At 37.3% G+C, this 115,343-nt stretch carries 108 protein-coding genes, 1 tRNA gene and 1 other annotated feature (1 of these 110 running past the window's edge); of the genes, 59 read left to right on the top strand and 50 right to left on the bottom strand.

Annotation, left to right across the window (positions count from 1 at the left end; genetic code table 11):
• The first annotated feature begins 133 nt into the window (after positions 1 to 133).
• Positions 134 to 1,300, top strand: coding sequence for a thiolase family protein (locus tag O0236_RS00005; RefSeq protein WP_268912132.1), 1,167 nt, complete (start codon positions 134 to 136; stop codon positions 1,298 to 1,300).
• A gap of 44 nt (positions 1,301 to 1,344) precedes the next feature.
• Here O0236_RS00005 and O0236_RS00010 read toward each other — a convergent pair whose 3' ends face one another.
• On the bottom strand, positions 1,345 to 2,832 hold the full coding sequence (locus tag O0236_RS00010; RefSeq protein ID WP_268912133.1) for a hypothetical protein: 1,488 nt from the start codon (positions 2,830 to 2,832) through the stop codon (positions 1,345 to 1,347).
• A gap of 141 nt (positions 2,833 to 2,973) precedes the next feature.
• On the opposite strand from O0236_RS00010, the gene O0236_RS00015 reads away from it, so the two are divergent.
• On the top strand, positions 2,974 to 3,171 hold the full coding sequence (locus tag O0236_RS00015) for a CsbD family protein (RefSeq protein WP_268912134.1): 198 nt from the start codon (positions 2,974 to 2,976) through the stop codon (positions 3,169 to 3,171).
• A 169-nt stretch (positions 3,172 to 3,340) separates the two neighbouring features.
• A complete protein-coding gene (locus O0236_RS00020; RefSeq protein WP_268912135.1) occupies positions 3,341 to 3,874 on the top strand; it encodes a GNAT family N-acetyltransferase in 534 nt (177 codons plus the stop codon).
• A gap of 356 nt (positions 3,875 to 4,230) precedes the next feature.
• Here O0236_RS00020 and O0236_RS00025 read toward each other — a convergent pair whose 3' ends face one another.
• The 6 genes from O0236_RS00025 to O0236_RS00050 form a co-directional block, all read right to left on the bottom strand.
• Complete coding sequence (locus O0236_RS00025) at positions 4,231 to 5,373, bottom strand: trans-sulfuration enzyme family protein (protein WP_268912136.1); 1,143 nt, start codon at positions 5,371 to 5,373, stop codon at positions 4,231 to 4,233.
• Positions 5,374 to 5,386: 13 nt separating this feature from the next.
• On the bottom strand, positions 5,387 to 5,962 hold the full coding sequence (locus O0236_RS00030; RefSeq protein WP_268912137.1) for a L,D-transpeptidase: 576 nt from the start codon (positions 5,960 to 5,962) through the stop codon (positions 5,387 to 5,389).
• An 84-nt stretch (positions 5,963 to 6,046) separates the two neighbouring features.
• Positions 6,047 to 9,784 (bottom strand): helicase-exonuclease AddAB subunit AddA, encoded by a 3,738-nt coding sequence (gene addA / locus O0236_RS00035; RefSeq protein ID WP_268912138.1) that lies wholly within the window; start codon positions 9,782 to 9,784, stop codon positions 6,047 to 6,049.
• Entirely contained in the window at positions 9,784 to 13,338 is a 3,555-nt protein-coding gene (locus O0236_RS00040; protein ID WP_268912139.1) for a PD-(D/E)XK nuclease family protein, read from the bottom strand. Before O0236_RS00040 ends, addA begins: the two co-directional genes overlap by 1 nt.
• A 500-nt stretch (positions 13,339 to 13,838) precedes the next feature.
• Positions 13,839 to 14,189 (bottom strand): hypothetical protein, encoded by a 351-nt coding sequence (locus O0236_RS00045; RefSeq protein WP_268912140.1) that lies wholly within the window; start codon positions 14,187 to 14,189, stop codon positions 13,839 to 13,841.
• The gene (locus tag O0236_RS00050; RefSeq protein ID WP_268912141.1) at positions 14,189 to 14,758 is read right to left on the bottom strand and encodes an NAD(P)-binding oxidoreductase; all 570 of its coding nucleotides are present in this window, start codon (positions 14,756 to 14,758) and stop codon (positions 14,189 to 14,191) included. Before O0236_RS00050 ends, O0236_RS00045 begins: the two co-directional genes overlap by 1 nt.
• Positions 14,759 to 14,845: 87 nt before the next feature.
• On the opposite strand from O0236_RS00050, the gene O0236_RS00055 reads away from it, so the two are divergent.
• The 3 genes from O0236_RS00055 (at position 14,846) to O0236_RS00065 (ending at position 17,901) form a co-directional block, all read left to right on the top strand.
• Entirely contained in the window at positions 14,846 to 15,799 is a 954-nt protein-coding gene (locus O0236_RS00055; RefSeq protein ID WP_268912142.1) for an aldo/keto reductase, read from the top strand.
• A gap of 183 nt (positions 15,800 to 15,982) precedes the next feature.
• Positions 15,983 to 17,287, top strand: coding sequence for an NCS2 family permease (locus O0236_RS00060; protein ID WP_329608893.1), 1,305 nt, complete (start codon positions 15,983 to 15,985; stop codon positions 17,285 to 17,287).
• Positions 17,288 to 17,379: 92 nt separating this feature from the next.
• Complete coding sequence (locus O0236_RS00065) at positions 17,380 to 17,901, top strand: QueT transporter family protein (protein ID WP_268912143.1); 522 nt, start codon at positions 17,380 to 17,382, stop codon at positions 17,899 to 17,901.
• A gap of 34 nt (positions 17,902 to 17,935) precedes the next feature.
• On the opposite strand, the gene O0236_RS00070 is transcribed toward O0236_RS00065, so the two are convergent.
• Positions 17,936 to 18,496: a hypothetical protein gene (locus tag O0236_RS00070; RefSeq protein ID WP_268912144.1), complete on the bottom strand. Its 561-nt coding sequence runs from the start codon at positions 18,494 to 18,496 to the stop codon at positions 17,936 to 17,938.
• Positions 18,497 to 18,927: 431 nt separating this feature from the next.
• A complete protein-coding gene (cls, locus tag O0236_RS00075) occupies positions 18,928 to 20,388 on the bottom strand; it encodes a cardiolipin synthase (RefSeq protein WP_268912145.1) in 1,461 nt (486 codons plus the stop codon).
• 68 nt (positions 20,389 to 20,456) lie between these two features.
• On the opposite strand from cls, the gene O0236_RS00080 reads away from it, so the two are divergent.
• Positions 20,457 to 20,609, top strand: a complete 153-nt coding sequence (locus tag O0236_RS00080) for a hypothetical protein (protein WP_268912146.1) — start codon at positions 20,457 to 20,459, stop codon at positions 20,607 to 20,609.
• 100 nt (positions 20,610 to 20,709) lie between these two features.
• Here the strand turns inward: O0236_RS00080 and O0236_RS00085 are convergent, their stop codons facing one another.
• Positions 20,710 to 21,084, bottom strand: coding sequence for a winged helix-turn-helix transcriptional regulator (locus tag O0236_RS00085; RefSeq protein WP_268912147.1), 375 nt, complete (start codon positions 21,082 to 21,084; stop codon positions 20,710 to 20,712).
• A 166-nt stretch (positions 21,085 to 21,250) separates the two neighbouring features.
• Between O0236_RS00085 and O0236_RS00090 the strand changes: the two genes are divergently transcribed.
• Positions 21,251 to 22,147, top strand: a complete 897-nt coding sequence (locus tag O0236_RS00090; protein WP_268912148.1) for a DMT family transporter — start codon at positions 21,251 to 21,253, stop codon at positions 22,145 to 22,147.
• 46 nt (positions 22,148 to 22,193) lie between these two features.
• Here the strand turns inward: O0236_RS00090 and O0236_RS00095 are convergent, their stop codons facing one another.
• On the bottom strand, positions 22,194 to 22,550 hold the full coding sequence (locus tag O0236_RS00095) for a winged helix-turn-helix transcriptional regulator (RefSeq protein WP_268912149.1): 357 nt from the start codon (positions 22,548 to 22,550) through the stop codon (positions 22,194 to 22,196).
• A gap of 128 nt (positions 22,551 to 22,678) precedes the next feature.
• On the opposite strand from O0236_RS00095, the gene O0236_RS00100 reads away from it, so the two are divergent.
• Positions 22,679 to 23,179, top strand: coding sequence for a lactoylglutathione lyase family protein (locus O0236_RS00100; RefSeq protein ID WP_268912150.1), 501 nt, complete (start codon positions 22,679 to 22,681; stop codon positions 23,177 to 23,179).
• Between the two features lie 73 nt (positions 23,180 to 23,252).
• Here O0236_RS00100 and O0236_RS00105 read toward each other — a convergent pair whose 3' ends face one another.
• Positions 23,253 to 23,909, bottom strand: a complete 657-nt coding sequence (locus tag O0236_RS00105) for a MarR family winged helix-turn-helix transcriptional regulator (RefSeq protein WP_268912151.1) — start codon at positions 23,907 to 23,909, stop codon at positions 23,253 to 23,255.
• Positions 23,910 to 24,533: 624 nt separating this feature from the next.
• On the opposite strand from O0236_RS00105, the gene trpD reads away from it, so the two are divergent.
• The 5 genes from trpD to trpA are packed head-to-tail and all read left to right on the top strand — an operon-like array spanning position 24,534 to position 28,874.
• Positions 24,534 to 25,553, top strand: a complete 1,020-nt coding sequence (trpD, locus tag O0236_RS00110) for an anthranilate phosphoribosyltransferase (protein ID WP_268912724.1) — start codon at positions 24,534 to 24,536, stop codon at positions 25,551 to 25,553.
• Positions 25,550 to 26,323, top strand: a complete 774-nt coding sequence (gene trpC, locus O0236_RS00115; protein WP_268912152.1) for an indole-3-glycerol phosphate synthase TrpC — start codon at positions 25,550 to 25,552, stop codon at positions 26,321 to 26,323. Before trpD ends, trpC begins: the two co-directional genes overlap by 4 nt.
• Positions 26,324 to 26,326: 3 nt before the next feature.
• Positions 26,327 to 26,905 (top strand): phosphoribosylanthranilate isomerase, encoded by a 579-nt coding sequence (locus O0236_RS00120; RefSeq protein ID WP_268912153.1) that lies wholly within the window; start codon positions 26,327 to 26,329, stop codon positions 26,903 to 26,905.
• On the top strand, positions 26,906 to 28,111 hold the full coding sequence (trpB, locus tag O0236_RS00125; protein ID WP_268912154.1) for a tryptophan synthase subunit beta: 1,206 nt from the start codon (positions 26,906 to 26,908) through the stop codon (positions 28,109 to 28,111). It abuts the gene before it with no gap.
• On the top strand, positions 28,104 to 28,874 hold the full coding sequence (trpA, locus tag O0236_RS00130; protein WP_268912155.1) for a tryptophan synthase subunit alpha: 771 nt from the start codon (positions 28,104 to 28,106) through the stop codon (positions 28,872 to 28,874). Before trpB ends, trpA begins: the two co-directional genes overlap by 8 nt.
• Positions 28,875 to 28,954: 80 nt before the next feature.
• Here the strand turns inward: trpA and O0236_RS00135 are convergent, their stop codons facing one another.
• Positions 28,955 to 29,608 carry an NAD(P)-dependent oxidoreductase gene (locus tag O0236_RS00135; protein WP_268912156.1) on the bottom strand — a complete coding sequence of 218 codons (654 nt, stop codon included), beginning with the start codon at positions 29,606 to 29,608 and terminating at the stop codon, positions 28,955 to 28,957.
• Positions 29,609 to 29,907: 299 nt separating this feature from the next.
• On the opposite strand from O0236_RS00135, the gene O0236_RS00140 reads away from it, so the two are divergent.
• Together O0236_RS00140 and O0236_RS00145 are read left to right on the top strand one after the other, a co-directional pair.
• Positions 29,908 to 31,311, top strand: a complete 1,404-nt coding sequence (locus tag O0236_RS00140) for a sugar porter family MFS transporter (protein WP_268912157.1) — start codon at positions 29,908 to 29,910, stop codon at positions 31,309 to 31,311.
• Between the two features lie 134 nt (positions 31,312 to 31,445).
• Entirely contained in the window at positions 31,446 to 32,048 is a 603-nt protein-coding gene (locus O0236_RS00145; RefSeq protein ID WP_268912158.1) for a nitroreductase family protein, read from the top strand.
• Between the two features lie 304 nt (positions 32,049 to 32,352).
• Here O0236_RS00145 and O0236_RS00150 read toward each other — a convergent pair whose 3' ends face one another.
• The 3 genes from O0236_RS00150 to O0236_RS00160 form a co-directional block, all read right to left on the bottom strand.
• Positions 32,353 to 34,617, bottom strand: coding sequence for a glycoside hydrolase family 65 protein (locus O0236_RS00150; RefSeq protein WP_268912159.1), 2,265 nt, complete (start codon positions 34,615 to 34,617; stop codon positions 32,353 to 32,355).
• Positions 34,618 to 34,631: 14 nt separating this feature from the next.
• Positions 34,632 to 35,990 (bottom strand): SLC45 family MFS transporter, encoded by a 1,359-nt coding sequence (locus O0236_RS00155; protein ID WP_268912160.1) that lies wholly within the window; start codon positions 35,988 to 35,990, stop codon positions 34,632 to 34,634.
• A gap of 186 nt (positions 35,991 to 36,176) precedes the next feature.
• Positions 36,177 to 37,148 carry a LacI family DNA-binding transcriptional regulator gene (locus O0236_RS00160; protein WP_268912161.1) on the bottom strand — a complete coding sequence of 324 codons (972 nt, stop codon included), beginning with the start codon at positions 37,146 to 37,148 and terminating at the stop codon, positions 36,177 to 36,179.
• Between the two features lie 128 nt (positions 37,149 to 37,276).
• On the opposite strand from O0236_RS00160, the gene O0236_RS00165 reads away from it, so the two are divergent.
• A complete protein-coding gene (locus O0236_RS00165; RefSeq protein ID WP_268912162.1) occupies positions 37,277 to 37,828 on the top strand; it encodes a hypothetical protein in 552 nt (183 codons plus the stop codon).
• A gap of 61 nt (positions 37,829 to 37,889) precedes the next feature.
• Here O0236_RS00165 and O0236_RS00170 read toward each other — a convergent pair whose 3' ends face one another.
• From O0236_RS00170 to O0236_RS00185, 4 genes are read right to left on the bottom strand one after another with little or no spacing between them, the layout of a single operon-like run.
• Positions 37,890 to 39,215 (bottom strand): C1 family peptidase, encoded by a 1,326-nt coding sequence (locus tag O0236_RS00170; protein ID WP_268912163.1) that lies wholly within the window; start codon positions 39,213 to 39,215, stop codon positions 37,890 to 37,892.
• 21 nt (positions 39,216 to 39,236) lie between these two features.
• Positions 39,237 to 39,746 (bottom strand): ECF transporter S component, encoded by a 510-nt coding sequence (locus O0236_RS00175; RefSeq protein WP_268912164.1) that lies wholly within the window; start codon positions 39,744 to 39,746, stop codon positions 39,237 to 39,239.
• A gap of 9 nt (positions 39,747 to 39,755) precedes the next feature.
• Positions 39,756 to 40,322, bottom strand: a complete 567-nt coding sequence (locus O0236_RS00180; RefSeq protein ID WP_268912165.1) for a TIGR01440 family protein — start codon at positions 40,320 to 40,322, stop codon at positions 39,756 to 39,758.
• Between the two features lies 1 nt (position 40,323).
• On the bottom strand, positions 40,324 to 41,160 hold the full coding sequence (locus O0236_RS00185) for a PfkB family carbohydrate kinase (RefSeq protein ID WP_268912166.1): 837 nt from the start codon (positions 41,158 to 41,160) through the stop codon (positions 40,324 to 40,326).
• 289 nt (positions 41,161 to 41,449) lie between these two features.
• Here O0236_RS00185 and O0236_RS00190 point away from each other — a divergent pair, with 289 nt between their 5' ends.
• Both O0236_RS00190 and O0236_RS00195 read left to right on the top strand, forming a co-directional pair.
• Complete coding sequence (locus O0236_RS00190; protein WP_268912167.1) at positions 41,450 to 41,752, top strand: hypothetical protein; 303 nt, start codon at positions 41,450 to 41,452, stop codon at positions 41,750 to 41,752.
• Between the two features lie 379 nt (positions 41,753 to 42,131).
• Entirely contained in the window at positions 42,132 to 43,310 is a 1,179-nt protein-coding gene (locus O0236_RS00195) for a vitamin B12 independent methionine synthase (protein WP_268912168.1), read from the top strand.
• Positions 43,311 to 43,376: 66 nt separating this feature from the next.
• Here the strand turns inward: O0236_RS00195 and O0236_RS00200 are convergent, their stop codons facing one another.
• A complete protein-coding gene (locus tag O0236_RS00200; RefSeq protein WP_268912169.1) occupies positions 43,377 to 44,588 on the bottom strand; it encodes a PLP-dependent aminotransferase family protein in 1,212 nt (403 codons plus the stop codon).
• Positions 44,589 to 44,699: 111 nt separating this feature from the next.
• Between O0236_RS00200 and O0236_RS00205 the strand changes: the two genes are divergently transcribed.
• The gene (locus O0236_RS00205) at positions 44,700 to 45,605 is read left to right on the top strand and encodes a LysR family transcriptional regulator (RefSeq protein ID WP_268912170.1); all 906 of its coding nucleotides are present in this window, start codon (positions 44,700 to 44,702) and stop codon (positions 45,603 to 45,605) included.
• An 82-nt stretch (positions 45,606 to 45,687) separates the two neighbouring features.
• Positions 45,688 to 46,113 (top strand): MerR family transcriptional regulator, encoded by a 426-nt coding sequence (locus O0236_RS00210; protein WP_268912171.1) that lies wholly within the window; start codon positions 45,688 to 45,690, stop codon positions 46,111 to 46,113.
• A 39-nt stretch (positions 46,114 to 46,152) separates the two neighbouring features.
• Here O0236_RS00210 and O0236_RS00215 read toward each other — a convergent pair whose 3' ends face one another.
• From O0236_RS00215 to O0236_RS00235, 5 genes are all read right to left on the bottom strand, one after another.
• The gene (locus O0236_RS00215) at positions 46,153 to 46,977 is read right to left on the bottom strand and encodes a transporter substrate-binding domain-containing protein (protein ID WP_268912172.1); all 825 of its coding nucleotides are present in this window, start codon (positions 46,975 to 46,977) and stop codon (positions 46,153 to 46,155) included.
• A gap of 20 nt (positions 46,978 to 46,997) precedes the next feature.
• Positions 46,998 to 47,741, bottom strand: coding sequence for an amino acid ABC transporter ATP-binding protein (locus tag O0236_RS00220; RefSeq protein WP_268912173.1), 744 nt, complete (start codon positions 47,739 to 47,741; stop codon positions 46,998 to 47,000).
• 9 nt (positions 47,742 to 47,750) lie between these two features.
• Positions 47,751 to 48,449: an amino acid ABC transporter permease gene (locus O0236_RS00225; RefSeq protein WP_268912174.1), complete on the bottom strand. Its 699-nt coding sequence runs from the start codon at positions 48,447 to 48,449 to the stop codon at positions 47,751 to 47,753.
• A gap of 279 nt (positions 48,450 to 48,728) precedes the next feature.
• Positions 48,729 to 49,736 carry a ketopantoate reductase family protein gene (locus O0236_RS00230; protein WP_268912175.1) on the bottom strand — a complete coding sequence of 336 codons (1,008 nt, stop codon included), beginning with the start codon at positions 49,734 to 49,736 and terminating at the stop codon, positions 48,729 to 48,731.
• A 623-nt stretch (positions 49,737 to 50,359) separates the two neighbouring features.
• Positions 50,360 to 50,932: an HTH domain-containing protein gene (locus tag O0236_RS00235; RefSeq protein ID WP_268912176.1), complete on the bottom strand. Its 573-nt coding sequence runs from the start codon at positions 50,930 to 50,932 to the stop codon at positions 50,360 to 50,362.
• Between the two features lie 262 nt (positions 50,933 to 51,194).
• Here O0236_RS00235 and O0236_RS00240 point away from each other — a divergent pair, with 262 nt between their 5' ends.
• The 3 genes from O0236_RS00240 (at position 51,195) to O0236_RS00250 (ending at position 54,325) form a co-directional block, all read left to right on the top strand.
• Complete coding sequence (locus O0236_RS00240; protein ID WP_268912177.1) at positions 51,195 to 52,625, top strand: APC family permease; 1,431 nt, start codon at positions 51,195 to 51,197, stop codon at positions 52,623 to 52,625.
• A 131-nt stretch (positions 52,626 to 52,756) separates the two neighbouring features.
• Positions 52,757 to 53,773: a zinc-binding alcohol dehydrogenase family protein gene (locus O0236_RS00245; RefSeq protein ID WP_268912178.1), complete on the top strand. Its 1,017-nt coding sequence runs from the start codon at positions 52,757 to 52,759 to the stop codon at positions 53,771 to 53,773.
• A 69-nt stretch (positions 53,774 to 53,842) separates the two neighbouring features.
• Positions 53,843 to 54,325 carry a nucleoside 2-deoxyribosyltransferase gene (locus O0236_RS00250; RefSeq protein WP_268912179.1) on the top strand — a complete coding sequence of 161 codons (483 nt, stop codon included), beginning with the start codon at positions 53,843 to 53,845 and terminating at the stop codon, positions 54,323 to 54,325.
• 210 nt (positions 54,326 to 54,535) lie between these two features.
• Here O0236_RS00250 and brnQ read toward each other — a convergent pair whose 3' ends face one another.
• The 3 genes from brnQ to aroF all read right to left on the bottom strand — a co-directional run bounded on the left by brnQ (position 54,536) and on the right by aroF (position 58,453).
• Positions 54,536 to 55,927: a branched-chain amino acid transport system II carrier protein gene (gene brnQ / locus O0236_RS00255; RefSeq protein WP_268912180.1), complete on the bottom strand. Its 1,392-nt coding sequence runs from the start codon at positions 55,925 to 55,927 to the stop codon at positions 54,536 to 54,538.
• A gap of 139 nt (positions 55,928 to 56,066) precedes the next feature.
• Positions 56,067 to 56,318 (bottom strand) — a binding site (T-box leader).
• Positions 56,319 to 56,381: 63 nt separating this feature from the next.
• Positions 56,382 to 57,446: a 3-dehydroquinate synthase gene (gene aroB / locus O0236_RS00260; protein ID WP_268912181.1), complete on the bottom strand. Its 1,065-nt coding sequence runs from the start codon at positions 57,444 to 57,446 to the stop codon at positions 56,382 to 56,384.
• On the bottom strand, positions 57,446 to 58,453 hold the full coding sequence (gene aroF / locus O0236_RS00265; RefSeq protein WP_268912182.1) for a 3-deoxy-7-phosphoheptulonate synthase: 1,008 nt from the start codon (positions 58,451 to 58,453) through the stop codon (positions 57,446 to 57,448). Before aroF ends, aroB begins: the two co-directional genes overlap by 1 nt.
• 755 nt (positions 58,454 to 59,208) lie before the next feature.
• Between aroF and O0236_RS00270 the strand changes: the two genes are divergently transcribed.
• The 3 genes from O0236_RS00270 to O0236_RS00280 are packed head-to-tail and all read left to right on the top strand — an operon-like array spanning position 59,209 to position 61,968.
• Positions 59,209 to 60,684, top strand: a complete 1,476-nt coding sequence (locus tag O0236_RS00270; protein WP_268912183.1) for an anthranilate synthase component I family protein — start codon at positions 59,209 to 59,211, stop codon at positions 60,682 to 60,684.
• A complete protein-coding gene (locus O0236_RS00275) occupies positions 60,668 to 61,264 on the top strand; it encodes an anthranilate synthase component II (RefSeq protein ID WP_268912184.1) in 597 nt (198 codons plus the stop codon). The genes O0236_RS00270 and O0236_RS00275 overlap by 17 nt, the downstream gene beginning before the upstream one ends.
• A gap of 59 nt (positions 61,265 to 61,323) precedes the next feature.
• Complete coding sequence (locus tag O0236_RS00280; protein WP_268912185.1) at positions 61,324 to 61,968, top strand: histidine phosphatase family protein; 645 nt, start codon at positions 61,324 to 61,326, stop codon at positions 61,966 to 61,968.
• Positions 61,969 to 62,006: 38 nt separating this feature from the next.
• On the opposite strand, the gene O0236_RS00285 is transcribed toward O0236_RS00280, so the two are convergent.
• Together O0236_RS00285 and lepB are read right to left on the bottom strand one after the other, a co-directional pair.
• Complete coding sequence (locus O0236_RS00285; protein ID WP_268912186.1) at positions 62,007 to 62,636, bottom strand: endonuclease III domain-containing protein; 630 nt, start codon at positions 62,634 to 62,636, stop codon at positions 62,007 to 62,009.
• Positions 62,637 to 62,715: 79 nt separating this feature from the next.
• Positions 62,716 to 63,333: a signal peptidase I gene (lepB, locus tag O0236_RS00290; RefSeq protein WP_268912187.1), complete on the bottom strand. Its 618-nt coding sequence runs from the start codon at positions 63,331 to 63,333 to the stop codon at positions 62,716 to 62,718.
• Positions 63,334 to 63,492: 159 nt separating this feature from the next.
• Between lepB and O0236_RS00295 the strand changes: the two genes are divergently transcribed.
• Positions 63,493 to 64,692, top strand: coding sequence for a multidrug effflux MFS transporter (locus tag O0236_RS00295; protein WP_268912188.1), 1,200 nt, complete (start codon positions 63,493 to 63,495; stop codon positions 64,690 to 64,692).
• A 64-nt stretch (positions 64,693 to 64,756) separates the two neighbouring features.
• On the opposite strand, the gene mnmG is transcribed toward O0236_RS00295, so the two are convergent.
• From mnmG to rpmH, 6 genes are all read right to left on the bottom strand, one after another.
• Positions 64,757 to 66,697: a tRNA uridine-5-carboxymethylaminomethyl(34) synthesis enzyme MnmG gene (gene mnmG, locus O0236_RS00300; RefSeq protein ID WP_268912189.1), complete on the bottom strand. Its 1,941-nt coding sequence runs from the start codon at positions 66,695 to 66,697 to the stop codon at positions 64,757 to 64,759.
• Positions 66,698 to 66,729: 32 nt separating this feature from the next.
• Complete coding sequence (gene mnmE, locus O0236_RS00305) at positions 66,730 to 68,124, bottom strand: tRNA uridine-5-carboxymethylaminomethyl(34) synthesis GTPase MnmE (protein WP_268912190.1); 1,395 nt, start codon at positions 68,122 to 68,124, stop codon at positions 66,730 to 66,732.
• 168 nt (positions 68,125 to 68,292) lie between these two features.
• A complete protein-coding gene (jag, locus tag O0236_RS00310; protein ID WP_268912191.1) occupies positions 68,293 to 69,039 on the bottom strand; it encodes an RNA-binding cell elongation regulator Jag/EloR in 747 nt (248 codons plus the stop codon).
• Positions 69,040 to 69,238: 199 nt separating this feature from the next.
• Positions 69,239 to 70,075, bottom strand: a complete 837-nt coding sequence (gene yidC / locus O0236_RS00315; protein WP_268912192.1) for a membrane protein insertase YidC — start codon at positions 70,073 to 70,075, stop codon at positions 69,239 to 69,241.
• Between the two features lie 2 nt (positions 70,076 to 70,077).
• Positions 70,078 to 70,437 (bottom strand): ribonuclease P protein component, encoded by a 360-nt coding sequence (gene rnpA / locus O0236_RS00320; protein ID WP_268912193.1) that lies wholly within the window; start codon positions 70,435 to 70,437, stop codon positions 70,078 to 70,080.
• A gap of 52 nt (positions 70,438 to 70,489) precedes the next feature.
• On the bottom strand, positions 70,490 to 70,624 hold the full coding sequence (gene rpmH / locus O0236_RS00325; protein WP_035166548.1) for a 50S ribosomal protein L34: 135 nt from the start codon (positions 70,622 to 70,624) through the stop codon (positions 70,490 to 70,492).
• 500 nt (positions 70,625 to 71,124) lie between these two features.
• Here rpmH and dnaA point away from each other — a divergent pair, with 500 nt between their 5' ends.
• The 12 genes from dnaA to dnaB all read left to right on the top strand — a co-directional run bounded on the left by dnaA (position 71,125) and on the right by dnaB (position 85,379).
• Positions 71,125 to 72,465, top strand: a complete 1,341-nt coding sequence (gene dnaA, locus O0236_RS00330) for a chromosomal replication initiator protein DnaA (RefSeq protein ID WP_268912194.1) — start codon at positions 71,125 to 71,127, stop codon at positions 72,463 to 72,465.
• 192 nt (positions 72,466 to 72,657) lie between these two features.
• Positions 72,658 to 73,797, top strand: a complete 1,140-nt coding sequence (gene dnaN, locus O0236_RS00335; RefSeq protein ID WP_268912195.1) for a DNA polymerase III subunit beta — start codon at positions 72,658 to 72,660, stop codon at positions 73,795 to 73,797.
• 241 nt (positions 73,798 to 74,038) lie between these two features.
• Positions 74,039 to 74,269: a S4 domain-containing protein YaaA gene (gene yaaA, locus O0236_RS00340; RefSeq protein ID WP_268912196.1), complete on the top strand. Its 231-nt coding sequence runs from the start codon at positions 74,039 to 74,041 to the stop codon at positions 74,267 to 74,269.
• The gene (recF, locus tag O0236_RS00345; protein WP_268912197.1) at positions 74,266 to 75,381 is read left to right on the top strand and encodes a DNA replication/repair protein RecF; all 1,116 of its coding nucleotides are present in this window, start codon (positions 74,266 to 74,268) and stop codon (positions 75,379 to 75,381) included. Before yaaA ends, recF begins: the two co-directional genes overlap by 4 nt.
• A gap of 16 nt (positions 75,382 to 75,397) precedes the next feature.
• Positions 75,398 to 77,341 carry a DNA topoisomerase (ATP-hydrolyzing) subunit B gene (gene gyrB, locus O0236_RS00350; protein WP_268912198.1) on the top strand — a complete coding sequence of 648 codons (1,944 nt, stop codon included), beginning with the start codon at positions 75,398 to 75,400 and terminating at the stop codon, positions 77,339 to 77,341.
• 112 nt (positions 77,342 to 77,453) lie between these two features.
• A complete protein-coding gene (gyrA, locus tag O0236_RS00355) occupies positions 77,454 to 79,928 on the top strand; it encodes a DNA gyrase subunit A (protein WP_372791769.1) in 2,475 nt (824 codons plus the stop codon).
• Positions 79,929 to 80,116: 188 nt separating this feature from the next.
• On the top strand, positions 80,117 to 80,413 hold the full coding sequence (rpsF, locus tag O0236_RS00360) for a 30S ribosomal protein S6 (RefSeq protein WP_268912200.1): 297 nt from the start codon (positions 80,117 to 80,119) through the stop codon (positions 80,411 to 80,413).
• A 35-nt stretch (positions 80,414 to 80,448) separates the two neighbouring features.
• The gene (gene ssb / locus O0236_RS00365) at positions 80,449 to 80,940 is read left to right on the top strand and encodes a single-stranded DNA-binding protein (protein WP_268912201.1); all 492 of its coding nucleotides are present in this window, start codon (positions 80,449 to 80,451) and stop codon (positions 80,938 to 80,940) included.
• A 35-nt stretch (positions 80,941 to 80,975) separates the two neighbouring features.
• Positions 80,976 to 81,212: a 30S ribosomal protein S18 gene (gene rpsR / locus O0236_RS00370; RefSeq protein WP_268912202.1), complete on the top strand. Its 237-nt coding sequence runs from the start codon at positions 80,976 to 80,978 to the stop codon at positions 81,210 to 81,212.
• 136 nt (positions 81,213 to 81,348) lie between these two features.
• A complete protein-coding gene (locus O0236_RS00375) occupies positions 81,349 to 83,361 on the top strand; it encodes a DHH family phosphoesterase (protein ID WP_268912203.1) in 2,013 nt (670 codons plus the stop codon).
• A 31-nt stretch (positions 83,362 to 83,392) separates the two neighbouring features.
• Positions 83,393 to 83,845 (top strand): 50S ribosomal protein L9, encoded by a 453-nt coding sequence (gene rplI / locus O0236_RS00380; RefSeq protein ID WP_268912204.1) that lies wholly within the window; start codon positions 83,393 to 83,395, stop codon positions 83,843 to 83,845.
• A 148-nt stretch (positions 83,846 to 83,993) separates the two neighbouring features.
• Positions 83,994 to 85,379, top strand: coding sequence for a replicative DNA helicase (gene dnaB, locus O0236_RS00385; RefSeq protein WP_268912205.1), 1,386 nt, complete (start codon positions 83,994 to 83,996; stop codon positions 85,377 to 85,379).
• Positions 85,380 to 85,425: 46 nt separating this feature from the next.
• Here dnaB and O0236_RS00390 read toward each other — a convergent pair whose 3' ends face one another.
• Together O0236_RS00390 and O0236_RS00395 are read right to left on the bottom strand one after the other, a co-directional pair.
• On the bottom strand, positions 85,426 to 86,520 hold the full coding sequence (locus O0236_RS00390) for a DNA alkylation repair protein (RefSeq protein ID WP_268912206.1): 1,095 nt from the start codon (positions 86,518 to 86,520) through the stop codon (positions 85,426 to 85,428).
• Between the two features lie 205 nt (positions 86,521 to 86,725).
• Positions 86,726 to 86,798: transfer RNA gene (locus O0236_RS00395), tRNA-Lys, on the bottom strand.
• A gap of 201 nt (positions 86,799 to 86,999) precedes the next feature.
• Here O0236_RS00395 and yycF point away from each other — a divergent pair.
• From yycF to O0236_RS00435, 8 genes are all read left to right on the top strand, one after another.
• On the top strand, positions 87,000 to 87,710 hold the full coding sequence (gene yycF, locus O0236_RS00400) for a response regulator YycF (RefSeq protein WP_268912207.1): 711 nt from the start codon (positions 87,000 to 87,002) through the stop codon (positions 87,708 to 87,710).
• 32 nt (positions 87,711 to 87,742) lie between these two features.
• Positions 87,743 to 89,596: a cell wall metabolism sensor histidine kinase WalK gene (walK, locus tag O0236_RS00405; RefSeq protein ID WP_268912208.1), complete on the top strand. Its 1,854-nt coding sequence runs from the start codon at positions 87,743 to 87,745 to the stop codon at positions 89,594 to 89,596.
• Positions 89,586 to 90,881: a YycH family regulatory protein gene (locus O0236_RS00410; RefSeq protein ID WP_268912209.1), complete on the top strand. Its 1,296-nt coding sequence runs from the start codon at positions 89,586 to 89,588 to the stop codon at positions 90,879 to 90,881. The genes walK and O0236_RS00410 overlap by 11 nt, the downstream gene beginning before the upstream one ends.
• A gap of 18 nt (positions 90,882 to 90,899) precedes the next feature.
• Complete coding sequence (locus O0236_RS00415; protein WP_268912210.1) at positions 90,900 to 91,736, top strand: two-component system regulatory protein YycI; 837 nt, start codon at positions 90,900 to 90,902, stop codon at positions 91,734 to 91,736.
• Between the two features lie 32 nt (positions 91,737 to 91,768).
• Complete coding sequence (locus O0236_RS00420; protein ID WP_372791771.1) at positions 91,769 to 92,557, top strand: MBL fold metallo-hydrolase; 789 nt, start codon at positions 91,769 to 91,771, stop codon at positions 92,555 to 92,557.
• Positions 92,558 to 92,626: 69 nt separating this feature from the next.
• A complete protein-coding gene (locus tag O0236_RS00425; protein ID WP_268912212.1) occupies positions 92,627 to 93,865 on the top strand; it encodes a S1C family serine protease in 1,239 nt (412 codons plus the stop codon).
• Between the two features lie 524 nt (positions 93,866 to 94,389).
• Complete coding sequence (rlmH, locus tag O0236_RS00430) at positions 94,390 to 94,869, top strand: 23S rRNA (pseudouridine(1915)-N(3))-methyltransferase RlmH (protein ID WP_268912213.1); 480 nt, start codon at positions 94,390 to 94,392, stop codon at positions 94,867 to 94,869.
• Between the two features lie 489 nt (positions 94,870 to 95,358).
• Positions 95,359 to 96,867, top strand: a complete 1,509-nt coding sequence (locus O0236_RS00435; RefSeq protein WP_372791425.1) for a reverse transcriptase/maturase family protein — start codon at positions 95,359 to 95,361, stop codon at positions 96,865 to 96,867.
• Between the two features lie 209 nt (positions 96,868 to 97,076).
• Here O0236_RS00435 and O0236_RS00440 read toward each other — a convergent pair whose 3' ends face one another.
• Positions 97,077 to 97,430 (bottom strand): hypothetical protein, encoded by a 354-nt coding sequence (locus O0236_RS00440; protein ID WP_268912215.1) that lies wholly within the window; start codon positions 97,428 to 97,430, stop codon positions 97,077 to 97,079.
• A gap of 152 nt (positions 97,431 to 97,582) precedes the next feature.
• Here O0236_RS00440 and O0236_RS00445 point away from each other — a divergent pair, with 152 nt between their 5' ends.
• The 5 genes from O0236_RS00445 to O0236_RS00465 all read left to right on the top strand — a co-directional run bounded on the left by O0236_RS00445 (position 97,583) and on the right by O0236_RS00465 (position 101,411).
• Complete coding sequence (locus tag O0236_RS00445; protein WP_268912216.1) at positions 97,583 to 99,385, top strand: glycerophosphodiester phosphodiesterase; 1,803 nt, start codon at positions 97,583 to 97,585, stop codon at positions 99,383 to 99,385.
• Between the two features lie 90 nt (positions 99,386 to 99,475).
• Complete coding sequence (gene arsC, locus O0236_RS00450; protein WP_268912217.1) at positions 99,476 to 99,889, top strand: arsenate reductase (thioredoxin); 414 nt, start codon at positions 99,476 to 99,478, stop codon at positions 99,887 to 99,889.
• Between the two features lie 125 nt (positions 99,890 to 100,014).
• Positions 100,015 to 100,623, top strand: coding sequence for a cadmium resistance transporter (locus O0236_RS00455; RefSeq protein WP_268912218.1), 609 nt, complete (start codon positions 100,015 to 100,017; stop codon positions 100,621 to 100,623).
• 12 nt (positions 100,624 to 100,635) lie between these two features.
• Positions 100,636 to 101,013 (top strand): ArsR/SmtB family transcription factor, encoded by a 378-nt coding sequence (locus O0236_RS00460; RefSeq protein WP_372791428.1) that lies wholly within the window; start codon positions 100,636 to 100,638, stop codon positions 101,011 to 101,013.
• A 68-nt stretch (positions 101,014 to 101,081) separates the two neighbouring features.
• Positions 101,082 to 101,411: a nuclear transport factor 2 family protein gene (locus tag O0236_RS00465; protein WP_268912220.1), complete on the top strand. Its 330-nt coding sequence runs from the start codon at positions 101,082 to 101,084 to the stop codon at positions 101,409 to 101,411.
• A 50-nt stretch (positions 101,412 to 101,461) separates the two neighbouring features.
• Here the strand turns inward: O0236_RS00465 and O0236_RS00470 are convergent, their stop codons facing one another.
• Positions 101,462 to 102,631, bottom strand: a complete 1,170-nt coding sequence (locus O0236_RS00470; protein WP_268912221.1) for a DUF2075 domain-containing protein — start codon at positions 102,629 to 102,631, stop codon at positions 101,462 to 101,464.
• A gap of 94 nt (positions 102,632 to 102,725) precedes the next feature.
• Entirely contained in the window at positions 102,726 to 103,160 is a 435-nt protein-coding gene (locus O0236_RS00475; protein ID WP_268912222.1) for a MarR family winged helix-turn-helix transcriptional regulator, read from the bottom strand.
• A 169-nt stretch (positions 103,161 to 103,329) separates the two neighbouring features.
• On the opposite strand from O0236_RS00475, the gene O0236_RS00480 reads away from it, so the two are divergent.
• Entirely contained in the window at positions 103,330 to 104,763 is a 1,434-nt protein-coding gene (locus O0236_RS00480) for an MDR family MFS transporter (protein ID WP_268912223.1), read from the top strand.
• A gap of 66 nt (positions 104,764 to 104,829) precedes the next feature.
• The gene (locus tag O0236_RS00485) at positions 104,830 to 105,375 is read left to right on the top strand and encodes a hypothetical protein (protein WP_268912224.1); all 546 of its coding nucleotides are present in this window, start codon (positions 104,830 to 104,832) and stop codon (positions 105,373 to 105,375) included.
• Between the two features lie 47 nt (positions 105,376 to 105,422).
• Here the strand turns inward: O0236_RS00485 and O0236_RS00490 are convergent, their stop codons facing one another.
• Together O0236_RS00490 and O0236_RS00495 are read right to left on the bottom strand one after the other, a co-directional pair.
• Positions 105,423 to 105,953: a serine acetyltransferase gene (locus O0236_RS00490; RefSeq protein ID WP_268912225.1), complete on the bottom strand. Its 531-nt coding sequence runs from the start codon at positions 105,951 to 105,953 to the stop codon at positions 105,423 to 105,425.
• 13 nt (positions 105,954 to 105,966) lie between these two features.
• Positions 105,967 to 106,869, bottom strand: coding sequence for an alcohol dehydrogenase catalytic domain-containing protein (locus O0236_RS00495; RefSeq protein WP_268912226.1), 903 nt, complete (start codon positions 106,867 to 106,869; stop codon positions 105,967 to 105,969).
• A 189-nt stretch (positions 106,870 to 107,058) separates the two neighbouring features.
• Here O0236_RS00495 and O0236_RS00500 point away from each other — a divergent pair, with 189 nt between their 5' ends.
• The gene (locus O0236_RS00500) at positions 107,059 to 107,652 is read left to right on the top strand and encodes a TetR/AcrR family transcriptional regulator (protein WP_268912227.1); all 594 of its coding nucleotides are present in this window, start codon (positions 107,059 to 107,061) and stop codon (positions 107,650 to 107,652) included.
• Between the two features lie 117 nt (positions 107,653 to 107,769).
• Here the strand turns inward: O0236_RS00500 and O0236_RS00505 are convergent, their stop codons facing one another.
• Positions 107,770 to 107,931 (bottom strand): hypothetical protein, encoded by a 162-nt coding sequence (locus O0236_RS00505; protein ID WP_268912741.1) that lies wholly within the window; start codon positions 107,929 to 107,931, stop codon positions 107,770 to 107,772.
• 66 nt (positions 107,932 to 107,997) lie between these two features.
• Positions 107,998 to 108,213 (bottom strand): PLDc N-terminal domain-containing protein, encoded by a 216-nt coding sequence (locus O0236_RS00510; RefSeq protein ID WP_268912228.1) that lies wholly within the window; start codon positions 108,211 to 108,213, stop codon positions 107,998 to 108,000.
• A 168-nt stretch (positions 108,214 to 108,381) separates the two neighbouring features.
• Here O0236_RS00510 and O0236_RS00515 point away from each other — a divergent pair, with 168 nt between their 5' ends.
• The gene (locus O0236_RS00515) at positions 108,382 to 110,226 is read left to right on the top strand and encodes a bifunctional metallophosphatase/5'-nucleotidase (RefSeq protein WP_268912229.1); all 1,845 of its coding nucleotides are present in this window, start codon (positions 108,382 to 108,384) and stop codon (positions 110,224 to 110,226) included.
• A 42-nt stretch (positions 110,227 to 110,268) separates the two neighbouring features.
• Here O0236_RS00515 and O0236_RS00520 read toward each other — a convergent pair whose 3' ends face one another.
• From O0236_RS00520 to O0236_RS00530, 3 genes are all read right to left on the bottom strand, one after another.
• Positions 110,269 to 111,384: an aminotransferase gene (locus O0236_RS00520; protein WP_268912230.1), complete on the bottom strand. Its 1,116-nt coding sequence runs from the start codon at positions 111,382 to 111,384 to the stop codon at positions 110,269 to 110,271.
• 81 nt (positions 111,385 to 111,465) lie between these two features.
• Positions 111,466 to 112,185 carry a B3/4 domain-containing protein gene (locus O0236_RS00525; protein WP_268912231.1) on the bottom strand — a complete coding sequence of 240 codons (720 nt, stop codon included), beginning with the start codon at positions 112,183 to 112,185 and terminating at the stop codon, positions 111,466 to 111,468.
• A gap of 18 nt (positions 112,186 to 112,203) precedes the next feature.
• On the bottom strand, positions 112,204 to 112,629 hold the full coding sequence (locus O0236_RS00530) for a MarR family winged helix-turn-helix transcriptional regulator (protein ID WP_268912232.1): 426 nt from the start codon (positions 112,627 to 112,629) through the stop codon (positions 112,204 to 112,206).
• Between the two features lie 155 nt (positions 112,630 to 112,784).
• Here O0236_RS00530 and O0236_RS00535 point away from each other — a divergent pair, with 155 nt between their 5' ends.
• Positions 112,785 to 114,359 (top strand): metallophosphoesterase family protein, encoded by a 1,575-nt coding sequence (locus tag O0236_RS00535; protein WP_268912233.1) that lies wholly within the window; start codon positions 112,785 to 112,787, stop codon positions 114,357 to 114,359.
• Between the two features lie 241 nt (positions 114,360 to 114,600).
• Here the strand turns inward: O0236_RS00535 and O0236_RS00540 are convergent, their stop codons facing one another.
• A complete protein-coding gene (locus O0236_RS00540; protein ID WP_268912234.1) occupies positions 114,601 to 115,080 on the bottom strand; it encodes a Dps family protein in 480 nt (159 codons plus the stop codon).
• A 179-nt stretch (positions 115,081 to 115,259) separates the two neighbouring features.
• Here O0236_RS00540 and O0236_RS00545 point away from each other — a divergent pair, with 179 nt between their 5' ends.
• Positions 115,260 to 115,343, top strand: partial view of an Rrf2 family transcriptional regulator gene (locus tag O0236_RS00545; protein WP_268912235.1) — the start only. It continues 354 nt past the right edge of the window; only the first 84 of its 438 coding nucleotides appear in the window; its start codon is at positions 115,260 to 115,262; the stop codon falls past the right edge of the window.

The following is a 115,343-nucleotide window of genomic DNA, read 5'->3' on the forward strand; positions in this document are numbered from 1 at the left end:
GACAACGTCGGTCAAGGACTTTTAAGAATTAATCAAAAAAGGTTGCAATCCCTATAAGCTTGAACTCATTTTAACACATTTTCTTTCATTGTATGTATACTATACGATGCATTAACTGAAAAGGAGTATTGCTTTGACAAAATCATACATTATTGAAGCTAAACGGACCCCTATCGGAAAATTTGGGGGAAGTCTGAGCGGTTATTCTGCCGAACAACTTGGCACTATCGCAACAAAAGAAGTCATCAAATCATTATCCATTAAACCTAATCAGATCGACCAAGTGATTTTTGGAAATGCTGTTCAAGCTGGAAACGGTCAAAACATCGCAAGACAAATTGAAATCAATAGTAGTATTCCTAATAGCAAAACTGCTTTCACGGTCAATCAAGTATGTGGTTCCGGCATGAAGGCTATTCATCAAGCATACTCAGCCATCCAATTGAATGAAGCCCAAAACATTATCGCTGGTGGAACCGAAAGTATGTCCAATGCGCCATTTTACAACCGTAACGTAAGGTTCGGAAGCAAATTTGGTTCAATCAATCTTATAGATGGTCTGGAGTACGATGGATTAACCGATGCATTCTCTCACAAGTCAATGGGAGTTACAGCAGAAAACGTTGCAGATCAATTTAACGTTACTCGTCAGGAACAAGACGAATACTCTCTAAACTCTCACAAAAAAGCCTCACTTGCCACTACGTCTGGATATTTTAATAACGAGATTATTCCAATAACATCTGGTAACACAACATTGATTCAAGATGAAGGAATCCGTTTTGATACGAATCTTGAAAAGTTAGCTAAATTAAAACCGTCGTTCATTGAAAATGGCACAGTGACCGCTGGTAACTCAGCACCTATTAATGATGGAGCAAGTGCGCTTCTTGTTTCCTCAGAAGAATCAATTAAAGAAAACCACCTAAATCCAATTGCTGAAATCATTGGCTACAGTGAAGTCGGCATCGATCCACAAATTATGGGTTACGCACCATACTACGCAATTTCTAATCTATTAGAGAAACTAAAGATGACTATCTCTGACATTGACCTATTTGAAATTAATGAAGCCTTCGCATCACAATCAATTGCGGTCAGTCGTGATCTACAAATCCCCGATAATAAATTAAATATCTCCGGTGGAGCACTCGCACTTGGACATCCCCTCGGAGATTCAGGCGCCAGAATTATCACAACCCTAATTAATAACCTTCATAGAGAAAATAAAACTTATGGTATTGCCTCTCTATGTATGGGGGGTGGCATGGGAGCAGCTATTGCGATCAAGGCCGTTTAAAACTAATAAAAAATCACCGTTGCCGTTTGGCAATGGTGATTTTTTTATGACAGCTCCGCAGATTCATTGCTTTCCAGTTCATTAATAAAACTACTCTGATATACCCAATAAAGAACTTTACTAGTGGGCCGATTAATTTTATCAATACCATAATTGAACTTAACTCTGTCGCCACCAGCCAAATTCTTCATGAAAGAACTTAATGAACGAGCATTGGTAAGTGACAACCTATCTTGGCGACCAATTTCTGCCAACTTACTAACATTTTCGATTAATTTCTGAACAACGTGCTCCGAACGACTTTCTAATGTGACTTGTCTCAAAGAAGTATTTGCTTCGTCATCTACTTCATATTGATCTAACCCAATTGCGTTCAGTAACTTATCTTTTAGTTGGACGATTGGCAATAATGACTGATTGATCAATATTTCAATTAGCTCTTGGTAAATCAAATTAAACACTCCATAGTTAATCCGAAGAGGTTCGCTATATTTGTCTAGCAAAATGTCATTGTCATTTAATTCTAGTGAGTATTTTCGCTGATAATTATCATGCGTCGTACTTCTAGACTCACTATATCTACTTAAATCAAACATCCTCATTTCAATAAAGAATTGATCAATCGACTCAGGCGCATCAATGTACCTTTTAATTTTGATTGCATCAGATTTAGGCAACCCGAGCAAATTAATATTGTCTTGATTGATTACATTCGTTAGGAACCATTGCATAACGCCAGTTGCCAATAGATTAATCATTGGCACTAATTGGTCATCGGTAAAATGATTAATAGTATGATAGACATCCATATAATCAAACTGATCCAATTCTTCACTAGATAAAGTAACTTCTGAAAGAAAATCACTCACCTCATTTTGTTTGATAACAATGTCGGCCTTTGCATACTTACTAATCAACAATTTGTCATCAGTAATTTCATCAAACAAAACCGTGACGATATCATGCACTTGTTTCATATTTAAATTTAATTGACTTAATAACAATTTCGGATTGATATCCGGCAACTTAGTAGCAACGTCCATAAACCATTCATCAGCGAACCCTTTATCGGATTGTTCATGAATCTTAGAAATAATTTGATTGACGATTCCATTATCACCAATAAACGCATTCATAAAATGAACCAAGGCAGTTTGATATCCCAAAGTAAACTTACGACTGTCCTCGACTTCTTGAATACTATAGGCAAAATTATCACCGACGGCGCGATTAACGACGATATCATCATCATTACCAGTCACCCACAAAGACACAAAGTAAAATTGAGTAAAGCTAAGCCCCTGAATATCAGCCAATGCCGCGACGTATCCTAATTGGGCTGATGTAGACATTTTAAAGTCGGCCATAGCCATCCCATTAACTAATTTCTGAATTCCGGCTACTACATGACTTCGGCTAACCCGCTCATCGAAAATTTGTGCCTTAGCATATGAATTCTCTCCAAATATTCGTGAAGTAAATATGCCAATATTTTTTAAAATTTTCTTCCCATACATATCGTATTTACTCATTCTTTTAATCCCCTATGTAATGTTAATTAAATAATACCATTCAATCATTTAGAACAGTCATTTTATTTGCAAACTTTAATTTTGACCCTGCTCCTTCATTTCATTTATGATAATGATAAGCAAAAGAAGGGAGGACTATTTATGAGTTTAGACAGTAAGAGTGATCAAGTAAAAGGTAAGATCAAAGAAGGTACAGGAAAAGTTACTGGTAATGAGGAATTAGAATTAAAAGGTAAACTTCAAAATGCTGCCGGTAAGGCCAAAGACAAACTTGAGGATGCTAAAGAAAAAGCCTCAAAAAAAGCTAACGACGTAATGGACGACAATGACGACAAGTAGACTAAACCAAGTAGATATTACTATATATGTATATACTTAAATCGAAACAGTTAACTGTTTCGATTTTTTTGTGATTTGGTGTTGAAGTTAGTTGATAATTGTTCTATAATTCACAGCTGTGTTTTTACTAATCATCTAGATTAGATTTTTACTAAAGAGGTGTTTACAAATGGCAGCAACTTATTTACGGCAAGCAACTAACGAAGACTTACCAGAAATCAAAAAAATTATCACCGAAGCAAAAGAGTACTTAAACAAACAAGGAATCGATCAATGGCAAACCGGTTATCCAACCGATGAAGATTTAGAGAACGATGTTAAGTTTGGCATCACTTACGTCTTAATTATAGACGGTAAAATTGCGGCGACCGCTGCCCTTCATCAGGGATTAGACGTGAGTTACTTAAAGATTCACGATGGTGAATGGATCAATGGTGTTAATGGTCGATATACTTCTATTCACCGAATTGCCATGTCATCAGATTTCCGTGGACAACACCTTTCCGAGAAAATGATGACTGGTTTAATTACCATTTCTAGTGTACTCGGTTATAAAGACATTCGAATCGATACTCATCCCGAAAATCTTGGTATGCAACACGTCATCACTACTAACGGGTTTGAAAAGCGTGGCATCATTCATATGGAAGAAGAGGAAGGCGAAGCATCTCCTCGATATGCATATCAACTAATTATTGAGTAACCTAGCTTAATTTTGTACAATACAGGTAATAAACGGGGGTAATAGCTATGCTGTCACAAGATACAAGTGTCCAAACCGCATTACTTACGATGTACATTATTGGCTTAGTTTTCTTAGTAGTATTATTTTTTGTTCTCAATCATTTAAATGGTAAATTATGGACCCGAGCTTCAGTAGGCGTCGGCTTAATTGCCCTAATAATGATAACCATCATAACATTTTTAATTAATGTGTCTTAAAAGTGAGTTCTCCAATTGCTTGATAATCAAGTGGTTTGAGAGCTTTTTTGTTTATACTCTAAAAAACGCCTTAGCGAATAACATGACAATTCACTAAGGCGTTTTTTCTATACTATTTTAAATTTTGGCAAATGCATTATCTAGGTCACTAGTTAAATCACTAATGTCTTCTAATCCGATTGATAATCTGATCAATTCATCCTTAATACCCATCTTTAATCTTTCGGGCTTAGGAATTTCAAAATGTGACATAAATGCCGGAACTTCAACCAAGCTTTCAGCGGCTCCTAAAGAAACTGCTAGAACAAATAGATTTAAGTTGTTCACGAATTCTCTTGCGTCCAAACCAGGTTGTAATTCAAAGGACAATACACCACCGGCACCTTTGGTCTCATTCTTGGTGATTTCATATTCCGAAGATGTTTCGTCGATGGTCGGATAATTAATTTTAGCTACCTTAGGATTAGCTTGTAAATACTCGATAATTTTTTGAGTATTTTCAAGATGACGATCCATTCTGATATTTAATGTCTGAATTCCTCGTCTTAAGATGCTAGCTTCCTGAGGGGCTAATACGGCACCAACAGCATTTTGAGTTAGATAGACTCTTTCACCCAACTCTTTACCCTTAGTAACCACGATTCCAGCCATAATATCTGAATGTCCACTAAGATATTTGGTTGCTGAATGAACTACCATATCAGCTCCCAAATCGAGTGGTTGTTGCAGGTATGGTGATAAGAATGTGTTATCAACAATTACTAACAAATCGTGTTTTTTTGCGACTTCTGAAATCCTCTTAACACTAGAAACATGTAGTAACGGATTAGTTACTGTTTCAAAATAAATTGCCTTGGTATCGGGGGTAATAGCAGCACTGACTGCATCAATATCTCTGGTATCAACTTCTGAGAATTTAATTCCCATTGGCTTTAAGAAATCATTAACTAATCTAAATGTACCACCATAAATATTGTCACCAATTATGACGTGATCACCAGGTTTAAAAATCGATAATGCTGCATGAATGGCTGCCATTCCGCTTGAAAACGCGAATCCACGATCGCCATTTTCTAGATCCGCACACAGTGTTTCCACTGAATTACGGGTTGGATTACCTGACCGTTCATAATCATATTCAACCTCTGCACCTAATTTGGGATAGCGATACGTCGATGAATTATAAACAGGAACATTAACGGCTCCAGTATTATTGTCATTAACATTACCACCACGAACCAATAAAGTATTAAATTTCACTGTTTTAATCCTCCTAGTTGATTACCACTTTAGTCCCGAATGGAACATGACCATTGATCCACTTAGCATCTGGAATCGCTAACCTGACACATCCATGGGAATTGGCAGATTTACCCAACTGTTTAGCTTCAGACGGAATATAGGTTCCATGAGCATCCGTTGGAACGGTATGGAATAAATAAATTCCATGATCCTTAAAGGAAGTCCAATATTTGGCACCTTCTTTGGATTCTTGATTATAAAAGAAGTGTCCGCGCTCTTGTTGAATATGGAACGTTCCCCGTGGAGTAGAGTTATCTTTACCTGTTGAGGCATTCATTGTATATAAGACCTTCTTTTGAGGACTTAACACATATACTCGTTGGTTAGCGATCGATACATACAAATAACGGCCATTTTGAGCAGTTATTTTAGGATATGGTTTAGATTCTGAAGGTTTACGCCAATTGATTGGCGTTGGTTTACTAGTTGTCTTCTTAGTTGTTGTTTGTTGGGCAGGTTTCTTTTGAGAATTTGCATTGTTATTGCCACATGCTGACAATCCAACGACAGTTAATGAAACCATCAATAGTTGAACAATTTTTTTCATGATTTCTCCATTTTTTACTTTAATAAAAACTATCTTACAACATTCTATCATCTTAACAAGCAACCTCCCAGTAAGCTTAACCAATTATTCAATTACTACTGATTGATTACTATCTAATAAATAAAGGTATTTATGAGTCACAGGTAAATGAATAATCTCACTCAACGCCAATGCGTACAAATTAATTTGGCCGCGATATCTGTTTTTAATATCCTCAATACCAGTCTTAGGAGTTAGTTTGTCGGTTTTATAATCAAACAAATAAACCTCATCATCAACTACTACATATCCGTCAATAATTCCATGAATCAGTAATCGTTGTTCTTGATCGTTTTCAAATCCGGGGAAAACTTCCCCAGCCTTAATTAAGAGTGAAAAAGGTGACTCACGTTTAATTACATCTGGATATTTCAAAACCAGTTGACCTAAGTCAGAATTAAAGAACTGGGCAACTTTAGCAAGATCGATAAGTGGCGCAATTCTGGAATCAATTGCCCCTTGGGAAACCAATTGGTCCAAAAGTCCAGCAAGTTCTGTCTCGTCCGGCTGCACATGTAGATCAACCTGTTGCAATAACAGATGGGTTGCCGTTCCAATATCAGTTGGTGCTGGCTTGCTTTCACTCACCATAAACTTAGGCGTTGGCATTTGGGATTGAACCAGTCGATTAGCCCCGACTTTATCAACATCCAATACTGGATTATTCATCATTTCCAAATTATCTGGATCCTCAAATACTCGCTTAATTTCTGAAACGGATTGATAAGCCGTAGTTACCACTGCTGAATGGTACGGGTACTGATAAGTCAAAATGTCCGTAACATCTTGATTAATTGGTCCAGTATCCTGCTCCACTTGATCCAAGGTATTTTTGATCCATGAATCATCCTCTAAAGGTTTAATATTGACTGATTTGCCATATTCTGAAACTTGGGTATCATCAATCAATTCCATCTTAAATCGAGAGTCATCGCTAATTAAGAATTTATGATCTTTTTCAGTACCAAATTGCTCAGAAATATTAGGATGACGAGCTATCGCTGGACCAATCCAATCAATAAATGCATTAGCCTGATTACGAGCGGCTACCGATAGTACTAATGAGTCATCAGAAGCCTTAGCTAACCATTTATCAACTAAATCAGCTCCATCCTCAACCTTCTTAACGTTTCCAACTAAGTACAGCTGTTGCTCGGCTCTTGTTAGAGCAACATACAGCTTTCTCATTTCTTCACCTAAACTGGCATTTTTGGTTAGATCATACAAAGCTCGCTTTTGAAGTGGTTCGAATAACTCACGAGTATCATTCTGCAGGTAGGTAATGCCAATTCCTAACTTATCGTTAAGCACATACGTCCCTTTTAAATCTTGATTATTGAAACGTTTAGAAATATCATCAACAAAAACGATCGGAAATTGTAGTCCTTTGCTTCCATGAATAGTCATGACGTGGACTGCATTTTCAGTTGTTGAAGGATTAGTAGTAGCTAAGTCTTCATCCCTATTCTGCATTCGTTTTACAAAGAGCACAAACTGGAACAGGCCCTTAAAGCCATTCTTTTCATAGTCTTCTGCTCTTTCATACAAGGCATGCAAATTAACTTGCCGCTGATATCCAGCTGGCATCCCACCAACATAATCAAGGAAGCCAGTTTCATTATAAATTTGCCAGATTAGTGCAACGATTCCTTCCTTCTGAGCTGTCTCTCTAAACATCCGAAGTTGCTTGAGTAATTTATCAACCTTTGGATAGATATTCTTGGCATACTCTGAAGGTTCCGCATAATCATAGTTATCATAAAAATTACGCAAAGCGGAATAATAATCGCCGGTTTTTTGATTGATTCTTAAAAACGCCAACTCATTTTCATTAAGCCCGACAATTGGCGAACGAAGAACCGAAACTAACGGGATATCTTGATATGGATTATCAATGATTGATAATAGCGACATCATTACTTGTATTTCGGTAGTCTTAAAGTAATTTTCAGCTCCATTTACTTCTGCCGGAATATCATATCTTGAAAAAGAATCTGCTAACACTAATTCATTAGTATGGGTCGGCGAGATCACCGCAAAATCACCATACTTAACTGGTCGTAGTTGCTGGAGATCCTTATCATAAATCTCTGTTTTTTCAGCAACCATTTGATGGATTTTTTGTGCGATCAATTCTGATTGACCAGCTTCGACACCGTCAGCTTGAAAATCGTTGTCATCACTTTCAAAATTCGTTGAATCCTGAACGTTGTAAAGTAGCACTTCAATCGGAGTGTCTAAATCTTCTGGATAGTACTTTGCACCATATTTTAGCTTTGCCTGATTTGCATAATCAATATCGCCAAAACTGGTATCCATAATCTGTTCAAAAATCAGATTAGTAAAATTATCAACATTTGCTACTGATCTGAAATTCTCAGCAAGGTTAATCAGTTCATGATTATTATCAGCGGCATCATAATTAGTTTGTTTTTCTACAAACATGGTTGGATCTGCCAATCTAAACTTGTAAATCGACTGTTTAACGTCGCCAACCATAAACCGATTTTGTGGATCAACAGTCGCGATTTGATTCAAGATAGCATCCTGTAAACGGTTATTGTCCTGATACTCATCAACCATGATTTCATAGTATTGCCCACGAATCTTTTGTTGAATTTCTTTGGCCTGAGAAGTATCCAGTGTCAGCATTTTATAAGCCGACTGCTCAATATCAATGAATTCCATCAAATGACGCTTTTGCTTAGCTTCCGCATATGCACTTCGGAATTCAAAAACTACTTCGATTAATTTTTGAATTCTCGTCTTTGATTTTTGCATAACATCAATGTTAGTCGCTTCATCATTAACGAAGTAATTGGTGGCAATACCAGTTATCTGCTTCTTTAAATCAGTTTTGATTTTTCCGGATTGGGTATGGTATCGTTTTTGTTCCTCATCAGCCTTTCGAGAAATCGTAGGTAAATTAGGAATTGGAAACTCCTTAATCGCTTTACGATATTCATCGAAACTAGACTGGCCGGCAATATCTATCAGATGCTGAAGTGAAGTGCTTAATCCAGCAAAAGTATCCTCATCCTTGCTATTATCACCTATCTGGGAATATTTGATGGCTAAGTCGACATTCATTTTCATGTTAGTCAGCGTGTTAGTAATTTCAGGCAAGACATAGTTTTGATAAAAGTCACTGCCAGCTAAACCGACTGCAGGATCCACGTCGTAAAAATCAGCGGCGCTACGCAACCATTTCTCTGGATTATCATTAACGTTTGCGAAATCATTCATCTTATAAATAATTTCTGTTAGACCATCATCAGATCTGTCATTACTAAAATTTTCAGTTAAATCTGCAAAAGTACCGTCGTCATCATTAGTGTAAAGTTCCTCTCGAACATCAGACCATACTTGATCCCGTAATAACGCCATTTCCGTTCTGTCGGCTAAAATACGAAAGTTAGGATCAATGCCCAATAAATAGTAATATCTTGTCACTAACTTTTGACAATATGCGTCCATCGTCGTGATATCGGCAACCGGAATTTTTTGCAATTGTTGCAGCAATCGTTGCTTTTTTGTGCGATCTTGTTCTTTAGAATATTTCTGTCGTAAGGAATTTGTGAGACGTTCCTTCATTTCTTTGGCCGCAGCGTGGGTAAAAGTAACCACCAATAATTGATTAACATCTACGCCACGGTTTTCCACAAGATTAATAATTCGATCAACCAAAACCCTAGTTTTACCTGAACCTGCTGAAGCTGAAACTAAAATGTTTCCCTGAACCTCATCATTAATCGCTTTTTTTTGATTAGGAGTGTAATCCATTAATCGTCTTCCTCCTTCAATCGCTTAAATACTTCGTCCTTTTTGATCGTGATATTTCGATAGTTATTTTCTGGAAGTAATGGATCAAAATTCATAATTGATTTATATGGTGTAAATTGCATTGCGGACATGTCAGTCATCTTAACTGGGTTAAGCGAAACATCCCCAGTCAATATCCGTCTACCAGCATCTCTAATTAACTGTTCATTATGTTCCAAAAATTTATCTAACAATTGAGGCTCAATTAATGAATCACTTCGTTTAGATGGAGTATTATCTTTATTCAACTGTATCGGTAAGAATAATGATTTTCTCTCACCCTGACTAAATGTTTGATCAATCTCAGTCAACAAATCAGGATCTTTAACTAAGATTCCCTTGAACGCATGATCGATCAGCAACTGCTTTTCTACATCACCAGTTACCTTTTGCAAATCATTTTGGCTGAACTTGGAGTCTTTGATATGCAAATATAAAGCTCCAGCAATCTGAGCAATATCATCAGTTGATAGCGAATCAAGATTTTGCCGCACGACATCCAGATAAGTTAGTAACTGCATGGATACACCTACGTACGCTTTGGGAATTTCAAATTTTCTATCAGATGACTTGTAATCGATAACTGAAAAATACTGCTTCCCATTGATTTCCATTTCATCAATACGATCTATTCGACCACGAACTAGAATATCTTTGCCATCATTCAAGTCATAATGTAAACCGTCTAAATTTCCCTGTCCTGGTTGGCCGAAAATCAATTCAGTCTTTTTAGGCCGTATCTTAGTACGCTTTTGCTGATCTCTTGTGACTTGAATCATCTGTTGGATAGCCTTTTGCAATTGACTGGTAATGTATTTCATTCGATTTGAACTTTGGAGAACAACAAACGAAAAATTATTTGGATCTTCAACTATTTTTTGTGTCACTTCATTCACCATTTCATGAATGGCTTGGTCATCCAGGCTCTGTAAATCAATCCTTTGTTGTTGAATTAACTTGAGCAATTCATCCAGTGCTTCATGGAAAAACTGACCAGTAGAGGCAGCAGATAAATCAAATTCATCCCGTTCATGAAGTTTCAATCCATATTGTAAAAAGTACTCATAGGGATTCTTATAGAATGATTCTAGTTGAGAGATCGAGATGTTCAATGAATTACCGTAAAGTCCTGTCACGATTTCTGGATGAAGTGGCGTAACAGTATTCTTGTAATTTAAACTAGCTAGTAAGCGGCCGACTAAAAAGCCAACTTGAGAATCATTTTTTAAAAAGCGCAAAATGTTTTGCCAAACTGGCGAAAGTTGCTCTCCTGCTTGCGCTGCCACTTGGCTGACCTGCACCAAATGATGAAGCGTACTTTTTTTGGAGCCAATATAACTGGTTGTATGCTCATCATTTCTTGGAATTGCACTAACGAACTGTTCTTTCACATCAAAGTGTTTAGCGATTCGACTAACATATGGTGATATCTTGATATTTTCATCAGCAGTTTGGTCATTAGCATAAGTAAAGATAAGCCGTTCACTCGGTGTTAAATAAGCTAAATAGTTTAAAAATGGCTCAAATGCCATCTGCATCTCAGCGGGGTCGCTAATAAACTTTTCGTCAGGCAAAATGTTTTGCAATTGGTTAACATCATCGTCACCAAAAAGATTATCGCTATCAGAAACTGCCGGCATATTATCGTCAGTTGCACCCATGATAAACGTAACTTTTCGGTTACTACTTTGAACCATACCCGATTCAGAAACCGTCACTTGGTCAAGGGTACTAGGAACCATTGAATACTCTGAGCCTTCAAATCCTGAATAAATTAAATTCCAGAATTCCTCCGAATCAAATTTCTTGTCTCCCAAAATTGATACATATTCATCTAATAACGAACACAAAGTTCGATAGACCTGATCGATTTCATCACTAGTATTGACGTCGCCTTCATCTAGTGCCGCATCTCGCCACTGTTGTAATCTATCAACAACGCCACTGGATACTAAAAAGTTGAATAAAATCGTAGCAGCTTCTTGGTTAGTTTGTGCGTTGTAAAGTTTCTTGAAAAAAGGAGGTAATGTATCTTTAATTAAATTTCGAATTAAATTAATCTTTCGGGTGATCTCTAAATCTTTATCGCTCAAGACTTGTTGCACATCGTCATCATTGATCCACTTATATTGCCAATCTTCTGCTTGTAACCAACGATAATCTTCGTAACCATTCTTTAAGACTAGGTTTTCAGTTAAAGAAACCGCATCGCGATATTCATCAATATCCATCGGCTGGCCATTAACTTCAGGTAATACCAATTCCGACTTTAAAAAACGCATAACATCATCATAACGATAATTGCGCTTTCGATTAGGTTTATAAATATCAAATAATGAAGATAATAAATCGACCAACGCGTGATCACTCATTGCTCTTTGAATATCTTCAAAATATGGAATCTCCAAATTATCAAACACCGGTTGTAAAATATTGTGGTAACTACCTAAGTTTCTTGCTAATACTAAAAAATCTGAATAACGGTATTTGCCACTAGCAACCATTTGCCGAATTCTGGTACCCACTTGATCCAGCTCGGAATAATGATTTTCAGTGCGAACAATCTGAATACTATCTGAATCATCCAATTGTGAGTTATCAATGGGTCTCATAGACGATGATTCGATCCAATAATCTTCCAATTTTTTTATATCAACTGATACCCGCTGGTTGTCAGCAGTTATCACTGGCAAATACGCAATCTTATTTTCACTGGCAAACTTGTACAATTGGTTGAATACCCGGCCGGGAACATAGAAAAAATTCATTGCATCTGGCTTTTCAACTGGGTAAGGTTTATCTACATTCAGGGCTACTAATGTTGATTGACCCTTCTTTATCAAAGTTTCAACTAACCGGAGCTCCTGAGCAGTAAACCTAGAAAATCCCTGAATGTAAAAATGATAGTGTGAAATATCGTTTTGAGGATCATTTAAAAAATCACTTAATAAATTTAAACCATTATGACTGTCGAAAAAATTTTCTTCGACGATTCGTTGAAATTCTGTGTAAATAATCGCAAAATCTTGTAATTTATCTTGTAAATCATTTGGTAGTTTAGCGGATTGAGTTTCTTGTATCTGAATCAGATCAGTTGGCAATACATTACCTGACTGAAATTCAGTGACTTGCTTAGCAAGTTGATCTAAGAATCCCGGTTGATGAACTTCTTGATTAAACAAAACTAATTTATTTTCATTATCTGTGATGATTTGATACAGGAGCATATTAATGCCGGCTGGACTTAACCGTTGCTTTTGATATTCCGGTGTGTTCCTCATAAAAAACCATGCTAAACGAGAAAACGATAACACTTGAACGTTACTTTCTGCGGCCAATCTATCAGAATCACTTAGTCCGGATATGACCCGAACTTCTGATTCAAACTTGATATGGTTAGGAACCAAATAAAAAAATTGATCCTCAGGATTTTTGTCCTGAGTTTGTTTTATTAATTTAATAACTTCATCTACACTATCCTGGCTGGCAGTGTTTAAAAGAAACTGTAATGACATTCGTTTCACTCCTCAATTATGGTTTTAATCTTAACACACAAGAATATTTAAAATTTTTAACGGCATAAGATAATTTAAGGGCTTTTTATTGAAGAATATTTAAAATAGGTTATTATTGAATCGTGGATGTCTAATGCACCCATATATTTATGTAAGATGAAAGCTTTATGCTTGCATTGATCTTGTTTGAAACTGCCAGCTTTCGACGCTCTACTTGAAGCCGGAATTTTTTATGATCTACCCCCAATATATCTAAAATTAGACTAGCAGTTTCTACTCCTAAATACGCCTGGGCAACCAGGCGGTACATAAAATTACTAAATTTATATTATGATTCCTCAGATGCTTTTATCTGAGGGATTTTTTATTTATTTAAATACCATGAGTCAAGCAGTCAATAGATTAATAAATAAATTAAACAGTGACACTAATTAAATCCGTTAAATTATCGATATTAATTTAAAAATGAGGATTCAGCCCTTACACTGAACCCTCATTTTTTATAGTTTATTTTCTTCAATGACTAACTGCGTATAATGCTCTAAATCATCAATCAGTTCGTCTCGTTCATCGGACTCATCATCCATCATGTCATGAAGATCTTGTTGGGCCACTGCCCAATGAATCAAGTTATCCGTAATTGGTAAAATATCACGCAAAATTTTGAACTCAAAATTATCGCCATTTTCAGCTTGCATATTCACATAATTTTGATAATCCGTGATAATTGCTGTAGTTGCTCCAGATACTTTGGCTGTGGCTTCAATAATCACAAAGTGTGATATCCGGTTAGCCTCAAACAACTGTTGTCGAAGCTCTTCGATTCTATCTGGTTCTAAGTTAATCGCCACTATCGATTACCCCCTGCTTTAGTATTAACGACACCAATTGATTTATTGATGTGTTCGTGTGTTGTAATGGTCCGATAAATCAATTCAGCCAGGCTGGCATAACTTAAAGTATCGTTTGGCATTGGTTGACCTTCATCAAATAACTCAACTTCGTTATTTGATCCATCAACCAAACGGCCTGCCCTAATAATTGTGTATGGCATTTCAGCTTCATCAACGATTTTGGCAGCATACCGCTGTTGCTTAATAAATTCCTTAACATCAGAAACACCGAGATATTCTCTACCACCGATCACCTCATCGTCGATGCCTGAGTACGTCACCATTACAAAATGATTCAATTGGATTCCAGCATCAAATATCGCGTCAAATAAATGATCGAAATATATGTCGCTATCTAAAGGCCCTAATACCGTAATAACTACTGATGTATCGACAAGCGCTGCTTGATAGTCAGCATCACTATTTAAATCACCATTAAATTGCTGAACATTGAAATCAGAAACTAGTTGTTTACTGATAATATCAGTTACATTATCATTTTGACTTATGATGAGTACTTTTTCCATCTTTTCTCCTCAATCTTTGGACTTTTTAAGTTATTTGGCATACATTTGTTGTATAAATACGATTTTAATTGGCAAGGAGGATTCACAATGCTTGATGATGTGAAAATTGGTAAATCAAATGTTGAAACCACTCCCTTAGGATTAGGAACCAACGCCGTGGGCGGACATAACTTATTCCCTAATCTTGATGAACAGGCTGGGATCGATTCTGTTAAAAGTGCTTTAGATAGCGGTATCAAGCTTTTAGATACAGCATTCATTTACGGATTAGGACGTTCAGAAGAACTAATTGGACAAGTGATTCAAAACTATAAACGTTCAGAAATCACTATTGCAACTAAGGGTGCCCAAGTTGTTAAAGACGGTAATGTAACGATCTCTAACGATCCTGAATTTCTAAAGCAATGCGTATATGATAGTTTGAAACGACTACAAACTGACTACATCGATATATTTTACATTCATTTTCCTGATGATAACACCCCAAAAGATGAAGCAGTGGCTGCGTTAAATGAGTTAAAACAAGCAGGAATAATCAAAGCAATTGGAGTTTCGAATTTTTCTCTCGACCAAATTAAAGAAGCCAATAAAAATGGCCAAGTCGACGTTGTCGAAGACCAATACAGCCTTGTGCACCGAGATGCTGAAAAAGAACTTTTCCCATACTTAAGGGATAATGATATCTCATTTGTTCCTTACTTCCCATTGGCATCTGGACTATTAACTGGTAAATATAACCAAAATAATGATGCTCTTGATTTCGCGGAAGGCGACATTCGGGCCACAGACCCCAACTTCAAGGGACAACGATTTGCTGCCATCAAAGATTCAATCAATAGTTTACAACCGATCGCTGATAACCACGATGCAACTATTTCACAAATCGTTCTTGCATGGTATATCAAGAATCCAGATATTTCAGTCGTTATTCCAGGAGCTAAACGTCCGGAACAGGTCCGTAGCAACGCTAAGTCCCTTACTGTTCACCTGTCTAACGAAGAATATAACATGATTGATAACGCATTTAAAAGCTTTAATTAACTCTCTGATTTAATAACTTGCCACCGCATTTTGCGGTGGCTTTTTTATTTCCGCTTAAATCAATACGATTTTTCACATTATATATATTATAATTCGGTATTGAACGAACTTTAGGAAAATGATAGGATATATATGTTCTTATTTTAGCAATTATCCGAACTATATCAAAAGGAGCTGTCTTTATTGTCATCAATTAGCAAGTTCTTCGATTTTGAAAACCGCAATACTAATTTCAGAACCGAAACTTTAGCCGGAATTACTACCTTTGTATCAATGGTATATATTTTATTCGTAAATCCAAATATACTGGGAGCATCTGGTATAGATAAGGGGGCTGTCTTTACGGCGACTGCCCTAGCATCTGCCTTTGGTTGTTTCGTAATGGGAGTTCTAGCTAACTATCCAATCGCTATTTCTGCCAGTCTTGGTCAAAATGCTTTCTTTGCATATTCTGTCTGTATTGGAATGAAAGTTCCATGGGAAACTGCCTTGGCTGGAGTTTTCGCCGCATCATTAATTTTCGTAATTTTAACTGCAACTAAAGTTAGAGAACGGATCATCGATGCAATTCCTGCTGATCTAAAATCAGCCATCGGTGGCGGAGTTGGTCTCTTTATCGCCCTGATTGGTTTATCAGAAGGTGGCATCGTGACTGCTCAAAAAGATGCGATTATTGGTCTTGGTAATTTATCTGGAACAACTTGGATCACTATTTTCGGATTGATCGTCACACTTATTTTAATGAGTATGCAAGTTCCTGGAGCAATTTTTATTGGTATCATTTTAAGTTCAGTGCTAGGTTTAGGTACTGGAATGATTCCTATGCCCCACGAAATCGTCTCAGCTATGCCAAGTCTTAAACCAACTTTTGGAGTTGCAATCACACATATTGGTGATATTAATACTGTTCAATTATTTGTCGTGGTACTAACTTTCTTATTAGTTACATTCTTCGATACCGCTGGAACCCTAGTTGGTCTTGCTGACCAAGCCGGTTTCATTAAAAACAACAAAATTCCGAACGTTGGTAAGGCCCTGGCAGCTGATTCTTCAACGATGTTAGTTGGTTCAGTTTTAGGAACCTCACCTATGGGAGCCTTTGTTGAATCATCCGCTGGAATCGCTATTGGTGGTCGAACAGGATTTACAACAATCGTCGTCGGAATATTGTTCATTCTGGGCGCATTCTTTTCACCAATGTTAGGTGTGATTACCAGTCAAGTTACGGCTCCTGCCTTGATTATTGTCGGAGTCTTAATGGCCCAATCCCTTAAAAATGTTCACTGGGAAAAGTTTGAAATTGCCGCTCCTGCCTTTCTAATTATGGTTGGAATGCCATTTACTTACAGTATTGCAGATGGAATTGCCCTTGGATTCATTACTTATCCCCTCACAATGATCGCTGCTAAGCGTGGTAAAGAAGTTAACGCGATGATGTACGTTTTAGCCGTCGTCTTTGTTATCTTCCTTTGGATTCTAGAATCCTAAAGTGCTAGTCGCTTTGACCAGGGAATTGTTTTAGGGTAAAGTTAATTGGTTAGTAAAACTAATAACTGAATAACAAAGGAAGGAATTTAGTAATGAATTCTAAGATCAATTTTTTCGGCATCGACAGCTTAGTCGACATAGTCAAAGCTGCCGTTGTCGCTGCACTCTATATCGTGTTAACCACGACTGTCTTTGCAGCCTTTAGTTTTGGCCCAATTCAATTCCGTTTTGCCGAAGGATTAAATAATTTAGTGCCATTCAATAAGCGCTATATTGTTGCCATCACTCTTGGATGCTTCATTTCCAATATGATGTCGTCCTTAGGTCCCGTCGACATGATCTTCGGAACATTCGAAACATTCATTGCCTTAGTAACGATTTACTTTGTTACTAGAAAAATGCACAGTCTACCATTGAAGTTAGTTACTTCAGTACTGATTGGAACATTTTATATGTTCATCATTGCATTTGAAATCGCCTTTTTTGGTAACAGCGCTTTTTGGCCTACCTTCTGGAGTTCATATTTAACTACTGGAATTGGTGAGTTTGTCACAATGGGTATTGGTGCCGTCATTCTATACTTTGTAAATATGTCAATTGATTTAAGTAAATAACAAAAAGCAGAACCGTTTAAACGGTTCTGCTTTTTTAGTCTTGATTTGCTATCCGGTACAAACACCAGATCATTGTCGGCCGGAATTCAGAAATAATTTCATCATGACGGTCGCTGCAATCTTTTTCGTATATATCTTTACTAACGATTGAAAATTCATACGTATTTGATTGAAACTTGTGCAACGCTTCAGCTTTACTGTCAACGAATTCTAAGCTTAACTTGCGACCTTTTTCCAAACTATATTCTTTGATCAATTCCTTAGTTGATGGATGAATAATGGCCTTGCCATTCTTTTCATCAGGATTTCTAATCAACATCAACGGCATAATTGGTAATTTGAACACACTGATAATTTTAAGTTGTCCTGAATATTTTAAATTGTTGTCGGCCCAGTTGCCATTGGATTGTGCACTCCGATATGCTACTGGAACTAAGAACAGATCCCCTTGTTCTTCATGAAGGTGCTGATAAATGTCGTCGAGTGAACTATGTAACACCACCTCTGTTTCTTCCATATCTAGATACATTTCCCGTAAATACATCACTGCCTTGTAACTATCTGTAGACTTCGGTCCCAACGTATGTAATTTCACAGTTTCATCCCCCAGGTTATCATTGCTACTCATCAAAATCCTAGACGCAATCTAATTTGATATTGTCCATATAATTAAATTAAAATTAGAATATAATAAGAATAATATTAATGTTAATGATTAAATAAAGCAACTTAATTCTCCAAAGGGATGTGTGATGGCAATGACAAACAAAAAGCCCTCGTCTCACGACGAGGACCACAAACTTTGAAATTTACTTGAAACAAAAGGTTAGGACTAATCATTGACCCAATTAGGTCTTCTAACAGGCATTCTTCTGTTTGCTTCAGCAAGCTACTCGGATCTGAGCACGTTGACTCAGTGACTTCACCAATAGAAATGCATCCCTCACTTGCAAAACAGGTGATCAGTCATTTACCTTTCATGTTTAATATATGAGATTTACCATCACTTATCAAGTGATTTGCTCACTATAAGATGGGTGATAATAAACGAGAAAATGTTTGCTTAAATTTAAGCCACCACGGCTGCTTCTCAAACATTTCTGGAGTTTGTAAAGTACTGTCATCTACATCCCTTAGAAAGAGATCTTTTAATTCAGAAGCAATCTTGTTGTCATAAATAAATGAATTAATTTCAAAGTTAAGTTTGAAACTACGATAATCCATATTTGCTGAACCAACTGAAGCCATACTGTCATCAATGACCATCGTCTTGGCATGCATAAATCCGTTATCATAGTAGTAAACTTTGATACCTTGCTCAGCCAATTGACGCGCATAGTATTGCGTTGCCCGATAAACAAATGGGTGATCTGGCATAGATGGAACTATTATTCTAACATCCACTCCAGATGAGGCAGCCATTCTCAGTGCATCCAGCACACTATCGTCAGGAATTAAATATGGTGACTGAATATAACAATATTTACGAGCAAGTGTAATCAACTTGATGTATCCCATTTTGATCTGTTGCAAATCAGAATCTGGACCACTAGATACGATTTGCATATTAACAGAACCTTTAGTGGTCGTTACTGGGAAGAATTTAGCGTTAACTTTTTCCTCTTCAATATTCGCCTTTGAACTGGTAGCATTCCAATCCAAAATAAAGCGAGCTTGTAGGCCAAAGACACCGGAACCAATAATTCTAAGATGAGTATCTCGCCAGTTACCAAACTTCTTCTTCCTACCTAAATACTGATCTCCGATATTAAAGCCGCCTGTATATCCAATCATTCCGTCAATGACGATAATTTTTCTATGGTCACGGAAATTAAGACGGAAGTCAAGAACAACTGATCTGGTATTCAAAAATGGATATGCGTATCCGCCAGCATCTAACAATGGCTTGAAAAACTTTTTAGTTGTTCCCATTGATCCCCAAGAATCATAGATTACCCGGACTTCAACACCTTGTTGGGCTTTTTTTACCAATAAATTCAAAATTTCATTACCAATTTCGTCATTATAAAAAGTATAAAATTCAATATGAATACTCTTTTTGGCGTTTTCGATATCTTCAATCACGCGGTGAAACAAAGATTTACCGTCAGTGAAAATTTTGACCTTATTTTGTCTGGCCAAGAATGAAGAATCAGTCTCACTAAATAAATTAACGGCGCTGATCGCTCGTAAGGAAATATCATCAGATGCCGTTTTTAGTTCACTACCAAGTTGCCGCCGTTGCTCCAATAATCGTTCATCAATTTGCATCTGCACATGTGAATGCAACTTAAAAAGACGATTCTTAGGCAGTTGCCGTCCAATGAATGCGTAAGCAACGAACCCCACTATGGGTAAAAATACTAACACTAACAACCATGCCCAAATAGCGGCGATATCGCGTTTTTCTCTAAAAACCGTCAAAATCGCGAAGGCCGCATTAATTACTACTATTATTCGAAATAATAATGACCAATCAAATTCCATTACAATCTCCCAAAAAGTTTTAAAATAATATGTGTATGATGTCAGTATACTCGTAATAGGAGAAAAAAATGAAGACATTTATTGCATTAGTTCCCAGAATCCATGGAATCCACAGAATATTCTTTTTCCATTTAATCTTTAAAGAACAACCAATATTAGGAATTGCTATCTTGGTAGCCCTCGTCTTATACGCGATTTATCGTTATATGAATCGCAGGTAATGTGATCTTATTACAAATAAAACCAGATAACTAATAAATCAAAAAGTAGCCCAGAACTAAAACTTAACGCTTAGTTTCTGGGCTACTTTTCTATCTATTATTACATATTGAGATATCCATCCCAATTATCTTGTAAAATTGTTACGTCCGTTCCACGTTTCTGTTCTTCTGAAACGCGGCCCTCGCCCCATTCAGACATTGCTAGCAAAATATTGCGAAGACTTTTTCCTTCTTCAGTCAATGAATACTCTACCTTTGGAGGAACTTGATTATAAACTCTGCGATCAATAATTCTATCAGCTTCTAGTTCTCTCAGTTGATTAGTAAGCGTACGTTGTGAGATTGCGGGAATCAATCTGCGTAACTCGCCGGTTCTTAATGTTTGGCCACCTAAATGACATAAAATGATTGGTTTCCACTTACCACCGATCACATCTAAGGTTGCTTCAACCGCAATATGATATATTTTTTTCAATCCTAGATCCTCCTAAACGTTGACAATATCCATTAGGGGCATTTTTTGCCGTATGGAATTTTATTGTGCCTACTTACTAAAAGTAACCACAGCCACTATACTAACATCTGTTCTTTAAAAGTTAAAGAACAAATGAATGATTTTATTTATAAACGGAGGAAGTATAATGGCAATTACCGGATTAATATCGATTATTTTTGGAGGCATGATTTTAGGACTTCAGTCATCAACTAACGGCCGTTTAAGTCAAAAAGTTGGCGCTCTCGAAGCATCTTTGATCAATTTCGTAGTGGGAGCAATTTTACTGACTTTCTGGTTACTATTCACACGTAGTGGAGAGATTCTCCGAATTTTCACCGTTCCTAAGTGGCAACTGCTGGGAGTTTTCTTTGGTACCGGATATTTGGTATTAATGACCCTTGCAGTTCCTAAAATTGGAGTTGTGGCAGCAAATATCACTGCAATTGCTGGCCAAATCATGGCCAGTTTTATCATTGATAACTTTGGCTTCCTAGGAAGCAACGTCATTGCTTTTGGAGTTAAGCGCTGGATGGCAACCATTTTATTAATATTAGCATTGGTTGCTTTGTATCAAGATCAAAAACCATCAAGTGAAATGGATAAACCCAAAACCAAGAATCCATTCTTCTATCTAGTAGCATTAGTATCAGGTAGTTTTCTAAGTATTGAGGGTACGATGTATGGTGAATTAGGTAAAACTATTGGTCAATTTGAAAGTAGTTTTTATAACTTCTTTATTGGTTCGCTTCTATTAGTTGTTTTAGTTCTGCTATTTGGTAAAGGTGACTTCACTGGTATTCGCAAGAGCAGCAATTGGTACTTAATCGGTGGTTTATATGGCGTGATCTATCTTACATCACTTGTCTTTGGTATTCCTGCACTGGGTGTAGGTATCGCAATGATTGCCATCGTTTTAGGACAAATCGTTATGAGTATGCTAATTGAAACTTTTGGTTGGTTTGAAACACCTAGACAACCACTGACATTTGCTAAAATTTTAACCCTTATCTTTTTATTGATCGCTTTAACTTTAATATATTAATCATCAAAAGGAGCTAACATTAATCACTTAATGTTAGCCCCTTTTTTTAATCACTAATTATTTTTTCAAGCTGATATCCAGGAGTTTTTTGAGCATGCAGCTCACCCCAATGGCACAGAGAAAGCAAGACTACTTTCAACGATTCACCATATTCGGTAAATTGATATTCCACATGCAGTGGCGTTTCAGAAAAAACTACCCGTTTTAATATGTTGTCTGCAACTAATTGCTTTAATTGTTCAGTGAGTACTTTTTGTGACAGATTAGGAATTGCCTTAAGCAGGGATCCATTTCGATTAACCCCCGTGCCAATAAGGCACAATATGTCCGGTTTCCATTTTCCTGAAATAACATCTAAAGCCACATCAACTCCGACATTATATTTTTTATTATTTTTTTCCACAATTATCCTCCGTGTGACAAAAACATTACTTAAAAGTAAGTGGCTTACTTTTAAGTGCGTACTATTTTAATCTATTCGTACAGTTTAATATCTTACTTACCAAATATAAACTAAAAGGAGTCATCATTATGACAAACAAGCAATATCCAATCAATTTTTCTCACATCGGTCTTTCAGTTCCTGACATCAACAAAGCTGTTGAATTTTACACAAAAGTCATGGGCTGGTACGTTATCATGAAACCAGCAAAAGTAACTGAAGATGACTCAGCCATTGGAGTTATGTCCACAGAAGTCTTTGGTACTGGTTGGGGAAGCTATAATATCGCCCACCTAACTACTGGAGATGGTATTGGAATCGAGATGTTTGAATTCAGTAAAAACGTCGATCCAGATAACAACTTTAAGTTCTGGGAAACTGGTATCTTTCATTATGGTGTGCAAGATCCTGATATCGAAGGACTAGTTCAAAAAATTCTCGATTATGGTGGCAAGCAAAGAATGCCAATTAAAGAATACTATCCCGGCGAGAAACCTTATAAGATGGTTTACATGGAAGATCCATTTGGTAACTTGGTTGAAATCTATACTCATTCATACGACCTGACCTACTCAGCAGGAGAATATTAAAAAGAAAAACCTTCTAAACTAATGTTTAGAAGGTTTTTGTTCTTTATATGTCTTCCCGACAATATATTTTTAACTAATCCCAGTCACGGTGATCATGGTGATCGCGATGATCAAAGCCATGATGATGGAAATTGTGATGACCAAATGGACCAAAGTTCATGTCCTTTGCTCGGCGTCTGAATTCTCGTTTCAATTCATTACGCTCATCTCGTGACATGTCTCGCCAATCTCGATCAAACATTTCGCTGCGTAATTTTTGAATCTCATCAAATCGTTCGTTAGGGTCAGTAAATTTAGTTGATTTAACCTTAAAATCATCTGGCCATCCCGCCACAATTTTTTCTAAGTAATCACTTAGGCTAGACTTCTCATCAGCAGACAGCCCAGCAAAAAACCGATCGCTAAATTCATCATCCGACTCACTACTCTCAACAATTTTTTCTTTGCCCGCATCAGTTAGATAAACTAACTTGATTCGGCCATCATTCTCATCAGCTTCACGCCGAATATCGCCGTCAGCTTCCATCTTCTTCAAAATTTCAGCCAAGGAACTTGGACGTACATCCAATATTTCTGCCAGTTGGCTCTGAATCATTCCGTTCTCTTTACCAAGAATGTTAATGATTCTTTGTCGACCAGAATATCTCACTGGCTCTTTGGCAGCAAAATGTTTGCTAGCACGACCGACAAAACGTAATTTCTTTAATAGATCCATAGAATTTAATTCCACAGTTAATACCTCTTTCTAATTAAAACCAAAACATCGACTGTTAGTTAGGTACCTAACATTGAAATAGTATACTTAGGTACCTAACTTTTGTCAACAAAAAGAATGTTTTTGCTAAAAAAACTATGATTGCAGTTGTTAAGACTGTTTAATGTGGATGATGATCATTAAAATATAAAATAATTATTGACAATCTTCTAAGCATTATTTAATATTATCAGCAACAATTAATTCGTCCATATAAACCGATGATGTGGAGATCAAGATCATTGTGCACGTAAAGAGAGTTGCCGATGCTGAGAGTGCAGCCGAACGCAGATGATTAAATGGACCACTGAGGGTTTCTCTGAAAGTATTACAAGTATGGGAAAACGTACAGACATACGTAAGTTGTCGGGGAGATGATGGTCTCTCGCTAAGGGTGATTGTTTGCGGTATTTTTTCGTATACCCAAATAGTCAAATTAAGGTGGCACCGCGGTTAAATCCGTCCTTAACAACAAGTTTGTTATGGGCGGATTTTTTGTGTTCTCACTGCGGAGGTCATTCACATGAAACAAAAACCAGGTAAACGATGGCAGATTAATCATTGATAGTTATTACTCAAAATTTTTAGGAGGAAATTATGATGATTAAAGAAGCCATTCAAAAAGTAATTAATCACGAAAATTTAACATTCACTGAAAGTCAGTCAGTTCTTGATGAAATCATGACTGGTAAAACAAGTGAGATTGAAACAGCCAGCATACTAACCGCTCTAGCAAGCAAACATGAAACTATTGATGAAATTGCTGGAGCTGCGCAATCAATGCGTAACCACGCCCTACCTTTTCCTCAGGTTGATAATGTATTAGAAATAGTTGGTACCGGTGGTGACCACGCCAACACATTTAATATATCAACTACCAGTGCCATTCTACTTGCCGCAGCAGGATTCAAAGTTGCAAAACATGGTAATCGTGCCGCCTCTTCCAAAAGCGGGGCCGCAGATGTTTTAGAAGCGCTGGGAATAAATATCAATCAAACTCCAGATGCTTCATACAATACACTTTTAACAACAAATCTGTGTTTTCTATTCGCCCAGGAATACCACAAATCAATGAAATACGTGGCACCAATTAGAAAAGAACTTGGTATTCGCACCATCTTTAACATTCTTGGCCCACTTACCAACCCTGCGAAACCGACGAACCAGCTCCTAGGCGTATCTGATAAAAGTCTAATGGAACCATTGGCACAGGTCCTACCCAAACTTGGAGTTAAACACGCACTAGTAGTTCACGGCGCTGATGGTTTAGATGAAGTTAGTCCAACTGGGACAACATACGTAATCGAAGTCACTAACAACAAATTAAAAGGATTCACTGTATCACCTACTGATTTTGGATTACCAATCGTTGACAAAAAAGAGTTAATAGGTGGGACCCCAGCTGAAAATGCTCAAATCACAGAAGATATTTTCTCAGGTGTTAAGGGACCTACACGGGAAGCTGTCATCATGAATGCTGGAATGGCAATTCACACAGCCAAACCAGAGATTTCTATTGCTGCTGGCATCCAGTTGGCCCAAGAAACCATCGATAGTGGCAAAGCCATTACGAAGCTCAACCAGTTACGTAAGCTTAACAACAAGGATGTGGTGGCATGATATTAGACGACCTTGTATCTGCAACCCGACAAAGAATCACTGATCAGCAAAACAAAGTTTCTCTAGCCGAATTAAAAAACTCCGTTCGTAATAATCACGAAACTAGTACTTTCTACTCAACTTTATCTAAAAATGGGATTCACATTATCGCTGAAGTTAAGCAAGCATCCCCATCGAAAGGCATTATCGCAACTGATTTTCCATATATCCAAATTGCTCAAAATTACCAATCAGCCAACGTTGATGCAATTTCAGTCCTCACGGAACCTAAATATTTTCATGGTCAGCTCACTTATCTCAATGAAATCGCTCATGAAGTAACCGCTCCAATTTTGAGAAAAGACTTCGTAATCAATGAATACATGATTTATGAAGCTAAGGCCAGTGGCGCTAGTATTATCTTGCTGATTACCGCGATTTTAACTAACAAGCAATTAAAAATGTATCGTCAACTTGCTGAATCCTTGGGAATGGATGCGATTGTCGAAGTTCATAGTGCAACCGAAATTAAACGAGCCGTTAATTCTGGTGCGAAAATTATTGGCATTAATAATCGTAATCTGAAAGACTTCACCGTTGATCTAAATAATAGCCTTTCATTAAAGGAATTAGTTCCAAATAATATACTAACGATTTCAGAAAGCGGTATTAAAACCAAGGACGACGTTCACAAACTAAAACATGCTGGTTTTAACGGCATCTTGATTGGCGAAACACTAATGCGAGCCAGTAACAAACGTGAATTGATCAAAGATTTTAAGAAGGTCTGAATTATGACAAAAGTTAAAATTTGTGGCTTAATGACAGGCCCTAATATCGAGGCAGTTAACCAATATAAACCAGATTATGCAGGATTTGTATTTGCCCCAGGTCGCCATCAAATTACATTTCAACAGTCATCACGACTGCGCAAAAAATTAGATCCAGCAATAGAATCTGTAGGCGTATTCGTCAATGAATCAGCTGCAACAATCATTAATTTATTCAAGGCTAAAATAATAACTATTGCCCAGCTACATGGTTATGGTGATCAATCAATGATTTCCAAACTGCAAAGTTCTGGCCTAACAGTAATTAGAGTATTTGTTAATGAACCAATAGACAACTCTCTAACTGCCGATTTTTCCATGATCGATTCAGGAGCCGGCAGTGGTAAATTACTTGATTTAACAACTATTAAGCCTAATCATAAAATTTTTCTGGCCGGTGGATTAACTCCTGAGAATGTTAAATCAGCAATTAACTTAATTCATCCATTTGCAGTTGATGTTTCCAGTGGTGTTGAAACTAATGGCCATAAAGACTTCGAAAAAATAAATAATTTTATTACACAAGCAAAAGGAGCGATTTAAATGCAAGAAATCAAACCAACTAAACCAGGAATTTACGGCCAACAATTCGGTGGCCAGTATATTCCCGAAACATTAATGTCTGAATTAGAAAAAATCAACAAAGCATTCACAGATTTAAAACAAGATGCAAACTTTCAACAAGAATTGCATGACCTACTTGTAAACTATGCTAACCGTCCTTCATTGCTTTACTACGCAAAGAACATGACCGAAGATCTTGGTGGTGCCAAAATTTATCTTAAACGAGAAGATTTGAATCATACTGGTGCTCACAAAATCAACAACGTAATTGGTCAAGCTTTAATGGCCAAACACATTGGCAAAAAGCGCTTGATTGCTGAAACCGGAGCTGGTCAACACGGTGTAGCAACAGCCACTATTGCCGCATTGCTTGGCATGGAATGCGAGATTTTCATGGGAAAAATTGATACTGATCGTCAAAAGCTAAATGTTTATCGTATGGAACTACTAGGTGCAAAAGTCCATGCTGTAACTAGCGGTTCAAAAGTTTTAAAAGATGCAGTTAACGCAACCCTTCAAGAATGGGCCACCCGATGTGACGATACTTTCTATATTATTGGTTCAGCAGTTGGACCTCATCCTTATCCTGAAATGGTCAAATACTTTCAAAGTGTCATTAGTAAGGAATCAAAAGAACAGCTTAAAGCTAAGGAAAATCGTCTTCCCGACGCCGTTGTAGCCTGTGTTGGAGGAGGTAGTAACGCTATTGGTAGTTTTGCGGACTACATTGATAACCCAGAGGTGCAACTGATTGGCGTGGAAGCTGCTGGTAAAGGTGTGGACACAGATCAAACCGCAGCAACAATAGAACGAGGTTCAACCGGAATTTTCCATGGAATGAAATCAAAATTCCTACAGAACTCTGATGGTCAGATTGATGAAGTGTACTCAATTTCCGCAGGTCTTGATTATCCTGGCGTTGGTCCTGAACACGCTGCCCTCGCGGACGAAGGTCGAGCTCAATACGTCGGAATCACTGACGATGAAGCCGTAGATGCCTTCGAATATATTGCAAAAACTGAAGGCATCGTGGCAGCAATCGAAAGTTGTCATGCAGTTGCGTATGTTAAAAAATTAGCTCCCACGATGAATAAAGATCAAATAATCATCTGTACCTTATCTGGAAGAGGAGATAAGGACGTGACCAGCATCGCCAAATACAAAGGAGTTGATATTGATGAGTAACCTGACTAAGATTTTTGAAAATAAAAAAGTTTTTATTCCCTTTGTCGTTGCTAACGATCCTGATTTCGACACCACAGTCGAAAATATCATTACTTTAGCGAAAAACGGCGCAGATATCGTTGAGTTAGGTATTCCCTTCTCTGACCCAGTTGCAGATGGTCCGGTAATTCAATCTGCTGACCTTCGAGCTTTTAAAGCCGGTGTAACCACTGAACGAGTTTTTGAGATTATTTCAGAAGTAAGAAAGCATTCCGATATTCCCCTAGTTCTGCTATCTTATTTAAATATCCCCTTCAAATACGGTTATGAAAAATTCTTAAAACGTTGTGCTGACTTAAATATATCCGGCATCGTTATTCCTGACTTACCATTAGAAAGCCGCGATGAAATCGCGCCGATCGCAAATGATTATGATATTGATATCATTCCATTGATTACCCCAACGTCGGGTCATCGAATAAAAGAAATTGCAGAAGCCGCCTCTGGTTTCATATATGTGGTGTCATCCTTAGGAATCACTGGTCAAAGAGATAATTTTTCTGAGCATCTAGCAGATCTGATAACTAATATTCGAAAATATACTGATGTCCCCACTGCCATTGGATTTGGCATCCATACTCCAAAACAGGCGACATCGATGGCCAAAATCGCTGATGGTGTCATAGTCGGAAGTGCTTTTGTTGACATAATTGGGAAGCAAGGGCGCAATTCAGAAACAGAATTAGCCAATCTTGCCAAAGAAATAGCCACAGCCATTAAATAGAAAAAGCGCAAATAATGTAAAACTTTTACATTATTTGCGCTTTTTATGAAAATGGAATTTTTAAATTTTGTAAATCGATTTTAAATTTCACTAACCACGGTAAATCTTTCATTAATATGTTTAGGATTTTCAATTTCGTCAACAAACACTTTAGCTAATGTCTTGCTGTAAACAATTGATTTGCCATTTTTATTCTTCAACAAATCGTTAGCACCAATAGTATAATCAGTTAATTCGCCGGCCTCGAACGTGCCACTAGGTGACACAGCAAACCAGTTAACTCCATTAGAATGCAGAAGCATCCGATATTCTTCAAATTGTGCCTTTGGGGTGGCAATCCAATCATCAGCATCTGGCATTTCCATTAACCGATCAAGTAATTGTTTGCCGTTACCAATATTCAAACTAGAAGCACCTAGTATAAATCCTAAACGTGGCTTATCGTCTCCCTGCACCATCTTCATTAAATTGGTGGCTAACACAATATGTTTATCCGCAAGATTTTTATCACTTGGCGCAAATGCATCAACTACTACATCAAAATCTTTGATTTCGTCATATGTTAATGTGAAGGCATCTTTTTCAAAGTAATGAATCTGATCGCCAAATTCATCTTCAGCCTTCTTGATATTTCTGACGATTGCCGTCACATCAATTCCACGTTTAACAGCTTCCTCTGTGATGGCACTACCTGCCATTCCTGTTGCACCAATGACTCCAATTTTGATTGTCATAACTTTCCCTCCACAATTTTTTTATCTACATCCCAGTATTCGAGATTTCCCTGTGGTAGTCAAATATCAAGCTTGTTAAATTATGAAGTCTTTGTGTTTTTTCTGAAAACTTTGTGTAAACGCTTGCAATTTTGTAAAAAATTTACTATCGTATAGTACATAAGGAAACCGCTTACATATTTATTGTTTTGTTTCAGTTATCAATCATTTATAAATCTATTTTTTAGCTATATTTTCATTGGTAGCAAAAATCATATGTTAGCTGGTTACCTAACAAAGTTATTTAGGAGGCTTGTTTTATGCAAAGAAAGCATAGTTTAAGTACAGGCGCCATTTTCTTCTTCGGAGCGCTTGGTGGTTTACTTTTTGGATTCGACACAGGTATTATTTCAGGTGCTTCTCCTTTAATTGAAACCAACTTCAGTTTGAGTGTTGCTCAAACTGGATTTATCACTTCATCAGTTTTAATCGGATCATCAGTAGGTGCCCTATCAATTGGACCTCTTTCCGATAAGTTCGGACGGAAAAAGCTATTGATTCTTGCTTCAATTTTATTCCTAGTTGGTTCAGGATTATCAATGGTTGCTGGTGGATTTACATCAATGGTTGTTGCCAGAATTATTCTTGGTTTGGCCGTTGGTGCTGCATCAGCTTTAACTCCAGCATACCTTGCTGAGTTAGCTGATGCTGATCACCGTGGTTCATTAGGAACAATGTTCCAGTTAATGTTAACATTCGGTATCTTAATGGCTTATGTTTCAAACTTAGGATTCTTGGGTCACAACTTACTTGGTGTTCGTGACTGGCGGTGGATGTTAGGATCAGCATTGATCCCAGCCGTTGTGTTATTCATCGGTGCCATCTTATTACCAGAATCTCCTCGTTTCCTTGCTGAAAAAGGTGAGATTGACGAAGCCAGAGAAACTCTTCACGTCCTTCGTAAAAACATTCCCGATGCAGATCCTGATAAGGAATTAGATGAAATTATCGAAGTTTCAAAACAACCTAAGGGTGGAATCAAAGAGTTATTCACATTTGCTCGTCCAGCCGTTATCGTTGCCGTCGGAATTATGTTCCTACAACAACTTGTTGGTATCAACTCAGTTATTTACTTCTTACCACAAGTATTTATCAAAGCATTCGATTTCCCTGAAAGCAATGCCATTTGGATTTCAGTATTTATTGGAGTTGTTAACTTCATTTGTACTATTATCGCTTACAAGATCATGGATCGTTTCGACCGTAAAAAGATTCTTGAATTTGGTTCAATCGTTATGGCAATTTCAATTGGTATCTTATCAGTTATCAACTTCACAATGCCTGTAACTGTAACTGCTATTCCAACAATCATCTTAATTGCCATTTACATCTTTGGATTCGCAGTTTCATGGGGACCAATTGCTTGGGTTCTTATCGGTGAAGTCTTCCCACTAAACGTTCGTGGTATTGGTTCATCAATTGGATCAGCCGCAAACTGGATTGGTAACTTTATCGTTTCTCAATTCTTCTTAACTCTATTAGCATCATTCCATAACAACATTGGTGGTCCATTCGCCGTATTTACTGTATTCGCTGTCTTATCATACTTCTTCGTTAAATACTACGTTCCAGAAACTCGTGGTAAATCACTTGAAGACATTGAAATGCAATTACGTCACGATCACGATGTCAAAGAAGCCAAAAAAGCTGAAGAATCTAAATAAAATTAAAAAAGTATGCAGCTCAACTGCCGCATACTTTTTATTTTACAATTTATGCTTTACTTACTAAAAGTAATCAGTATAATGAAATTATAGATTAAATTTTAACTCAAAAAACAAAGTGAGGTATTCAACACATGAAGGAACAATTTTTAGACTTATCAAAAAACCGTCGATCAATCTACGCCTTAGGACGTAACGTTAGTCAAACACCTGATGAAATCGTTAACCTAATTGAAGAAAACATTAAGTGGGCACCAACTGCATTTAATAATCAAACTACTCGTGCCATCATCTTATTCGGTGAGAATCACGAAAAGCTTTGGGATATCGTGGCTGATAGACTTAAATCAGAAGTTCCTAGTGAAGAAGCCTACCAAAAGACTTTGCAAAAATTAAACAGCTTTAAGGCTGCCTTTGGATCTGTATTATTCTTCACTGACACAAACGTTGTTCATGAATTTGAAAACAACTTTGCTCTATATGCTGATAACTTTGCTGACTGGGCTGAGCAAGCTCAAGGTAACGCTCAATTCTCAGTTTGGACTTCATTGGCTGAAAATGGAATTGGTGCTAACCTTCAACATTACAACCCACTAATTGATGATCTCGTAAAAGATGCATTTAATGTTCCTGATGGCTGGCGTCTCCGTGCTCAATTGAACTTTGGTTCTATCGAAGCACCCGCCGGCGAAAAGGAATTCATGAATGATGCAGATCGTTTCAGAGTACTGAAGTAATTAATAAATTCAAAAGCCGTCATTAAAAAAGCCACTCGCAATCGTATGTGATTGTGAGCGGCTTTTAATAATTCTTAGATGCAATGTAAGTTTTCTTATCAACGTTTACAGCGATTGTTTCATGTGTAACACATATTTATATCTACTATGTTTGACAGCTAAAAAACAGCTTCATAGCTGGATAAAGAGACCCTTCAGGAGTTACTTTAATCCAGCGTTAATAGCCATTTGCATTCTTTCAAGACATTAAAAAATCACTATGGACAGTTTATCCATAGTGATTTTTTTTGCGTCAATAATTAAATTATTTGGTTAATTCGACATTCTTACCTGCAACGTCAATCGTAATTGGTTCGCCATCGATCAATTTAAAGTTAGCACCAGATTCATCAACAGTGACCTCAATAACTCGATTTCTGAATACTTGACGGAATGAGTAGTGATTCCATTTCTTTGGTAGGAATGGTGCAAAATGAAGCTTGCCATCACGAACTCTCATACCAGCGAACCCTTGAACAACTGCAATCCATCCACCAGTCATAGCAGTAACATGTAATCCATCCACTGTGTCGTTATTGTAGTTATCTAGATCCAAACGAGCGGTTCTTTCATATAATTCAACAGCTTTATCTTCGTAATGCAAGTCAGAAGCCAATACTGAATGAATTGCAGCCGACAAACTTGATTCATGAACCGTAAGTGGTTCATAGAAGTCGAAGTTAGCCTTCTTTTGTTCAGGAGTATAGTCATCAATAAAGTCCCAGATTCCTTGAAGGACATCCCCTTGCTTAATATATGGTGACCGCAGAATCTTGTCCCATGACCACTTCTGGTTCAATGGTAAATCATCTTCTCCTAGAGAACTTACTGGCTTGATATCTTTATCTAAGAAGCCATCATGTTGAACAAAGATATTAAGATCCTTGTCGTAAGGAAGATACATCCGATCAACAATATCTTGCCACTTCTGTTTATCAGCATCTGTAATGTCCAGCTTAGATTGCCATTCTGGAGAAACATTATCAAGAATAGATAAGGTGTATTTTAATGTCCATTGAGCAAGAATATTCGTGTACCAGTTGTTATCAACGTTGTTTTCGTATTCATCAGGGCCAGTAACTCCATGAATCATGTACTTTTGTTTACGTTCGCTAAAGTGAACTCGATCAGCCCAGAACTTAGAAATTTCAACTAGGACCTTAGCTCCTTCATTTTGAACGTATGATTCGTCATCGGTGTAACGAGTGTAGTTATAAATTGCGAAGGCGATGTCACCATTTCGGTGGATTTCCTCAAACGTAATTTCCCACTCGTTATGACATTCAATACCATCAAAGGTAACCATTGGGAACAATGCACCCTTTAGCCCTTGTTGCTTAGCATTATGGTAAGCTCCATCCAATTGCTTGTAACGATACATCAATAGATTCCTGGTAACTTGAGGATTAGTAATCCCTAAGTAAACTGGTACCGCAAAAGCTTCGGTATCCCAATAAGTTGCTCCACCGTACTTTTCACCAGTGAACCCTTTAGGACCAATATTAAGGCGGGCATCCTCACCATAGTAAGTTGAGAATAGTTCAAACAGATTGAAACGAATTCCTTGTTGAGCTTCGTCATCGCCACTAATTTGAATATCCGACTTCTCCCAACGATCAGCCCAAATATCTGCGTGAGCGGTAAATAATTCAGCATAACTTTCACCAGCTACTTTGTCACTTAGTTTGTGCATTGCATCAGTTAGCTTAGCTTCAGTGTCATAGTCTCTTGATGTAACAACGATTACTCGTTTTTCGAGTTGAGTTAGCTCCCCTACCTTTAAGGTAGTAGCAAATTCATTAACAACTTCCTTATCGTTAGGTTGGCTAACTTGTTGTGAACTCATATCAGTTACATGACGCATCTCCATGCCGACAGTAAAGCGTGGTGTGCCAAATGGATTATCAACAGTTCTAGTAACTACGTCACCTGTGTCAGTTCCTTGGTCAGTATTCAATACCTCCCAGAACCGTTCATCATAGTTAGCATCTTCATTTTCAACATCGGCGTCGATGGCTGAATCGATGATTACTTCCACATTACTATTACCAACGTTTTTTGCAGTCACTCTTTGAACTGATAGTTCTTGTTGAGCAACACTCAAGAATCGTTCAAACGTTAGTTGGACTTCAGCGTCACCCTTAGTAACGATAAATGAACGGGTTAATAATGATTGTTTCATATCAAGGTTCAAAGTGAAGTCAGAAATTTGATCCTTAGCTAAATCCACTACCTCACCATTGATCTTAATGTGCATCTTGATAAAGTTTGTTGCGTTAACAACTTTACCAAAATATTCTGGATAACCATTTTTCCACCAACCAACACGAGTCTTATCTGGGTACCAAACCCCTCCCAAATAGATTCCTGCTAAAGTATCGCCTGAGTAATCTTCTTCAAAGAAACCACGCATGCCCATGTATCCATTACCGAGACTAGTCATGGATTCTTGAAGTCGTTTGTTTTCTGATTCGGTTTTAAATGTATGTGTAACCACATTCCATGGTTGCACATCGAAGGTTCTCTTCATATTTAATATCCTCTCTATTCCTTATAAGTTTCCTTAATAAATCCAACGGATAAGGCACCAAGGGCCATGATGATCCCTGCAAGAATGAACATGTTTTCTTGAAGTCCGCCTAATAGTGGGAATAATGCAAAACTAGCAAGTGATGCAACGATTTGTGGTAAACAAATTGAACCGTTAAATAGTCCAAGGTATGTTCCCATATGTTCACCATTTAATGCGTTAGTAATCATTGTTAATGGGTAAGTGTTCATTGATGCCCATGCCATACCAACGAAGATGTATGAAACAACCAATAAACTTTGTGAGTGAACAAAGAAGACTGAGATAAAACCAACTGCACCAATTGCTAAACTAAGTGAGTAACCTAGTTTGTGATGATTATTTGGTAATTTAGCTAATACATATGACCAAACAACAGCTGCGATTGATTGAACTGCAGCTAAAACTCCATACCAGTTACCAGCAGCCTGATAGCCTGCTGAAGCAGCATTGGTTGTGTTCCAAACATTATGAGCAATGGCACCTGCTGAGTAAGTCCAGAGGTATTGGAATGCGATCCAGCAGAAGAACTGAACAAGTGAAACTGTCCAGAATACTTTAGGAGCTTTTTTCAACAATGCAAACCAGTTACCACCAGTTGAATTAGCATCTTCTGAGATTCCATGATACTTAGCATATGTTTGTGGATCATATTCATGAACTCTTAAAATTGTAAACAAACTAGTAATTAATAGCAATGCAGCACCAACGTAGAATGAAACAACAACTGATTGTGGAACCACACCTTTTTTAGCAGTGTTAGCAATACCCATAGCAGTAAAGAGGAATGGGAAGATGGCTGCCAAAACAGCACCACCATTTGATAAGAAACTTTGAATTCCGTAGGCATAACTCTTTTGGTCATCATTTACCATATCACCAACCATCATCTTAAATGGTTGCATAGCGATATTTGATGAAACATCCAAAAGAGCCACTGTAACTGCTCCGAAGACTAATGCAGTGATTGATGCATAACCGAAACCAAAACTACCTGAATTAGGAAGTAAACACATAACAATAATTGCAATTAATGTTCCTAATGCCAAGTATGGTAGTCTCCGGCCACCTAATTTAGGTGCCCAGGTTCTATCTGAATAATAACCAATAATTGGTTGAACAATTAATCCTGCAAGAGGTGGCAAGATAAAGAACCAACCCAAGTTATTGGGATCTGCCCCGATTGTTTGAAATATTCGGCTCATTTGTGAGCTTTGCAACGTGAATGCCATCTGAACCCCTAAAAATCCAAAATTGATCATCCAGATTGTGCTGGCTGGTAACTTCGGCAGTCCATGTGTCTTAGCAGTAGTTGCGGTGCCTTTTTCATCCATAAAATTCCCCTCCAATTTACTTTTTCTATGTTACGAGGTCATTATCACATGCACTAGATTTTTTTGCAAACGCTTGCATAACGTTTTTGGTCTAAACCGGTCTTCCAAACCCACGTCGCGCCATTGATAGCGGTTACAAGAAAATAAATAAAAAAAGTTTCCAAAATATCTTGGAAACTCTTAAACTTAAATTTTATGTGGAATAATTTGGTAACGTTGTTCACCAAATAATGGTTCATGATCATTTTTAACTAACAAATCAACTGCTGCTCCACCCATTTCTTCTGGAAATAAGTTAACTGAATGGAAATGGACATTAACCAGTTCCTTAGGTAATGAAGCGTTAAAACCAATAATCTCAACATGTTGGTCGACGTCTGGGTAGACTAGATTATATTGTTTATAAAATTGCAGTCCAATGTAATCGTCGGTAGCAACTACCCCATCGATTTCAGGATGATTCTTAATAAAGTCATTGATTGCACCCGGTTCATCCTCAGAAATAGAGACTACCAAAGGTTTGATGCCTTGTTTGTCCAACAATTCTAAGTATCCAGTCCGCCGATCCTCTTCATAAGGCCATCCAAATGTAGATTCAATAAAAACGGGATGTTTAATATTTAAATTATTAATCAAATACTTAGTGGCATCCATTCCGGCTTGACGATTATCATTATCAACGTATAACCAGTCATTGCCGTGTGTAGGCTTACCAATAGTCACGTAATCCACTGGAGATTGATCAATTAAATCAATCACTGGATCACCGGCATGTGAATAGAAAATAATAAATCGTTTGATTTTGCCTCGACTGATCATCGATTTAACACTTTCCATAACTGCGTCAGATGTATCACCAACGGCAACAGATAGCACAAAATTATTTTCATTTAGTCGTTTACTAATTCCTCGCAGTAACTCGACATAAAAAATATTATCAATGACTCGACCATTAACAGGAAAGACGACACCGATTGCATTGGATTCTTGCAGAGTCAAATTACGAGCGTTATAGTTTGGTTCATAGCCAACTTTGTCCGCATATTCACGCACGATTCTTCTAGTCTTTACACTGATTCTTGGATTGTTATTTAGCGCCCGGGAAACTGTAGAGACCGATAGTCCCAGTTTGTTAGCGATATCTCGAATCGTTACCAACTCTATTTCCTCCCAATTAATTATTTTTCAAAAAGATTAAATATTGGTATCTTTAGTTAATAAATAGCTATTCTACTAGATTTTGCGCTGTTTATGTGATAATTTCAACTCATGAGGTGATAATAATTATGAAATCAAGAAAACCATTGGGATTATTATTCGCAGTTTTCACTGCATTCGTCCTGATTTTAGCTGGATGTCAAAAGAATAATAGTTCTGCCACGAATAATGATGATAGTAAAGCAAGTATGCAAAACCCTACTGAAAAACAAACCGCTAAGCAAGCATTGAACTCAGTGGATAATCTTTGGTATATGAACGGTAAGATTAATTATAATAGTAAGTCAGGAATTGACGCTTATCATTTTAATTCTAAAAACAATACCGTTACCATCTATAGTGTTTCAAAAGTTTATAAGAATATGGAACAAGCCAAAAAGGCTAACGATTTGAATAAACAAGGTACCTTAAAGTACACCTTTAGCAACAAATCAGCTGACAATCCTGTCATTCATATGAAGGGTAAATTAGCCGGCATCCCAATGGAACAAACTGTTTCAGTTCATTCAAAAGTCTCTGGCAAGTACAATAAGACTAACGTCAAAGTTACTGGTTACAAAGTGGTCCGAGACCTTGACGAAGATAAGACTTCCCAAGTGTTAGTAACTCCACAACAATAATCTAAATTAAACAAAAAGCCGAATCGTAATATTTTTACGATTCGGCTTTTTGTATGCATCTTTATGTTAATGAATCCCATGTAGGTAGCTCAATTGGTGCAGTGCCCAATAATTGTCGTTGCTCATCGGTAATAAATTCTTTACGGACAACAACTTCATATACGTAATCTTCCATCCAATTATCGTTCATTGTGAAATACCCTTGAACACCATTTTGGTCTCCCCAAGAATTCTCAACTTTCCACTTAACTGGTGCGTCATCATCATCCAAATCAACACCTACTAGTGTCATGGCATGAGAAACATTGGCTTGATGATATTTCAATCTCTCAGCCTTAGACATTTTTAGATCCACATCAAATAATTCTGAGTACCGATATAACTGACTATCTAAATATCCTTGCTTGCGATCCATTTGTTCAAGGACATCATTACCAAACCACACCGTCTCGCCAGATTTCAACTGAGCAACCGCAGATTGTTTTAAATAGTTCATCTCAACATTCAAGAATTCAATGGGCGTACCTCCGACCACATTTTGTGACGATGGCAAAGAATAAAGTCGATTAAATTCTTTATCAGGAGAGTTAGTCAACACCACATAATCGTCAAAATCTGTCTTAAAGTTCTGTTGCAAAAATTGTTGCGGTGTAATGTCTTTGATCTTGTGATACTGCTTATCATCATCCCGATAAGCAAAATTAATCTCAGTTGGTGGAACTCCAAGTGAGTATGTGACGATTTTATACACTTCAGATAACATCTGAGATCTAGCTTCTGTAATCTCTTCATCGCTACTGCCATCATTGACCATTCGTCTTAAAAGCATGCCATCTTTACGGAGCTTTTGGTTTAACACTGTTTTTAATGCACCCGTATTTTCAACGTTTTGTGTGTCAGGATATTGAGATGCTGGCATGACACCATACTTTTCAATTAGTGACACCGCCATTGCCCACTGACCACCATCGCTACCAGGACCGCTCAAATAGTACTCAACATCACGATCATCAGCAGGCCGATTAGCTAGCGCAATCATTCGGTCATAATAAATATTTGCTCGTTCAATTTTATCCCAGAAGAATAAATATTTTTCTGACAACTCGAAATCCTTAATATTATTCGCCTTTGCGAATTGGTGACGGAGAGTATTGAGCAGCGAAAATAACCAACAGCGACCACTTTGTCTTTGATTAGTCACTGTACCTGTTGGTAAATCAATCGAAAATACTGGTGTTAACCGAACCGTAGCATCTGGATCTTTGGCAGCTTGATTAATCCCATTTTGAGTGATGATTCTGGTCATTAAGTCGCTATTAGGCTGGCTAACATAATTCTGTCTTAATGATGAAATCTGTTCTTCAGTTAATTTATTGTTAATTGTCATAAATTTACTCCTTATTGTTATTTAAATTCGTCGTTTAATCATTGGATAGATCAGAACTGTAACAACCATTCCAATAACTCCTTGAATAATATTCATTGGTATCCCAATAATTCCAGCAGCGGTGTTGTATAGCATCATATCGCTTAAGAAGTATCCACCAACCATTACTAAAGTTCCTAGAGTCATAGCCATAATTCTTACCCACCAATGATTGGAATCGCGATTAGCCCACAATCCCACTATCAATCCTTCTAAACCGTGCACAACCAAAGAAAATAGCATGTATTGCCCATAGCCAGCTAAAAGGTCAAGTAAAAAGCCAGTGATTCCTCCCACTAGACCACCTAATTTAGGTCCTAATAAGAATGCTGCAACAAAAATACCTGCGTCACAAAGATTTATGTACCCATGAGTTAACGGAATTGGAATAATAAACACGCGACTAACGACGACAGTGACAGCGACTAATACTGATGCCAAGGCCATACTTTTAATTTGATTTCTAGATTGTGTCACATTATTTTTCTCCATTAATTAGCCCTACTCCAATAAATTATTCTTTGTGAATTCATACTGCGACCGAGATCCACCAACCAATTTTGGTCGCGATTTAAGACAAGTAATAATGGCATCCCCCACTTGACGTTGATTAGTTCGCACAGGAATCTGAACAAATTTGACGTGCATTCCGATTTCAGTGCCACCAATATCAATTCCTCCAAAAGCTTGAATATGCTCTACCTCAACTGGATCACTCATTGCCTGGTAAGCCGCCACTTGGGTGCCACCACCTGCGTGCATTGCAGGAACAACGGCCACTTCTTCATAGCCAAAATGCTCTGCAATGGACCTTTCCATTAACATTGAACGATTAATGTGCTCACATCCTTGAATGGCGACAGCAATTCCTCTCGGTTGTAAAAATTTCATCACCGTTTCATAAACGGTTTGGCCAACTTCTAGACTTGAGCCAGTCCCCTTCCACACCCCTCTGATTTCGCTGGTGCTGCATCCAACAACAAACAAACTATTTTTAGGATAAGTAACTTCTACAAAATACTCTGAGAGCACTGCATTTAAATCATTTTCGATGGTTTCAAGATTCATGCTACAACTCACCCTTCTGTTTTCTATATTCGATAATTGATTGCATCACGGTCGATAAACTCATACCAAATTTACGTAGTTCTAACGGTTGCTTAGATGTTTCCTGAACTGCTTGATATGTACCATGTTGGCTGAGTCTTACCGCTTCTTTAAATGTTGCTCCTACCTGCAGGTATCCAGTCATTAACGCCGCAAACAAATCACCAGTGCCATAAAAATGACCATTGATTTGATTGTCACCGACCCACTGCAATTGACCATCATCTAAATAAGCCACACCAATTTTTTTATTTTTGATTACTCCTGTAACGAGCACTCGCGTTTGGGGATTCAGTACGCGACTCACTTTTTGAATCGCTACTTGAGTATCGTCAACTGACTCTCCTAATAGCATGGAAAGTTCAAATAGATTAGGCGTAATAATATCAGCTCTTTTAACTAACTGCGCGATTGTCATCACATATTCTTGAGAAATTTCTGGATAAAAATCCCCCTGATCACCCATCACAGGATCAACGATTAACTGATTGATTTTATGACCTATCACGAATTTATTGATTGTTTTAATTGTCTGCATATCACCAATGTATCCAATTAATCCCGCTGAAAAATTAGTTAAGCCAGCAGATTCCCAATGCCTGATTGCACCTTGTTGCCAGGAATCAATGCCCAATACTGTTGGCTTACCAAATCCTTCTGTTTGCGTTGATAACAATTGTGATGGCAATGCAGCGATAGGTAAATCAAACGCAGCCATTATTGCTTGAACTATTGGTAATGAGATTCTGCCAACAGCTGAGTAGTCTTCAGAAATAAAAATTGGTTCGTGCTTTTTCAATTAAATAACCTCAAGTATTGATTTTCACATCGTTTTTTAATGTTCTTGAGAAAATTATAACAGCTATCATGGATAAGGCAACGGTCCATTCAGAATTCAAGCAAGCCTTATCATCTAATTAATAACATGAATCAATAGCTACAATATCAATTTTGATAGCTTTTCCATTGATTTATTTTCCATTCATGGGAAAATATTAGTTAGAAGTTAGATTGCTTGAAATGGAGTGAGGCCTATCAATAAAACGAAATTATTTATCAAATATTGTGCCTTCACTACCCAACTCATTTTGGGGATTGTTGTAATAATCATTGGATTCATAAATCTTAATAGTTCTCAAGAAATTGCTACTGGTGGTTATCCATTATATTCATGGCTTGTCTCTGGAATTGCGGAAATTCTAATGGGAATTACTCTGCTATTCAAAGGAACAAGATGGAGTACATTCACTCTGGGACTAATTGCAGTCCTGAATCTAATAACTTACAACTACACGATGAGAACTGATCTGGCTGTCTGGGTAACTACTTTCACTATTATCAACGTCTTGGCCATGTTTGCTAAATTCATTATTGGTGGACGAGAAGTGTAATAGTTAACGAATTCAAAATTATTTTTTTAAAATAGTTGACATTTCCTTTAAATGAGATTATCTTTAATTAAAATTTAATTTACTAACGACTAAAGAGAAGAGTAGCCGTCACGAACATTTACAGAAAGTCCCCACTGTTGAGAACGGACATTGTGACCTCGGTGAACATGAACTCTGAAAGTAATTAATTTGTTAACGCAGATTAATCGGTAGGAACCGTTACTTTCCCGGGTATCAATTGGTACCGATGAGGCAGAGCTTGTGAGAACTCTGTGAATTAGGGTGGTAACACGAAGCATTCGTCCCTTAAACGTCAAAGTACGTTTAAGGAGCGAGTGCTTTTTTGTTAGTAAATTATTAAATAATGGAGGAATCTCATATGACAGAAATCAGTACTCAAGTTAAGTTTCCAAATCGCTACGATTTAGTTGGCAGTCTACTTAGATCAGATACTTTAAAACAAGCGACTGAACAATTTAGGAATCAGGAAATTTCCAAAAGTGAATTCACAGATATTAAACACGAAGAGATTCGCCGAATTGTAAAAAAACAAATCGAATTAGGATTTAAAGACGTAACAGATGGCGAATACAATCGCAGTTGGTGGCATTTAGATTTTTTATGGGGATTACAGGGGGTTGGTCATTATGATTATCACAAAAGCTACAAATTCCACGGATCAAAAACTAGAACCGACAACGCAGAACTCGTCGGCAAAATTGGCTTCAACCCAGAGCACCCCTTCTTCGACGACTTCCAATTCATCCAAGAAGTCGTGGCTGAGGAAACTGCTGACAACAACACCGATTCTCAGTTCCAAGATGTGGATCACGCCGTTACTCCAAAACAAACCATCCCATCACCAACAATGATTTTCCGAGACAATCGCAGCGATAATTGGAACCAATTCTATGAAACTTGGGACGATTATCTAGACGATTTAGCATCAGCTTATCATAAAACTATTCAACATTTTTATGACCTTGGTTGTCGTTATATTCAATTAGATGACACCACTTGGGCATTTCTGATCAGTAAACTCAATGAAACCAAAGATGATTCAGATGAGCATGCCAAATACATCAAATTAGCTGAAGACTCAGTAAAAGTCATCAACCAGTTATTAGCAGGACTACCAGACGATTTAACAGTCACCACTCACATCTGCCGAGGAAACTTCAAATCAACTTATCTCTTCTCAGGTGGATACGATGACGTGGCAAACTATCTGGGACAACTAAATTATGACGGACTATTTCTAGAATATGATAGCGACCGCGATGGTGATTTCTCACCTCTAAAGACTATCTGGAATAGTGATCAACACAAACGAATCGTCTTAGGATTAATTACTTCAAAATATCCAGAATTAGAAGATCGTTCAGCAATCATAAATCGAATTAAAGAAGCCACAAATTACGTCCCATTACAAAACCTAGCTTTATCCACTCAATGTGGATTTGCCTCAACTGAAGAAGGTAATAAACTTACTGAAGCTCAACAATGGGCCAAATTACAATTAGTTAAAGACATCGCAGAAGAAGTTTGGGGAAAATAATTATCTTTAAATCAAAAGCAAGCTGGAGCATTTATATGCACAGCTTGCTTTTTTGATTGCTAATTTTTATTTAACTGCTACATTATTCATTGCCTTATCTAAGACTTCACCCAGGCGATGCATACCGTCATTGATTTCATCAGGCGTTAACCCTGTAAAGTTTAGGCGCATCCCATTTGTATGGTCTTTAAAGGCATAAAAGTTCTTGGATGGTACATATGCAATATGCGCATCTGGTGTTGCTGACTGATAAAGCAAATCAGTTGTGTTAATTTCATCCGGAACTGTCAGCCAAGTAAAGAATCCACCATCAGGACAAGTTGCTTTAACACCCTCAGGCATTTCTCTTTGTAATGCGTCAAACATTACTTGACGCTTCAGTGAATATACCTGAATTAGTTGTTTAATATGTTCATCTAAGTCATTTTTTTCAAGATATTGATTAACTGCTGAGGCCGTAATATTAGGAACCTCTAAATCTGCAGCTTCCTTTAATTTGTATAAACGTTGAATAATTTGTTTGGAAGCAACCATCCATCCTAATCTCAAAGTTGGCATTAAAACTTTCGAAAAACTGGATAAGAATACTACCCGATCTTCTGTATCAAAGTGCTTGATTGCTGGGAGTGCCTCGCCAACATAACGCAGATCTCGATATGGCGTATCTTCTAAAATAATAAAATTGTACTGATTAGCCAATTCTACTAAGCGCTTCCGTTTGGCAATCGACATTGTCACACCACCAGGATTGTGGAAGTCAGCCACTGTATATAACATTTTGATATTATTAGTTTTTAGAATTTCTTCTAGCTGATCAAGATTCATACCATCTGGTTCAAGGTCAACTTCGTGGTATGACGGTTCATACATGTCAAAAGACGATAATGCGCCTACGTAAGTTGGTGCTTCTACCACCAAACCATCACCCTTGTTCAACAACAATTTTGCAATTAGATCAATTCCTTGCTGACCACCAGCTGTTAACATGATGTTTTCCGGCTTAGCATTCTCGATTTGCATTTTTTGTTGAGCACGAACGGCTAATTTTTCCCTTAATTCAATCGGACCAGACACAGTATGATATTGGAATGTATGAGCACCTTCTAAGTCCATTGCATCCAAATATGCCTGACGTATCGCTTCTTTAGGAAATAACTCTTCAGCAGGTGATCCAGCAGTGAACAAGATAGCATCATCAAAATTCATCTGAGGAAACAGTCCTTCTAATCTAGACGGATTATCAGGTTGAACTCGATTGGCAAACAACTCTTTTAACATAACTTCCACCCCGTTTGTGATGTTTTAAACTATGTTATACTTAACGCAAAGATTAGTAAAATTCAAAATATTCATTTTTAGTTGAAAACAATTCACGTAAGAGGGATCGATATGTTACCATTTGCCTACATAGTATTTAGCACTGTAATTACTGAAGGAACTTTTTACAAAGCTTCCTTAAAATTAAACGTCACGCCATCCGCAGTCAGTCATTCAATTAATCAGTTGGAAACCGAACTGGGCTTTCCCGTATTTAATCGTTCGCGAACTGGAGTTGAATTGACCGAGAATGGCAAAACGATCCTACCGATTATTCAAGACATTCTAAATAGTCAAAAACGGCTTGAACAAGAAGCAGACAATATTAATGGATTAAATTCTGGTTCCATCCGCATCGGCGCCTTTTCATCAGTCTGCATTAATTGGTTACCACCTATTATTCAAGAATTTAAGCGAAATTATCCTAAAATCGATATTTCCGTTTACCAAAGCGGTTTTGATCAAATTGTTCAAGAAGTTAAAAACGGTACTCTAGACATTGGTTTCACAGCCTTACCAATTTCAGAAAATTTAATTGTCGATAACCTAATCAAAGACGAGATATATTGTATCGCTCCTGAGGGATTTGTACCCAGTAATCATCACACCGTGACGAAAACCGATATGCAAGATCGCACATTTATTTTACAACCAGGTGATTATGATTTGGATACGAAAGCCACTCTTGACCATTATGATATTCAACCTAATTCGATTCAGTTTTCAATTGACGATCAGTCAATAATTGCAATGGTAGAGGCAGGACTTGGTTGGGGAATTCTTCCTGAATTAGCGCTCGAAAAGATTAGTGGTAATGTTGCAGTCTATCCGTTTGATAAACACTTCTACCGTTCAATAGGAATGGTAACAACACAAACTCAGGCCAAGACACCTTCAACTCAACGGATGCTAAAGATCATAAATGATTTCATAAATACTAAATATCCAGACGGTTTACTCCAGACAGAAAACGATTAATACAAAGGTACATTTGACATTGGCTTTGTACTCCTTGGAATATTTAGTTATAATGTCTTTCGTAGTACTTTGGGAGGCTAACATGAATAATTTCGTTGAAAGACTTAAAAGTTTACACATTTCAATTGGTATTGGCGAAACCAGTAGAATTACTGGAGCCACAACCACTCAAATTCGTTATTGGGAAAAGAAGGGCCTTATTAGCTCAGTCCGTCGCGCTGACGGCACCAACAAAAGATATACACTAAAGAGTATCGTTTCAATTGTCTTCATCAAAACACAGCTGGATGAGGGATACACGTTAGCCAAAGCTGCTGATGAAGTTAAACAGTATTTAAAAAATTCAGATGCTCTTGAATTACTCCTTAGCTCACGACTAGAGACGATCACTGCCGAAGGTGAGACAGCAGTTTTCGATTTTGGACCAATCGATAATATGCCTAATAGTAAAATACTTGCCAAAGTCTCGAATAAAGATGTCAAATTATCTGTAGAAGAATACAAATAAAAAAACGCAAACCACTATGATGTGGTTTGCGTTTTTTTATTAATTATTTTGAGTGGTAACATCTTTACCAAAGTATTTCTTAGAAATTTTGGCTAGTTGACCATCTTTTCGTAACTCTTTAATAGCGTTACTGATCTTAGTCTTTAACTTGGTATCATCCTTGTTTAACATTGGTGAAACCTCAGCGAATGGTTCTTCAGAAGCTGGAATTGCTCTAGCTTTCAATCCCTTAGTGGATTGTTCTTTAGCATATGAATTCCATGCATCCAACGCATTAACAGTACCTTGAACCCGTCCTTGACGAATCATTGAGAGACTGTTAACAAACTGATCTGATGGCACAGCAACTGCCCCATACTTTTTGGCAACGTCTTCGTTGTTGGTTCCCGTTCCTTCAGCAAACTTCTTACCCTTGATATCTTTAAGGGTCTTGATATTGTTATTGCCTGACTTAGTAACTAAAACATATTGAGTGAAGATATATGGGCTAGCAAATGCATAACTCTTCTTACGTTCGTTAGTAACAGTGACATTATTCAACACAACATCGAATTTTTGACTACCAAGACCAGCAATCAAGCTATCCCACTTAGTAGGGACAAAGTTAGCTTTTACATCTAACTTCTTGGCGATGGCCTTTCCTAGATCAACTTCGAATCCAGTCAACTTACCATCTTTTCTATATGAATATGGAGCATAAGTTCCTTCCAAACCAATGGTTAACTTACCGCTTTGAGTTAATTCAGATTTGTAAGAAGAACCGCTATTACTGCTTTTGTTAGATCCGCAAGCGGTTAACGTTCCTGCTACGATTAGGGTGGCAACAACTAATAGTAATTTAGTAATAATTCCCTTTTGCTTCATTAATCTTTCCTCCAAAAATATTAGATATTAGTAAATGTCATAGCGTTCACAAAATTCTTAATTCGGTCACTGTCAGAATCAAAGAACCCTTCAACATTTCCGTCATACAAAATTGTACCATTTTCAACGAAGATAATCTTATCTGCGACCTTTCTTGCGAAGGCCAAGTTATGTGTCACAATGATCATTGACTGATTCATGGCAGCAATTTGCATCAAGGCTTTTAAAACTTCAAGTTCTAATTCTGGATCCAAAGCACTCGTTGGCTCATCTAAGAATATATACTCAGGGTGCATTGCCATTGACCTAACAATAGCCACTCGCTGCGCTTGACCACCTGATAGTTGTGCTGGGTAAGCTTCAGCCTTGTCTTTTAATCCAACTTTATCTAAAAGATCCAAGGCTTCTGTTTTGGCATCACTCTTAGAAACTTTAAGCACCTGAGTAGGTCCTTCCATGATGTTCTTCACAACTGTTAAATGAGGGAAAAGATTATATCCCTGGAACACCATTTCAGTTCGTTTTCTGATATCTAAAATCGTTTTATTAGTTAATGGCTTACTAAAATCAATCAGTTCACCCTCAAAGTCATACAACCCTGATTCGGGACGTTCCAAAAAATTTAAGGATCGTAATAGCGTTGACTTACCTGAACCAGAAGGCCCAACGATGACAGTAGTTTTGTTCTCTGGAAACTCCGTACTGATATCTTTTAATACATGGGTACCATCAAACGTCTTGTTTAAATTAGTGATTTTTAGCATAATACCCTCCTATCTTGCAGGTGTGATATATTTTGATGTTGATTTTTCCAAGTATCCTTGGATGGTGGTAAGGACAGTACAAAATATGGCATAGAACAACGCTACCAAACTATACATTAGTAATGGTTGGTAATTTTCTGCGGTAATTTGTTGACTAACTTCAAACATTTCCACGATTGTGATTGAAGCAGCCAATGACGTGTCTTTAACTAAGCCAATAAAGCTGTTTGCCAACGGTGGCAATGAAACTCTTAATGCTTGGGGCAAAATTATCCGTCTGAGAATTTGTGTTCTTGTCATTCCGATTGAGTAAGCTGCTTCCCACTGTCCAGTTGGAATTGATAAAATAGCTGCTCGAATAGTTTCGGAGCAATATGCTCCCGTATTCAAAGAGAATGTAATAATTCCGGCTGTCCATGGACTCAGTTTGATTCCTTCAGGTAAAATTCCCTTGATCCTTAAATAAGGAAGACCAAAGTAAACGATAAACAACTGTACCAGTAGCGGTGTACTTCGAAATAACCATACATAAAATCTAAAGATTGCCTTGACGATAAGAAATAGTCCTTTACTAGTTGATAAACGAACTAAAGCCGTCAACAGGGCCAATGCTAACCCAATGATAAAAGAAATAATTGCAATTGGAATAGTGTACTTAAAACCCGCACTTAATAATTGCGGTGTTGAATTAACGATTATTTGCCACATTTTTTTCGCTCCCATCATTTACAAACCAAAAAGTCCGCCCCCGCGCATTCTGTGCGCTGGAACGGACTAACCCGTCTTACCAGCAAGATTAGATCTTAAATATCAATTGTCAAACCCTTGAACAATCGAAGCTGACACAACGTTTTGAGTCGCCAAGTTAATGTCAAAAGCGTACAACATATGCAGAAAAGTGTCAACTGTACACAATCTAATTAGTATGAACTGGTTATGATAAATATTAACGGACTTTTTTATGATTTATACCTATTATATATAAATTTAAATCACAGCTCCAGATGCTACCGAATTATCAGCGGCATCATCCATGTGATGATGATACTTCCGCATCATTTCTGCCATGTGAACTTCATGAACAACAAACTCATGGGTTCGACAAACATAGTCGTAATCACGACCAATTTTTGCAATATAACCATTAATGTAATCGACTTCTGTTGGTCGTCCTTTAGAGAAATCTTGATACATTGATGGATAATGATACTTGTATTCCTTACTTACAGTTATCACAGAGTCAACCTGTTCTTGACGCGTTGCAATCAGGTAAATACCTGCTCTTTCGCAAGCGTCATATGCCTCATTGAATAGCTGAGTAGCCATTTCCCTAACCCCATCATATTCAATGAATTGACCCATTTGCATTTCAAACATGGTACATAGGGTATTTGTGACAGCATTAAAGACCACCTTTGACATACACATACCCATGTAATCTTCAACGAAGATAGGATTCAACTTAGCTTGCGTAAAATCGTCCATCATTGCTTGTGTGATTTCATCTGGATCTTCATTGGTGTAACGAGCAACATGCATCTCCTCTGTGCCCTCTTCTCCCATAAAGTCTACATTTGCTGGTCCATCTAATCTAGTAGCAATCATGGCCGTGCCGCAAATGATATGACCAGCTGGAAAATACTCAGCTATTTTTTCAAAATGCCCCATTCCGTTCATCGCTGAAAAAACGTACTGGTCTTGATGAAAAATACCTGCTTGATTATCACGATTAAGCTCTTCACCTAATTGCATTTGCTTCTTAAAAACGATCCATATATCTGGATGACCCGCGTACTCTTCAGGATAATAAATATTAATGGGAATAATTTGTCGATTTTCATGATCTCTAGCAACTGAGACGCCACCTTGTTCACGAACTTTCTCCACGTTAGGTTCCCAGGTGTCAATAAAATCCACTTCAACTCCAGCATTCTCCTGCAACATAACTCCGTATCGATAACCCATTGCTCCTGCACCAATAATTCCATATTTCATAATCAATTCACTCCCTAATTATTTAAATTTAATTCAAAAAAGCGCCCCTTGGCTTTTACACCAAGGGACGCTTGAACGTGATACCACCCAATTTTTAACTACTATCACTAGCAGCTACTCATTACGTATTGCACTCGAGTTTGCAATACGCTGCACGATATTGGGTGCAACCAGTTTCACCTCGTAAAGTGAACTATCTTTTGCTCGATCTTTCCTTAATCAGTCTTAATGCCCTTTCACCAAACAGACACTCTCTTAGTAAAGCTGATTAATTAATCCATCTCACAAATAACTTTTCGAATTAAATTGTTGCAAGAAGTATAAATCGCGATAATGAGTAATGTCAACACTAATTTAAAAATAAGTTAGAATTTAATTATAAAAACTATGTAATTTCCTTTTGCTTGTTGATTAAGCGCATAATCGTTTTTCTAATTTTGAATCCATAAAAACCATAACGTTTCCGAATCGGTTACCAGTTTCCGGTTATCGAACAGTTACCATACAACAACACAAGGTGCTTTTAAGTCATCCGTTACCGCTACTTTAATTAGTCTTTGAAGCACAAAAACATCCTAAGGATAATTATCCTTAGGACGTTTTATAAACTAAAATTTTAAAAATTAATCTTTCTTCCAGACTTGCCACCAGTGACGCTTATCATCATCAGTCATGTTTGAATTATTTTCATTAGCATTGGCAGATTCCTGATCCGATGAATCATCAGTAGCACTTGTTTCTATGGCCTTAGTTTGTTCTGCTGTTCTAGTTTCTAACTGCTTTAACTTCTTTTGAACATCCAATTGAAGACGTTGGGATTGATCCAATAATTGATGAAGCTCTGCAATTTGTTTATCTTTAGCTTTTAACTGCTTAACCTGTTCATCAAGTTGTTCAGATAATAATTGGAATTCTTCGGGATTGGCAGCAGGTACGTTACTACCTGTATCTCCTTGTGTAGAAGACTCATCCGTAGTTTTTTTATTATTATCGTCAGTATCACTTTTTGAATCGTTATCAACTGCTTTTGAGTTAGCGAATTGTTGTTTTAATTCGTCTACCCCTTCATCAGTGATAAGAATCTTGTTACCGTCTTTTTCTGTATATGTATCTCTGAAACTATCGTCCATATGCTTGCGAATCGCTGTTTTGGAAACATTCAATTGATCCGCAATTTCCTTTATGGTTAAACTCATTATCTTCGCCTCACAACTTCTTTTTAAGTTTGCAGTTTTCATTATATTGGTTTCAACATGATTGAGCAAATGAATTTGATTAGAAAACGATTAGAAAATCATTGACAGTCGAATTCGAATTACGTTAAAATAGTGCGATAATATTTATGTGTTGATTCTTATAATTATTCCAATCATTAATAGTAACTGGATTTTTCTACTAACTACTTGGAAATATTTTAATTACCACAAATTTCTAATTATTTTGAAATGGAGTGTTTATATGAGCAAAATTACTGAACGAATGTTTCGTAAGGAAGACCCTAACGTCTATCAAGATAAAGACTCTCATCTAATTCGAAGTCTGACAACCAAGGATTTCTTAGCACTTGGAGTAGGAACCATCGTTTCCACTTCTATTTTCACATTACCTGGAGTGGTTGCAGCTGAACATTCTGGTCCAGCTGTTGCTCTTTCCTTTATTGCTGCTGGTATCGTTGCCGCCCTGGTTGCATTCGCATATGCCGAAATGTCAGCCGCTATGCCTTTTGCTGGTTCTGCTTATTCTTGGATTCACGTGGTTTTCGGTGAGTTCTGGGGTTGGATTGCTGGATGGGCGTTGCTTGCCGAGTACTTTATAGCCGTTGCCTTTGTGGCATCCGGATTGTCCGCAAACTTTCAAGGCTTAATTGGAACGGTCGGAATAAAGTTTCCTGCTTCATTATCAGCCGCTTCAACTGGTTCCAATGGTGGCCTAATTGATATTACTGCGGTAATTGCAATCTTAATCATTGCAGTCCTATTGTCTCGTGGGGCATCATCAACTGCCCGAGTTGAAAACACTTTGGTAGTATTAAAAGTCTTAGCAATTATTGTATTCATTATTGTTGGTTTAACCGCAATCCATGTTCAGAACTATGTCCCATTTATTCCTCACTACCGTGTGAACCCTGATGGATCTGCCTTCGGTGGTTGGCAAGGAATCTACGCTGGGGTCTCCGAAATTTTCCTAGCCTATATTGGTTTTGATTCTATTGCTGCAAACTCTGCGGAGGCAAAAGATCCTCAAAAAACTATGCCTCGCGGAATTTTAGGTTCGTTATTAATTGCAGTTGTCCTATTCGTTACAGTTTCTTTAGTACTAGTTGGTATGTTTAGCTACACAAAATATGCTAACAATGCAGAACCTGTTGGTTGGGCACTTCGTGAAAGTGGTCATGGTACTGTGGCTGCTATCGTTCAAGCAATCGCGGTTATTGGTATGTTTACCGCATTGATTGGTATGATGCTTGCCGGATCACGATTGATTTATTCATTTGGACGAGACGGATTACTTCCAAAATGGTTAGGTAAATTACATAAAAACTTACCTAATCGTGCTTTAATCGTTCTAACGATTATTGGTGTTCTACTCGGATCAGTTTTTCCATTCGCATTCCTAGCTCAATTGATTTCAGCCGGAACTCTAATTGCCTTTATGTTCGTTTCTTTAGGGGTATACGCTTTGCGTCCCCGAGAAGGCAAAGATATTCCAATGCCGAGTTTTAAAATGCCACTTTATCCGGTACTTCCTGCCTTAGGTTTCTTAGGATCTCTAGCTGTCTTTTGGGGATTAGACATCCAAGCTAAAACGTATGCCTTTGGCTGGTTCGTACTTGGAAGTATCATTTACTTCTTTTATGGAATCAGACATTCTAATTCAGGCAGAGAATAGTTCCACCCTACTTATAAAAACGGTAAACAAGTCATCAAAACTTGTTTACCGTTTTTTTGTAAACCGCAATATATTTACCATATCAGATTTTAGGTTACAATGAGTTTGAAAAACAATGGAGGGATAGTTTAATGAAAGCAATCGGTTATGATCAACACTTACCAATTGAAGATCCACATAGTTTATTTGATTTTGAATTACCAACACCAACTCCTAGCGGCCACGATTTATTGATTCAGGTTAACGCGGTTTCTGTTAATCCAGTTGATATCGCAGTTAGAAAAAATGATGAGCCGTTATCTTCTCCAAAGGTTATTGGATGGGACGCGGTCGGTACAGTGACAGCGATTGGCGACAAAGTAACATTATTCAACGAGGGTGACCGAGTATTTTACGCTGGCTCATTCATCCGTCCTGGTAGTGACAGTGAATATCAATTAGTTGACGAGCGCATCGTTGGCACGGCTCCAGCAAAGCTAGATGACGCCCATGCAGCTGCTATGCCTCTAACTTCTTTAACAGCTTGGGAAGCTTTGTTTGAACAATTGGGAATCGATTCTGAGCACCAAGAAAAAAATAAAGGTAAAGTATTACTCATCAATAATGGAGCTGGTGGCGTCGGTTCAATTGCGACTCAACTTGCTCACTTAGCTGGACTAACTGTCATTGCTTCAGCCTCTAGAACAGAAACTAAAGACTGGGTAATTCAACACGGAGCTGACAAGACAGTTGATCACCATAATAATTTTGTCACTGAAGTTCACAATTTAGGGATTGATTTTGTAGATTACATTCTTGATTTAAAAGGACTTGATCAACACTGGTCTGAATTCGCAGAATTAATTGCTCCAAATGGCAAAATTGCATCGATAACTGGTAGCAAGGAACCTTTGGACCTCAATATTTTAAAGGAAAAACGAGTAACATTTGCTTGGGAATGGATGTACACCAAATCAAAGTATCAGACTTCTGACATGATCACTCAACATGAAATTCTAGATAAAGTATCCCAAATGTTAGACACTGGCGTTTTAAAAAGCACACTCACAAAACAACTGTCGCCAATTAATGCCGAGAACTTGCGTGAAGCCCATCGTCTAGTTGAATCCAACCGTATGATTGGCAAAGTTGCTATCACAAATCTTTAAAAAACTATTGGGAAAGTCGTTTAGGGTTGTTACAATAAAAGAATATTAACTAAGCGAGGGAGTCCGACTATGGCAAAATATCAAAATAAAGTATACTTAGCATCACCTTTCTTTTCAGAAGGTCAAAAAAACCGAATTAATGAAGTTGTTGAACTTTTAAAACAAAATCCAACAATCGATACGGACGGTATTTTTATTCCAGAAGAACATCAATTTGAGGCAGAACCTTTTGGATCATTTAAGTGGCAAGATGCCGTATTTGCATCAGATATGCGCCAAGTACACAAAGCAGATGTTGTTGTGGCAATCTTAGACTACCAAAATGAAGAGGGTAACCCAGAACCAGATTCAGGCACTATCTTTGAAATTGGAGCAGCCTTTGAAAATAACACCCCCGTTATTATGGTTCAATTTGAAACAGCTCATAAACTTAACTTAATGTTGTCTCGTAGCTACACTGCATTCTTTAATGGCCACGAAGATATCCAAAACCTAAAATCATATGACTTCAATGATTTAGAACAAAGATACACTACCATGGAAGTATTCTAATAACTTATAAAAAAGGCCGAGTTCACTTTTAAAAGTGGATTCGGCTTTTTTGTGTTCTATTTTTTGAAAACGAACATTTTCATTTTCATAATTCCATGAAAACTAATAGTCTCGTTTTCATTAACTTTAAAATTAACACTGGCAGACTGAAAAACAATTAACATGTGGATAACTCACTAGCTAATCGCAAATTTCAAGTTATCCACAACCCTAATCATTTTTAGATTCTGGAACAATTAATTCTGAGCCACGGCTCTTGAGTGAATTGGCACCATAATGAACCAAACCAAATATTATTCCGATCGTCGCAGGCAGAAGCCATCCCATTCCCACGCTTGAGCCGGGTAAGAAATTATCTATCTGCAAAACAAACTTGGCAAAAGCGGAACCTGAGATAATGTCTGGTGCAGCCTTAATCGCGTCTAAAAGTGCTGGAATAATCGTGAACACGGTCGTCCAAATGTACACCCGGCTATCTCGTTTGAATAATGGAGACGCTATCGACAAAATAATCAAAGTAATTGCCAAAGGGTATAGGAACATCAACATTGGCATTGACCACGCAATAATGGTGTCTAAGCCAACGTTTGCGAACGCAAATGAAAAACCAATCGCAATCATATTAAACGTCCTATAAGAGACCTTAGGAAACTTTTTATGCAAAGCATCGGAAAATGATACTGCCAAACCTACCGCCGTCGTTAAACACGTTAGAGTGGTCATAATTGCCAACAAAATTTGCCCTGCCAAACCTAAGTAATGAGCAGCTATTTGGTTAAATGCGATTCCTCCATCGATACTTATTTTGTACATCGATACGCTGGTTGAACCTAACCAAATTAGTCCCAGATAAATAACTGCTTCAAGACCAATCCCGATGACGCCAGATTTCAATGTGGCCAGCGAAACTTCTTTAGGTTTATTGATTCCTAATCCTTTAACAGCCGCGACTACTGTAATCCCAAAGAGTAATCCGGCAATACAATCCATCGTGTTATATCCCTGAATGAAGCCATTCAAAAATGATCCATGAGTATAACCTGGAGCAGAAATAACTACATTTGTCCCTTGAATAGGTCTGGAAAAAGCAAAACCAAAAATAATTGCGAGTAAAATTAAAAATATTGGATTCAAAAACTTGCCAATCGTATTCATGATATTACTGGGTTTTCTAGATGCCCAATACGTAATGCCAAAGAAAATCAATGAATAAACTAGCAACCAAAGCTGTTGGTTGGATTCACTTATGTGACTTGCGAAACCCATTTGAAAAGGTACAGTTGCCGTTCTCGGCATGGCAAACAAAGGCCCTAACGTTGCACAAACTAGTAACATAAACGCGGTTGCGTAGCGTTTACTGATTGGCTTAGCCAAATCATATATGCCTGAACTTTGCGTCACACTGATCGCAATAATCGCTAATAATGGCATGATTGTTCCTGTCAATAAAAAGCCAATGCCAGCCGCTAACCAATGCGACCCAGCGAGTTGACCTAGATGAATTGGAAAGATTAAATTACCAGCACCAAAAAACATCCCAAATAGCAAAGATCCAATAATAATATAATTTTTAAACCCTAATTTTTTCGTTTGCTCATTCATGTTAACCACTCCTTTTTAAACCACCAGTTACCACCCAATTGGCGAATATTGACTCGACTAAGACCACCCGCAGAATTAAATTTCATTTTTCATACCCCTCTCAATTTTTTGCATAAAAAAATCCCTTGGAATTAATATTCCAAGGGGCGAACTAGTCTATATTCGCGGTACCACCCAAATTATAACGACTTCACAGTCATTATCTCTCCATGTACGGCGACGTATCGCGATACACTGGCGCTTTAATGGGCGCACCCAGCAAACACTAAATTTCCCTCGCATTTGCAGCTCAGAAACTACTTTCGTCATTCACTTTCAGTAACTCAATTTCACCTAAAATGAGTCTCTCTGCTCTAAACATGAATACTACTTTTTTCTTCATAGCCATTAGTCATCATTTAATATCTCTAAATAATATGCATAAGCAGCGCATTTGTCAAATCAATTAAATAAACTACAAGTTCAGAAAATCCGCAACTTCACTAGTTTTAACTGACATGATAGCTGGACTCCCTACTTCTTTGAGATAAACCAAGTTTAAATGACCATCATGGCTCTTTTTATCGTTCTTAACTTTCGATAATATCTGTTCAGTATCTATTTTTGGCAAGTCGATAGGTAATCCAACTGCTACTAAACGGTCCTTCAGTTGGTCAGTAACTTCTTGCGGGGTTAATCCATGATCTGTAAACACTTGACTAATTGCTACCATCCCAATTGCCACAGCTTCACCATGACGCAGGTTACCATCACTTAGTGCCTCAACGGCATGCCCAATTGTGTGACCAAAATTAAGTAACTGACGTAAACCGCCTTCTTTTTCATCGGCCTCCACCACTTCTGCCTTATATTTGATTGCCAACTCACTAATTTGCTCGGCATGTTCAAAAATATCAGCTGGTGAATTAATAGTTCTAATTAATTGCCATAAACTATGATCTGTTAATCCGGCAACTTTAACCACCTCACCATATCCTTCAACTAAATCTCGCTCCTTAAGTGTCCGCAATGTCTGTGGATCGACAATCACTAAATCAGGTTGTAAGAATGAACCCAAAATATTTTTTGTGGTCCCTAAATCCACCGCTGTTTTACCACCAACCGAACTGTCTACTTGAGCCAATAGGGAGGTTGGTATCTGAATAAGGTCTATCCCTCGCATATAAGTTGCGGCAAGAAAGCCAGCTAAATCACCAGTAACACCGCCACCTAATGCAATTACACCATCATCTCTATTAAATCCATCAACAGTCATCTGAGTAGCAAGTTTGCCCAAAACTGCGAGTGATTTAGATTCCTCCCCAGCTTCGAATTGGTAACTAAACACCTTAAAACCAGCTTGCCCTAAAGAATCAGCCACTTGCTGTTGATATAATGGCGCAACATTATCATCACTGATTAGAGCTACTTTTCTAGTCGACCAAACTGAAGTAACTAATTCACCAGTACTTTTTAATAGGCCCTGGCCAATTTTAACTTGGTAAGGATGATCTGTGATATGAACGTCTAAAATTTCCATTACGCATCCACCACTTTCACTGCTGGATTTATTAGATTACGAATTGCAAAGGCTTTGTCCGCCATTGCTTGGTACTCATCCGGTTTCAATGCTTGCGCACCATCTGAAAAAGCATGAGCCGGATCATCATGAATTTCAACTACTAATCCGCTAGCCCCAATGGCTACTCCTGCCAATGCTTCGCGAGTAACAAACTCCGTATGACCAGCGGCATGACTAGGATCAACGATTACTGGGTAATGTGATAATTTTTGTAAAACTGGTACTGAACCAACGTCTAAAGTATTTCTCGTGTATTTATTATCAAAAGTTCTAATGCCCCGTTCTGCGATCATTATTTGGGTGTTGCCACTGGCAGCAATGTATTCTGCGGCGTTCAAAATATCATCGATTGTGGCAGACATGCCTCGTTTCAACATAACCGAAGTATTTGTTTTACCAACAGCCTTAAGTAACGAGAAGTTTTGCATGTTACGAGCACCAATTTGGAAAATGTCAGTGTATTTACCAACCATCTCAACGTGATCTTCATCCATCACTTCGGTTAATACGTCCATATCGAATTCATCAGCGGCTTGCCGAAGAAACTTTAATCCATCCTCGCCTAATCCTTGAAATGAGTATGGTGATGTTCGGGGTTTGAAAGCTCCTCCTCTAAGAATCGTTGCACCACCAGCCTTAGCAACGGCAGCCATTTTTCTAACATGAGCTAACGACTCAACGGAACAAGGTCCGGCCATCATGGTGAAATTATCTCCTCCAATCAAACTATGAGCAGTTTGAATAACTGTATCTTCTGGATGAAATTCTCGGCTTCCCTGGACAGCAGTTGGGTGATTCTCAATAATTCTTTCAGCTGCTTGTAATTCCTGTTGGTTTAATCCATCTCGATCAATTCCTTGAATCGCAACTCGATTTCCATGAGTAAATACTGATACTTTACCTGAAAGGCGATCCTCAATTTCTTGAATAGTAGCTTCCTGTCCTGGTTTCATAATAATAATCATAATGTAATCTCCCTCATCTCTAAATTTTGTTAAATAAAAACCCCGCAGTATCTAGATCCACTGCGGGGCGAAATTTTGGGAAAATAAAAAGGTCCCACAGTGGTTTTAAATACTGTGTGACCAAAAATTATGCTCAACAAATCTTGGCCGCACAAGTTGTAGACAGTGTCCGCAACTTGTACGTCGTAGACACTAGCGTGACCAAAAATAATAGGCTTGTGCAATTGTTAGTGATTTGTTTTGCATAATTAGAATCTCCTGTTTAAGTTTTAATTTAATTGTTATGAAGTTTAATATTAGTACCTTTGATTGTCAAGGACTAAAGTATTTTTTTCTAATTATACATTGACATTTTCTCATAATAATCATATCTTGATTTCAATATAAATTTACCGCCCATTAAACCGTAGAAGTGGAGATCAAGGTTAGGATGCCCGCACAGAGAGTTACAGAAGCTGAAAAGTAACCGGACACAGCTAGCTAAATGGACCACCGAGGGTTTCTCTGAACAAAGTACGAGGAAACGTAACGACATACGTCAGTTGTCAGAGGTATGTTTGTACCTCACAAAGGGCAGCGTTATTTGACTTGAATAATGAAGTTAATCGCGCTGAATTAAGGTGGCACCGCGGAATCTCCGTCCTTAACATTTTTTGTTGGGCGGTTTTTTTAGATAGGAGGCACTTGTATGAAGACCAAACGATGGCAGTCCTCGTTAAATTATCGAATAACCACATTTAACGGAGGAAAAAATTATGAACATTGAACAATTATTACCCTTAAAAAATGATTTCGCCCTATTACCTATCTCGATAAACTTTAAATCAACGTCATTTGATCCCTTAGCGATCCTGCATGAATTTGAAAACAGCGCTAAGCCATCTTTTGTGATGACCTGCAAACCAAAACAAAGTGAGGATGGTTACACATTTATTTGTCTCAATCCAGAAGCCAGTTACACCTATAAAGATGGGCAATTAACCGTCGATCATTTCGTTGATGAACCACAAATCAAAAACGTTAATCTGCATCAATTTATCGACAAATTAATTAACCAACATCGAGCTCCCAAGATGGATGAATTACCACCATTTGTCGGCGGATTAGTCGGTTACTTTAGTTATGATTATGCGAAGTATGCAACTTCAGCAATCATTGAGCAAGTCGATAATCCTAATCAATTAGACGATGCTGATCTAATGTTAGTGAAAACTGTAGTCGGCTATAATCATGCCACCAATCAAGTAACTATCAGCAAACTGGTTGATGCGGGAAAGATTGATCAGCTTTTTGATAAAACAGTTACAGAGTTAACACAAATAAAACAACGAATAATTAGCTTAGATGATTCTAAACCTATTAATTCACCACGTCTCACACCGCTACAATATCAATTTTCATTACCAGAATTCTCGAAACGAGTGTTAAAGACTCAACAACACATTATCGATGGAGATATTTTTCAATTAATTCTTTCTAACCCCAAAAATGCTCAAATTTATGGTTCTCTCCTCGAAATGGCTGATCGTTTTTTTAAACAAAATCCTTCTCCCTACCATTTTTATTTTCATCATAATGATTTCGAATCGATGGGTGCTTCACCAGAAACATTAATTACTAAAAAGGGAAATCGTCTTTTTTCATATCCACTCGCCGGCACTCGCAAGCGTGGTAAAAATGTCGTTGAAGATAATTTTTTTGCTCACGAATTACAAACCAATGAAAAGGAATTATCAGAACATAACATGCTAATTGATTTGGGAAGGAACGATCTTGGTCGTATTAGTAAATTCGGATCAGTCAAAGTCGTAGCCGCTCGAAAATTATTAAAATTTGCCAATGTTATGCACTTAGGCTCAATTATTGAAAGTACGATTACTGATAAAACCACAACTATGGATATCGTTGACTCAGTCCTACCTGCTGGAACTTTATCAGGTGCACCGAAAGTTTCAGCTATGCAAATAATTGCCCAGCTTGAAGGTAATAAGCGTGGCATATATGGTGGTGGTATTGGCTATTTAGGATTTGATGGTGATTTAGATTTATGTATCGGAATTCGCTTAGTTTATCGAAAAAGAAACCAATTAGTCATCCATTCAGGAGCTGGCATCGTTGCGGACAGCATCGCAAAATACGAGTACCAAGAATTTAATAATAAAGCCAGTGGCGTTGTCAACTCACTTTATCCAATTTCAAAGGAGAAAACTGCCCATGAATTTTCTAATTGATAACTACGATAGTTTTTCATATAACCTGAGCCAATTAATTGGCAACCTAACCAATGGCAATATTACCGTTTTAAAGAATGATGACCCAAAAATTAATAATCTCAATAAATTAAATCCTGAACATATCATTCTGTCACCCGGACCAGGAAGACCTGAAAACGCTGGACAGTTAATGGATGTTCTTAATCACTTTATTGGCAAAGCCCCGATTCTGGGTGTTTGTTTGGGACATCAAGCGATTGCAGAAGCATATGGTGTTAATGTTGTTCATGCGAATAAATTAATGCATGGTAAGCCGTCTAACGTCACCCTTTTGCGCCATAATAAATTATTCGCTAATTGCCCCAGCACGTTCCCAGCGGCTCGTTATCACTCATTGGCCGTCGCTCATGGACCATTACCAACAAATTTAACCATTGATGCAGTCTCAGATGATCAAGAAATTATGGCTATTTCAGACGAACAACGAGCCGTTTATGGCGTGCAATTTCATCCTGAATCAATCATGACTGACCCATACGTCGCCAATCAAATCATTATGAACTTTTTAGCGATAAATACTGAGTCAGTTCATGCTTAATAGCGAAATCCCGTAGAATATACTAAAATGATGGTAACTAATATTCGAAGGGAAAAATTATGAAAACAGTTTATCTAGTTCGACATGGTCAAACAATTCTTAATCACTTCAGAAGAATGCAGGGATGGATCGATTCGCCTTTGACCCAAACTGGCGAACAGCAAGCAACTAATACTGGTAAGATGTTAAATCAAGTTCACTTTGACGTGGCAATCAGTTCTGATTTAGGGAGAGCTATTGTCACACGAGATTTAATTTTAGCTGAAAATAAAGTGACAGATATTGCTCCAATGATCAATAAGAACTTCCGTGAAGTTTATTTTGGCTCATTTGAAGGTGTCGATAGTGTTGTAACTTGGAATCAAATTGGTGGCCCTCAAGGGAGTTTTGATCAAGACTTCCTCATCAAAAAATACGGTTTACTGGCAGTCAGAGATTTCATGCACGATGCTGATCCTTTTAAAGAAGCTGAGACCGGTGAACAGCTCCAAAATCGTATTCAGAATGCTTTCACAGGCCTACAAAATCAGCTTAAAGATGGTGAGACTGCTCTTGTTGTTTCACATGGAACATTCATTAGAAACGTTGCTGGTCTCTACTCAAAGCCGGGAACATTTATTGACCAACCAGAAAATGGTAGTGTCGCAATCTTAGATGTGACTGATAAACCTATTTTGGTGGATTATAATCAAACGGAAATTTAAAAAAGATGTGTGAAACAGAATACTGTTTCACACATCTTTTATTTCATCCCCGCCAAAAAGCTCTTCTCAAACAATCCATCATATCGTAAATATTCCTTACCAAAGTTATCAATCAATCCATGAAATTCCTGAGCATCCAGATACGTAAAATTACTAGGTAATTTGACTTGTTTCCACAGCTCTTCGTAAGTCTTGGTCTTGGTGTAACCTAATTTGGCAAACAATCTCCTTGTGTAACTATCAGCAATCAATACAGGTCTATCAAAAATATACACTTGAAAGACATCGGCAGTTTCATTACCGACTCCCGGAATTTTTAATAATTCAGACCGCAGCTTAGAACCATATCGATCACTGATTGCCTCATAATCCCATCCCTCTTTATCTAGCCATTCAAACGTTGCTAAAATAGCTCGGGATTTATTCTTGTAAAATCCACTAGACTTAATAATCCTCATCAATTCTTCTTGAGTTAAGTTAAGAATATTCTGAGGATCCAGTCCTGTTCTTCGCTTGAGTTCAGTTAGGGCCAAGTCAGCATTGTTCCAATTGGTATTTTGAACCAAAATGGCGCCCAGAATGATTTCCTCTTTAGAATCTGCCGGCCACCACCCAGATTGCCCTAGATTATTACTAAGTTCTTGATACAGCTTGTTTAAATCAACCATTGTCCTTCCCCATTCTGTTTAACAAGTTACAAAAAATCCGGGTTTACTCCAAAGGAATAAAACCGGATTTCAAATTATCTTAATAAGCTAGACTATTAACGTTATCACGTTTAGTTTTGTTAGTTTCCCAGAAGAATGTCTTGGCAACACCAAGGACCTTATCCTTTGGCACAAAACCCCAGTAACGACCGTCATTAGAAACGCTTCGATGATCACCTAACGCAAAATACTTACCCTTTGGAACTTTAACTGAATTAACATTTCGAGGCCAACTCTTAGAAAGTGACTTCAAATCCCAATTACCAGTTCCTGTAGTTCTTTGGTATTTACTAATGAAGTTTTGATTGATCTTTTTGCCATTAACGTAAATATTGCCATCCTTACTTGATACTGTATCACCAGGTAAGCCAATAACACGCTTAACGTAATCAGTGTTTTGTTTAGTAGCTTCAGGATCAACTCCATTAGCATCAAAAACGATAACACTTAAATGCTTAATTTTAGCCTGACGCCAAACTACCATTCGCTCGTTATTTACAAGGTTGGGCTCCATTGATGGTCCATCAACTCTCGCAAATGTGATAACGAATTGTCGTAATAAAAGTGCAATTACAATTCCGACGACGACCGGAATAATCCAGCTCATAGCCTCTTTAAAAAATGAGGTTGATTTACTATCTTTTGACTTCTTTGCCATTGTCTAACTCCTTTAAATAAAAGTAACCTACTTAGTAGGCCACAACTGTTTTAATTTTATCACACTATTATTAAATGGTTCATCTCTTAACCACTTCTTACTAATTTGCGCTAGCCATCACAACCCTGTATTATGATAAGTCGTGTTAGGAGAATTAAAATGAAAACAAATATTTCAGTTAAAAAACAAGTTTGGCTGGCAATCATTTTAGGAACTGTCAGTGCAACTGGTCCACTATCAATGGACATGTATTTACCGGCACTGCCAGATATGGCGCAAAGCTTACATACTCAGACTTCAGTACTGCAACTTAGCTTAAGTGCCTGCTTGATTGGTCTTGCTTTAGGACAATTAGTCGTTGGGCCATTGAGTGATAGATATGGTCGCAAAAAGCCATTAATTATTGGCTTTGCTCTCTTTGGACTTGTTTCACTATTAATTTCGATGACCGATTCAATTTACTTGCTAATTGGCCTTAGATTCATCCAAGGACTTGCCGGATCTTCTGGTCAGGTATTATCTAGGGCAATCGCCAGAGACCTGTTCAGCGGCCCATTACTAACCAAATTTTATTCGATGCTTTCCGCCGTAAATGGTATCTTTCCAGTATTATCACCAGTATTAGGCGGTATAATTATTCAGTTCACGAGCTGGCAAGGGATTTTTATCGTATTAGCAATCATTGGTTTATTAGTTGTTCTGGCATTATTCGGTGGGATCAAAGAGACCTTACCGACAACCGCCAGATCAACTGGAGGCATTCTTTCTACTATGAATTCGATTGGAGATTTAGTTAAGAACGATCGCTTCTTACGTATGATTATCTCTGCAGGATTAGTAACTGGTGGTTTATTCAGTTACATTTCAGCTTCTTCATTCGTCTTTCAAAACTACTTCCATATGTCAGTCCAAAATTTCAGTTTTCTTTATGCGTTGAATGGGATAGGGATTGCGGTTGGTTCAATCATTCCGGGATTCTTTGCCAATCGAATCTCCGAATCCAAGCAGACTAAAACCATTCTGACGTCGACATTGATAACATCACTACTATTAATTGGTAGCTGGTATCTTTTCCGATCATTACCAGTTGTAATTATTCTTGTATTCTTAATTGTGACTCAATTCGGAATTTTGTTCACTTTGATGACTTCGATAGTTATGAATATGGGAACACAAAATGGTGGTAGTGTGTCAGCATTATTCGGCCTTTCTCAAAATGGAATTGGTAGCTTAATGTCCCCATTAGTTGGCCTCTTTGGCATCGCTACTTACTTACCGATGGCTGTGGCAATAATGCTCTGTATCTTACTAAGTCTGATTTTATTTAATTCTTTAAGTACCTCTACTTCACAAATATAGTAGCAAAAAAGCACTATGAACGATTCTTAAAATAGAATCATTCATAGTGCTTTTTATTTATTAATTATGCGCCTTGAACATCAATCTTAGCGATTCGTCCTTGTTGGATATAAACGCTTAAAATAGCGATATCAGAAGGGTTAACTCCACTAATTCTAGATGCTTGGGCAATTGTTTGTGGTTGAATTTTAGCAAGCTTTTGACGAGCTTCAGTAGCAATACCGTCAATTACTGAGTAATCAATCCGATCAGGAATATGCTTCTCTTCCATCTTCTTCATTCTCTCAACGTTAGCTTCAGCTTTCGTAATGTAACCAGCATACTTAGTTCTGATTTCAACCTGTTCGATTACTCGATGATTCAATGGTTCTGCAGGAGCATCAACAAATTCCATTAATGTTTGGTAATCAACATATGGTCGTCTCAAGAACACTGCAGCAATTACACCATCTTGAAGTGGCTTGTCACCATGAGCTTGAATAAATTCGTTGACCTTGTCTGAAGGCTTGATACGAATACTGTTTAAACGCTCTAATTCATTTTCAACAGCAGCCTTCTTAGCTAAGAAACTTTGGTAACGATCTTCAGAAATCAATCCTAGTTCGTGACCTTTTTCTGTTAATCGCATATCAGCGTTGTCATTTCTAAGTAATAGACGATATTCAGCACGACTAGTTAATAGTCGATATGGTTCCTTAGTTCCCTTAGTTACCAAGTCATCGATCATAACGCCAATATAAGCTTCGTTTCGCTTCAATACGAATGGTCCTTGGCCTAAGGCACGACGACCAGCGTTAATTCCAGCGATGATTCCTTGACCAGCAGCCTCTTCATATCCTGAAGTTCCGTTAGTTTGACCAGCAGTATAAAGATTTTTGATTAACTTAGTCTCCAATGTTGGCTTCAATTGGTACGGTGCAACAACATCATATTCAATGGCATATCCTGGACGCATCATTTGAGCATTTTCCAATCCAGCAATTGAATGAACGATGTCTTGTTGTACTTCTTCAGGCATTGAAGTTGATAGTCCTTGAACATACCATTCTTCAGTCTTACGACCTTCAGGTTCCAAGAATAATTGATGACGAGACTTATCAGCAAACCGCACGATTTTATCTTCAATTGAAGGACAGTAACGAGGTCCTACTCCTTCGATCACACCAGTGAACATTGGTGCGCGATCAAGGTTTTCTCTAATAATTTCATGAGTCTTTTCATTGGTGTAAGTCAACCAACATGATAATTGGTTTTTCACGTCAATGTAATCACTATCTGAGGTTTCATAACTAAAATGATTAGGTTGTTCATCACCTGGTTGTTCCTCAGTTTTAGCGTAATCAATCGTAGTACCATCAACTCGTGGTGGAGTACCAGTCTTGAAACGTTCCATATCAAAACCTAACTTGGCAAGGTTAGCTGTTAGTTTTTCAGCAGGTTGAGAATTGTTGGGACCTGATGCGTACATCAATTCACCAATAATAATCTTACCTCTAGCAGCTGTTCCAGCAGCAATTACCACTGCCTTAGCGCTATATCTAGCACCAGTATTAGTAATAACTCCCTTACATTCACCGTCTTCGACGATTAAATCGTCAACGATTCCTTGACGTAAAGTTAAGTTAGGTTCGTTTTCAATAGTATCCTTCATTTCAGCATGGTAAGCATGCTTATCAGCTTGCGCTCTTAATGCCTGAACAGCAGGACCTTTACCTGTATTAAGCATCCGCATCTGTACATAGGTCTTATCAATGTTGCGACCCATTTCGCCACCTAATGCATCAATTTCACGAACGACGATTCCCTTTGCGGGTCCACCAATTGATGGATTACATGGCATAAAGGCAACCATATCCAAATTAATGGTCATTAATAGCGTCTTATTACCCATTCGAGCAGCAGCTAATGCGGCCTCTGTACCAGCATGGCCAGCACCAACTACGATGACATCATAATCCTCACCATGATATGACTTTTTCACATCGCTAACACGTAAACTTTCCAATGTTTTTTCCTCCAAATGTTTCACATGAATCGCTATTTACCTAAACAGAACTGACTGAATAGTTGGTCGATCAACTCATCTTGATAACTATCACCGGTGACTTCTCCAAGTAAGTCCCAACAATGCGTCATATCAATTTGAACTAAATCAACTGGCATCCCTTGATCAAGGCCTTGAATAACACTATCCAAAGATTGGTTAGCTTGATTCAATAGTCCGATATGCCGAGCATTAGTTATCATGACACTATTCTGACTACTATTGATTCCCTCTTCAAAAAACATCTTAGCAATTAGTTCTTCAAGTTCTTGAAGACCATCAGCCTCAATTGCTGAAGTTGAAATCATATTTTTATTGCCTGTCAGTTGTTTTAATTCGGCTAAATCTAGCTTCATAGGTAGATCAGTTTTATTAAGAACAACAATTCTTTGGCCATTATCAGTTAATTTGATCAATTCATGATCTTCGCTTGTCAAAGGTTCACTAGCGTTAATCACTAGTAATACCAAATCAGCACTTTCAATGGCTTTTCGGGAACGATCAACCCCGATTTTTTCAACTTTGTCTTCAGTATCGCGAATGCCAGCAGTATCGATCAATTTAAGCGGTACTCCGCGAACATTAACGTATTCTTCCAGCACATCCCTAGTAGTTCCTGGAATGTCCGTAACGATTGCCTTATCTTCATGTAGGAGATGGTTCAATAAACTGGATTTACCAACATTGGGGCGTCCGATGATCGATGTTGCTAAGCCATCGCGAAGAATTTTGCCTTGCTTGGCAGTCTTTAACAACTGTTCAATTCTGGCATGGACATCTACAGCCTTATCCCGTAATAGCCGACTAGTCATTGTCTCAACGTCATCGTATTCTGGATAATCGATGTTAACCTCAACTTGAGCTAACACATCAAGGATATCTTGACGTAAGTTCTTGATCAATCGAGAAAGATTACCGTCAAGTTGACTAATAGCAGCCTTCATTGATTGATCAGTTTTAGCTTCAATCAAATCCATGACAGCTTCTGATTGAGATAAATCAATTCGACCATTTAAAAATGCACGTTTAGTAAACTCACCTGGTTCGGCCATTCTAGCCCCATTACTCAAAACTAATTGCAAAATGCGATTAGTAGCCACGATTCCACCATGACAGTTGATTTCAATGATATCTTCCATCGTATAAGTTCGTGGTGCTTTCATAACTGACAGCATCACTTCATCCACTTCATCACCAGTTTCAGGGTCAATAATGTGGCCATAGTTAATAGTATTGCTATTTACGTTGGTCAAATTCTTACCACGATACAACTTTTCAGCGACATTGATCGCCTCTTCACCACTGATTCTGATGATTGAAATACCACCTTCTCCAGGTGGAGTCGAAATAGCTGCAATTGTATCTAATTCTGTTGTTGTTAAAACCATTTTTTAATTACCTCCAAATGCTAAAAAGCATTTTAAGAACAAAAAAAGTGCCTACACCACGCCCAAATAGGCGTGGATAAAGCACTTTCACTACTTTACCTAGTTAAGATAAGAATGATTAACACTATGATATTTTATCGGTTATCATTTGTCAAACGATATTTGTTTTTATTTAGGAGCTACCACGATGACTCTGTGTGGCTCTCTTCCAGTTGAATAAGTAATAACATGTGGATTATCAACCAACACATTATGAATTTCTTTCCGTTCGAAAGCTGGCATTGGGTTTAAATAAACCGGTTTGCCATTTGCAATGGCATTTCGCGCGGTTTTTTCGGCTAATTGCGCTAATGCCTCACTTCGTCTGGCACGATAATTGGCAATGTCTAAAACCACATTTAAATTATTAGCGCCAAGTCGGTTAACGAATACTTGTGCTAAGCCTTGCAAAGCGTTAATTGTCCGACCGTGATGACCGATTAACAAACTTTGTTTTGACTCATCTGCATCAATATCAATGTACAAAGAATGATGATTCTTCAGATCAACAGTTAGTTTATGATCAAAGCCCATTGCTGTAATCACATCATGAAGATATACCTCTAAATCACTGACGATATCATTTAAAGAAGCATTATCATTTTCATCATCTTCTTCGACAACAGAATTGCTTGAAGATGATGATTTAACAGTTTGCTTGACCATATTAACATCATTAGTCTTAGATGGCTCATCCTGGCTAACCGGCAGCTCAATTTTATTAATCTCAACTTGAGCAAGCTTTCTACCAATACCAAAAAAACCGTTTCTAGGCTGAACCTTAACAGTTACTTCAACTTGATTGCGATTTAGTGATAAGTCACTTAGACCATTTGCGATTGCTTCTTCAATTGTTTTTCCTGAATAAGTAGTCATTACAAACCTCTTCTAACGAATTTAACTGAAATATGATATCACATTTTACCGCTCAAATAAACGTCTTACATAGATATGACGCGTTTCTTATTATGTTCGTAATAAAATCATCACTAATCATTCACATAATACTTATTAGTAATCATTATGCAATGAAAAAGACCGAAATGCACTAATTAAGTGAATTCCGGTCTTTCTACTATTTACGTTTACTCTTTTTAGCCTTTTTAACGGCTCGCTGAATTGCTTGTTGACGTTCTTTTTCTTCACGTTCTTTTTCTTCACGTTCGCGACGAATCTTCCAAGGGTTTTGAATTACTAATGTTTGACCAACTTGGAAGGCATTAGTAATTACCCAGTAAAGAGATAGGGCTGAAGGTAAATTAATCGCAGTAATTAAAATTACTACTGGCATACCAACTGTCATCATCGTAGTCATCGAATTTGATTCAGGCTGACTCTTCATAGCCAACCAAGAACTTAAGAATGTAAAGATTGCCGCAAGAATTGGCAAAACGAAGTATGGATCTTTATGACCTAATTGAAGCCACATAAATGAACCACTACGCAAAATTTGTGTCCGCCAAATTGCTTGATACAAAGCAAAGATAATTGGCATTTGTACAATCAATGGTAAACATCCAGCCACTGGATTAACGCCTGCTTCAGAATATAGCTTCCTTTGTTCTGTTTGCAATTTTTGCATTGTTTCAGAATCTCTAGAAGAGTATTTCTTTTGAAGTTCTTTTAATTGAGGCTGAATTTCTTGCGTCTTACGCATACTTCTGGTTTGATAGATCATCAATGGCAAAATGACAATTCTAACAAGAATGGTAAAGATAATAATTCCCATTCCATAACTATCATTAAAGAATTTGGATAACCAAATAATTGCTCTTGAGAAGTTTAGAACGACTAAACCATCCCACAAACCAGTACTGTGATTAGTGATAGGTGCGTTACTACAGGCCGTTAGAATTAAAGTAATACTCAGTAAGGCTAGTAGCGTTACTATCCGTTTAACTTTCTTTTTCAACGTTATTCCTCGCTATCGTAATCTTGATTTAGAAGATTTGCTAACTTCAAAACGTGGACTAATCCTGACTTAACATCTTTCATTGCCATTTGATCAGTAGATGGTCGTGCAATGACGATAAAGTCAACATCTTGTCTTAGATAAGGTTTTAATTCTGTAATTGATTGCCGAATTCGTCTCTTTACCCAATTACGGTGAACTGCATTACCAATCTTTTTTCCAACAGAAATACCTACTCGGAAATGTAGTTGACCTGGTTTATCTAAGGTATACACGATAAATTGACGGTTAGCGACAGAGTTATGAGTCTCAAAGACTTCTTGAAAATCAGCCTCTTTTTTGACTCGATATGATTTTCGCATAGTGCATCTCCAATTTACTTAAAAATGAAAAAAGACCACTGAGGTCAGTGGTCTATGCAGTCAATGATTTTCTACCTTTTTGACGTCGGCGTGCTAACACTTTACGACCATTGCTGGTGCTCATGCGTTTACGGAAGCCATGAACGCGAGCGCGATGACGCTTCTTTGGTTGGTATGTTCTCTTCATAAGAAGGAATCCTCCTTTACTAGAAAGTTGCAATTAAGCATTTAATATCTATTTGTCAAATGCATTTCCCAAATATGATATCACAGTTCCAAAATTAATGAAATAGTCAATTCCAACTCAAAAAAAATTATAAAAATGTTTCATGAGCATAAACCTGTGGATAACTGCACACATCGTAAAAATTAATTCCCAGGTTTTATACAAAGTTATCCACAAATAAACACAGTGTGATTTAGTTTTTTAACAACCTGTGGATAACTAAATTATAGCGCTTTAAATTCTTTTGTCTAAAGCCTTGGTTATCCACAGGCAGCTGTGGATTAAACTGCATTCAAAAAGTTATACACACTTATCCACAGGCTCGTTTTTTTATTCATCCACTCATGTGAAACAATTATGCACAGGTACTTTCACCCTGTGGAAAACTTTTTTTTAGAATGATAAAATAAGTCTGTTTTGAAAATCGAATACTCAAAAAATCCAAACAAGGAGGAACAACCGTGCTAGACAAAGAAGTTTTATGGGCCGAACTCAGCGATAAGTTCAAAGCTAATACACCCAAGTTATCATTTGAAACTTGGATCGAACCAGTTAAACCAATCAGCTTTGACGGTTCTACATTAACGCTGTCTTTGCCATCTGAACTACATCGTGATTATTGGGAAAAGCAATTAGCTCCCAATTTAATTGAATATGCTTTTGTAATTACGAAAGACAACATCATTCCTAAATTCATTCTCGATTCAGATGTCAACGCCAGCACGGACGATTCAAATACAGTCAATTCCTCAAAGAATTCCACTGGCTACGCATTAAGTAAGGAAGGTCATCTTAATCCGCATTACACCTTTGATACCTTTATTATTGGCAAAGGTAACCAAATGGCTCACGCCGCTGCACTGATTGTGTCAGAAGAACCTGGAAAACTTTACAATCCACTATTTTTCTATGGTGGTGTTGGATTAGGAAAGACTCATTTGATGCAAGCTATCGGCAACAAATTGGTTGCTGATCATCCTGATGCAAAGGTTAAATACGTTACTAGTGAAGCTTTCACTAACGATTTCATCAATGCAATTCAGACCAATCAAACAGAAGAATTCCGCCAAGAATATCGAAATGTTGATATTTTAATGGTTGATGATATCCAATTCTTCGCAGATAAGGAAGCAACCCAAGAAGAATTCTTCCATACTTTTAATGACTTATATAACGATGATAAGCAAATCGTATTGACGTCAGACCGTGTACCACAAGAGATTCCTAAGCTTCAAGATCGTTTAGTATCACGATTTGCTTGGGGACTTCCAGTAGATATCACACCACCTGATTTGGAAACAAGAATTGCGATCCTGCAAAACAAGGCTGAAATCGATCAGTTAGAAATCCCTAGTGAAACAATCAATTACATTGCTAACCAAGTTGATTCCAACGTCCGTGAATTAGAGGGCGTTCTTTCACGTGTTCAGGCATATTCCAGATTAAAGGGTGAACCAATTACGACTGATTTGGCCTATGAAGCCTTACGTGGCTTAAAGCTTGAAACGCAAAGTCATCAATTAAGTATCGTTGATATTCAAACCCAAGTTGCCGAATACTATCACGTATCGGTTAATGACTTGAAAGGTAAGAAACGTTTAGCATCAATAGTTATGCCTAGACAAATAGCCATGTATCTTGCTCGCGAGATGACAAACAACTCCTTACCTAAGATTGGTAAAGAATTTGGTGGCAAAGATCACACCACGGTAATTCATGCTTATGAAAAGATTACTGAAAAAATTAAACTTGATACTGGATTAAGAAAAGAAATTACTGAACTAAAAAAAGGCCTTAGATAAAATGGTATAATCATCTGTGGATAAGTTTAGAAGTTTGAACGGTTTTGTCCACATAATTATCCACAGGTATATTTTAGTGACAGCTTCACTTTTGAGATAGTTATCCACATATTCACAGGGCCTACTGTTTCTTCTATTTTTTTATTAATTAAATATATATATAACTACACACTCCAGGAGGTTTAGATTCGAATGAAATTTACAATTAGCAAATCTGAATTTATTAAGGGACTTAATATTGTCTCTAGAGCGATTTCAACCAAAACTACTATTCCAATATTGACTGGATTAAAGATCATCGCTACTAACCAAAGCTTAATATTAACTGGTAGTGACGCTGATATCTCAATTGAAACCACCATAAAAGCTTCTAATCCAGATAATTTATTGGCAGTGGAATCAGAAGGAGCAATCGTTCTTCCTGCACGTTTCTTTACCGAAATCGTTAAAAAACTTCCTGAAGATACATTAACTATTGAAATTACTGATAACTTCCAGACGGTTATTACTTCTGGATCAGCATCATTCACCATCAATGGACTTGATGCTAATAACTATCCTCATTTACCAGAAATTGACTCAAGTAATTCTTTGCCAATTGCAGGGGATGTTTTGAAACAAATCATAAGTGAAACAATTGTCGCCGTTTCTAACCAAGAAAGTCGACCAATCCTTACGGGTGTTCATTTCACTATGGATAACGAAAACATTTTGGCAGTTGCAACAGATAGTCACAGATTAAGCCAACGGAAAGTTGCCATGAAACAACCATTCGAACACACATATGACTTTGTGTTGCCTGGTAAGAGTTTGTCAGAGCTTTCTAAAATGATCGACGATTCAAAAGATGATATTTTATTATCAGTCACAGAAAACCAAGCATTATTTGTGATTGGCGAAACATTATTCTATTCCCGATTGTTAGAAGGAAATTATCCTGATACTTCAAGATTGATTCCTGATTCATTCGATACTCGAGTTTCATTTGAAGCTTCATCCCTGTTAGCCACAGTTGAAAGAGCCTCACTTCTTTCTCATGAATCTCGTAATAATGTCATTAAAATGATTATTAATCCTGAAGATAATTCAGTAACGATTTACGGAAATTCACCAGATGTTGGTGTAGTTCAAGAAAATATCGAACCAATTTCATTAGAGGGAAATCAGTTAGAGATTTCATTCAACCCGGATTATATGAAAGATGCATTAAGATCATTGAGCCAAACCGCGATTAATGTGGACTTCACGTCAGCATTAAGACCATTTACTTTGATGCCTACTGAAGATGGCGAAAGTTTCGTTCAATTAATCACACCAATTAGAACTTTTTAGTTCACAAAGAACTGCATTGAGACCACCATTATTCAAATGGTGGTCTTTTTTTGTTTTTAAATAAAAACAGAAGGTAATTTTCTTTAATATTCTGTGTACGCCTTATTTAGGAATTTTATTTATTTTTGGTCAAAAATATCGAAATACTCAAAAACGGCTGAAAATGGCTTATATGCATTTGTAAGATGTACTTTTCCTTAAATTTGGCGTATAATATTATCTGTTAAAGGTGGGTGAAATTGTGAAAAAAGAGATTTTGATTGATGATGAATACATCACTTTAGGCCAGTTATTGAAAGAAGAAGCAATTATTTCAACTGGAGGCCAAGCAAAGTGGTATCTAAGAGAAACCGCTGTTGATGTAAATGGTGAACCAGAAAATCGTCGTGGAAAAAAACTTCGCGATGGTGATAATGTCTCGGTGCCTGACGTTGGCATGTTTTTTATTCGCTCAAAGCAGGAGAATGAATGAGGTTAACGAAAATTAGTCTCCGTAATTTTCGTAATTATGAAGATCAAGAAATAACTTTTGCTGATGGAATTAATGTGTTACTTGGAGAAAATGCTCAAGGCAAAACTAACTTATTAGAAGCAATCTATGTATTGGCACTGGCTAGGAGTCATAGAACATCAAATGACAAGGAGCTAATTAACTGGGATAGTCAAAACGCTCAGATTAAAGGAATAATTGAAAAGCAGTATTCAACAGTTCCTATAGAACTTGATTTGGGACCAAAGGGTAAAAAGGCAAAACTTAACCATTTGGAACAAGCGAAGCTATCAAGTTATATTGGCCAATTAAACGTAATTTTATTTGCTCCAGAGGATTTATCGATTGTGAAGGGATCTCCTCAAGGTCGACGAAAGTTTATGGATATGGAATTTGGTCAAATGAGTAGTCATTATCTCTACAATTTGACGCAATATCGAAAAATTTTAAAACAACGAAATCGTTACTTAAAAGATTTAAAATTTCAGCGTCGTAGTGACAAAGTTTATTTGGATGTTTTGTCAGATCAACTAGCCGCGTACGGGGCTGAGATTATTTTTGAACGAATTTCACTTTTAAATCAGTTACAAACTTTTGCTCAACGAATTCATAACGAAATCTCTCAAGGAAAAGAGAAATTAATATTTAGATATAAGACTGCGGCTTCAAAAAATGAATTAGCAAGCGTTGATTCTATCTATAAAGATCTTTTGTCACAATTTTCAACCATCAAAGAAAAAGAAATAATGCAGGCTTCTACTATCATTGGACCTCATCGTGATGACATCGTTTTTGTTATCAACGGTAAGGAAGTTCAATCCTTTGGTTCACAGGGGCAACAAAGAACAACTGCATTGTCATTGAAACTCGCTGAAATTGACTTGATGAAGCAGCAAACTGGTGAATATCCAGTTTTGTTACTTGACGATGTTTTATCGGAACTTGATGATTACCGCCAAACGCATTTACTGACGGCAATCCAAGATCGTGTGCAAACATTTTTAACAACAACGAGTTTAAGTGGAGTTCAAGAGGAATTACTTACTGATCCACAGGTATTTCATATAGCTGATGGTAAAGTAAGTAGGGATTAAGATCAGGAGGATCGTAATGGCAGACGAAAAAGAAACCAAAAAAGAGTTAGCCCATGAATATGATGCCAGCCAAATTCAAGTGCTTGAAGGCCTTGAAGCTGTTCGTAAGCGTCCGGGGATGTACATTGGAACTACGACTTCTCAAGGACTTCACCATTTAGTTTGGGAAATTGTTGATAACGGAATTGATGAAGCCTTAGCTGGCTTTGCAACCAAAATCACCGTTACGGTTGAAAAAGACAACAGTATTACCGTAACTGATGATGGTCGGGGAATTCCTGTTGATATTCAACAAAAAACTGGTAAACCAGCTTTGGAAACTGTTTTTACTATTTTGCACGCCGGGGGTAAATTTGGCGGCGGCGGATACAAAGTTTCTGGTGGACTTCATGGTGTGGGGGCCTCTGTTGTTAATGCTCTTTCTAAAGAATTGGATGTTTCCGTTACTCGTGACGGTAAAGTTTATTACATGGACTTTGAACGTGGCCGAGTAAAAACACCAATGAAAGCCATTGAGGATGTCTCCGAAGATCTTCATGGAACTAAAGTTCACTTTGTTCCAGATCCAGATATTTTTAGAGAAACCACAATTTATGACATTAAAATATTGTTAACTCGTCTTCGCGAATTAGCTTTCTTAAATAAGGGCTTAAGAATCATCGTTAGAGATCTTCGTCCTGATGAACCAACAGAAGAAGATTTCCTATACGAAGGTGGAATCAAGCACTATGTTGAATACCTTGATAAAAATAAGTCCGTCTTATTTGATGAACCTATCTACGTTGAGGGTATTGAAAATGGCATTACTGTTGAAGTAGCTATTCAATATACGGATGATTACCACAGTGATTTGCTGACATTTACCAATAATATCCATACCTATGAAGGTGGAACCCATGAGGAAGGATTCAAGCGAGCACTTACCAGAGTTATTAATGACTACGCTCGTAAGAACAACTTGCTTAAAGATAATGATGATAACCTTTCTGGTGAAGATGTTCGTGAAGGTACCACAGCAGTCGTAAGTATTAAGCATCCGGATCCACAATTCGAGGGACAAACTAAAACCAAATTAGGTAACTCTGATGCTAGAACTGCCACTGATCGTATTTTTAGTGATCATTTTTCAAAAGTTTTAATGGAAAATCCAAGTATTGCTAGAAAAATTGTCGATCGTGGAATCTTAGCTTCAAAGGCCAGAAGCGCTGCTAAACGAGCTCGTGAAGTTACTCGTAAGAAGAGTGGCCTAGAAATCAGTAATTTACCTGGTAAATTAGCTGATAACACAAGTAAAGATCCTGAAATCTCTGAATTATTTATCGTCGAGGGTGATTCAGCCGGTGGTTCTGCTAAGCAGGGTCGTTCACGAATCACTCAAGCTATTTTGCCTATTCGAGGTAAGATTTTGAATGTTGAGAAAGCCACTATGGATAAAATTTTGGCTAATGAAGAAATCCGTTCACTATTTACAGCTATGGGAACCGGATTTGGTGATGATTTTGATTTGGAAAAAATTCATTATCACAAGTTGATTATCATGACTGATGCCGATGTCGATGGAGCTCATATCCAAACATTGCTATTAACTTTGATCTATAGATACATGAGACCGCTAGTTGATGCTGGCTTTGTTTACATTGCTCAACCACCTTTGTATCAAGTCCGTCAAGGTAAGATGCAGAAGTATATTGATAGTGACGAAGAATTAACAGCTTTTCTTGGTCAACTACAACCATCACCTAAACCAGTTATTCAACGATACAAAGGTCTTGGAGAAATGGATGCGGAACAATTGTGGGAAACAACCATGAATCCGGACAACCGAAGATTGCTGCGAGTTGAATCTCAAGATGCTGCTGAAGCAAACGATGTCTTTTCAATGTTAATGGGTGACAAAGTTGAACCACGTCGTGAGTTTATTGAAGATAACGCAGTCTTCGTTGAAAACTTAGATATTTAGTTATTGTTTCACATGAAACAATTTTTGGTTGTCCGAAATGGAGGTTTGAGGATTGGCTAATGAAAATAGCAACTATGATGGTCGCGTAACCAACGTTGACTTAGTTAAAAAAATGCGAACATCATTCCTGGATTATGCGATGAGTGTTATTGTCGCTCGTGCATTGCCAGATGTTCGTGATGGTTTAAAACCGGTTCATAGACGAATTTTATATGATATGCATGAATTAGGGGTTACCCCTGATAAGCCATATAAAAAGTCAGCCAGAATCGTTGGGGATGTTTTAGGTAAATATCATCCACATGGTGATTCAGCCGTTTATGAATCAATGGTTCGTATGGCGCAGGACTTTAGTTACCGTTACATGCTAGTTGATGGACATGGTAACTTTGGTTCCGTCGATGGTGATGGCGCTGCTGCCATGCGTTATACCGAGGCTCGACTTAGCAAGATTGCACTAGAAATGTTACGTGATATCAATAAGGACACGATTGACTTTGTTGATAACTATGACGGAACAGAACGTGAGCCTAGCATTTTACCAGCTAGATTCCCTAACTTACTAGTTAACGGGGCTTCTGGAATCGCTGTGGGTATGGCCACCAATATTCCGCCACATAATCTATCTGAAGTAATCAGTGCTATTCATATTTTGATGGATAATCCTGATGCAACGACTGCAGATTTGATGGAAGCTCTTCCCGGACCTGACTTCCCAACTGGAGGAGTCGTTATGGGTAAGTCTGGAATCCGTAAGGCTTATGAAACTGGTAAGGGAACCATTACTTTACGTGCTAAGGTCGAAATTGAAGGGGAAGCTAGCAGCAAGCAAAAGATTGTTGCTACTGAACTTCCATATATGGTCAACAAGGCCAAATTAATTGAAAGAATCGCTGAGTTAGTTCGTGACAAACGAATTGAAGGTATTTCTGATATTAATGATGAATCTGACCGTGAAGGTTTACGAGTAGTTATCGATGTTAAGCGTGAAGCAAGTGCTGAAGTTATTTTGAATAACCTTTATAAATTAACTTTGATGCAAACTTCATTTAGCTTTAACATGTTAGCCATCGTTGATGAAACTCCAAGAGTGCTTAGCTTAAAAGAAATTTTGACTTACTACTTGGAACATCAAGTTAAAGTTATCACTAGAAGAACTAAATATGATTTGAGCAAGGCTCAAGCTAGAGCTCACATTCTAGAAGGGTTAAGAATCGCCCTTGATCATATTGATGCAATTATTAAAATTATTCGAGGATCACAAACTGGTGACAGCGCTAAGAATCAATTGATCGATGGCTTTGGACTTAGTGATAAGCAAGCCCAAGCAATCTTGGATATGCGATTAGTTAGATTAACTGGTTTGGAACGAGAAAAGATTGATAAAGAATACGACGATTTGATGAAGAGTATTGAAGAGTTCAAGGAAATTCTTGCAAGTCGTGAACGTGTCAATCAAATTATTTACCAAGAATTGCTTGAAATTCAAAGCAAATTTGGTGATGATCGTCGCACTGAGTTATTAGTTGGTGAAGTTTTAAGCCTTGAAGATGAAGACTTGATTGAAGAAGAGGATGTTATTATTTCTCTTACTCATAATGGTTACATCAAACGAATTCCAACTGATGAATTTAAATCACAAAATCGTGGTGGTCGTGGAGTTCAAGGGATGGGTGTCCATGATGATGACTTCGTTGAACATTTAGTTTCAACATCAACTCATGATGTCCTACTGTTCTTCACAGATGCCGGTAAGATTTATCGGATGAAGGGTTACGAAATACCTGAATTTGGTAGATCAGCTAAGGGAATTCCAATCATTAACTTACTAAGCATTGAGAACGGTGAAAAAATTCAAGCAGTTATCAATATTTCGGATAGAAATAATGATTCCGAAAAAGAATTATTCTTTGTTACTCGAAATGGAACAGTAAAACGGACACCTGTTGCTGAATTTACTAACATCAGAAGCAATGGTCTAAAGGCCATTCATCTAAAAGATGGGGATGAAGTTAATAACGTATTGATCGTAGAATCAGATCAAAACATTATTATCGGAACTCACCGAGGATATGCTGTTAGTTTCAAAGCATCCGACGTTCGTTCGATGGGTCGTTCTGCAACCGGTGTTCGTGGAATTAGATTACGTGAAGAAGATTACGTAGTTGGTTCCGATGTCTTAGCAGAAGATAGTGAAGTATTCATTATTTCTGAAAAGGGATACGGTAAACGAACACATGCCAGCCAATACCCAATTAAGGGTCGTGGGGGTAAAGGTATCAAGACCGCTAACATTACCGAAAAGAATGGTCCATTAGCTGGATTAACAACTGTGGACGGTCAAGAAGATATTATGTTGATCACTGACAAGGGTGTCATGATTCGATTCGATGTTAATGGTGTTTCAGAAACTGGTCGTGCAACTCTTGGTGTGCATTTAATCCGAATGGATGATGATGCCAAAGTCGCTACAATGGCTAAGGTCGAAAAAGAAGATCCTGATGTCGATGATGATAGTGATGAAGTAGTTAACGAAAACACTGATAATAGCGTTGATAAGAATATTGACAATAATTCAGAAGAATAATTTAAAAAGATGACGGTTATCGTCATCTTTTTTCGTATATAATTAACGTATCGTAAAACAACAAATTAGGCATATTGATATTTTTATTGATGCATGGTATAGTTTTAAATTGTGAGTATCTGATAATACAGAAACTCTCCTTGCTCTTTTTTTAAGAAGAGCCATTTGTCCAAGAGGAGGTGCAAATCATGGAAGAAAAGAAATACGAAATTACTTACATCATTCGTCCAGATATCGAAGACGCTGCTAAGACTGCTTTAGTAGAACGTTTCGACAAGATCTTGACTGATAACGGTGCTAAGATTATCGATTCTAAAGATTGGTCAAAGCGTAAGTTTGCTTACGAAATTGGTGGCTACAATGAAGGTACTTACCACATTGTTAACTTAACTGCTGATTCAGATGCAGCTTTGAACGAATTTGATCGTCTTTCAAAGATCAGTGACGACATTTTACGTCAAATGACTGTCGTTCGCGAAGGTTAATATCTAAATTATAAATTGAGAGGGGCAAATTCAGCATGCTAAACAGAGCAATGTTAACGGGACGCCTAACCCGCGATGTTGATTTACGATACACTCAAAGTGGAACAGCTGTAGGTACATTTACACTTGCAGTTGATCGCCAGTTTACAAATCAACAAGGTGAACGTGAGGCAGATTTCATTAACTGCGTTATCTGGCGTAAATCCGCTGAAAATTTTGCCAACTTCGTTCATAAAGGATCTTTGGTTGGAATTGATGGTCGTATTCAGACTAGAAATTATGAAAATCAACAAGGTCAGCGAGTTTATGTAACTGAAGTTGTGGTTGAAAACTTTGCATTATTAGAGCCACGGTCAAACCGTGACAACAACAATCAAGGTGCACCACAAGGTGGCAATGCTCCTCAACAAGGCAATGGAAATCCATTTGGGAATACTTCAAATAACAGTAACAGTTCTGCACCAGCAGATCCGTTTGCTAATTCTGGAGACTCAATTGATATTTCCGATGACGATTTACCATTCTAGGTAAACAATCGAAATAACTTGAGGAGGAAATAGTTATGGCTCAACAAAGACGTGGCGGCCGTCGCCGTCGTAAAGTTGATTTTATCGCAGCAAACCACATCGAGTACATTGATTACAAAGATGTTGATTTGTTAGCTCGTTTCGTCTCAGAACGTGGAAAAATTCTTCCACGTCGTGTGACTGGAACTAGTGCCAAAAACCAACGTAAATTAACAATTGCTATCAAACGTTCACGCATCATGGGATTAATGCCTTTCGTTGCTGAAGACTAATAGCATAATAAGAAACTGAGATATTTATATCTCGGTTTTTTTTTACCAAATTTTTGATTAGCAATAGTCGATCACGAAGGGAAATCACACTTGTGGTAAAATAAAGGCAATACAACGTTAAGTTAAGAGGATTAATATGGATAATAATAATTCAAAAGGAAATGGTCAACTACCACCATTTCTGCATAATACTAGACTAAGACGAATTATGATTTTTATCGCAGTCACAGTAATTTACGGGGTCGTTGTTTCGTTCCTATATAGTGTGGTTTCAGCGATTGTTCTTGTGGCCATTAGTATTGTTGGATTGATATATACAATAGTTATGATGAATGAAATCAGTTCTGATACGAATAAGTATATAGCTGATTTATCATATAGAATTCATCGTGGTGAACAAGAAGCCCTTTTAGAAATGCCAATTGGTGTATTGGTATTAGGCGAAAACAAAAAAATTGAATGGGCTAATCCATTCTTGCTAAATTATTTTAAAGATGAGAATGTGCTTCAAAAGTCACTTGGGGACTTAGATCATAATCTTGAAGAAGCCATCTTAAAGTATGAGGATTCCAATGAATTTCATACCATCACATGGCATGATAACAAGTTTTCAATGCTTGTCCAACGGGAATATAACACTATTTATTTCTTAGACATTACTAAGTATGCCAAGCTAGAGGAACGTTACGACAACGAACAAATCACGGTTGGACAGATCTTCCTAGATAACTATGATGAAGTTACCCAGTCGATGACTGACCAAGAAATTTCGAACCTTAGTAACTATGTGACTAATGAGCTCGCCTCGTGGTCACAAAAATATGGTATGTATTTGAAACAAATTGACGATGATCATTTCTTCTTATTAGCCTATGTTAAGGCATTAAATGAAGTTGAAAATGACAAGTTTAATATTTTGGATGTGGTTCGTGAAAGTACATCTAAACAAAACTTCCCATTAACATTAAGTATCGGTATTTCTTATGGTGATGAAGACTTAAATAGTTTAGCGGATCAAGCTCAAAGTAATTTGGACTTGGCACTTGGTCGAGGTGGTGACCAGGTAGTTGTCCGTGAACTTGATGGAACTGCTAGGTTCTACGGTGGAAAAACTAACCCAATGGAGAAACGTACTAGAGTCCGGGCTAGAATGATTTCTCAAGCCTTAAATGAGTTGATGAATGATTCTGATCAAGTATTTGTTCAAGGACATACTAGACCTGATATGGATTCATTAGGAGCTTGTTTGGGAATTAGAAGAATTGCTCAGATGAATGGTAAAAAATGTTGGATTGTTCTTGATAAAGAGCAAGTTCACTCAGATATCCAACGACTACTTCAAGAAACTAAAAGTTATCCAGAAATCAATGATGCAATCATTACTCCTGGCGAGGCTATAACTAAGGCTACCGATAATAGTTTATTGATTATGGTGGATCATTCTAAGCCTTCAATTAGTATTTCTGAAGAGGTTTATGAAATGATGGCTAAAAAGGTGGTTATTATTGATCACCACCGTCGAGGAGAAGAATTTCCAGAAAATCCAATGTTGGTCTACATTGAACCTTACGCTTCTTCAACATGTGAGTTGATCACTGAAATGTTTGAATATCAATCTCACGAAGAAGAACCAATTAATAAGGTTGAAGCTACAGCAATGCTTACCGGTATTTTTGTAGATACTCAACGCTTCTCAATGAGAACTGGTACCAGAACCTTTGATGCGGCCAGTTACTTGAGATCAACAGGTGCTGATTCGAATGATATGCAACAATTAATGAAGGAAAACGTTGATAATTACCTTGAACGAAACCATTTGATTTCGTTAGTTGAATTTTTCAATGACGATATGGCACTTATTACTGGTGAAGATGATAAAGCATACGATTCAGTTACCGCTGCACAAGCATGTGATTCATTATTGACTATGTCAGGAGTAGACGCCGCATTTATCATTACCAAGCGACTAGATGGTTTAGTTGGAGTCTCAGCTAGAAGTACGGGGAATATCAACGTACAGATCATCATGGAACGAATGGGTGGCGGTGGTCACCTTTCAAGTGGTGCTACTCAAATCGCTGACAAGTCAGTGAGTGAAGTTAAAGAAATGCTGCTTGAAACCATCAAGAATATCGATGATAATGAATAGCAGGAATACTGTTAAGTAGGAGTGATTAATTATGAGAGTAATTTTTTTACAAGATGTTCGTGGAAAAGGTAAACGTGGTGATATCAAGGAAGTTCCTGATGGTTATGCACAAAACTTTTTGATTAAGCAAGGTAAGGCTAAAGCTGCTACACCAACTGCAATGAGTCAACTTAAGGGACAACAAAAGGCTGAAGAAAAGAAAGCTGAAGAAGTCTTAGAAGATGCTCAAAAAGTTAAGGCAGTTCTTGAAAACGACGACACAGTTGTTGAATTAACTGCGAAAGCCGGTTCTGATGGCCGATTATTTGGCTCAATTCCAAGTAAACAAATCGCTTCTGCACTTGATAAGCAATATGGAATCAAGCTGGATAAGCGTAAAATTGAGCTTAATGAGCCAATTCGGGTAGCTGGATACACTAACGTGCCTGTAAAGCTTCACCCTCAAGTGACCGCTAAAATCCGGGTTCACGTAACTGAACAATAATCTTAAAAGAAGACGACCTCACGTTGCCAATTTGGTAATCGTGAGGTGTTTCTTTTTCTTAGTAAAATTTATATCTGACGAACGTTTTTTATTTTATGATTTTGTGTGATAATATAAGTTTAATTACGGAGAAATTTGAGGAGTTAAAATGAACAACGAACCTATGAATGAATTACCACCTCAAAATGTCGATGCTGAAAAAGCTGTTCTAGGAGCAATCTTTTTAAGCACCGATGCATTGATCGAGGCCATGGAATATCTGGATCCTGGGGATTTTTACAAACGTTCTCACCAGATTATTTTCCAGGTCATGGTTGATTTAAATGATAAGGATCAGGCAATCGATGTTGTTACTGTATCTGATATGCTGACCGATCAAAATAATCTTGAAGATGCTGGTGGCATTGCATATATTGCTGAATTAGCTGGTTCAGTGCCAACCGCAGCTAATATTGTTTACTATGCCAAAATAGTTAAAGATAAGGCCGTTTTAAGACGTTTGATCCAAACTGCCACTAATATTGTTACCAATAGTTACGGTACGGAAGATGACGTTGAAACGGTCCTTGATAACGCTGAACGAGACATCATGAACGTGGCTGAAAATCGGAATCAATCTGGATTCAAGCCAATCAAAGATGTCTTAAACTCTGCTTTTAGTGAAATTGACCGATTATCTCAAGACGGCGACGAAATCACTGGATTATCAACTGGTTATCCCGAACTCGATAAAATAACTACTGGGTTGCATGATGATGAATTGGTCATTTTAGCAGCTCGTCCAGCCGTTGGTAAAACTGCGTTCGCGCTAAATGTCGCTCAAAATGTAGGTACCAAAACTGATAAAGCCGTTGCTATTTTCAGTTTGGAAATGAGTGCCGAATCGTTAGTTAACCGAATGTTATGTGCTGAAGGTAGTATCAACGCTAACCACTTGAGAACCGGACAATTAACCGAAGAAGAATGGCAAAACCTTGTTGTGGCGATGGGAAGCCTATCTCGAGCCAATATCTATATTGATGATACCCCAGGAATTAAGATGTCAGAAATTCGGGCTAAATGTCGCCGATTAGAAAAAGAAACTGGCAACATGGGATTAGTTGTAATCGATTATTTGCAACTGATCGAAGGTGGAAATCGAGAAAACAGACAACAAGAGGTTTCTGATATTTCTCGACAATTAAAGAAACTTGCTAAAGAACTCCATGTGCCCGTAATCTCATTGTCACAGCTTTCTCGTGGTGTGGAACAACGTCAGGATAAACGACCAGTTTTATCTGATATTCGTGAATCTGGATCAATTGAACAGGATGCTGATATCGTAGCATTCCTGTATCGTGATGATTACTATGAGCGAGAAGATGGCGAAGATGATGACTCAGGTGGTCAAAATGACGACGATATGGGTGATGTAGGTGAAGTCGAGGTAATTATCGAGAAGAACCGTTCAGGCCCTCGAGGAACCATTAAATTGCTATTTGTTAAGTCGTATAATAAATTCTCATCAATTGCATACGTGCCAGAGGCTAACTAAAAACGCCCTAACTTGGATTTCATCCATAGTTAGGGCGTTTTTATGCTTAAGAAAGCGTTAGATTAACATCTGTACTAGTTGTTGGCACTGTGTTGACCAGCAATTCAATATGATGCATACCGGAATATAAGGTGCGCGTAGTTAGTTGTTTCCACTTAATTGAGAAGTGTCCACTGAGTGTTTGATGCGGCTTCAAATTGATTCTTTTAATGAAAAAATCTTTGGCAGATGTTTGCTGATTTTTTTTGACGTAATGCACGCGATATCCGAGATAAATTGGCAAGGTGCTATTGGATTGATTAGTAAGTTCGTAATTTAAGTCTGAGCTTTGATTTAGGGTAACATTTACTGAAGATGGCGTTAATGAAATGTTTGATAGCAAATGAGCGTCTTGCTGGCTGTATCCTAGCAGAGCTAAGACATCTGGGTTACCAGCCTTAAAAAGTGTTCGAAGAGCACGATTGATGACCCAGTCAGTAGATTTAGAATCGTGCCAGTGAGATTTACAAAAATCGATCACTAATTGGGGATGATCCTTACTTATATCGTTTAGATTGTTTGCGACACTCTTTTGAACGTATTGGCTGTCGTCATGAATTAGGTTTTCTAAAATCGGAAAAATAGGTGTTGGATCTTCAATGAATTGTGTCAGGCGGATGCCCCATGGCAATCGTGGCCGAATTCCCTCACTCGCAAGCCGTCTTTGATCTTCATCATCGCTCTGTGACCAATCCATCATTTGTTCTGTTGTCTTTTCTGGTTCCGCAATTAAAAATGGTCGAACAGCGAATTCTGATGAGGATGCTTTAGTTAAGATCCCTAGGGATTCCATCGAAGTTTCCCAATCTTCTCTGCCATAAAATGCAACATAATTTGGCAAGCATAATGCGGCAAAGCCCGTAATAGTCGTACTGATATCACGTAAAATTTGAGCTGCCTGCTTAAAATCACTTGGGAATTGTTGATGAAGAGCTTGAGTAATTTGATCACGACGCTCCATTAGTTTTAATTCTTCCCAGTCATCATGTACCGTGTCTTTAATAAATGTAGGTATATCGAAACTTGGATAGTGTTTAGAAATTGCCTCGCCTAACTTATTTAAGAAATCTTTTGAATAAACATCTTTTAGAGCATCCGCCATATTATTCCTCCCGATATAAAACTCACTTCTCATTTGTTAATTTAGGTTTCTGATTATATATTGTCAAAATAAAAACCTCTAATTGGGATGAATAATCCAAATTAGAGGTTATCTCTAGGTTGAAAATGGTAAAGAGAAATTTTGAATAAAAAAATAACAGTAACGGCCTTAGGGCAGCGTTACTGTTATTTAATAATGATGTTAGTGGGCAGTCAGGGGCTCGAACCCTGGACCCACGGATTAAGAGTCCGTTGCTCTACCAACTGAGCTAACTGCCCATCACCTAACCGACTTAAATATAATATCATGCAGAAAAATTATTTGCAACACCAAAATCGAAAAAATTCAAGAAATATGACTTAAAGTTGTTTTTAGCGGGAATTTCAGTGAAAAAGGGGCTCTGTGTTATAATATTTGTATTGTAGGATTTGTGTAAAGATAAAAATAAACATTAGAATTCAACGTTAGGAGAATTATTAATGGCCAAAAAGATATTAGTAGTCGATGATGAAAAGCCAATCGTCGATATTGAAAAATTTAATTTAAATAAAGAAGGTTACGAAGTATACGTAGCCTATGATGGTGAAGAAGCACTTGAACAAGTTAAGGAAGTTGATCCCGATTTAATTATTCTTGATTTGATGTTGCCAAAAATGGATGGGCTTGAAGTCGCCCGTGAAGTTAGAAAAACTAAGGACACACCAATTATCATGGTAACTGCTAAAGATTCTGAACTTGATAAAGTTCTAGGACTTGAATTAGGAGCCGATGATTATGTTACTAAGCCATTCTCAAATAGAGAACTTGTAGCTCGTGTTAAAGCTAATTTGCGTCGTCAAGCTACACCAAGTAATACCGATGACCAAAATGAAGTTACTAAAGATATTGAAATTGGTGATTTAGTTATTCATCCGGATGCATACTCAGTCTCTAAACGCGGTGAGAGCATTGAATTAACTCACCGTGAGTTTGAATTGCTCCATTATCTTGCTCAACATATTGGTCAAGTCATGACTCGTGAACATTTGTTACAAACTGTTTGGGGTTACGATTATTTTGGAGATGTTAGAACAGTTGACGTCACGGTTCGTCGTCTACGTGAAAAAGTTGAAGATAACCCAAGTCATCCAGCCTGGTTAGTTACTAGACGTGGAGTAGGGTACTACTTAAGAAACCCAGAAAACGAATAGTTTTAGAAAAAAACAAAGGGGTAAAACTGGTTTTGAACGGAAAAATCAAATTTTATCAATCAATAAAATTTAAAATTGCGCTAGTTTTCGCCCTAGTTCTATTATTGACTCTCGAAATTGTGGGAGCCGTTTTTGTTAAACAACTAGAACACCAAAACTTGTCGACTTTTAAGAATCAGGTTCAGTTACAAACATATGTTAGTAAGTCACTAACTACACAATTGTCGCGGACCAATGTCCAGTTAGCTAATCGACAAATCCGAACGATTTTAAATGATGCTGAGTCTGTGAATTCAGCTCAAATTCAAGTGGTTGATAGTAATGGAACGATTCGAGGGACTAACCAAGTCAACAATCAAGCAATCGTTGGCCAAAAAACTACTGACAATTCGGTTAAGAGTGCTTTGTACTCTGGTAAACCAATTGAAAAAGATACCTTCAATTCAGCCAACAATGACCGGTACTATACGCGAATTACGCCTTTAATGAAGAGTACAGGCAATAATCGTCAGGTCGTTGGTGCTGTGTTCGTGAAGGTTAATTTGGACACGGTTTATCAGCAAATCAATAGTATTACAGCAATTTACTTATTTGCTGCTTCAATTGCCATTATCTTAGGACTGTTGATCTCAATCGTAATTTCTCGAGCAATCACTAACCCAATTGAAGAAATGAAGAAACAAACCCTCAGAATCGCTAGAGGAGACTATTCCGGACAAGTTCATATTTATGGTAATGATGAGTTAGGACAACTCGCGAGTGCTGTTAATAACCTTTCTGTGAGAGTTGAGGAGTCTCATGAGTCCACAGAATCTGAAAGACGGCGACTCGATTCAGTTTTAGCCAACATGACCGATGGTGTGCTAGCAACTGATCGCCGTGGTAACGTCACAATTATCAATGAAATGGCTGTCAGTTTCTTGGATATCACTGAAGAGGACGTGATGGGACGCTCAATTCTTGATGTTTTAGATATTAAGGATAATTACAGTCTTAGAGACTTGTTAGAGCAACCAGATGACGTCATCATTGATTTGTCTAATGATGATCAAGATTTGATTTTGCACGCCCATTTCTCACTGATTCAGCGAGAATCAGGATTTATTAGTGGTTTGGTATGTGTACTTCGTGATATCACTGAACAGCAACGAATCGACCAAGATAGAAAACAATTTGTTTCTAACGTGTCTCATGAATTGAGAACACCACTTACAAGTATGCGGTCATATATTGAGGCTTTAACGGATGGTGCTTGGCAGGATCCAGAATTAGCACCTAAGTTTTTGAAAGTTACTCAAGATGAAACAGACCGGATGATTCGAATGATCAATGACTTATTAACATTGTCACGAATGGAGTCTGGAACTCAAAAGATGGAAAACGAGTTAGTTAACATCAATGAGTTATTTAACTATGTCTTAAATCGATTTGACATGATTATTGAAAAAGATGATCATCCAGAAAAAACATATTCGATTAAACGTTACTTCACTAAACGTGATTTGTGGGTTGAATTAGATACTGACCGCTTCACTCAAGTGTTAGATAACATTATGAATAACGCTATCAAATACTCGCCAGATGGTGGTACTATCACTTGTCGTTTATATGAAACTAGAAACAAAGTGATTATGAGTATCAATGACCAAGGTTTGGGAATCCCTAGAAAGGACTTACCACACATTTTCGATCGATTCTACCGAGTTGATAAGGCTCGTTCTAGAAAACAAGGGGGAACTGGTCTAGGACTAGCTATCTCTAAAGAAGTTGTGGAAGCACTTGGTGGCCAATTGTGGGCAGAGAGTATCGAAGGGAAAGGTTCAACATTCTATATTGCCCTTCCATATGAACCGTTAGCAGAGGAGGACTTGTGGGATGAGGTTTAGTAAGTTTTTACTGCCAACTGGATTAGTAATCGCGATTGCAATCAGTCTTGGATTATCAGTTGTTTTATGGACAAATCCGGCCAATTATCGGAGTAAAGAAGACAACACGCAAAATTCACAGAGTGAGATATTGGTTAAACCTAAGCGGACCATATTTGCTCCTACACAAGCAATTGTGAATGAAAAAGATGGTGCCCATAATATACTGATCAACCAGTCTGTTAATATGATTTCAGAAATCAATCAGCAGATGAAAGGTTATCGTCGGGCAAGAATGAGAACGATAGTTTCCAATGATCAAAAGAAATACTATCAAACAATCAGAAGACCCGATTCGATTTTATTAAATTATGCAAGTCCGGTTATGATTTCGACTGTTAACTCAATAGTTAACGATCGTTTTTCAAGATTAGATGACCATATGGTAAATCGGATCATCTTGCCTTTAAATGACGATTCAAAGATATATTTACTTAATGACAGTAACTTTACTGTCTATCAAGTTAATGTTAAAAAACACAGTTTAAATGGCTTGAACAAAGTATTGAAAATTAAATCCAGCAAGTTTCCGGTTTCCATTAAGAATTTGAACGGTGCACCAACAATGTATGTTGACCAACCAATCAAAATGCAACCATATCGATACTTACTTGATCGCCAATCACCTGATTATTTTGTTGGTCGGTTGTTGAATGACAGTAATTCAACGAACGTTTCTTTGAAACGACGCGGTTCTGAATTAATTTATTCTAACCAAGGAACTAAGAGATTGGTTTTCAATACTAAAACCAGAAATGCCGTTTACTCAGATTATTCAGTAAATGACGTAGCTAATAATTTAAAATCTATGATCGATGATTCATATCGGCAGTTACTAAAAATTGGGCTGCCAATGGATAATCTTAGATTCTATGGTTACAATGACGATAATTCACAAGTAACTTTCCGTTCATTTGTTGAAGGGTTTCCGATTTTTCGAGAGGATGGCTCTGGTGAAGTTTCCATCGATACCGTCAATACTAGTTTGCAACGATTCAAATTTTTACTAGACACACCACAAGTACCAATTCCTAGTAAGAGTGGCTACGTTGCCTTGCCTACGACTACGACTGTATTGAATCGATTAAAGAACTATGGTTACAAAACTAATAAAATCTATAAAGTTAGATTAGGATATCGTTGGGAACAAAGTTCAAAACGAACTACTTTAATTAATCTGGTACCGGATTGGTTCGTTTTGTATGGAAATAAATGGCATAGTTACAACGATATGCTGAACAAATAGTGAGAGGAGGGGAGTCTATTGAATTTTAAACGAATTGAGTTAATCTTTTTGGTAACATTTATCGCTATTGATATATTTTTATTTGGCATGTTTCGTCAAAATATGAATATGCAAGCGGAAAATGTTTCTCAAGATAATACGAACTCAACTATTATCAAAGAAATGAAAAATGATCAGATTAAGTTCAATAAGTTGGCAACTGGTCAAAGCGCCGCATACTATATTTCTGGAACGCGAACAGGTGAATTACGTTCGTTGACTGGTCAGTTAACTAATCAGACTCCCCACTTTATTGATAATGAAATTCAGAGCGAATTTAAACAACCAGTCAATGTAGATAGTGACCGTCCAAGTACAACGATAAATAAGTTAATCACTGATCCTTCGTTTGTTGTGGATGGTAAAGATTATCGTTATAGCAAAGATCTATCAAGTAAGCAGACAGTCGTCTACGTTCAAAAAGCGATCAACAATGATATATACTCAAATGAAGCTCAGATAAAATTCTTTTTGAATACCAATAATCAAATTGTTAACTATACTCAAACCCATCTCAGTGATGTTAAAATTTTACGTGAAAAAGCGGAAACTATTTCTGAACAACGAGCATTGATCTGGTTGTATCAATACAATGAAATTCCTAATAACACGCAAATTCTTTGGACTAAGTTAGGTTATACTAAGCTAATAACTGTAGCACCGGATATTGTGTTTATCCCAACGTGGATCGTGGCAATCAAGCCCCAAAATTCATCTCAGGTGCAACTTAAGAAGATTAATGCATTCACGGGTGGTATTATTCGAGATTCAAATAGTGAATTACAGAATGGCCAAGACAATGGCGGAATTAGTTAACTTAAGGAGTAATTATTGTGGAAAATGACGATATGAAAATTAGTGTGCTTGCGAGTGGCAGTACGGGTAACGTCACTTACATTGAAACACCCCAGCGGAAAATATTACTTGATGCTGGTTTGAGTGGTAAAAAGATAGCTAATCTAATGCAATCAATTGGTCGTGATATTAACGACGTTGATTCTTTATTAGTTACGCATGAACACTCTGATCACCGTCAAAGTGTGGGTGTGTTGGCTAGAAAATATGACTTAAACGTTTATGCCAACGAAGGTACGTGGAATGCCATGGACGGTAAAATCGGCAAAATGCCAGCTGAAAAAATGAATCTATTTCCAGCTAATACTGTCAAAACTTTCGGTGATCTAGATATCGAAAGTTTTTCCGTGTCTCACGATGCCGCTGAACCACAATTCTACGTTTTTCACCACAATAATAAATCTTTTGTTGTGTTAACCGACACAGGATACGTTTCTGATCGCATGGAAGGTATTATTAAGGACTCTGAGGGTTACTTGTTAGAGTGTAACCATGATATCGAAATGCTCCAAAATGGAGACTATTCATGGCCATTAAAACAACGTATCATGTCTGATCGCGGTCATTTATCAAATGTGGATGGCGCTAACACAATGTTAGACATTATTGGTAATCGTACTAAGAAAATATTCTTAGGTCACCGAAGTCAGCACAATAATATGAAGACATTGGCGCATCTGACAGTCTCCTCAATTTTGACTGATCATGATTTAGCAGTTAATCACGATTTTCAGTTGTTAGATACTGATGCAGAAAGTGCTTCACCGTTAACAATTATTTAAGTAATTATTTTAGGTTATTTTAAGTTAAATGTTATAGAATTAATGAAAAGATAGTTAGGAGGATTATGAATGGCGACAGGTAATGGATTTGGAAAAATCGTGTTAACAGCATTAGTTGCCGGAGCATTAGGTGGCGCGGTAACCTATGGTGGGGTTTCTTATGTAAATCATCAAAATGGAGATACAACGACCGAGTTATCGACAAATAATGCTGGTACTGCAAAAGTAAGTAACGTCAAAGTAAATTTGAATACACAGTCTGAACGTGCATTTAATTCAACCAAAAATGCGGTTGTTTCGGTTATTAACTTACAAAAAGAGAATAGCAGTTCTTCATCTTCCGGCCTAGCTGGTCTGTTTGGAATTGGTGGTAGCAAGAGTAATAGCGATTCTAGCAGCTCTGGCAAGCTAGAAGCCGCCAGTGAAGGTTCGGGGGTTGTTTATAGAAAGAGCGGCAATACTGCTTATATCGTGACGAATAATCACGTTATCAGTGGTTCTAATTCCCTTGAAGTCATTTTAAGTAATGGTTCTCGAGTTAGTGCAGATATCGTCGGTAAGGATTCAGTAACTGATTTGGCTGTGTTGAAAGTTAACTCAAGCAAAATCAAGACAGTGGCTGCTTTCGGTAACTCTGATAATATTAAGGTTGCTGAACCTGTCTTGGCAATTGGTTCACCGTTGGGATCCCAATACGCAACTTCAGTTACGCAAGGAATCATCTCAGCCAAGAAACGAGAAGTTGCCCAGACTAATTCAAATGGTCAAACTACAGGTAACGCAACGGTTATTCAAACTGATGCGGCTATCAACCCAGGTAACTCTGGTGGTCCGCTAATCAATATGGAAGGCCAAGTTGTTGGTATCAACTCAATGAAATTGGCTCAGGATCAAGAAGGAACTAGTGTTGAAGGAATGGGATTCGCTATTCCATCTAACGAAGTCGTAAATATTATTAATCAATTGATTACCAGTGGTAAGGTCACTAGACCTGCTTTAGGAATTCAATATGTAGATCTTTCAAACATATCTGAAAGCCAGCAAAAATCCGTTCTTAAGTTACCTACAAGCGTTTCACATGGTGTGGTTGTCTTGAAGGTAACTGCCGGATCACCTGCTGCTCGAGCAGGATTGAAGAAGTATGATGTGATTACTAAGCTAGATGGTCAGAATATTACTGAACAGACTGCTATCAGGGATGTTTTGTATAAGCATAAGCTTGGTGATACGATTTCAGTAACTTACTATCACGATGGTTCGCAAAAGACGAGTCAGGTAAAATTAACTCAAAAAGCGACGGATGAATAGATTTTAAGAATATTAAATGGGTAGCGAACAGTAAATGTTCGCTACCTTTTCTTTTTGCTAACGTTTAGAAATCGATTTCTATGCGGTATACTAAAAAGACAAACGTAATTTTAGTTTTCGGTGAAATTGTTGCCTAAAAAAAGTTTCAAAAATAATTAAAAAAATTTTTGTGGATAACTCTGTTCATAACTTATTTTTCAGAGTGAAAATCGCTATATAAAGGTAAATCTGGGAATTAAGCTGAAATCAAAAGTTATCCACAAAAATGTGGATAACTTTTGATAGTAGATTTGTTCGGGTTATAATATGCCGGTAAGTGTTGATACATAAGGGTTTTCGTTTTAGGGTTTCGAACACACGTTGTTAATAAACCTGTGGATAAAAAAGTGCTATTGACATTTTTTCAAAAAATGCATTTAACGACAAAAATGATGCAAAGTTAGTCACCTGTGGATAACTTTGTGGATAAACTGTTAATAGCTCGTTATTTTTACACAACATTACACATTTGGAGGATAAATTAGATGAATATCAAATTAGTTGTGGTAGGGAAATTAAAGGAAAAGTATTTCAAACAAGGGATTGCCGAATATGCTAAGCGCCTGTCGCGTTTTTGCAAATTTGAAATTGTGGAAGTTCCTGATGAGAAGGCACCAGAATCACTTAGTGATGCGGAAATGAAGGATGTTATGCAAAAGGAAGGCGAACGGATTTTAAGCAAGATCAAGGACCGTGAATACGTTTACGCCCTTGCAATACTAGGAAAAGAGCGCTCATCCGAAGAATTCGCAAAAGAAATCGCAAACCTGACCACTTATGGACATTCTGATATCACTTTCGTAATTGGTGGATCATTGGGAATGTCACCTGAAGTGTTGAAACGAGCAGACACTCATATTTCATTTGGTCGATTCACACTTCCACATCAATTGATGAGATTAGTTCTGACTGAACAGATTTATCGGGCCTTCATGATTAATGAAGGTAGTCCATATCATAAATAATTGCTTTAAGAGTTCACTCTTTCACGATATTGCTTGCTATATGTGTTAAGTAGGATACTAAAATGTCAGATTTAAATAATTTATTAATTGTTACAAAAATTAAATTTATTTTTACACCAACGAATGTGAAAAATCAGTGTGTAAACTATTATCCTATAGTAGAATAAAGTATTTTTATGTGATACCATAAAAACACCGGTTCTAATAAGGTTCCTATGGCTGGAGATCCGACACGTGTGTAACACATTTCTGCTCCTTTGTCAATAATTAAGTTGAATAAATCAGCGGACCGTGTGTTCATCACCAACAAAGTGATGATTACCAAATCGAGTAACGCGATGATTCGCAGAACTCTTGGTTCACATACCTCAATTCTTTGGAGATAATAATCTTCAATTCTATTGTAAGAATAAACTAGCAACTGCAGGGTAGTGCTTGTGCAAGAAGTGCAAGCTGACTAGGATAGGCTTCGCACGTATTAGACGGGCTTTGGCAAATGATCTTGTTAGATCAGCTAAAACTCGTTTTTCTTTTGGGAGAATTATGGAAAAAAATATGTTTGATATAGCAGCGGATGATGCTTGCAAAAACAATAACAATGGTTATATACATTTTGATGGACCAATTGCTTCAAAAGAGAGTGCACGAATGAAAACAATAGTTCGCAATAAAACGGTAATTAAAAAATTTCGATTTATGCCATTTATAACCTATGAAGTTGTGAGTAATAAATACTCAATTGTTGATAATAAGCCAAAAGTCAAAAAAAAGAAACGTACAATTTCATTAGCCAGCCATCATGATTCATTTGTTTTCAGGTACTATGCTAGTTTACTTACTCAATATTACGATGATTTTTCAAAAAAAAATGAATTTTCTGATTGTGCTGTTGCATATAGAAAAAAGCAGAAAAAATCAAATATAACCACAGCTAAAGAAGTATTTGATTTCATGTATGACAACGATTTAGTATGGGTGTTTAAAGGAGATTTTAAAGGATTTTTTGATAATCTAGATCATAAATATTTAAAAAAAATGGTAGCTAATGTTATGCAAGAGCCAAGACTTCCAGATGATTGGTACAGCGTTATAAAGGCCATAACTAGCTACAGATCGATTAGCAAAGATAATCTTTTGAAGGCTATAAAACGTGAACGTCACGGTAAGCTGTATAAAATATCATCTGGCATGACATATTTTAAAAGTAGAAGACAATTTTCTGATTTTGTAAAAAATAAGAAAATAAAAATATCAAGAAAAAATTTGGTCGGGATTCCTCAAGGCACCACGATTAGTGCTGTATTGGCTAATGTTTATATGATTGATTTTGATAGAAGTTTATTCAACTGTATTAAAAATTACGGAGGAATTTATAGAAGATACTCTGATGATTTCATTGTTTGTATACCTAAGGAAAATCTATCAATAAATGAATTCATTGCTTTAAAAAATAAAATCATGAATTTAAGTCAAGAAACATTAAAATTAACAATTGAACCAACTAAAACAAAAAGCTTTTTATATGATCGAAATCGCGGTGATATTCGTCTCATATCAGGTAGTAATATTACAAAAACATCTGCTTTATCATATTTAGGTTTTGTTTTTGATGGTATTAATGTTTCTATAAGACCTAAAAGTATTTATAAATTTATCTATAAAAGTAAACGAAATGTTTCACTTTTAGGGATGTCTGAAAATATATGGAAAACTATTCCTATGCTTAAGAGTGACTATCATGGAAAATCTCGAATTGTGAAATACTTGATAAAAGATCAAAACAATCATAAAAATTTCGTATTGCGAAAACGAATTGTGAAAAGGTATATATCTATACCTGCCAAAATACTTCCACGAATTTCAATGATGTCATACGCCGAAACTTCACAGTATATGATGGACAAAGGTGAAAAATATAAAGTTGGTGTAAAAAAACAAGTTGTAAAACAAATTATTAAAAATCAAAAAAAGTTAGCTGAGTATCGAAAAAATAATTAACATTGTTAAAATTGTTAACCTCTCATTATTAAAATCACTTTTTTTGTAATATTTCATAATTTGTTAAAGTTCACATATAAGTTCTCAAAACTTCGCAATCTATTGTATTCCAACGTATGCAGTTAACGTCCGACACTTTAGCAACAGATACCTAAAGACACACAAAAAGAAACCATCCATTACATCAAGTAACGGCTGGTTTCTTTTCGTTAATCGTAATCATCAAAATCACTGTTTTCATGGAAATCAGGATCTGAATCGTCGCGAATACCGTCGTAACTATCACGGAAATCGTGCTCGTATTCATCCCAATAAAGTCCTTCATCTTTGTAAACGTCCCTGTAGGGTTCTTGAGCGGAATTATAGCCATCACCGTTATAACGACCGTTGCCATAATAACCACTAATACCAAATGCGAAAAAGGCTATACAGCCTACTAAAACCAGAATGATATAGCCAAACGTGAGAATCCAAGGCCAGAACCAAACAAATAATTTAAATATTAAATAGAGTGTTCCCGCAACTTCAAAAAAGTGGGCGGTCTTTGACTTAATTATGATCATCTCCCAATTCAAGTTTACGCTATTGGAAAGTATATATCTAAAAATGTTTGTATATATGCCGGTTTAAATAAAATTTCAAAGCTTTTGAAAATCAACATCCGGCAGTGATTATGATATTGTTAAAGTAAATATTGTTTTAGGGGGAAAGTTTAATGAGTGCTTGGAAAAATTTTATTACCGGCAATAAACTCTTCTTTAAACATTGGGCGAGTTACATTGCGGTTATTTTTTGTACGACATTAATCGTCTACTTATTAGGGGCATCGACTTTTAACTGGTTCACAAGTTGGGTGTTAAAAGTTAGCGATATTCCGTATGTTTCTTATAACAATTTAGGAGAAATAATTACTGGCCATCTTTTTGTTGCGCTATTATTGCTACTAGAATTATTAGTGATATTAATTGTGATTTATTGGCAATTTGCATTTATTTTATTAAGTATTCAAAACATTCGTCGTAATCGTCCAGCTTCATTAGCTGAAATATTACGCCGGACTGTATCTAGTTTGCGAATTGCTTCACCATTAACATTCCTATTTTTCCTAGGATACTTTATCGTTATTTTGCCATTTAGTACCGTATTTTTAAGTACACCGTTACTTAACAAAGTAAAAATTCCTGGATTTATCATGACATTTTTACTTCAAAATCCTTGGTATACAGCTGGAATTGCCGTCTTATATGTAGTTATTGCATACGTCGGTGTGCGGTTATTCTTGATCTTGCCACTGATGATCTTGCAGCATAAAACGGCAAGAGAGGCATTTCATCTGAGTTTGCAAAAGACTCGTGGACGCCTATGGTTTTATGTTGGAAATCTTTTCTTAATTGTTTTCTTTAGTTCATTAGTCACAATCATTATCTATGGATCAGTCTATGGGTTGCAGACCTATCTCGATAGCACAAACGTGGCCTTTGCGGGCGCGATGGTAAACTTGTTTATTGTAGAAATTGTAGCTCAATTTACGGGATGCTACGTCACTGCACTTGTTGCTGGGTTGATGATTAGTGGTAGTGATGACTTTGTAGATCCAGCCGGAATTAGTATGTTGCAATTTGGTGCCCAAAGAAAACGACGAGCGTTGTTCCGCTGGCTCACTGGAGCCGGATTAGTAGCAACTGCTGCGTTGGTTGTGTTGTATAACGTCCTTTTGTTGAACGGTTTGGCGATCAGTAAACCAATGGCGATTTCTCACCGAGGGGTCGATAATGGTAATGGAGTTCAAAATACGATTCCAGCCCTAAAGCTTACTAGTAAAGAAAAGCCTAACTATGTCGAAATGGATATTCATGAAACAAAAGATCACAAATTTGTTGTGATGCATGATGAAAACCTAGAAGATCTTGCCGGCATTAATAAGGCACCTTATCAATTAACTTTGAAGCAACTTACAAAGATTACTGTTCGTGAAAACGGTCATCATGCAAAGATTGCTAGTTTTGATAATTATTTAAAGACCGCTAACAAATTACATCAAAAGTTGTTAGTTGAGATCAAAGTTACTCCTCATGATAGTAAAAATATGACAAAACTTTTTGTAGATCGATATGAAAAGACATTGTTAGCACATCATGATCGGATTCACACATTGTCGTATCCAGTAGTAACCCAGCTTAAGCAGTTGGCACCTAAGTTGTTTGTCAGCTTTATCTTGCCGTATAATTTGACCTTCCCAGAAACTAAAGCCAATGCTTACACAATGGAGGCCACGACCTTGGATTCTAGCTTTATTGCTAACGCTGAAAAGCATAAACAACAAGTATATGCTTGGACCGTTGACGACACCGATCAAATGGATCAAATGATGTTTATGGGCGTTAATGCGATCATTACTGATCAACTTGGCGAATTAAAGAGCGAAATCAAACAAAATACAGATCATCCAAGTTATGCTAATTTAATTTTGGCTCAGATAAGTGATTTAGATTCATCTGAGGATAGTAATGCAGTTTAGTATGATTTAGATATTCTATGCTAGTATTATTAAAATGCATCTTTATGTTTTTTAAAAATAAGGAAATTTTAGCAAAGAGAGAACCAGATTATGAAGCAGATATATTTTTTATGTACCGGAAATTCTTGTCGAAGTCAGATGGCCGAAGGATTTGCCAAGAAGGTATTGGGAGATCAATGGAGAATTGCTAGTGCCGGAGTTGAAAGACATGGATTAAACACTAATGCTGTGAAAGTTATGAATGAAGTTGGTATCGATATCTCACGAAATGAATCAAAACTAATTGATGTCGATTATTTGAATAGTAGTAATCTGGTAGTTACTCTTTGTGGTGATGCCCGTGATAAGTGTCCTGTAACGCCAAGCACAGTCAAAAAGTTACATTGGCCATTAATTGATCCTGCTCAAGTTAAAGGCTCTGAAAAGGAAGTTTTAGAGGTATTTAGACAGGTTCGTGATGAGATTGAAAATAGAATTAAAAATCTAGCGGCACAGGAACAATAATATTTAAAAAGCAGAAATCTTTTGATTTCTGCTTTTTTTATTCATAAATTTTTCGACTAAGAGGAAAGTGTGCTAATATGAAATAAATATCATATGAATATATTTTCATGTAAAGGAGAACGCCTATGCTAGAAGCCCTCGGAACTGCATTATTATCATATATCGGAACTACATCCGATTATTTCGTTGTCTTGTTGCTAGTCTTCGGAATGTATCGCGGTAGATTAGCTAGACCGGTATTTGCGGGAGCATATGTAGGAAACCTTATCTTAATTGCAGTATCACTGATTATTGCGGATGTTTTGAAATTAATTCCAGAAGAATGGATTCTAGGATTACTAGGATTTATCCCGATTTTTATGGGAATTAAAGGTCTTTTTTCTCATCAAGATGAGGGTGAAGATGCTGCTAAAAAATTATCTAAAACTAATTCAAAAAAAGTTTTCTCAAGTGTTGTTTTAATTACAGTTGCTGGTTGTGGGGCTGATAATATGGCAATGTATATTCCTTTCTTTGCTAATACTAGTGCCACGTATGTTCCAGCAATCCTAGTATTATTCCTAGTAGTTTTATCGATAATCATTTTCTCGGCTTATTACCTGACTTTGTTACCACCTGTTCACGTATTCTTTGAAAAGTTTGGTGAGATGTCCAGGTCAATTATATATATTGCATTAGGATGTTACGTACTATACGATGCCGGTACCATTTCTCATTTTATTTCGATGATTTAGTGGAGGAACATGATGGATACAATTCATTTAATTCATCCAGCAAAGCTGGACGAGGCAGTTAAAATTGCACGGTTGCTTGGCAACAAGACTCGAATTCAAATTTTGTATTTGTTAAAACAAAGACAATATAACGTGACAGAATTACAGAATATTCTACAAATAGAACAGTCGTCTCTTTCTCATCAGTTAAAAGAATTGCGAGATTATCAGTTAATTAGCCAAAAGCGCGATGGTAAGTCGATATACTATCAACTTACCGATCCACATATTATTAGCACAATGGATTCAATTTTAGCTCATACGGACCACGTGTTGACTGGAATTCGGCACGATGGGGTCGTACTAGATCAAGAGATAGAGATTGATGGTAATACTGGTGATGAAAAATAATTTGGTGGTATTAATTCGTGTGGTGAACTATTACTTGCGCTAAAATAATTGGCACAGGGGTGATAATTATGAATAACCTACCACAAGGATTGCAAGATTTAATATTAACTACAAATGCAGGTGATTCAACCAAATTTGTTAACTTATTTGCATCAGATGGGGTAATTGATGACTGGGGTAACAAGTATGTTGGTACTGAACGGATTGCTAGTTGGAATCAAACAGATAATATTGGTAAAAAATCACAATTTTCTTTAGTAGATGCTACTCAAGAAGCAGATGATCAGTGGCTATTGCACATTAAGGTCGCTGGTAATGGGTTCAATGGCACTAGTCCATTTAGATTTGTACTAAATAAAGATGGAAAAATCCAATCGATGCAAATTGTGTCAGATTAAAACAGGTCTCTTAATCAAACTAATGATTAAGAGACCTGTTTTTGTATAGATTATTTATTTTCTTCAGCCAATTCCAATAAACGTTTTCTCAATGCGTCATCATAAGCTGTTAGGTAAAGACCATACTTACCACGCTTCATCAAAACATTTAAAACGTTAGCGATAAATTCTTTATATTCTTCTTGCGTGAATTTAATATCTTTTCGTTTCTTGAAAATCTCTTTGTGAGAATACTTTTCAGGAATGATTGTCATAGTATCAGTTTCTTTGTCATAACCAAATGAAGGGCCGATGACCATGCCAACATAGTTCAAATCAAATCCTTGTAAGGTATAAATAGTTCCTACTTGAGTAATTGATCCTTCACGCTTAGCCCAGTGAGTTCTTTGTGGATCCCATTCATCCCACGGCAAACTGAATGTATCCATCTCCACGTTATGCCGACCATCGATTCGAGGAAATCCAGAAGTTGCGACCATCCGACTCATGCCGACCTCTTTATTACGCTTTTTGATGTCTTCAAACATGCCACCAGCGGTGTCGTAAACCTTGAATTCAAAATCACTGTTGTCAGGGAATGGCTTCATTGGTTTTTGCGCAGTCAAATCATCCATCCAAGCGACTTGTTCGTCACTTGCAATCATTCGATATTGGAAATTCATATCAAAATTCTTGTAGGGATGGTCACCAATGGTCTTGTAGAGCAAGTCCTTGTCCCAATACATTTTTGATTGGAAAACTTGTTCGAAATCATAGACAACTACCACAACTTTAGCAAGGTCCATTAAATCAGTTAGTTGATTTTGACCACGGTAGTGAGCATATGGTTCAGATTTTGAATATAACAAGTGAGCCTCATCAACGAAAATGATATCGTATTTCTTATTATTCTTTTCAGCGTAATTAATTAATGATGTCGGACGGCGAATTGCGTTGACCTTCATGCCGGGAATTGATTCAGCGATGTCTTGATAAGCCTTGTATAGTTCGGGATGGTTCACTACTAGGGAAGTCTTGTAGCGCTTATCTGTCATGTATTGACGAACTAGTTCCATGAGGACAACGGACTTACCAGTTCCAGCAGCACCTTCAATGATGGCAACTGAATGTTCAGGACGTTTTAACCCTTCAGTGATGTAATCGTTAATATCTGTAATTACCCGTTTTTGGTCATCAGATAAATCATCGACAAAAAATTGGGCCTTTAAAATTTCGTTCATTAGTTAACTCCTAGTTGTTTTTCTCGTAAAAAATACCATTGTTCATTATAGCAGGTAATTAGAATCATGATTTATTGAATTAGCAGTGTTGATATTAATTTTCGGGTGCTTCCATACTATCAGCGACCTTTGATAACAAAGCAATCAGTTGATCGGCTTCAGTGTCCGTTAGGCCACTCATGGATTGATTTTCGGTGTCTTGGAAGATATCACTGATTTTATTCGTAGCTTGTTCCCCAGTAGGGGTGATATAAATTTTTTTGGAACGATCTTGAGTTCCTTTCAGTGCATGTTTTTCAATATAAGCTGATTTTTCCAAGCTTTTTAAAATACCTGAGATACTGGCAGCCCGCATATTGAATGCTTCGGCAAGTTGGGTTTGGTTTAAGCCGGGATGTCCATGAATGTAACTTAAAGCTCTTGATTGGGACCGCGAAATGTTGAAGTCACGGGTTTCCCGTTCGTATTTTCTTTGCATATTAACATTGATCGTTCGCATTAAATAATTTATTTCGCTTGCTTTAGACATCCGCTGATCCCTCCTAGAAATGTGTTAACACTATTGTACTCGTAAGGAGCCATCTCTCTCAAGCAAATTAGTTTCCTAATATGTTGACAATTATTTTAATTCGGATATAATACTGAGCGTTAACAAGTTAGGTACCTAAATTGTATGAAAATATAAGGATGGTTCAAAAATGAAAATGACGATGCAAAGCGTAAAGTACAACCGCAAACTATTAGTTTCGGTTGTGATATTAAGTGCCTTCGTGGCAATGATCAATCAAACGGTTCTTTCAGTTGCTCAACCAAGTATTATGGAATCCTTTGATGTTAATTTATCGACGGTGCAATGGTTATCTACGGGGTACTCATTGATTGGTGGAATTTTAATTCCGGTTTCCGCATGGATGGCCGATACATTCAACACAAAGAAATTAGTTTCTTATTCATTAGCAGTCTTTTTAATTGGTTCTATCACTGCCTTCATATCTGGCAGTTTTCCAATTCTACTAGCCGGTAGACTACTTCAAGCAATTGGGGCTGGAGTATTATCCGGACTGACGATGACAATTTTGTTTTCAGTTTACCCTAAAGAAAATCGTGGAACACCAACGACATTGCTAGGTTTGGTATTTGGAATCGCTCCAGCCATTGGACCTACATTAGGCGGTTTTATCGTTGATAATATCGGTTGGCACTATATCTTTGGATTAGTTTCACCAATTGTTGCAATCACATTTTTACTATCAGTATTTTATATGGCCGATGTGGTTCCTCATAAAGTTACCAAGTTAGATTGGTTATCAGTTTTACTATCATCAGCCGGTTTTGGTGGCATTCTATATGGTGCCTCAATGGTGTCTGATTACGGTTGGTTAGATGCAAGAACATTAACCACGTTTATTGCTGGATTGTGCTTAGTGTTGCTGTTCATCTGGCGCCAATTGGTGATCAGTAATCCAATGTTAAATCTCAAGGTATTTACCAAAGAGAATTTCTCCACCTCTGCAATTATCAGTGCCATCGCTCAAATCAGTATGGTGGCTGTCGAATTCATCCTGCCAGTTTATCTACAAAATGCCCGAGGTTTAACAGCTACACAATCCGGACTGGCTGTGCTCCCAGGAGCAATTTGCATGTTCATCTTAGCACCAATTTCAGGTAGGTTAGTTGAGAAAAATCTTGGTAAACAAATCATTATTTTTGGAATTACCATGATGACGATTAGTACATTATTACTATCATTCCTATCTCTTACCACTCCAATTTGGGAAATTATTGGGTTGTATGCTTTACGAAACGTTGGTTTGACGTTTGCAATGATGCCTGCTGGAACGATGGGTATGCAACATTTGACCCCAGATTTGATCAGTCATGGTAGTGCTGGTAATAACGTTGTAAGACAAGTTGGTGCAGCTATTGGTACTGCAATCCTCATATCTGTTATGCAGTCTCAAGCAACAAACGCATCACCAAGTAATAGTTTGATGAAAACAAATCCGGCTCAATTTGCCCATGACATGCATTTAGCATTGGTATCTGGCGCTCATGTGTCATTGCTGGTTGCTACAGCTATAGGTTTTGTCGGAATATTGGTTGCGTTCAGTTTAAAAAAAGACCATAAATAGTCAGTTTAAAACAGAAGTTATATGCTACAATTTCAATGATAATTGTTGAAAATTGAGGTTAGCATAATGGGTCAGTTAATTACTTACGGATTACTTGTTGTCGGTGTTATTTATATGTGTTCCAAGTCGTTTAAATACGAGAACATCTCCCGTTTTGGATGGATTACGATTCCTGTGTATTGTTTGATTATGTTTGTTATAAACGTTAATTTGAATGAAATGAATTTAATTAAGTCCGGAATCATTGTCGTAATCGGCTTTCTAATTGCCTATTTTCAGCAATTACAAGCTAAGATTAAATTCACCGATGAAGTTGATAAACATGATCGGCCAGTCATTAAAATTCAGCGAAACTGGACATATGTCATCGGGTGGTTCCTGGTATTTGCCGCAAGTATCACTTTGCAGATTTTGTGGAGCAAAGAGATGACTACGCAAGAAGTAATTACTCAATTAAGTGATGAAATTCAAAAAGATTTATTGGTTTGGCGTTCGTTTGCATATAAGAGCTCATGGTATATTTGGCTGTTATCAGGAATCAATATGATCAGTTACACATTATTGATTATGAGACGTGATAAACGGATTCAAGATGCCATTCGGCGACGTTGATTCTTAAAAACAAAACGGTTGATCCTCAAGTGAGGGTCAACCGTTTTTTATTGTCGATTGTAACGGGTGATAACATCTTCACACGCAGCGATGATTTCTGGGGCGTGAGGCATGTCTTTATAAAAGACGGGTGAATGTGAATAGTTTGGATCGCGTGGTTTAAATTTGTTTACGCCGTACGCAATGCTGTTGGCAGGGACATCTTTGGTGATGATTGCTCCAGTGCCAATAATACTATGATCACCTACGATGATCGGGCCAACAACTTTGGCGCCATCGGCAATCACAACTCCTTTACCAATTACTGGATTGCCAAGGTTTTCCCACTGATGAGTAATATGATTATATGTTTGGTTAGCGCCGATAGTGACGTTTTGAAAAATAACAACGTCTTCGCAAATCTTGGCTGCAGCAATTGTGCAGCCTTTACCATTATGAGCAAATTGGATGCTTTTATCTAAATGGAGACATGTTATCTCGAAGTTGTAGTTACTTTGTAGTTGGTCTGCGGCCAATTTTTGAGCTTCGGAATCGCTCGAGAAACAGTTGATATTGAGTAAAGTTTTAAAGTCTGTCATAAAAAGACCTCCGTTAATTGAATGAAACTAGCACACGGCCACGACTATGATTTTCTTGAGTGTAGTGTTGAGCATCTTTGATTTGAGTTGCGGAAAAAATTCTGTCAATTGGTGCAAATAGTTGTCTATCAGCCAACTTTTGAATGAGGTTCTGATAAACATCACGGTCGAATTCCTCGTGAACAAATTGAAACGGAATGTTGTCTTCGTAACTCATTAAAGCGATTGAGGTTAGGACAGGGGATGAGATTTTTGAAACTAATCGAGAAATAAGAGCTGTACTACCAGCGATATCTAGGATTGCTGCGTTATTGAATGATGGTAAGGTATCAGTGGTGTACGATTGTAAATTCGGAAATTGCTGACTGAAATAATCCTTGCTGGCTGAAGACACAATCGGATATATATGAATATTTTCGTTTGGATCAATTAACTGCAATAGATATTGACCGATTACTGAGTTGGCACCGGTAAGAATAAAATCAGTAATTCCAGCATTTTGATACTTTTTAATGGAATTTAACAGTACCAATGGGGTGGCTGTTAGTGTAGTCGCACTAGCATTATCAACATTGTCTGGTAATGGAAAAAGCCAGTCACTATTTTCCGATAAGACATAATCACTGTATGAACCGGTGGGTTGCATTATGAAGACCCGCTGATCAAGTAGTGATTGATCGCGGTTATAACCGACTTCGATAACCGTACCAACACCGCTGAAACCAATTGTTCTAGGCAATTCAGCAAATGATTCTGTGGTAGCATTCGGGTTAATTTCTCGCTTGATATCTGTAGGAGTAATGGGTGCCAAGTCCATTTTGATGAGAACTCCATTCTTAGTAAGAACAGGTTTATTGATTTGAGTTAGATTGAGATCGTCAATTCCGTTAAATGTAGTTTGTTGAATTGAAAGCATAGTGGTTCTCCTATAAATAGTGGCAGAAACTGTGCTCTGCCGGAATGATTTAACATAGGAGTACTATACTCGGTATTTTCTGGCTGTCAACATATTGTACATATTTTATATACAATATGTACCTATAAATAAAAATAAACAGATTATATGGTAAAATAACTGGTAATAGTTTCAGTGGAGGACTAAGCAATGGTAAATTCAAAGAGAGCACCCCGAAAGACTAATCAGGAACTGAATGAGCGTATTTTTTCGGCTACAATCAACATTTTAAATACCGAGGGGTATGAGCAAGTTACTTTTAACAATATTGCCAAAGAAGCGGGGACAAGTAGACCAGTCCTGTATCGTCATTGGGATTCGGCGTTTGAATTGTTGTTAGCAGCTGAAGATTACTTCGATGATGAAGAAGAAGATACTTTTGAGAATTTAGATTTTTCGGATCATTCGTTACGTGAAAATCTAATTGTTAGCTTGAGTCATTTTGATGGCTCTCAATCTTTCCTGAGAGCGATATTAATTGAATTAGGTAATGATAATCCAGTTGTTCATAAATATTTTGCTGGATTGCATAAACAGCAACTATACATTATGGAGCGAATGTTAAGTGCAGCTCAATTAAAAAATGAAATCAAGCACACTGTGACAGATAACGTAAAGTTGTTACCATTTAATCTCATGCTATATCAGGCAATGGTCGATCAAAACCCAGTAACAAAAGGATGGATTGAAAATTTAGTTGATACTATTGTGTTACCAGCTATTATGGATCAGCAAAATAAGTAACGTATTGTTAAATATGTTTCACATGAAACAATGAAAAATCAAAAGTATTGTTGGCTTATACAAAAAATAGATTAGCGAATAACTAAAAACCATGCTTTAGTGATTTGCTAATCTATTTTAATGTTTTGAGTAGATACAAATTAAATTAATAACTGCATCTAGAGTCATAATTCCAGCCATTAAATACATCGCTGCCATATTATGCATAGAAAAGATCAGCCAGAATAATACTAGGTTGAGCAATAGCATGATCCATGCTAACCACTTGTTGTTTACCATCAAAAAAACCACCTCCCTACACAAGTATATGCGAAGGAGAGGCGGTCGTACATAAAAATTTAATAATTATTGTTTAGTTTTTCCTAGCCAGAAATATAGCCATGGGCCAAATGGTTGTAGCAAACTGACAGCTAACCAAAGTGCTCGATTGCCGTGACGAAATGAAGGAGCTTTGATGATATCTGTCCAAGCGATAAAGAGAGCAGTCGCCTCAAATGCAGCAAATGGAGCAATTAACTGTTTCTGATGTTTAGTTAGATTATTTTTACAATGTCTTTTCATTTTGCCGACCTCCTTTGGTTTGACTCGAGTATACATAGTTTGATTGGATAAAGATAGAATAAGAATTTGGTAAATCAATAATAATTAAATACAATATTGCGTTGACAATTTAACCGTTTACATTGTAAGCTTTCCTTAACATATGAGTATTCTAGGGGAGGAATAATTATGGTTAATCATATAAAGGGAAAGGTGATCTCGCTATTATCTGTTCCAGCATTTTTATTAGGACTTATGAGTGCCGTTCCAATAGTGACCGAGGCTGATGACACAGCACAAACACTGACAAACGTCGCTGGTAGCGACAATTACGCTAAGCCAGGACTTCAGCCCGAATTTCAAAATGTACCTAAAAAATATCGTAACGATATTCCGGTTCAAATTTTGGGTATAAATGATTTGCATGGTGGTTTGAGTACTACCGGGGATGTTGGAATTGGTCAAAAGACTTACAAGGGAGCAGGTACTGCTGCACGATTGGCTTCATATCTCGACCAGGCTCAAAATCAGTTTAAATCTGTTGCTAATTCTAATAACACTTTTAGAGTGGAAGCAGGGGATATGGTCGGAGCAGCTCCGGCAAATTCATCTTTGCTCGCACATGAATCAACAATGCATGCATTGAGAGAAATGAGATTTCAAATTGGGACATTGGGTAATCACGAATTTGATCGCGGATTACCAGAATTCAATCGAATTTTGAATGGGAATGCGCCTACAGCTAGTACTAACGCTAGTCAATTGGTGAAAGATTATCCTCATTATTCAACTGATATGCAATTAGTCGTTGCGAACGTAGTGAACCAAAGCAATGGACAAATTCCGTTTGGTTATAAACCATATATGATAAGAACGGTTAAAGCAGGTAATGAGAAGGCAAAAATTGGATTCATAGGCATCGATACTTCAACGTTACCAAGTTTAACTTTATATGATAATTACAAAGATTATAAAGTGCTTGATGAAGCAGAGACAATTGCCAAATATGATAAGATTTTAAACAAAAAAGGCGTTAAAGCCGTTGTAGTCATGGCGCACACAGGAGTGGTTACGAGTCCCCAAGGTCAAACAACCGGACCAGTAGTTGATATTTTGAATAAATTGAACTCAATCGATCCTGATAATCATGTTGGTCTATATGTAGCGGGGCATTCACACCAATATGCTAATGCGAAAATTGGTAAAACTCACGTTGTCCAGGCAGTATATACTGGTAAAGCATATGATGATGTTTGGACATATGTTAATCCTAAGTCTGGTAAATTTGTGAAGGTTGCTCCACACGTTTATCCAGTGTTATCACAAGCTGATGATCCAACGGTTTCTGCTAATCCTAATGTTGCAGCTGTAGTTAGGGACGCTGACAACCGAGTTGATCCACAGGTTAATCAAGTGATTGGAAAAGCTGCTACTCCAGAAACAATAACAGGAAGATTGCATAATAACAGTACAATGGAAAATGCAGCTGGTGAAGTAGTTGTTGACGGACAACTATACGAAGCAAATAAACATGGTGTGCAAGCTGATTTTGCAATGACTAACACCGGTGGGGTTAGAGCTGATCTTGAAGTTAATGAAAACTCAGATATTACATGGGGTGCAGCGACTGCTGTTCAACCATTTGGAAATATTTTGCAAGTAGTTAAGATGACCGGAAAGCAAATTGAGGATGCGTTAAATCAACAATATGATCAGAACCAACAATATTATCTTCAAATTGCCGGCTTAAAATACACGTACACTGATTCGGGAGATGCTAATCAACCATTCAAGGTCGTTACGATGACTAAGGATGATGGAACAAATATTACTCATGATGGAACATATAACGTTGTGATCAACGATTTTCTCCATGGTGGAGGAGACGATTTCACAGCGTTTAAAGATACTGCAATTCAAGGTTCAATTGGAACTGATACAGATACTTTTGTAAACTATATTAAGGATATGACGGCTGCAGGTACGCCAATTAAGGCACCACAGTTAGATAGAAAAATATATCAAGGAAAGTAATAAAAAAAGTCGTAGATAATTAATCTACGACTTTTTTTATTACTAGTATTCTTTTAGAAATTCAGATAATTTTGTTAAGCCGGTACGGAGTGTTTCTTCGGAAGCACAGTACCCTAGACGAACATGTCCAGGCATATCAAATCGATTACCAGGTACTAAGAGAACACCTTTTTCTTGAAGTAACTTAATACAAAAGTCTTCGATATCACCATCGATGTCGAACTTTGGAAAAGATGTTGAGACGGCTTGAGGCATGATCAAACTAACTTTAGGTTCGTTTTCAATCCAATCTTGATAAATTTTTAGATTGTTCAAGACGATTTGTTTGTTTCTGGCAAGAATTTTCTCTTTATTCCTTAAAACGTGAACGGCTAGCATGTCGTTAAAAACACCGGCACAGATCATAGTATAGTCACGGTATTTTCTAAAAATATCGGCAACTTCATTGTTGGATGCTGTCCAACCGATTCGAATACCAGGAACTGAATAGGTTTTAGAAAGTGAGTTAGTGGCGATTCCTTTGTCATACAAATCAACGATTGAAGTAAATTCATCTGGATTATCAAGAGGTAGATAAACTTCATCAACTAAGACGTAAGCGTCGACGGATTTGGCAATTTCAACTACCTGTTTTAAGAAATTAGTATCTAATACCGTCCCGGTTGGATTGTTAGCATTATTTAAACAAATCATCTTAGTTTCACGTGAAACCAGTTGTTTTAATTCATTAATATCAGGGTACCAATTATCAGATTCATGAATTGTCCAGTAGTCTACTTTAGCTCTCAAAGACTTAGGAATATCATAGAGTTGTTGATAGGATGGATATTCAGCGATCACTTGATCACCGGGTTCGATTAAAGAGTAAAGTGCTAAGTGATTTGCTCCAGTAGCACCATTTGTTTGAAGTATGTTCTCTGGATCAACGTGTTGGTAAAGGTTGGCAACTTCTTGTTTAAACTCAGGAGAACCTTCGATCCAGCCATAGTTCATTTTTTGTTTATCCAGTAAATCATAGAATGTTTGACCATTACTACCATCAATATTTAAGATTTCTTTCATAGTCATAGATGAAATCGTACTTTGAGCAATATCGTAGGTTGCTTTTCTTTCCCAAACGTTTAACCATTCTTCGACTCCGAATCCGGCAATTTGCATAAATGAGTACCTCTTTGTATTTTTAATTGATTTTAACAATAATTATATATATTTTTACCAATAAAAGTTAAAATGATTAAATTAATCTGCAATAGTTGCACTACGATTGTTTGTATTGATTACTTGGGTAGTTGAGCTGACATTGAAAGTTGTTTCGCATAGTGTCTTTAACTCATTGATGGCTTCGTTGGCACGACTAGCTTGTTCATTGTTAATTGATTCGATAACTAGGACGGCGTTTTTTGTGGCATCTGTCAACATGGTACGTTCAGCTTCCCGCCAGTTAAAGCAACGACAAATGGCTGCAGAATCATCTTTATAGATGACTTCGCCAGGTAGAGCAGGGGAATCTTCTTCTGCTCCTAATGGGAAGAATGGCTCACCACCATCAGCGATTGCAAGGTGCATATCGCCATCAATATGATCCACATCTTCACCACCAACTGGGGTGCCGTAAGTTAATGAAATACTATTGTAGATATCAACTAATGGATCAATTGGAGAAAAGACGTGGCCTTGACTGGCACGTTTCAATAAAGCTTCTATAGATGAACGAGCACCTTTTTTGGTTTTGAATTTACGATAAGCCTCACGCCATTCTGCGATAACTGGATTTTTACTAAAGGTATCAGATTGGTCGGTGAACTTAGTGGATGAAGCAGTTGCATCAGCAAGTAGTTTTGCAAAATGATCTTCTTGGCCATCTGTGTATTGGTTCTTAATGTCTGACAAGGTCAAAACATTAATTTGTAATTCTGGGAATAATTCGATAACGTCATCATCAACAATTAGTCTTTTCATTTTAATTACCTCTTTGTATTAATATATTCGTGAATTACCTTTCTTAACGTAGTGCCAATCATCGTCAATATTGGCATTTACTTGATGCAATAATTCAGATAGTTTCTTGGCATCGGAATCACTGATTCCTTTAAGAGCCTGTTGATTAGAATATTGGTTCTCTTTTAGAATAATTGGTGCAATTTTTTTGCCCTTATCTGTGACGTATAGGTGCCAATTCTTTTTATTATTGGCGTCTTTTTTTCTGGTTAGGATATCACTATCAACTAATTTTTTAATCGAACGAGCGGCGGTGGTGCGGTCCACTTTAATCATTTCTGCCAAACGTTCTTGAATGATACCCGGATTTTCAAAGACACGGACTAAGTATAAGTATTGGCCTTTGTTCAAATTATATTGCTTGAATTCTATGTTTGCAATTGAATCCAGAGCCCTTGAAATCATGCCTAAATCACGCAAAATGTCTGCTTTGATAATTTAGTACCTCCTTAACACTAGTTAATTTAACTCATTTTTGTTGCAATTGCAACAAAATTATAAATTTGCTTCAATACCTATGCTCAATTACACTAAAGGAAATCACTAAGGAGAGGAAAGCTATGGGAAAAGAAACCAGCATTGCAAATTATCGATTTCCGATGAATAAGAATAGTTGGCTAAGAGTTAATAAAACAGTTTCAGTTTATACTCAACCATCATTTAAGAAACAATATCAAACTGATGAAGTCATCCAACGTGGTCAAAAAGTGAATTATCAAGCGAAGATTAAGGGAGTAGATAATGAAACTTTTTGGGCAGAGTTATTAAATGGTAAATTTTTACCTATGTATGTTCCCAGAAACTTCAGACGAATGGTTAAACTTCCGCGACCAGGACGTTATGAAAAAATTGGTAATATTCTGGATCAAAATTCGGAACAACCATGGGAAAACATTTGGCCATATTCGGCTAAGAAACGAGCAAAAAAAGTCAATCTTGAAGGTAAAAAAACGGGTATGTCGCTATCAAATGTTACTTGTTGGGAGCGCGGAGCTAAGTTGAAGATGGAGGACTTAGACCAACCGTTTGAACCAACAAAAGAAGAACAGCAGGCGCTCGCCAAATTTGATAAACAAGTTAGAGATGGTATGCAGCCTAAGGATAAGCTAATTGCCTATATCACAGATACACATATTGATAGTTATCAAACTCCAGCATCGGCAGCTGTGGTGCGAAGCATCCGGTTAATGAGTTATTACGCCAATCATTACGGGGTTGATTTGGTCGTTCACGGTGGTGACTTAAATGATGGTAACAAGCCGCGCGAATTAAGCGTAGCGGATGTCGTTAGTGGTGTAAAAGCAATTAAAGAATCCTCTCGACCATACATTATTTTGAATGGTAATCACGACGATAATTCTGGTTATGCCAGGGATAACGCCGGTTACTTATTGGATCAGTTAATCACTAATCAAGATGCTTGGAAGTTGCGTGAAAGTGCCAGTCTGCAATTACACGAAAATCAAAATTATGCGGTTTATGGAACATATGATCTGCCAGATTCGCCATTTAAAATTGTTATTTTGGACGGTTTTGATCAACCAGATGTGATCTTAGGTGCAGATAAGAACGTCTATTTTAATAGTTTCCGACATGGTTACACGCATTATAGTGATGAACAAATTAAATGGTTAAAAGACGTGTTAGAAAATGCGAAAGATGATGAACGTTTATTATTCATTAACCATATTGCTTTAAATGGTATTGATAACTGGGCTAATACCTTTGACATGGCTGGTAAACGTCGAGATCAAGCAAGTTATATGAAGACATTGTTTGAAAATAATCTGGTCACAAATGAAGCTGGAGTTCGCCAAAGCCGTCAAATATTTGATTTAATTAGTGAGTATCAACAAAAGACTGGAAATGTTGTTGGTTATCTGGCTGGACACACGCATCAAGATAATTTTGCGTATAAAAATGGTGTCTGGTTCATCACTCAGACATCTGGTGTGGCTGATCGTGGTGACGGTGCTGAAAGAAGACGTAATTCCCAGCATGTTAGTCGCAGATTGACTGGAATCAAAGCCAATGCATGGTCTGTGTTCAGGTTAAGTTCAAACACACGAGCAGTTAACCAATTTAGATTTGGTTGGCAAAATGAGGCTGCTTTTGTCGATAAGTGGCAGTATTAAGCGATTATGATAGTAAGATGATTTTATAGTAAAATTTAATCATCGTTCAGTGAGACAGTTGAAGTTGATTTCCAACTCGACATGGAATTGGTTTGTAGTCAGATGATGTAATTCTATTAAAATTGGCACCGTTAAATTACGGGGAATAGGATTCTTTTCCTACGTTACCCAATAATGGAAATTACTAAATAATTTCTAGAAAAAAATAACCTACTCATAAATATGAGCAGGTTATTTTTATTTAGTCATCAAATGGTGCCTTGCCAAGGTAAGCATTTAACATCCAAATGTTTTTATCGATATCTGACTTGAATCCATTCAACATATCTTGAGTAGGGAAGTCTTTTTCGTCATCTGTTACTTCAATACCCTTTTGATACTGATCTCTTAGGTATTTGAATTGATCTGATAAACGTTGCATATATTCATGTAAAGTTAACTGGTTGAATTCAACTTTTTCATCAGGAAGGCCAGTATTTTCAATAAATTCATGAGTCGTTGAAATTGGTGAACCATTCAAGGCGATTAGTCTTTCGGCGACTTCGTCTAGTTGATCTCCAAGTTGGTCTTTATAATCATCCATTAATGGGTGAAGTCGGAAGAAATTCTCGCCACGCATATACCAATGTGTTTGTTGAACATTAGTCATTAATTGGCTGATATCAGCAATTAGTTGATTCAATTGAGCTCTGGTTTTTGGAAAGTCGTAATTTTCTGCCATATAAAAATTCCTCCTAAATAAAAACAAGTTCGTTGAAACAAGTTCATTCTACTGGTTATTCATCTTTAATTCTAGAAATTTGACTGCTGAAATAAGTTAAATATTTTCAATAACTTGTTATATATTTTATAACAAGTTATTATATAGATATCGATAGCCAAGGAAAGATGGTGATGGAAATGGCTAACACACAATTGAGTGATGCAACTCACATTCTAGCTTATGTTGCGTTGAATCAAGATAAATCAGTAATTAAGAGTTCA

Source organism: Lentilactobacillus sp. SPB1-3, from assembly GCF_026913205.2.
Lineage (GTDB): Bacteria > Bacillota > Bacilli > Lactobacillales > Lactobacillaceae > Lentilactobacillus > Lentilactobacillus terminaliae.

Excerpts from the sequence above, each read along its gene's own strand:
- O0236_RS00515 (WP_268912229.1), top strand. The coding sequence starts at position 108,382 with ATGGTTAATCATATAAAGGGAAAGGTGATCTCGCTATTATCTGTTCCA.
- O0236_RS00465 (WP_268912220.1), top strand. The coding sequence starts at position 101,082 with ATGAATAACCTACCACAAGGATTGCAAGATTTAATATTAACTACAAAT.
- O0236_RS00135 (WP_268912156.1), bottom strand. The coding sequence starts at position 29,608 with ATGACAATCAAAATTGGAGTCATTGGTGCAACAGGAATGGCAGGTAGT.
- trpB (WP_268912154.1), top strand. The coding sequence starts at position 26,906 with ATGCAAGAAATCAAACCAACTAAACCAGGAATTTACGGCCAACAATTC.
- O0236_RS00455 (WP_268912218.1), top strand. The coding sequence starts at position 100,015 with ATGCTAGAAGCCCTCGGAACTGCATTATTATCATATATCGGAACTACA.
- rnpA (WP_268912193.1), bottom strand. The coding sequence starts at position 70,437 with ATGCGAAAATCATATCGAGTCAAAAAAGAGGCTGATTTTCAAGAAGTC.
- O0236_RS00020 (WP_268912135.1), top strand. The coding sequence starts at position 3,341 with ATGGCAGCAACTTATTTACGGCAAGCAACTAACGAAGACTTACCAGAA.
- O0236_RS00470 (WP_268912221.1), bottom strand. The coding sequence starts at position 102,631 with ATGAACGAAATTTTAAAGGCCCAATTTTTTGTCGATGATTTATCTGAT.
- O0236_RS00165 (WP_268912162.1), top strand. The coding sequence starts at position 37,277 with ATGAAATCAAGAAAACCATTGGGATTATTATTCGCAGTTTTCACTGCA.
- O0236_RS00520 (WP_268912230.1), bottom strand. The coding sequence starts at position 111,384 with ATGCAAATTGCCGGATTCGGAGTCGAAGAATGGTTAAACGTTTGGGAA.
- O0236_RS00390 (WP_268912206.1), bottom strand. The coding sequence starts at position 86,520 with ATGGCGGATGCTCTAAAAGATGTTTATTCAAAAGATTTCTTAAATAAG.
- O0236_RS00090 (WP_268912148.1), top strand. The coding sequence starts at position 21,251 with ATGGCAATTACCGGATTAATATCGATTATTTTTGGAGGCATGATTTTA.
- addA (WP_268912138.1), bottom strand. The coding sequence starts at position 9,784 with ATGGATTACACTCCTAATCAAAAAAAAGCGATTAATGATGAGGTTCAG.
- O0236_RS00145 (WP_268912158.1), top strand. The coding sequence starts at position 31,446 with ATGAAGGAACAATTTTTAGACTTATCAAAAAACCGTCGATCAATCTAC.
- trpC (WP_268912152.1), top strand. The coding sequence starts at position 25,550 with ATGATATTAGACGACCTTGTATCTGCAACCCGACAAAGAATCACTGAT.
- dnaN (WP_268912195.1), top strand. The coding sequence starts at position 72,658 with ATGAAATTTACAATTAGCAAATCTGAATTTATTAAGGGACTTAATATT.
- O0236_RS00530 (WP_268912232.1), bottom strand. The coding sequence starts at position 112,629 with ATGATTTCAAGGGCTCTGGATTCAATTGCAAACATAGAATTCAAGCAA.
- O0236_RS00495 (WP_268912226.1), bottom strand. The coding sequence starts at position 106,869 with ATGCTTTCAATTCAACAAACTACATTTAACGGAATTGACGATCTCAAT.
- O0236_RS00420 (WP_372791771.1), top strand. The coding sequence starts at position 91,769 with ATGAAAATTAGTGTGCTTGCGAGTGGCAGTACGGGTAACGTCACTTAC.
- O0236_RS00295 (WP_268912188.1), top strand. The coding sequence starts at position 63,493 with ATGAAAACAAATATTTCAGTTAAAAAACAAGTTTGGCTGGCAATCATT.
- O0236_RS00490 (WP_268912225.1), bottom strand. The coding sequence starts at position 105,953 with ATGACAGACTTTAAAACTTTACTCAATATCAACTGTTTCTCGAGCGAT.
- rpmH (WP_035166548.1), bottom strand. The coding sequence starts at position 70,624 with ATGAAGAGAACATACCAACCAAAGAAGCGTCATCGCGCTCGCGTTCAT.
- O0236_RS00375 (WP_268912203.1), top strand. The coding sequence starts at position 81,349 with ATGGATAATAATAATTCAAAAGGAAATGGTCAACTACCACCATTTCTG.
- O0236_RS00200 (WP_268912169.1), bottom strand. The coding sequence starts at position 44,588 with ATGTTAAAAGAGTTGTTTGCCAATCGAGTTCAACCTGATAATCCGTCT.
- O0236_RS00245 (WP_268912178.1), top strand. The coding sequence starts at position 52,757 with ATGAAAGCAATCGGTTATGATCAACACTTACCAATTGAAGATCCACAT.
- O0236_RS00225 (WP_268912174.1), bottom strand. The coding sequence starts at position 48,449 with ATGTGGCAAATAATCGTTAATTCAACACCGCAATTATTAAGTGCGGGT.
- O0236_RS00275 (WP_268912184.1), top strand. The coding sequence starts at position 60,668 with ATGAATTTTCTAATTGATAACTACGATAGTTTTTCATATAACCTGAGC.
- trpA (WP_268912155.1), top strand. The coding sequence starts at position 28,104 with ATGAGTAACCTGACTAAGATTTTTGAAAATAAAAAAGTTTTTATTCCC.
- mnmE (WP_268912190.1), bottom strand. The coding sequence starts at position 68,124 with ATGGTTTTAACAACAACAGAATTAGATACAATTGCAGCTATTTCGACT.
- O0236_RS00055 (WP_268912142.1), top strand. The coding sequence starts at position 14,846 with ATGCTTGATGATGTGAAAATTGGTAAATCAAATGTTGAAACCACTCCC.
- O0236_RS00030 (WP_268912137.1), bottom strand. The coding sequence starts at position 5,962 with ATGAAAAAAATTGTTCAACTATTGATGGTTTCATTAACTGTCGTTGGA.
- O0236_RS00525 (WP_268912231.1), bottom strand. The coding sequence starts at position 112,185 with ATGAAAAGACTAATTGTTGATGATGACGTTATCGAATTATTCCCAGAA.
- O0236_RS00220 (WP_268912173.1), bottom strand. The coding sequence starts at position 47,741 with ATGCTAAAAATCACTAATTTAAACAAGACGTTTGATGGTACCCATGTA.
- O0236_RS00280 (WP_268912185.1), top strand. The coding sequence starts at position 61,324 with ATGAAAACAGTTTATCTAGTTCGACATGGTCAAACAATTCTTAATCAC.
- rplI (WP_268912204.1), top strand. The coding sequence starts at position 83,393 with ATGAGAGTAATTTTTTTACAAGATGTTCGTGGAAAAGGTAAACGTGGT.
- brnQ (WP_268912180.1), bottom strand. The coding sequence starts at position 55,927 with ATGAATGAGCAAACGAAAAAATTAGGGTTTAAAAATTATATTATTATT.
- yycF (WP_268912207.1), top strand. The coding sequence starts at position 87,000 with ATGGCCAAAAAGATATTAGTAGTCGATGATGAAAAGCCAATCGTCGAT.
- O0236_RS00080 (WP_268912146.1), top strand. The coding sequence starts at position 20,457 with ATGAAGACATTTATTGCATTAGTTCCCAGAATCCATGGAATCCACAGA.
- O0236_RS00210 (WP_268912171.1), top strand. The coding sequence starts at position 45,688 with ATGAATAATTTCGTTGAAAGACTTAAAAGTTTACACATTTCAATTGGT.
- arsC (WP_268912217.1), top strand. The coding sequence starts at position 99,476 with ATGAAGCAGATATATTTTTTATGTACCGGAAATTCTTGTCGAAGTCAG.
- O0236_RS00150 (WP_268912159.1), bottom strand. The coding sequence starts at position 34,617 with ATGAAGAGAACCTTCGATGTGCAACCATGGAATGTGGTTACACATACA.
- O0236_RS00140 (WP_268912157.1), top strand. The coding sequence starts at position 29,908 with ATGCAAAGAAAGCATAGTTTAAGTACAGGCGCCATTTTCTTCTTCGGA.
- O0236_RS00040 (WP_268912139.1), bottom strand. The coding sequence starts at position 13,338 with ATGTCATTACAGTTTCTTTTAAACACTGCCAGCCAGGATAGTGTAGAT.
- jag (WP_268912191.1), bottom strand. The coding sequence starts at position 69,039 with ATGACTACTTATTCAGGAAAAACAATTGAAGAAGCAATCGCAAATGGT.
- O0236_RS00425 (WP_268912212.1), top strand. The coding sequence starts at position 92,627 with ATGGCGACAGGTAATGGATTTGGAAAAATCGTGTTAACAGCATTAGTT.
- O0236_RS00120 (WP_268912153.1), top strand. The coding sequence starts at position 26,327 with ATGACAAAAGTTAAAATTTGTGGCTTAATGACAGGCCCTAATATCGAG.
- O0236_RS00065 (WP_268912143.1), top strand. The coding sequence starts at position 17,380 with ATGAATTCTAAGATCAATTTTTTCGGCATCGACAGCTTAGTCGACATA.
- O0236_RS00510 (WP_268912228.1), bottom strand. The coding sequence starts at position 108,213 with ATGAAAAGACATTGTAAAAATAATCTAACTAAACATCAGAAACAGTTA.
- dnaB (WP_268912205.1), top strand. The coding sequence starts at position 83,994 with ATGAACAACGAACCTATGAATGAATTACCACCTCAAAATGTCGATGCT.
- O0236_RS00205 (WP_268912170.1), top strand. The coding sequence starts at position 44,700 with ATGTTACCATTTGCCTACATAGTATTTAGCACTGTAATTACTGAAGGA.
- O0236_RS00505 (WP_268912741.1), bottom strand. The coding sequence starts at position 107,931 with ATGGTAAACAACAAGTGGTTAGCATGGATCATGCTATTGCTCAACCTA.
- O0236_RS00170 (WP_268912163.1), bottom strand. The coding sequence starts at position 39,215 with ATGACAATTAACAATAAATTAACTGAAGAACAGATTTCATCATTAAGA.
- O0236_RS00270 (WP_268912183.1), top strand. The coding sequence starts at position 59,209 with ATGAACATTGAACAATTATTACCCTTAAAAAATGATTTCGCCCTATTA.
- recF (WP_268912197.1), top strand. The coding sequence starts at position 74,266 with ATGAGGTTAACGAAAATTAGTCTCCGTAATTTTCGTAATTATGAAGAT.
- O0236_RS00475 (WP_268912222.1), bottom strand. The coding sequence starts at position 103,160 with ATGTCTAAAGCAAGCGAAATAAATTATTTAATGCGAACGATCAATGTT.
- O0236_RS00500 (WP_268912227.1), top strand. The coding sequence starts at position 107,059 with ATGGTAAATTCAAAGAGAGCACCCCGAAAGACTAATCAGGAACTGAAT.
- O0236_RS00460 (WP_372791428.1), top strand. The coding sequence starts at position 100,636 with ATGGATACAATTCATTTAATTCATCCAGCAAAGCTGGACGAGGCAGTT.
- O0236_RS00240 (WP_268912177.1), top strand. The coding sequence starts at position 51,195 with ATGAGCAAAATTACTGAACGAATGTTTCGTAAGGAAGACCCTAACGTC.
- gyrA (WP_372791769.1), top strand. The coding sequence starts at position 77,454 with ATGCGAACATCATTCCTGGATTATGCGATGAGTGTTATTGTCGCTCGT.
- O0236_RS00195 (WP_268912168.1), top strand. The coding sequence starts at position 42,132 with ATGACAGAAATCAGTACTCAAGTTAAGTTTCCAAATCGCTACGATTTA.
- rpsF (WP_268912200.1), top strand. The coding sequence starts at position 80,117 with ATGGAAGAAAAGAAATACGAAATTACTTACATCATTCGTCCAGATATC.
- O0236_RS00250 (WP_268912179.1), top strand. The coding sequence starts at position 53,843 with ATGGCAAAATATCAAAATAAAGTATACTTAGCATCACCTTTCTTTTCA.
- O0236_RS00215 (WP_268912172.1), bottom strand. The coding sequence starts at position 46,977 with ATGAAGCAAAAGGGAATTATTACTAAATTACTATTAGTTGTTGCCACC.
- O0236_RS00180 (WP_268912165.1), bottom strand. The coding sequence starts at position 40,322 with ATGAATCTTGAAACCATCGAAAATGATTTAAATGCAGTGCTCTCAGAG.
- rpsR (WP_268912202.1), top strand. The coding sequence starts at position 80,976 with ATGGCTCAACAAAGACGTGGCGGCCGTCGCCGTCGTAAAGTTGATTTT.
- gyrB (WP_268912198.1), top strand. The coding sequence starts at position 75,398 with ATGGCAGACGAAAAAGAAACCAAAAAAGAGTTAGCCCATGAATATGAT.
- O0236_RS00535 (WP_268912233.1), top strand. The coding sequence starts at position 112,785 with ATGGGAAAAGAAACCAGCATTGCAAATTATCGATTTCCGATGAATAAG.
- O0236_RS00015 (WP_268912134.1), top strand. The coding sequence starts at position 2,974 with ATGAGTTTAGACAGTAAGAGTGATCAAGTAAAAGGTAAGATCAAAGAA.
- O0236_RS00235 (WP_268912176.1), bottom strand. The coding sequence starts at position 50,932 with ATGAGTTTAACCATAAAGGAAATTGCGGATCAATTGAATGTTTCCAAA.
- O0236_RS00480 (WP_268912223.1), top strand. The coding sequence starts at position 103,330 with ATGAAAATGACGATGCAAAGCGTAAAGTACAACCGCAAACTATTAGTT.
- O0236_RS00485 (WP_268912224.1), top strand. The coding sequence starts at position 104,830 with ATGGGTCAGTTAATTACTTACGGATTACTTGTTGTCGGTGTTATTTAT.
- O0236_RS00100 (WP_268912150.1), top strand. The coding sequence starts at position 22,679 with ATGACAAACAAGCAATATCCAATCAATTTTTCTCACATCGGTCTTTCA.
- O0236_RS00050 (WP_268912141.1), bottom strand. The coding sequence starts at position 14,758 with ATGGAAAAAGTACTCATCATAAGTCAAAATGATAATGTAACTGATATT.
- aroF (WP_268912182.1), bottom strand. The coding sequence starts at position 58,453 with ATGATTATTATTATGAAACCAGGACAGGAAGCTACTATTCAAGAAATT.
- O0236_RS00155 (WP_268912160.1), bottom strand. The coding sequence starts at position 35,990 with ATGGATGAAAAAGGCACCGCAACTACTGCTAAGACACATGGACTGCCG.
- O0236_RS00410 (WP_268912209.1), top strand. The coding sequence starts at position 89,586 with ATGAGGTTTAGTAAGTTTTTACTGCCAACTGGATTAGTAATCGCGATT.
- ssb (WP_268912201.1), top strand. The coding sequence starts at position 80,449 with ATGCTAAACAGAGCAATGTTAACGGGACGCCTAACCCGCGATGTTGAT.
- cls (WP_268912145.1), bottom strand. The coding sequence starts at position 20,388 with ATGGAATTTGATTGGTCATTATTATTTCGAATAATAGTAGTAATTAAT.
- aroB (WP_268912181.1), bottom strand. The coding sequence starts at position 57,446 with ATGGAAATTTTAGACGTTCATATCACAGATCATCCTTACCAAGTTAAA.
- O0236_RS00440 (WP_268912215.1), bottom strand. The coding sequence starts at position 97,430 with ATGATCATAATTAAGTCAAAGACCGCCCACTTTTTTGAAGTTGCGGGA.
- lepB (WP_268912187.1), bottom strand. The coding sequence starts at position 63,333 with ATGGCAAAGAAGTCAAAAGATAGTAAATCAACCTCATTTTTTAAAGAG.
- O0236_RS00230 (WP_268912175.1), bottom strand. The coding sequence starts at position 49,736 with ATGAAATATGGAATTATTGGTGCAGGAGCAATGGGTTATCGATACGGA.
- O0236_RS00445 (WP_268912216.1), top strand. The coding sequence starts at position 97,583 with ATGAGTGCTTGGAAAAATTTTATTACCGGCAATAAACTCTTCTTTAAA.
- trpD (WP_268912724.1), top strand. The coding sequence starts at position 24,534 with ATGATTAAAGAAGCCATTCAAAAAGTAATTAATCACGAAAATTTAACA.
- O0236_RS00285 (WP_268912186.1), bottom strand. The coding sequence starts at position 62,636 with ATGGTTGATTTAAACAAGCTGTATCAAGAACTTAGTAATAATCTAGGG.
- rlmH (WP_268912213.1), top strand. The coding sequence starts at position 94,390 with ATGAATATCAAATTAGTTGTGGTAGGGAAATTAAAGGAAAAGTATTTC.
- O0236_RS00175 (WP_268912164.1), bottom strand. The coding sequence starts at position 39,746 with ATGGAGAAAAATAATGTGACACAATCTAGAAATCAAATTAAAAGTATG.
- O0236_RS00010 (WP_268912133.1), bottom strand. The coding sequence starts at position 2,832 with ATGAGTAAATACGATATGTATGGGAAGAAAATTTTAAAAAATATTGGC.
- O0236_RS00540 (WP_268912234.1), bottom strand. The coding sequence starts at position 115,080 with ATGGCAGAAAATTACGACTTTCCAAAAACCAGAGCTCAATTGAATCAA.